The sequence below is a fragment of the Nocardia iowensis genome (genome assembly GCF_019222765.1).
Taxonomy (GTDB): domain Bacteria; phylum Actinomycetota; class Actinomycetes; order Mycobacteriales; family Mycobacteriaceae; genus Nocardia; species Nocardia iowensis.
This window is the reverse complement of record NZ_CP078145.1, coordinates 8,253,526-8,366,886: the sequence shown is the minus strand read 5'-3', so window position 1 is coordinate 8,366,886 and position 113,361 is coordinate 8,253,526. Positions and strand designations below refer to the sequence as shown.

Annotated in this window: 113 protein-coding genes (1 of these 113 only partly in view); 66 read left to right on the top strand and 47 right to left on the bottom strand. The window is 67.1% G+C overall.

Annotation, left to right across the window (positions count from 1 at the left end; all coding sequences use genetic code 11):
- The first annotated feature begins 14 nt into the window (after positions 1–14).
- Positions 15–866 (top strand): SDR family oxidoreductase, encoded by an 852-nt coding sequence (locus KV110_RS38640; RefSeq protein WP_218472041.1) that lies wholly within the window; start codon positions 15–17, stop codon positions 864–866.
- 52 nt (positions 867–918) lie between these two features.
- Here KV110_RS38640 and KV110_RS38635 read toward each other — a convergent pair whose 3' ends face one another.
- Positions 919–1,296, bottom strand: coding sequence for a VOC family protein (locus tag KV110_RS38635; RefSeq protein WP_218472040.1), 378 nt, complete (start codon positions 1,294–1,296; stop codon positions 919–921).
- Positions 1,297–1,424: 128 nt separating this feature from the next.
- On the opposite strand from KV110_RS38635, the gene KV110_RS38630 reads away from it, so the two are divergent.
- Entirely contained in the window at positions 1,425–2,201 is a 777-nt protein-coding gene (locus tag KV110_RS38630) for a TetR/AcrR family transcriptional regulator (protein ID WP_218472039.1), read from the top strand.
- 81 nt (positions 2,202–2,282) lie between these two features.
- On the opposite strand, the gene KV110_RS38625 is transcribed toward KV110_RS38630, so the two are convergent.
- Positions 2,283–2,816, bottom strand: coding sequence for a carboxymuconolactone decarboxylase family protein (locus tag KV110_RS38625; RefSeq protein WP_218479421.1), 534 nt, complete (start codon positions 2,814–2,816; stop codon positions 2,283–2,285).
- A gap of 319 nt (positions 2,817–3,135) precedes the next feature.
- Between KV110_RS38625 and KV110_RS38620 the strand changes: the two genes are divergently transcribed.
- Positions 3,136–4,005, top strand: a complete 870-nt coding sequence (locus KV110_RS38620; protein WP_218472038.1) for a nuclease-related domain-containing protein — start codon at positions 3,136–3,138, stop codon at positions 4,003–4,005.
- 150 nt (positions 4,006–4,155) lie between these two features.
- Positions 4,156–5,982 (top strand): acyl-CoA dehydrogenase, encoded by a 1,827-nt coding sequence (locus KV110_RS38615; protein ID WP_218472037.1) that lies wholly within the window; start codon positions 4,156–4,158, stop codon positions 5,980–5,982.
- Between the two features lie 99 nt (positions 5,983–6,081).
- Here the strand turns inward: KV110_RS38615 and KV110_RS38610 are convergent, their stop codons facing one another.
- On the bottom strand, positions 6,082–6,930 hold the full coding sequence (locus tag KV110_RS38610) for a TetR/AcrR family transcriptional regulator (protein WP_246634227.1): 849 nt from the start codon (positions 6,928–6,930) through the stop codon (positions 6,082–6,084).
- Positions 6,931–7,005: 75 nt separating this feature from the next.
- Between KV110_RS38610 and KV110_RS38605 the strand changes: the two genes are divergently transcribed.
- Both KV110_RS38605 and KV110_RS38600 read left to right on the top strand, forming a co-directional pair.
- A complete protein-coding gene (locus KV110_RS38605) occupies positions 7,006–8,235 on the top strand; it encodes an MFS transporter (protein ID WP_218472036.1) in 1,230 nt (409 codons plus the stop codon).
- Positions 8,236–8,384: 149 nt separating this feature from the next.
- On the top strand, positions 8,385–8,612 hold the full coding sequence (locus KV110_RS38600) for a hypothetical protein (RefSeq protein WP_218472035.1): 228 nt from the start codon (positions 8,385–8,387) through the stop codon (positions 8,610–8,612).
- Positions 8,613–8,630: 18 nt separating this feature from the next.
- Here KV110_RS38600 and ramB read toward each other — a convergent pair whose 3' ends face one another.
- Positions 8,631–10,037: an acetate metabolism transcriptional regulator RamB gene (gene ramB / locus KV110_RS38595; RefSeq protein ID WP_218472034.1), complete on the bottom strand. Its 1,407-nt coding sequence runs from the start codon at positions 10,035–10,037 to the stop codon at positions 8,631–8,633.
- Between the two features lie 93 nt (positions 10,038–10,130).
- On the opposite strand from ramB, the gene KV110_RS38590 reads away from it, so the two are divergent.
- From KV110_RS38590 to KV110_RS38565, 6 genes are all read left to right on the top strand, one after another.
- Entirely contained in the window at positions 10,131–11,642 is a 1,512-nt protein-coding gene (locus KV110_RS38590) for an ATP-dependent DNA ligase (RefSeq protein ID WP_218472033.1), read from the top strand.
- A gap of 177 nt (positions 11,643–11,819) precedes the next feature.
- A complete protein-coding gene (locus KV110_RS38585) occupies positions 11,820–13,001 on the top strand; it encodes a lipase family protein (RefSeq protein WP_246634226.1) in 1,182 nt (393 codons plus the stop codon).
- 91 nt (positions 13,002–13,092) lie between these two features.
- The gene (locus KV110_RS38580; RefSeq protein WP_246634225.1) at positions 13,093–14,400 is read left to right on the top strand and encodes an inorganic phosphate transporter; all 1,308 of its coding nucleotides are present in this window, start codon (positions 13,093–13,095) and stop codon (positions 14,398–14,400) included.
- A 12-nt stretch (positions 14,401–14,412) separates the two neighbouring features.
- Positions 14,413–14,697, top strand: a complete 285-nt coding sequence (locus KV110_RS38575) for a hypothetical protein (protein WP_218472032.1) — start codon at positions 14,413–14,415, stop codon at positions 14,695–14,697.
- 10 nt (positions 14,698–14,707) lie between these two features.
- The gene (locus KV110_RS38570) at positions 14,708–15,037 is read left to right on the top strand and encodes a DUF3349 domain-containing protein (RefSeq protein ID WP_218472031.1); all 330 of its coding nucleotides are present in this window, start codon (positions 14,708–14,710) and stop codon (positions 15,035–15,037) included.
- Between the two features lie 17 nt (positions 15,038–15,054).
- Positions 15,055–15,354 carry a DUF3349 domain-containing protein gene (locus KV110_RS38565; RefSeq protein ID WP_218472030.1) on the top strand — a complete coding sequence of 100 codons (300 nt, stop codon included), beginning with the start codon at positions 15,055–15,057 and terminating at the stop codon, positions 15,352–15,354.
- A gap of 7 nt (positions 15,355–15,361) precedes the next feature.
- Here KV110_RS38565 and KV110_RS38560 read toward each other — a convergent pair whose 3' ends face one another.
- Positions 15,362–15,805: a DUF4254 domain-containing protein gene (locus KV110_RS38560; RefSeq protein WP_218472029.1), complete on the bottom strand. Its 444-nt coding sequence runs from the start codon at positions 15,803–15,805 to the stop codon at positions 15,362–15,364.
- A 219-nt stretch (positions 15,806–16,024) separates the two neighbouring features.
- Positions 16,025–16,327: a hypothetical protein gene (locus KV110_RS38555; protein ID WP_218472028.1), complete on the bottom strand. Its 303-nt coding sequence runs from the start codon at positions 16,325–16,327 to the stop codon at positions 16,025–16,027.
- A 141-nt stretch (positions 16,328–16,468) separates the two neighbouring features.
- Between KV110_RS38555 and KV110_RS38550 the strand changes: the two genes are divergently transcribed.
- Entirely contained in the window at positions 16,469–17,350 is an 882-nt protein-coding gene (locus KV110_RS38550) for a DUF5753 domain-containing protein (protein WP_218472027.1), read from the top strand.
- On the top strand, positions 17,347–17,547 hold the full coding sequence (locus tag KV110_RS41890; RefSeq protein WP_218472026.1) for a DUF397 domain-containing protein: 201 nt from the start codon (positions 17,347–17,349) through the stop codon (positions 17,545–17,547). The genes KV110_RS38550 and KV110_RS41890 overlap by 4 nt, the downstream gene beginning before the upstream one ends.
- Before the next feature lie 593 nt (positions 17,548–18,140).
- On the opposite strand, the gene KV110_RS38540 is transcribed toward KV110_RS41890, so the two are convergent.
- From KV110_RS38540 to KV110_RS38520, 5 genes are all read right to left on the bottom strand, one after another.
- Positions 18,141–18,968: a class II fructose-bisphosphate aldolase gene (locus KV110_RS38540; RefSeq protein ID WP_218472025.1), complete on the bottom strand. Its 828-nt coding sequence runs from the start codon at positions 18,966–18,968 to the stop codon at positions 18,141–18,143.
- A 49-nt stretch (positions 18,969–19,017) separates the two neighbouring features.
- Positions 19,018–19,971: a hexose kinase gene (locus KV110_RS38535; RefSeq protein WP_218472024.1), complete on the bottom strand. Its 954-nt coding sequence runs from the start codon at positions 19,969–19,971 to the stop codon at positions 19,018–19,020.
- Positions 19,968–21,125 (bottom strand): N-acetylglucosamine-6-phosphate deacetylase, encoded by a 1,158-nt coding sequence (gene nagA / locus KV110_RS38530; RefSeq protein WP_246634224.1) that lies wholly within the window; start codon positions 21,123–21,125, stop codon positions 19,968–19,970. The genes KV110_RS38535 and nagA overlap by 4 nt, the downstream gene beginning before the upstream one ends.
- A 52-nt stretch (positions 21,126–21,177) precedes the next feature.
- Positions 21,178–22,143 (bottom strand): ROK family protein, encoded by a 966-nt coding sequence (locus tag KV110_RS38525; RefSeq protein WP_246634223.1) that lies wholly within the window; start codon positions 22,141–22,143, stop codon positions 21,178–21,180.
- 82 nt (positions 22,144–22,225) lie between these two features.
- Positions 22,226–23,170: an SIS domain-containing protein gene (locus tag KV110_RS38520; protein WP_218472022.1), complete on the bottom strand. Its 945-nt coding sequence runs from the start codon at positions 23,168–23,170 to the stop codon at positions 22,226–22,228.
- 128 nt (positions 23,171–23,298) lie between these two features.
- Between KV110_RS38520 and KV110_RS38515 the strand changes: the two genes are divergently transcribed.
- From KV110_RS38515 to KV110_RS38465, 11 genes are all read left to right on the top strand, one after another.
- Complete coding sequence (locus KV110_RS38515) at positions 23,299–24,549, top strand: extracellular solute-binding protein (protein ID WP_246634222.1); 1,251 nt, start codon at positions 23,299–23,301, stop codon at positions 24,547–24,549.
- A gap of 1 nt (position 24,550) precedes the next feature.
- The gene (locus KV110_RS38510) at positions 24,551–25,432 is read left to right on the top strand and encodes a carbohydrate ABC transporter permease (RefSeq protein ID WP_218472021.1); all 882 of its coding nucleotides are present in this window, start codon (positions 24,551–24,553) and stop codon (positions 25,430–25,432) included.
- The gene (locus KV110_RS38505; protein WP_218472020.1) at positions 25,429–26,340 is read left to right on the top strand and encodes a carbohydrate ABC transporter permease; all 912 of its coding nucleotides are present in this window, start codon (positions 25,429–25,431) and stop codon (positions 26,338–26,340) included. The genes KV110_RS38510 and KV110_RS38505 overlap by 4 nt, the downstream gene beginning before the upstream one ends.
- 143 nt (positions 26,341–26,483) lie before the next feature.
- Complete coding sequence (locus tag KV110_RS38500) at positions 26,484–27,881, top strand: lipase family protein (protein WP_218472019.1); 1,398 nt, start codon at positions 26,484–26,486, stop codon at positions 27,879–27,881.
- 69 nt (positions 27,882–27,950) lie between these two features.
- A complete protein-coding gene (locus KV110_RS38495) occupies positions 27,951–28,604 on the top strand; it encodes a TetR/AcrR family transcriptional regulator (protein ID WP_218472018.1) in 654 nt (217 codons plus the stop codon).
- 140 nt (positions 28,605–28,744) lie between these two features.
- Positions 28,745–30,367, top strand: coding sequence for an AMP-binding protein (locus KV110_RS38490; RefSeq protein ID WP_218472017.1), 1,623 nt, complete (start codon positions 28,745–28,747; stop codon positions 30,365–30,367).
- Positions 30,368–30,618: 251 nt separating this feature from the next.
- Entirely contained in the window at positions 30,619–32,655 is a 2,037-nt protein-coding gene (locus KV110_RS38485) for a CocE/NonD family hydrolase (protein ID WP_218472016.1), read from the top strand.
- 112 nt (positions 32,656–32,767) lie between these two features.
- A complete protein-coding gene (locus KV110_RS38480) occupies positions 32,768–33,559 on the top strand; it encodes a DeoR/GlpR family DNA-binding transcription regulator (RefSeq protein WP_218472015.1) in 792 nt (263 codons plus the stop codon).
- 59 nt (positions 33,560–33,618) lie between these two features.
- On the top strand, positions 33,619–33,765 hold the full coding sequence (locus KV110_RS38475) for a hypothetical protein (RefSeq protein ID WP_218472014.1): 147 nt from the start codon (positions 33,619–33,621) through the stop codon (positions 33,763–33,765).
- A 168-nt stretch (positions 33,766–33,933) separates the two neighbouring features.
- Positions 33,934–35,475, top strand: a complete 1,542-nt coding sequence (locus KV110_RS38470; RefSeq protein WP_218472013.1) for a cytochrome P450 — start codon at positions 33,934–33,936, stop codon at positions 35,473–35,475.
- Between the two features lie 8 nt (positions 35,476–35,483).
- Positions 35,484–36,230 (top strand): TetR/AcrR family transcriptional regulator, encoded by a 747-nt coding sequence (locus tag KV110_RS38465; protein ID WP_218472012.1) that lies wholly within the window; start codon positions 35,484–35,486, stop codon positions 36,228–36,230.
- Between the two features lie 30 nt (positions 36,231–36,260).
- Here the strand turns inward: KV110_RS38465 and pnuC are convergent, their stop codons facing one another.
- The 3 genes from pnuC to KV110_RS38450 all read right to left on the bottom strand — a co-directional run bounded on the left by pnuC (position 36,261) and on the right by KV110_RS38450 (position 38,742).
- The gene (pnuC, locus tag KV110_RS38460) at positions 36,261–36,980 is read right to left on the bottom strand and encodes a nicotinamide riboside transporter PnuC (RefSeq protein WP_218472011.1); all 720 of its coding nucleotides are present in this window, start codon (positions 36,978–36,980) and stop codon (positions 36,261–36,263) included.
- Between the two features lie 114 nt (positions 36,981–37,094).
- Positions 37,095–38,129: an XdhC family protein gene (locus KV110_RS38455; protein ID WP_218472010.1), complete on the bottom strand. Its 1,035-nt coding sequence runs from the start codon at positions 38,127–38,129 to the stop codon at positions 37,095–37,097.
- 13 nt (positions 38,130–38,142) lie between these two features.
- On the bottom strand, positions 38,143–38,742 hold the full coding sequence (locus tag KV110_RS38450) for a nucleotidyltransferase family protein (RefSeq protein ID WP_218472009.1): 600 nt from the start codon (positions 38,740–38,742) through the stop codon (positions 38,143–38,145).
- Positions 38,743–38,892: 150 nt separating this feature from the next.
- Here KV110_RS38450 and uraD point away from each other — a divergent pair, with 150 nt between their 5' ends.
- From uraD to KV110_RS38430, 4 genes are read left to right on the top strand one after another with little or no spacing between them, the layout of a single operon-like run.
- On the top strand, positions 38,893–39,396 hold the full coding sequence (gene uraD / locus KV110_RS38445) for a 2-oxo-4-hydroxy-4-carboxy-5-ureidoimidazoline decarboxylase (RefSeq protein ID WP_218472008.1): 504 nt from the start codon (positions 38,893–38,895) through the stop codon (positions 39,394–39,396).
- The gene (gene uraH / locus KV110_RS38440) at positions 39,393–39,710 is read left to right on the top strand and encodes a hydroxyisourate hydrolase (RefSeq protein ID WP_218472007.1); all 318 of its coding nucleotides are present in this window, start codon (positions 39,393–39,395) and stop codon (positions 39,708–39,710) included. The genes uraD and uraH overlap by 4 nt, the downstream gene beginning before the upstream one ends.
- Positions 39,711–39,717: 7 nt before the next feature.
- Positions 39,718–40,623, top strand: a complete 906-nt coding sequence (gene pucL, locus KV110_RS38435) for a factor-independent urate hydroxylase (protein WP_218472006.1) — start codon at positions 39,718–39,720, stop codon at positions 40,621–40,623.
- Positions 40,611–41,972, top strand: a complete 1,362-nt coding sequence (locus KV110_RS38430; RefSeq protein ID WP_218472005.1) for an 8-oxoguanine deaminase — start codon at positions 40,611–40,613, stop codon at positions 41,970–41,972. Before pucL ends, KV110_RS38430 begins: the two co-directional genes overlap by 13 nt.
- Positions 41,973–41,979: 7 nt before the next feature.
- Here the strand turns inward: KV110_RS38430 and KV110_RS38425 are convergent, their stop codons facing one another.
- A complete protein-coding gene (locus KV110_RS38425) occupies positions 41,980–42,366 on the bottom strand; it encodes a hypothetical protein (RefSeq protein ID WP_218472004.1) in 387 nt (128 codons plus the stop codon).
- Between the two features lie 239 nt (positions 42,367–42,605).
- Between KV110_RS38425 and KV110_RS38420 the strand changes: the two genes are divergently transcribed.
- Positions 42,606–45,491 carry a tetratricopeptide repeat protein gene (locus KV110_RS38420; RefSeq protein ID WP_218472003.1) on the top strand — a complete coding sequence of 962 codons (2,886 nt, stop codon included), beginning with the start codon at positions 42,606–42,608 and terminating at the stop codon, positions 45,489–45,491.
- A gap of 7 nt (positions 45,492–45,498) precedes the next feature.
- Here KV110_RS38420 and KV110_RS38415 read toward each other — a convergent pair whose 3' ends face one another.
- Together KV110_RS38415 and KV110_RS38410 are read right to left on the bottom strand one after the other, a co-directional pair.
- Positions 45,499–46,731, bottom strand: coding sequence for a M20 family metallopeptidase (locus KV110_RS38415; protein WP_218472002.1), 1,233 nt, complete (start codon positions 46,729–46,731; stop codon positions 45,499–45,501).
- Positions 46,724–47,407 carry a 2OG-Fe dioxygenase family protein gene (locus KV110_RS38410; RefSeq protein ID WP_218472001.1) on the bottom strand — a complete coding sequence of 228 codons (684 nt, stop codon included), beginning with the start codon at positions 47,405–47,407 and terminating at the stop codon, positions 46,724–46,726. The genes KV110_RS38415 and KV110_RS38410 overlap by 8 nt, the downstream gene beginning before the upstream one ends.
- Positions 47,408–48,035: 628 nt before the next feature.
- Between KV110_RS38410 and KV110_RS38405 the strand changes: the two genes are divergently transcribed.
- The 6 genes from KV110_RS38405 (at position 48,036) to KV110_RS38380 (ending at position 55,273) form a co-directional block, all read left to right on the top strand.
- Positions 48,036–48,893 (top strand): FAD binding domain-containing protein, encoded by an 858-nt coding sequence (locus tag KV110_RS38405; RefSeq protein WP_218472000.1) that lies wholly within the window; start codon positions 48,036–48,038, stop codon positions 48,891–48,893.
- Complete coding sequence (locus KV110_RS38400; RefSeq protein ID WP_218471999.1) at positions 48,890–51,769, top strand: molybdopterin-dependent oxidoreductase; 2,880 nt, start codon at positions 48,890–48,892, stop codon at positions 51,767–51,769. The genes KV110_RS38405 and KV110_RS38400 overlap by 4 nt, the downstream gene beginning before the upstream one ends.
- 38 nt (positions 51,770–51,807) lie before the next feature.
- Positions 51,808–52,998, top strand: coding sequence for a DUF6986 family protein (locus KV110_RS38395; RefSeq protein ID WP_218479412.1), 1,191 nt, complete (start codon positions 51,808–51,810; stop codon positions 52,996–52,998).
- Between the two features lie 94 nt (positions 52,999–53,092).
- The gene (alc, locus tag KV110_RS38390) at positions 53,093–54,064 is read left to right on the top strand and encodes an allantoicase (RefSeq protein ID WP_218471998.1); all 972 of its coding nucleotides are present in this window, start codon (positions 53,093–53,095) and stop codon (positions 54,062–54,064) included.
- A complete protein-coding gene (puuE, locus tag KV110_RS38385) occupies positions 54,061–54,981 on the top strand; it encodes an allantoinase PuuE (RefSeq protein WP_218471997.1) in 921 nt (306 codons plus the stop codon). Before alc ends, puuE begins: the two co-directional genes overlap by 4 nt.
- A gap of 94 nt (positions 54,982–55,075) precedes the next feature.
- Entirely contained in the window at positions 55,076–55,273 is a 198-nt protein-coding gene (locus KV110_RS38380) for a hypothetical protein (RefSeq protein ID WP_218471996.1), read from the top strand.
- A 49-nt stretch (positions 55,274–55,322) separates the two neighbouring features.
- Here KV110_RS38380 and KV110_RS38375 read toward each other — a convergent pair whose 3' ends face one another.
- Positions 55,323–56,456, bottom strand: coding sequence for an alpha/beta hydrolase family protein (locus KV110_RS38375; RefSeq protein WP_218471995.1), 1,134 nt, complete (start codon positions 56,454–56,456; stop codon positions 55,323–55,325).
- Between the two features lie 493 nt (positions 56,457–56,949).
- Between KV110_RS38375 and aceA the strand changes: the two genes are divergently transcribed.
- The 4 genes from aceA to KV110_RS38355 all read left to right on the top strand — a co-directional run bounded on the left by aceA (position 56,950) and on the right by KV110_RS38355 (position 63,681).
- Positions 56,950–58,239, top strand: a complete 1,290-nt coding sequence (gene aceA / locus KV110_RS38370) for an isocitrate lyase (RefSeq protein WP_218471994.1) — start codon at positions 56,950–56,952, stop codon at positions 58,237–58,239.
- 195 nt (positions 58,240–58,434) lie between these two features.
- Positions 58,435–59,304 carry a 3-hydroxybutyryl-CoA dehydrogenase gene (locus KV110_RS38365; RefSeq protein ID WP_218471993.1) on the top strand — a complete coding sequence of 290 codons (870 nt, stop codon included), beginning with the start codon at positions 58,435–58,437 and terminating at the stop codon, positions 59,302–59,304.
- A 122-nt stretch (positions 59,305–59,426) separates the two neighbouring features.
- Complete coding sequence (metE, locus tag KV110_RS38360; RefSeq protein ID WP_218471992.1) at positions 59,427–61,730, top strand: 5-methyltetrahydropteroyltriglutamate--homocysteine S-methyltransferase; 2,304 nt, start codon at positions 59,427–59,429, stop codon at positions 61,728–61,730.
- 430 nt (positions 61,731–62,160) lie between these two features.
- On the top strand, positions 62,161–63,681 hold the full coding sequence (locus tag KV110_RS38355; protein ID WP_218471991.1) for a DEAD/DEAH box helicase: 1,521 nt from the start codon (positions 62,161–62,163) through the stop codon (positions 63,679–63,681).
- A gap of 75 nt (positions 63,682–63,756) precedes the next feature.
- On the opposite strand, the gene KV110_RS38350 is transcribed toward KV110_RS38355, so the two are convergent.
- From KV110_RS38350 to KV110_RS38340, 3 genes are read right to left on the bottom strand one after another with little or no spacing between them, the layout of a single operon-like run.
- A complete protein-coding gene (locus KV110_RS38350) occupies positions 63,757–64,809 on the bottom strand; it encodes a serine hydrolase domain-containing protein (RefSeq protein ID WP_218471990.1) in 1,053 nt (350 codons plus the stop codon).
- Positions 64,809–65,285, bottom strand: coding sequence for a Clp protease N-terminal domain-containing protein (locus tag KV110_RS38345; protein WP_218471989.1), 477 nt, complete (start codon positions 65,283–65,285; stop codon positions 64,809–64,811). The genes KV110_RS38350 and KV110_RS38345 overlap by 1 nt, the downstream gene beginning before the upstream one ends.
- A gap of 3 nt (positions 65,286–65,288) precedes the next feature.
- Positions 65,289–65,519 (bottom strand): hypothetical protein, encoded by a 231-nt coding sequence (locus KV110_RS38340; RefSeq protein ID WP_218471988.1) that lies wholly within the window; start codon positions 65,517–65,519, stop codon positions 65,289–65,291.
- Between the two features lie 91 nt (positions 65,520–65,610).
- On the opposite strand from KV110_RS38340, the gene KV110_RS38335 reads away from it, so the two are divergent.
- The gene (locus tag KV110_RS38335) at positions 65,611–66,018 is read left to right on the top strand and encodes a VOC family protein (RefSeq protein WP_218479410.1); all 408 of its coding nucleotides are present in this window, start codon (positions 65,611–65,613) and stop codon (positions 66,016–66,018) included.
- Positions 66,019–66,030: 12 nt separating this feature from the next.
- On the opposite strand, the gene KV110_RS38330 is transcribed toward KV110_RS38335, so the two are convergent.
- From KV110_RS38330 to KV110_RS38315, 4 genes are all read right to left on the bottom strand, one after another.
- Positions 66,031–66,762: a ZIP family metal transporter gene (locus KV110_RS38330; RefSeq protein WP_218471987.1), complete on the bottom strand. Its 732-nt coding sequence runs from the start codon at positions 66,760–66,762 to the stop codon at positions 66,031–66,033.
- A gap of 79 nt (positions 66,763–66,841) precedes the next feature.
- Positions 66,842–67,018: a hypothetical protein gene (locus tag KV110_RS38325; protein ID WP_218471986.1), complete on the bottom strand. Its 177-nt coding sequence runs from the start codon at positions 67,016–67,018 to the stop codon at positions 66,842–66,844.
- Positions 67,019–67,120: 102 nt separating this feature from the next.
- Positions 67,121–68,338 (bottom strand): AI-2E family transporter, encoded by a 1,218-nt coding sequence (locus KV110_RS38320; protein ID WP_246634221.1) that lies wholly within the window; start codon positions 68,336–68,338, stop codon positions 67,121–67,123.
- 139 nt (positions 68,339–68,477) lie between these two features.
- Entirely contained in the window at positions 68,478–69,530 is a 1,053-nt protein-coding gene (locus tag KV110_RS38315; RefSeq protein ID WP_218471984.1) for an NAD(P)-dependent alcohol dehydrogenase, read from the bottom strand.
- A gap of 111 nt (positions 69,531–69,641) precedes the next feature.
- On the opposite strand from KV110_RS38315, the gene KV110_RS38310 reads away from it, so the two are divergent.
- The gene (locus KV110_RS38310) at positions 69,642–70,730 is read left to right on the top strand and encodes a S1C family serine protease (protein ID WP_218471983.1); all 1,089 of its coding nucleotides are present in this window, start codon (positions 69,642–69,644) and stop codon (positions 70,728–70,730) included.
- On the opposite strand, the gene KV110_RS38305 is transcribed toward KV110_RS38310, so the two are convergent.
- The gene (locus KV110_RS38305; RefSeq protein ID WP_218471982.1) at positions 70,727–71,293 is read right to left on the bottom strand and encodes a vitamin K epoxide reductase family protein; all 567 of its coding nucleotides are present in this window, start codon (positions 71,291–71,293) and stop codon (positions 70,727–70,729) included. The two genes, KV110_RS38310 and KV110_RS38305, sit on opposite strands and share 4 nt — an antisense overlap.
- Entirely contained in the window at positions 71,290–72,066 is a 777-nt protein-coding gene (locus tag KV110_RS38300) for a DsbA family protein (RefSeq protein ID WP_246634220.1), read from the bottom strand. The genes KV110_RS38305 and KV110_RS38300 overlap by 4 nt, the downstream gene beginning before the upstream one ends.
- A 193-nt stretch (positions 72,067–72,259) precedes the next feature.
- On the opposite strand from KV110_RS38300, the gene KV110_RS38295 reads away from it, so the two are divergent.
- On the top strand, positions 72,260–73,120 hold the full coding sequence (locus tag KV110_RS38295) for an LLM class flavin-dependent oxidoreductase (RefSeq protein ID WP_218471980.1): 861 nt from the start codon (positions 72,260–72,262) through the stop codon (positions 73,118–73,120).
- Between the two features lie 59 nt (positions 73,121–73,179).
- Here the strand turns inward: KV110_RS38295 and KV110_RS38290 are convergent, their stop codons facing one another.
- The 4 genes from KV110_RS38290 to KV110_RS38275 form a co-directional block, all read right to left on the bottom strand.
- Positions 73,180–74,028 carry a polyphosphate kinase 2 family protein gene (locus KV110_RS38290; RefSeq protein ID WP_218471979.1) on the bottom strand — a complete coding sequence of 283 codons (849 nt, stop codon included), beginning with the start codon at positions 74,026–74,028 and terminating at the stop codon, positions 73,180–73,182.
- A gap of 62 nt (positions 74,029–74,090) precedes the next feature.
- The gene (locus KV110_RS38285; protein ID WP_246634219.1) at positions 74,091–74,813 is read right to left on the bottom strand and encodes an ESX secretion-associated protein EspG; all 723 of its coding nucleotides are present in this window, start codon (positions 74,811–74,813) and stop codon (positions 74,091–74,093) included.
- A 5-nt stretch (positions 74,814–74,818) separates the two neighbouring features.
- Entirely contained in the window at positions 74,819–75,472 is a 654-nt protein-coding gene (locus tag KV110_RS38280; RefSeq protein ID WP_218471977.1) for a hypothetical protein, read from the bottom strand.
- Between the two features lie 29 nt (positions 75,473–75,501).
- Positions 75,502–75,894, bottom strand: coding sequence for a hypothetical protein (locus KV110_RS38275; RefSeq protein ID WP_218471976.1), 393 nt, complete (start codon positions 75,892–75,894; stop codon positions 75,502–75,504).
- A gap of 226 nt (positions 75,895–76,120) precedes the next feature.
- Here KV110_RS38275 and KV110_RS38270 point away from each other — a divergent pair, with 226 nt between their 5' ends.
- Entirely contained in the window at positions 76,121–76,855 is a 735-nt protein-coding gene (locus tag KV110_RS38270) for a GntR family transcriptional regulator (RefSeq protein WP_218471975.1), read from the top strand.
- An 86-nt stretch (positions 76,856–76,941) separates the two neighbouring features.
- Positions 76,942–77,145 (top strand): hypothetical protein, encoded by a 204-nt coding sequence (locus tag KV110_RS38265; protein ID WP_218471974.1) that lies wholly within the window; start codon positions 76,942–76,944, stop codon positions 77,143–77,145.
- A gap of 91 nt (positions 77,146–77,236) precedes the next feature.
- Here the strand turns inward: KV110_RS38265 and KV110_RS38260 are convergent, their stop codons facing one another.
- A complete protein-coding gene (locus tag KV110_RS38260; protein ID WP_218471973.1) occupies positions 77,237–78,346 on the bottom strand; it encodes a serine hydrolase domain-containing protein in 1,110 nt (369 codons plus the stop codon).
- Between the two features lie 222 nt (positions 78,347–78,568).
- Here KV110_RS38260 and KV110_RS38255 point away from each other — a divergent pair, with 222 nt between their 5' ends.
- The gene (locus KV110_RS38255; RefSeq protein WP_218471972.1) at positions 78,569–79,822 is read left to right on the top strand and encodes a serine hydrolase; all 1,254 of its coding nucleotides are present in this window, start codon (positions 78,569–78,571) and stop codon (positions 79,820–79,822) included.
- Positions 79,823–79,999: 177 nt separating this feature from the next.
- Complete coding sequence (locus tag KV110_RS38250) at positions 80,000–80,602, top strand: hypothetical protein (RefSeq protein ID WP_218479555.1); 603 nt, start codon at positions 80,000–80,002, stop codon at positions 80,600–80,602.
- A 182-nt stretch (positions 80,603–80,784) separates the two neighbouring features.
- On the opposite strand, the gene KV110_RS38245 is transcribed toward KV110_RS38250, so the two are convergent.
- The 4 genes from KV110_RS38245 to KV110_RS38230 all read right to left on the bottom strand — a co-directional run bounded on the left by KV110_RS38245 (position 80,785) and on the right by KV110_RS38230 (position 85,072).
- Positions 80,785–81,417: a class I SAM-dependent methyltransferase gene (locus KV110_RS38245; RefSeq protein ID WP_218471971.1), complete on the bottom strand. Its 633-nt coding sequence runs from the start codon at positions 81,415–81,417 to the stop codon at positions 80,785–80,787.
- Positions 81,418–81,528: 111 nt separating this feature from the next.
- On the bottom strand, positions 81,529–82,779 hold the full coding sequence (locus KV110_RS38240) for a saccharopine dehydrogenase family protein (protein WP_218471970.1): 1,251 nt from the start codon (positions 82,777–82,779) through the stop codon (positions 81,529–81,531).
- An 18-nt stretch (positions 82,780–82,797) separates the two neighbouring features.
- Positions 82,798–84,234, bottom strand: coding sequence for an ABC1 kinase family protein (locus tag KV110_RS38235; protein WP_218471969.1), 1,437 nt, complete (start codon positions 84,232–84,234; stop codon positions 82,798–82,800).
- Between the two features lie 154 nt (positions 84,235–84,388).
- Complete coding sequence (locus KV110_RS38230; protein WP_218471968.1) at positions 84,389–85,072, bottom strand: TetR/AcrR family transcriptional regulator; 684 nt, start codon at positions 85,070–85,072, stop codon at positions 84,389–84,391.
- A gap of 203 nt (positions 85,073–85,275) precedes the next feature.
- Between KV110_RS38230 and KV110_RS38225 the strand changes: the two genes are divergently transcribed.
- The 5 genes from KV110_RS38225 to KV110_RS38205 all read left to right on the top strand — a co-directional run bounded on the left by KV110_RS38225 (position 85,276) and on the right by KV110_RS38205 (position 89,457).
- Positions 85,276–86,613, top strand: coding sequence for a DUF445 domain-containing protein (locus KV110_RS38225; RefSeq protein WP_218471967.1), 1,338 nt, complete (start codon positions 85,276–85,278; stop codon positions 86,611–86,613).
- Positions 86,614–86,717: 104 nt separating this feature from the next.
- Complete coding sequence (locus KV110_RS38220) at positions 86,718–87,221, top strand: helix-turn-helix domain-containing protein (protein WP_246634218.1); 504 nt, start codon at positions 86,718–86,720, stop codon at positions 87,219–87,221.
- Positions 87,218–87,910: a heparin-binding hemagglutinin gene (locus tag KV110_RS38215; RefSeq protein WP_218471966.1), complete on the top strand. Its 693-nt coding sequence runs from the start codon at positions 87,218–87,220 to the stop codon at positions 87,908–87,910. The genes KV110_RS38220 and KV110_RS38215 overlap by 4 nt, the downstream gene beginning before the upstream one ends.
- 146 nt (positions 87,911–88,056) lie before the next feature.
- Entirely contained in the window at positions 88,057–88,326 is a 270-nt protein-coding gene (locus KV110_RS38210; protein WP_246634217.1) for a DUF2516 family protein, read from the top strand.
- Positions 88,327–88,419: 93 nt separating this feature from the next.
- Positions 88,420–89,457: an alpha/beta fold hydrolase gene (locus KV110_RS38205; protein ID WP_218471964.1), complete on the top strand. Its 1,038-nt coding sequence runs from the start codon at positions 88,420–88,422 to the stop codon at positions 89,455–89,457.
- A 35-nt stretch (positions 89,458–89,492) separates the two neighbouring features.
- Here the strand turns inward: KV110_RS38205 and purU are convergent, their stop codons facing one another.
- Both purU and KV110_RS38195 read right to left on the bottom strand, forming a co-directional pair.
- Positions 89,493–90,383, bottom strand: a complete 891-nt coding sequence (gene purU / locus KV110_RS38200; RefSeq protein WP_218471963.1) for a formyltetrahydrofolate deformylase — start codon at positions 90,381–90,383, stop codon at positions 89,493–89,495.
- A gap of 484 nt (positions 90,384–90,867) precedes the next feature.
- The gene (locus tag KV110_RS38195; protein ID WP_218471962.1) at positions 90,868–91,413 is read right to left on the bottom strand and encodes a GNAT family N-acetyltransferase; all 546 of its coding nucleotides are present in this window, start codon (positions 91,411–91,413) and stop codon (positions 90,868–90,870) included.
- Between the two features lie 157 nt (positions 91,414–91,570).
- Between KV110_RS38195 and deoC the strand changes: the two genes are divergently transcribed.
- On the top strand, positions 91,571–92,239 hold the full coding sequence (gene deoC / locus KV110_RS38190) for a deoxyribose-phosphate aldolase (protein ID WP_218471961.1): 669 nt from the start codon (positions 91,571–91,573) through the stop codon (positions 92,237–92,239).
- A 22-nt stretch (positions 92,240–92,261) separates the two neighbouring features.
- Here the strand turns inward: deoC and KV110_RS38185 are convergent, their stop codons facing one another.
- Positions 92,262–92,990 (bottom strand): LmeA family phospholipid-binding protein, encoded by a 729-nt coding sequence (locus tag KV110_RS38185; RefSeq protein ID WP_218471960.1) that lies wholly within the window; start codon positions 92,988–92,990, stop codon positions 92,262–92,264.
- Between the two features lie 99 nt (positions 92,991–93,089).
- On the opposite strand from KV110_RS38185, the gene KV110_RS38180 reads away from it, so the two are divergent.
- Positions 93,090–93,698 (top strand): type IV toxin-antitoxin system AbiEi family antitoxin domain-containing protein, encoded by a 609-nt coding sequence (locus KV110_RS38180; RefSeq protein WP_218471959.1) that lies wholly within the window; start codon positions 93,090–93,092, stop codon positions 93,696–93,698.
- A 156-nt stretch (positions 93,699–93,854) separates the two neighbouring features.
- Here KV110_RS38180 and KV110_RS38175 read toward each other — a convergent pair whose 3' ends face one another.
- From KV110_RS38175 to KV110_RS38165, 3 genes are all read right to left on the bottom strand, one after another.
- A complete protein-coding gene (locus KV110_RS38175) occupies positions 93,855–94,652 on the bottom strand; it encodes a class I SAM-dependent methyltransferase (RefSeq protein WP_218471958.1) in 798 nt (265 codons plus the stop codon).
- Positions 94,622–95,143 (bottom strand): DUF2505 domain-containing protein, encoded by a 522-nt coding sequence (locus KV110_RS38170; protein ID WP_218471957.1) that lies wholly within the window; start codon positions 95,141–95,143, stop codon positions 94,622–94,624. Before KV110_RS38170 ends, KV110_RS38175 begins: the two co-directional genes overlap by 31 nt.
- A 123-nt stretch (positions 95,144–95,266) precedes the next feature.
- Positions 95,267–95,752: a DUF2505 domain-containing protein gene (locus KV110_RS38165; RefSeq protein ID WP_218471956.1), complete on the bottom strand. Its 486-nt coding sequence runs from the start codon at positions 95,750–95,752 to the stop codon at positions 95,267–95,269.
- A 24-nt stretch (positions 95,753–95,776) separates the two neighbouring features.
- On the opposite strand from KV110_RS38165, the gene KV110_RS38160 reads away from it, so the two are divergent.
- Together KV110_RS38160 and KV110_RS38155 are read left to right on the top strand one after the other, a co-directional pair.
- On the top strand, positions 95,777–96,871 hold the full coding sequence (locus tag KV110_RS38160; protein WP_393537642.1) for a UDP-N-acetylmuramate dehydrogenase: 1,095 nt from the start codon (positions 95,777–95,779) through the stop codon (positions 96,869–96,871).
- A gap of 68 nt (positions 96,872–96,939) precedes the next feature.
- On the top strand, positions 96,940–98,172 hold the full coding sequence (locus tag KV110_RS38155) for a L,D-transpeptidase (RefSeq protein ID WP_281427715.1): 1,233 nt from the start codon (positions 96,940–96,942) through the stop codon (positions 98,170–98,172).
- Positions 98,173–98,208: 36 nt separating this feature from the next.
- Here KV110_RS38155 and mscL read toward each other — a convergent pair whose 3' ends face one another.
- The gene (gene mscL / locus KV110_RS38150) at positions 98,209–98,664 is read right to left on the bottom strand and encodes a large conductance mechanosensitive channel protein MscL (protein ID WP_218471955.1); all 456 of its coding nucleotides are present in this window, start codon (positions 98,662–98,664) and stop codon (positions 98,209–98,211) included.
- 136 nt (positions 98,665–98,800) lie between these two features.
- Positions 98,801–99,535 (bottom strand): SDR family NAD(P)-dependent oxidoreductase, encoded by a 735-nt coding sequence (locus KV110_RS38145; RefSeq protein ID WP_218471954.1) that lies wholly within the window; start codon positions 99,533–99,535, stop codon positions 98,801–98,803.
- A 71-nt stretch (positions 99,536–99,606) separates the two neighbouring features.
- On the opposite strand from KV110_RS38145, the gene KV110_RS38140 reads away from it, so the two are divergent.
- From KV110_RS38140 to KV110_RS38110, 7 genes are all read left to right on the top strand, one after another.
- Entirely contained in the window at positions 99,607–100,428 is an 822-nt protein-coding gene (locus KV110_RS38140) for an alpha/beta fold hydrolase (RefSeq protein ID WP_218471953.1), read from the top strand.
- A gap of 93 nt (positions 100,429–100,521) precedes the next feature.
- Positions 100,522–101,952: a D-inositol-3-phosphate glycosyltransferase gene (mshA, locus tag KV110_RS38135; RefSeq protein WP_218471952.1), complete on the top strand. Its 1,431-nt coding sequence runs from the start codon at positions 100,522–100,524 to the stop codon at positions 101,950–101,952.
- Positions 101,953–101,974: 22 nt separating this feature from the next.
- Positions 101,975–102,472, top strand: a complete 498-nt coding sequence (locus KV110_RS38130) for a type III secretion system chaperone family protein (RefSeq protein WP_218471951.1) — start codon at positions 101,975–101,977, stop codon at positions 102,470–102,472.
- A gap of 294 nt (positions 102,473–102,766) precedes the next feature.
- Positions 102,767–103,672: an ROK family protein gene (locus tag KV110_RS38125; RefSeq protein WP_218471950.1), complete on the top strand. Its 906-nt coding sequence runs from the start codon at positions 102,767–102,769 to the stop codon at positions 103,670–103,672.
- Positions 103,673–103,762: 90 nt separating this feature from the next.
- Complete coding sequence (locus tag KV110_RS38120; RefSeq protein ID WP_218471949.1) at positions 103,763–104,500, top strand: phosphoglyceromutase; 738 nt, start codon at positions 103,763–103,765, stop codon at positions 104,498–104,500.
- Between the two features lie 461 nt (positions 104,501–104,961).
- Complete coding sequence (locus KV110_RS38115) at positions 104,962–107,019, top strand: CocE/NonD family hydrolase (RefSeq protein ID WP_218471948.1); 2,058 nt, start codon at positions 104,962–104,964, stop codon at positions 107,017–107,019.
- Positions 107,020–107,222: 203 nt separating this feature from the next.
- Complete coding sequence (locus KV110_RS38110) at positions 107,223–109,253, top strand: CocE/NonD family hydrolase (RefSeq protein WP_218471947.1); 2,031 nt, start codon at positions 107,223–107,225, stop codon at positions 109,251–109,253.
- Between the two features lie 103 nt (positions 109,254–109,356).
- Here the strand turns inward: KV110_RS38110 and KV110_RS38105 are convergent, their stop codons facing one another.
- Positions 109,357–110,016: an NADPH-dependent F420 reductase gene (locus KV110_RS38105; protein ID WP_218471946.1), complete on the bottom strand. Its 660-nt coding sequence runs from the start codon at positions 110,014–110,016 to the stop codon at positions 109,357–109,359.
- 92 nt (positions 110,017–110,108) lie between these two features.
- Between KV110_RS38105 and KV110_RS38100 the strand changes: the two genes are divergently transcribed.
- The 3 genes from KV110_RS38100 to KV110_RS38090 all read left to right on the top strand — a co-directional run bounded on the left by KV110_RS38100 (position 110,109) and on the right by KV110_RS38090 (position 112,657).
- Positions 110,109–110,516, top strand: a complete 408-nt coding sequence (locus tag KV110_RS38100) for a winged helix-turn-helix transcriptional regulator (protein WP_218471945.1) — start codon at positions 110,109–110,111, stop codon at positions 110,514–110,516.
- Positions 110,517–110,735: 219 nt separating this feature from the next.
- Positions 110,736–111,971, top strand: coding sequence for a sensor histidine kinase (locus tag KV110_RS38095; protein WP_218471944.1), 1,236 nt, complete (start codon positions 110,736–110,738; stop codon positions 111,969–111,971).
- Entirely contained in the window at positions 111,968–112,657 is a 690-nt protein-coding gene (locus tag KV110_RS38090) for a response regulator transcription factor (RefSeq protein WP_069160635.1), read from the top strand. Before KV110_RS38095 ends, KV110_RS38090 begins: the two co-directional genes overlap by 4 nt.
- Positions 112,658–112,844: 187 nt before the next feature.
- Here the strand turns inward: KV110_RS38090 and KV110_RS38085 are convergent, their stop codons facing one another.
- Positions 112,845–113,177: a hypothetical protein gene (locus tag KV110_RS38085; RefSeq protein ID WP_246634216.1), complete on the bottom strand. Its 333-nt coding sequence runs from the start codon at positions 113,175–113,177 to the stop codon at positions 112,845–112,847.
- A gap of 78 nt (positions 113,178–113,255) precedes the next feature.
- Positions 113,256–113,361: the end of a DUF3109 family protein gene (locus tag KV110_RS38080; protein ID WP_218479400.1), read on the bottom strand. It continues 707 nt past the right edge of the window; the window shows 106 of its 813 coding nt (coding positions 708–813); the start codon falls outside the window, past its right edge — the gene reads right to left on this strand; it ends in the stop codon at positions 113,256–113,258.

Sequence of the window (113,361 nt, the reverse complement as noted above, 5' to 3'; positions counted from 1 at the left end):
TCTGGGAGGTAGTTATGACCGTTGCCGTCACCGGTGCCAGCGGACAGCTGGGCCGTCTTGTCGTGCAGGCACTGCTGCGTGAAGGTTCCACTCCGGTCGTCGCGATCGTCCGCGATCCGCAGAAGGTCGCCGACCTGGCCGAGCGTGGTGCCGAGGTTCGTCAGGCGAGCTACGACGACGCTGCCGCGCTTGACCGTGCGCTCACCGGGGTCGACCGGGTGCTACTGGTCTCCGGCAATGAATTCGGTGCGCGAGTACCGCAGCACACCAACGTCATTCGCGCCGCCGAGCGTGCTGGCGTGGAACTGCTCGCCTACACCAGCATTCCGCGCGCGACGGAGAACCCGTTGATCCTGGCGCAAGAGCACATCGGCACCGAAGCGGTGCTCGCGAATGCGACTGTCCCGCATGTGGTGCTACGCAATAGCTGGTACTGGGAGAACTACGTGCCCGAGCTCGCGCACGCGGTCGAGTCCGGTGTGCTGTACGGCGCGGCGGGTGCGGGACGGGTGGCGGGTGCGGCGCGCGCCGACTTCGCGGACGCGGCCGCGAAGGTGCTCACCACCGACGGACATGCCGGGCAAGTGTACGAACTGGGTGGCGACGAGCACCTCACCAGTGCTGATCTGGCCCAAGCGATGTCGCAGGCATCGGGTAAGCCGGTGCGCTACGAGAATCTGTCGGAGGCCGATTACGTCGCCGTGCTGGAGCGGGCCGGAACGCCCGCCGATTTCGCGAAGGTCCTCGGCGATTCGAGTGCCGGTATCGCGAGCGGCATCCTCGATGTGCAGACCGGTGATCTGCAGAAGTTGCTCGGCAGGCCGTCGACACCGGCCGTCGAGGTATTTCGCGCGGCGCTCGGATAACCATGCCGCACGGGCGGCGAGGTCCCCTGCCGGAAACCTCGCCGCCGCTCGCTCACACCCACTGCACGAGTTGCACGATGATCCCGTTCGGATCGCGCATCTGGAAGTAGCGCTCGCCCCACTCCTCGGTTTCGATCGGCGTGACGATCGGCACCCCCTCGTTCTGCAGTCGCGTGTATTCCGCGTCGATGTCGTCGACGACGAACACGACCAGAAGTCCCTCGCCCGCGCTGCCCGCCGCGTTCTTCGGCTTGAAGCTCGCCAGCCCGGTACGCAGGTAGGCCACGCTCAGACCCGCATCGGGACGGTCCACTGAGACGAAGCCGTCGGCCGCCATTTTCTCGGTGAAGCCGAGGTGGTCGATGAGGAACTTCGCCGAGGCCTGCGGGTCGGCAACGTTGAGGGAGATGGCGGAAGCGGTGATGTTCATGGGTCCTCCTCGGGTTCGCGGATTAATTCTCTACTTAGTACGCTGTACTTTGTAGGAAAATTCCGGGGCGTCCGCACTATGACCTCCGTCACACCGATACCATCGGGTCGACCAGGTGAGGAGGCAGGGTGGAGCGACGCGGCAAACAAGACCGCAGCAGTGCGGGGGATCCGGTGCGGACGCTGGAGTTGCTGTGGCGCGTGCCCGCGAACCAGCACCCCGTGCGCGGACCGAAGCAGCGCAGCAGCGTCGATGCCGTGGTCGCGGCGGCCATCGAGATCGCCGATGCGGACGGCATCGCCGCGCTCACCATGCGTGCCGTCGCCACCGCGCTCGGCCTGACCCCGATGGCCACCTACACCTACGTGCCGGGCAAGGCCGAACTGCTCGACCTGATGGTGGACAAGGTCTACGGCGAGATGGACCGCGCGGACCTGTCGGAACTGCCTTGGCGAGAACGGGTCACCACCATCGCCGCGGCGAACAGAGCCATGCTTGCCCGCCACCCGTGGGTCGCCTACCTGCCGACGACCCGGCCGCCGCTCGGTCCGGGCGTGGCCGCCAAGTACGACCACGAGCTCCGTGCGTTCGAAGGTCTCGGCCTGGATGACGTGACGATGGACGCGTCACTCACCTTCGTCCTCGGCTTCGTCACTTCGGTGGCACGCATCGCCATCGACACCGCGCGTGCGGCCGCGGACAGCGCTATGTCCGACCATCAGTGGTGGGAGCGCGCCGCGCCGTTGCTGGAGAAGGTCTTCGACCCGCAGCGGTATCCGGTGGGCGCCCGCGTCGGCGCGGCAGCGGGCCAGGCCTATGACTCCGCCTACAGCGCCGACCACGCCTACGAATTCGGCCTGGCCCGGGTTCTGGACGGCCTCGCCGCAATCATCGAAAAGACGTGAGCTCCAGCACTTTTCCGGCGAAACCCCGGTAATCCTGATGTCCCGCATGCCGAATCGTCGGCGCGAAATTCGAGCGACGGGTCAGACCCCGTCGCGCTGGATGCGCAGAGCGGTGATGGTGGACGCCAAACCCTCGTATTGGTTGACCAGCAGGACGATTTCGATCAAGCTGCGCTCGTCGTAATGCTCGGCCAACGACGTCCAGTGCGCGTCGTCCAGGTCGCGGGTTCGCACTAGTTGGTCGACGGCGGCGAGTAGCGCACGGTGCTTGTCCGACCAACCCGGCGCGTCCGGTCCGGTGCGCAGGCGGTCGAGGATCTCCGGTGTCACTCCGGCCCGTTTGCCGAGTCGAATGTGGTGATCCATCTCGTACTCGCAGCCGCGCAGGTGGGCGACGCGCAGGATCACCAGCTCCGACTCGTGCCGCGGCAGCCGACCGCCGGGCATGAGCTTGCCCGAGTAGTGCAGCCAGCCGCGGAACAGTCCTCTGGTGCGGCCGAGGGTGCTGAACAGGTGCGCGTCATCGGTGCCCGCCGCCTTGGACAGTACCTGCCAGACGACCCAGTTGATCGGGCCGAGCTCCCGCAGTCGGCCGGGCGAAATGCGTGGTCGCAGCGCTGAAACCATGCTTGGTCGGCACCTCCGCGTGATAGGCGAGCGGCCCGGCGGCGCCGGGCCGAGCCGTCAGCCTACCGGCGCGTACGCGCCGGATCGATGGCTACGGCCGGCACCGAATGGTCCGCCGGTCCGCCGGCGGTACCGAATTGCCTGCGCACGGTGCGGATTACACCGTTACGATCGATTTCGTGAGGACTGGGGTAGTACGCGGGAACGCCCAGGGCTCGCTATGCACTCGACCGCAGGTCGTCGGCGCAGCGTACGCGGCGCGCACTGGTACGGCCTGAAGGGCGCGGAGAGGCGGACGAGCTCGAAAATGCTGGTGAGGGTCAAGCCCGGGGCGCAGCTCTCCGGTGCCGAACAAGAATTCGTCGATTGTTTGCGGTCCTATCCGTCGGCCGCCCTCGCCATGATCGACCTGCAGGTCGGTGACCGGCAGATCGATGCGGTGGTCTGGACGCCGCGCGGGCTCTCGGTGCTCGAGGTCAAGGGCTTTCGGCGCAGGCAGAGCGGCATTCTCAATATCTCCGCCGACGGCCCATGGAAGATCAGCGATGCCGACGCCGACCTGGACGAGCCGTCCGGCAGCCCGTCCGATCGACTCGAACACGGCATCTTCGCGGTGAAGAACACGCTGGAGCGGGCACTGCTCGACCCCGGGCATGTGTGCGGTGCCGTCGTTCTCGTTCCGTTCCGCGGTGCGGTGGTTCGGCCGTCGCGTACCAACCTGCGACCCGGCCTCGATGTCGTCGTCGGCAATGTCGCCGACGCCACCGAGCTGCGCATCTACCTGGAAGGATTCTCGGCCGGACCGCGCAAATGGACCGCCGACCGGGTGATCGGTGACTGCACCGCGCTCGGCCTCGCCGACCTCGCGCCGACGCGTGCCGAACTGGTCGCCGCCGGCTTCGAGCAGGTGGCGCAGGAGACGCCGAGTGTCATTGCGCGCCCGCCGAAACCACGGCCCGAGCCGACCCCCGGTGTCGCGACGAAACGGCAGGCGTATGCCGGGTGGGCCGTCGTCGCCCTGGCAATCGCCGGGATGATCGCCGTGCTCGGGGTAGTTGTGACGTCGCTGGCCCAGGACTCCTCCCACCCCGAGCCGCAGGAAACCAGCAGCACGCCGAGTCCGTCGCCGCCACCGCCGCGGCCGACCACCTGCTGGCCGTTCCAACCGGACTGCTGAGCGTCACCCTCGATCCCGCCCTGCCCACGCTGGTTACCACCTGGTGAACACTTGTGTGGTGCGGCCGAGCTTACGGTTGCGTAGCGTCGCCGCGGTACGGCAGGCTGCGTTTGTACATCGTCAAAATGGCCGAAACCTGGGAGGACCGTCGTGGGTCACTACAAGGCGAACGTGCGAGACATCGAGTTCAATCTGTTCGAGGTGTTCGGGCTGGACAAGTTGCTCGATACGGGCGCCTACGGCGATCTCGACTCCGACACCGTGCGCGAGATCCTGGTCGAGGTGAAGCGGCTGGCGGAGGGGCCGATCGCGGAATCCTTCGCGGCGGCGGACCGTGATCCGATCGTCTTCGATCCGGCCACCTACTCCGTCTCGGTGCCCGAGCCTCTGCGCAAGACGATCACCGCCGTGCACGAGGCCGACTGGAGCAGGCTCGGCCTGCCCGAGGGCATGGGCGGCACGCCCGCGCCCGCCGCGGTGGTGTGGGCGGTGCAGGAGATGATCAACTGCGCCAACCCGGCTGCCAGCTTCTTCAACATGGGCCCGGTGATGGCGTCGGTCCTCTACAACGTCGGCAACGAACAGCAGAAGCACTGGGCCACCGCCGGTTACGAGCGCGGCTGGCAGGGCACCATGGTGCTGACCGAGCCGGACGCTGGCTCCGATGTCGGCGCTGGCCGCACCAAGGCGATCGAGCAGCCCGACGGCACCTGGCACATCGAGGGCGTCAAGCGCTTCATCTCCGGCGGCGATGTCGGCGACACCGCGGAAAACATGTTCCACCTGGTGCTCGCCCGCCCGGAGGGTGCCGGGCCGGGCACCAAGGGACTGTCACTGTTCTACGTGCCGAAGTTCCTCTTCGATCCCGAGACGCTCGAACTCGGCGCCCGCAACGGCGTTTACGCGACGAATGTCGAGCACAAGATGGGCCTGAAGTCCTCGCCCACCTGTGAGCTCACCTTCGGCGGTGACGTTCCCGCGGTCGGCTGGCTGGTCGGCGACGTGCACAACGGCATCGCGCAGATGTTCCAGGTGATCGAGAACGCGCGCATGATGGTCGGCATCAAGTCCTCCGGCACGCTGTCCACCGGGTACCTCAACGCGCTGGACTACGCCAAGCAGCGGGTCCAGGGTGCGGACCTGACGCAGATGACCGACAAGGCCGCGCCGCGGGTGCCCATCACCCGGCATCCGGATGTGCGCCGCAGCCTGGCGCTGCAGAAGGCTTACGCCGAGGGGCTGCGGGCGGTGTATCTGTACACCGCTGCGCACCAGGATCCTGATGTGGCGCAGCTGGTTTCGGGTGCCGACGCCGAATTGGCGCACCGGGTCGACGATTTGCTGCTGCCGATTGTCAAGGGCGTCGGCTCGGAGCGGGCCTACCAGTACTTGACCGAATCGCTGCAGACGCTGGGTGGGTCGGGCTACCTGCAGGATTACCCGATCGAGCAGTACATCCGCGACGCGAAGATCGACTCGCTCTACGAGGGCACCACCGCCATCCAGGCGCAGGACTTCTTCTTCCGCAAGATCATTCGGGACAAGGGCGTGGCGATCGGGCACGTCACCGGGCAGATCGCCGCGTTCCTCGACACCAAGAGCGGACGGTTCGAGACCGAACGCGAGCTGCTGCGTACGGCTTTGGCCGACGTGCAGGCGATGGCGGCTACGCTGACCGGCTTCCTGATGGCGGGCCAGCAGGACCCCGCCGAGCTGTACAAGGTCGGCCTCGGTTCGGTGCGCTTCCTGCTCTCGGTCGGTGACCTGCTCATCGGCTGGCGTTTGCTGGTACAGGCCGAGATCGCCTCGGCCGCACTGACTTCCGGGGCCTCGGCGAAGGATAGCGCCTTCTATACCGGAAAGGTCGCCGCCGCGAGCTTCTTCGCGAAGAACGTGCTGCCCGAGTTGACCGCGAACAAGACCATCATCGCCGCGATCGACAACGACATCATGAACCTGGACGAAGCGGCCTTCTAGCAGCTGGTCGAGTTCGATCTCACAGAGCCTTCGTGCGTCTCACAGCGGGTGTATGCCCTGTGAGGGGTGTGGGCGGTCTGTGAGATCGAACTCGGGTTGCTACTCGGCCAGGAGTTTGAGGACGACGGGTCGGGAGAGGGTGCCCGACACTTGGCGGGCCAGCTGGTTGGCACTGGTGCCCTCGGCGTGGGCGTCGCGCAGGGCGGCGGCGAGTTCGTCGCGGGCGGCGTCGGCCGCTGCCTGGGCGTCGCGGAGGCGTTGTGCTGCTCGGTCGACCTTGGCGGACGAGTCGGCAACGGCTGATGCGAAATCATCGGTCAACTCATTGACCGGTGTCGATCTAGGTCGCGCGTCCCGTTTCATCCTCGGTGGGAAGCTACGCATTGCCGCCCTGGCGAACTCCTGCATGAACTCCCGGGTCGCGTCCTTGTTCTCGGCCGCGGCGCCGAGCAGTAGCCGAGTGGTCTGCGGCACGGCGAGACTCCAGTTGGACATCCCGCACAGGGCGAGCAGAAGATGCCCGGCGTGCTGCGCGTCTACGCCGAATTGTTCGATGGCCCTGTCGAATTTGCGCTCATAGTGCTGGGCGCGCCAGCCGTCGATATCGTGTGCTTCCCCGCCGCGATGCAGGCCTTCCCACATCATCAGCCGGAGCAGTTGCGGGTTGTTGTTGTGATAGTCGAACAGCTTGCCGACGTACTCGCCCGGCTCGGTGTCGGCCAACGGCTGGACCACGTCCATGAACTCGCGCAGCGTGTCGATGAGGATGACGTCGAATAGCTTGTCCTTGCTGCCGAACAGGCCGTAGATGCGTTCCTTGTTCACCCCAGCCGCCTCGGCGATGCGGTCGACTCGTGCCCCGGCGAGGCCGTATTCGGCGAATTCATCACGCGCGGCTCGCAATAGCGCCTGTTTGGTGGCGTCGCTGCGTTTCATGGTGGCCGTCATATCGAAGACTTTACCATCTCATTAAACCAACTATTTGGTTGACAATGTGGCTGTGGCGGTCCTACTGTCGTCCGCATGGCAACGACGACACTTCCGCTCACGGCCGGTACTGCGGCCCCCGCGCCCACCCGCGGCGCTCAGCGCGCCCACACCGCGCGCACCCTGCCTGTCTTCGTGCTGTCCGCCCTGCTCGCAACCGGCCAGATGTATGTACCGATCCCGCTGTTCACGGCGCTGAAAGCGGACTGGAACGTCGGCGCGGGCGTGATGACCTGGATCATCAGCGCGTTCGCGTTCGGCTACGCGGGCGGGTTCGTGCTCTTCGGTCCGCTGTCGGATCGCTACGGTCACCGCCGGGTGCTGATGACCGGCATGCTGGTCGCAGCGGTGGTCACCCTGTTGACCGGCCTGGCCTTCAGTGCTCCGCTGGCGGTCGGGCTGCGGATCGTGCAGGGCCTGGTGGTCGGGTCCATCCCGCCCGCGATCATGGCTTACGTCGCCACCCGGATCACGCCTGCCCATCGTCCCGTGGTGACGATGTCGGTGGCGACCTCGTTCCTGGCCGCGACGGTGATCGCGCAGATCGTGTCGCAGGCCGTGGTTGCCTCGTTCCCGTGGCACACCGTATTCATCGGCTCTGCTGTGGTTTTCGCCGTACTCGCGGTCGCGTTGCGCGGCGTGATGCTCGACGACGCCCCGACCGGCCGGGACCGTCCGCTGCGGCACAGCTACGCCGCGATCCCCGCGGTGCTGCGCATCCGGCCGCTGCTACCGATGCTGGTGGCCGGTGCGATCAGCATGGCCGTGATGGTCGGTGTGTACACCGGCCTCGAACTCAGCGGCGTGGTCACGGGTTCCGGCGAACTGCTCGCGCTGCGTGCGGGCGCGCTGCCGGTGATGATCGCGCTGCCACTGCTGGCCGTGCCGCTGGCCAGGCTGTCCAAGCACGGTCAGATGGTGCTCGGCGTCCTGGTCGCCGCCGCCGCGATGGTCGCGGCCACGTTCGAGGGAACGCACCTCACCGTCCTGACCATCCTGCTGGCCGTCCTCGTCGGCGGTCTCGGCATCATCGCCCCCGCCGTGCTGCAGACCGCGGGCGAACTCGGCGGCGAGTCCCGCGCCGCCGCCGTCTCGGTCGCCATGTTCAGCTTCTACGTCGGCGCCACCGCAGGCCCGCTGGTCGCCGCAGCCGCTGCCCCCCACGGCTTTTCGGTCCTCGCATGGACACTAGCTATCCTGCTGGTCGCCGCCCTGGCCATGACCCTGATCGGCCTCCGACTCCAGCGAAAGACGCAACCCGCGTAAGCGCGACAACCTTGCGGCCGACATCGGTACCGCCGATGTCGGCCGCAGCGTGTCGAATTCGGATTGCCGATCCGCCCAGCCGAAGTCGCGATCCGTCCGGGACTGTGTCCGGGTGTTGCCGGTGGCCTTCGTCGCGTCCACAGCGCCGGTTGGCGACGCTGTTGCCTACCGGCGACGGTGACGGCCGCGGGGCCGGTGACAGTGACGACCACGGCGACGGTGACAGTTACCACTGCGACGACAATGGCGACGGGGGTGCGACCACCCCGTCGATGGCGACGACCCCGGCGATGGCGACGACCACCACGGCGGCGACGACCACCACCACCACGGCGACGGCGGGGGCGACTGCCTGGGCGGCGGACCGGGCCCAGTGAAAAATGTTGCCGGATTGACTACTTCAGTACGTAAGGGGAGACCGAGCTGCGGTGTTCGCTGATGTCGAGGACCTTGCCGAGGGGCGGGAAGGCGCGTTGTGGGCAGTTGGTGCGTTCGCAGACGCGGCAGCCCGCGCCGATGGGGGTGGCTTGCACTTCGTTGAGGTCGATACCGTCGGCGTAGATCACCCGGCCCGCATGGCGCAGTTCGCAGCCGAGGCCGATGGCGAAGGTTTTACTCGGCTGGCCGTAGCGGGTGGCACGACGTTCGACGGTGCGAGCAACCCAGAGGTATTTGCGGCCGTCGGGCATCTGGGCGATCTGCGTCATGATCTTGCCGGGATAGGCGAAGGTCTCGTAGACGTTCCACAGCGGGCAGGTGCCGCCGCTGGCGGAGAAGTGGAAACCGGTGGCGGACTGGCGTTTCGACATATTACCCGCGCGGTCGACGCGAACGAAGGAGAACGGGACGCCGCGCAGTTTGGGGCGCTGCAGTGTCGACAGCCGGTGGCAGATGGTCTCGTAGCTCTGCGTAAAGAATGCGGAGAGCCGCTCGATGTCGTAGCGGAAGTCCTCGGCGACCTCGTGAAAGTGCGTGTAGGGCAACACGGTTGCCGCAGCGAAGTAGTTCGCCAGTCCGAGCATCGCCAGCTTGCGAGTGTCCTCGGAGGCGAAATTGCCTTCCTCGACCAGCTTTTCGAGTAGGTCGCCGCATTCGAAGTAGGCCAGCTCGGCGGCCAGCTTGAAGGTGCGCTGCCCACCGGACAGGTGCGGCGCGATCTCCAGCCGCTGGGTCTGCGGGTCGTAGCGGTGCAGCACACCCTCGCCGAGATCGATGCGCTCGACGATCCGTACATCGTGCGACCGCAGGATCCGCGCCACCTCGCTGTTCACATCGCCACCGTGGAATCGGATGCGCGCGGTGAGTTCCTCTGCGGCGGTGTCCAATTCGTGGATGTAATTCTGCCGCTGGTAGAAGTAGTCGCGCACCTCCTCGTGCGGCTTGCTGATCGCCGCGCTGCCCGAGCCGTCGGCGAACCGGTCCTCGGTGGCGGCGGCCAGTTGGGCCGAGGTGTTGCGGTAGCGGTTGTGCATATTGACGAGCGCGCGCGCCATGCTCGGGTGCGCGGACACCATGTCCGCGATCTCCTGGGTGTCGGCCTCGATGCCCAACTCCTGGTCCATCACGACCTCCTGGAGTTCGGCGATGAGCCGGGTGTCGTCCTGGGAGGAGAAGAAGGTCGCGTCGACACCGAATACTTCGCTGATCCGCAGCAGCACCGGTACGGTGAGCGGGCGCACGTCGTGTTCGATCTGATTGAGGTAACTCGCCGAGATCTCCAGCTTCTGGGCGAGTGAGACCTGGCTCAGCCCTCGTTCGGTCCGCAGCTGACGAAGCCGCGCCCCGACGTAAGTCTTGGCCATGTGTCCAGTTTATGGCCGTTTTCGCAACCCTGCCAATGGGGAATTAGCAGCAGTGCTGAGCGATATGTCACAGGCACGCGTTACCGTCGTTGGGTGTTGTTCTCGCATGTCGTCCAGGCTTCGGAGACGGTCCGCGCGACCAGGTCACGGAAGACGAAGATCGCAACGTTCGCCGAGCTGTTGACCGCCGCCGCGCCGGACGAACTCGCGCCGGTGGTCGCCTGGGCATCCGGCGAGCTACGACAGGGCCGAATCGGCACGGGCTGGCGCACCCTCACCGCCGTGGACACTACCCCGGCACTCGTTGCGACACTGACGGTTTCGGCGGTCGACGCCGCACTCAGCGACCTGGCCGAGACCTCCGGTGCCGGGTCCGCGGCGCGGCGCAGGGAACTGCTCGCCGCGCTCTGGACCGCCGCTACCGCGGATGAGCAGGCGTTCTTGCTGCGCCTGCTGACCGGCGAACTTCGTCAGGGGGCGCTCACCGCGATCGTCAGTGAGGCCGTCGCCGCGGCCGCCGGCGTACCGGTCGAGCTGGTGCGCCGGGCGTACATGCTGTCCGGTCGACTGCCGGTGACCGCGATCGCCGCGATGACCGGCGGGGTCGAGGCGCTCGGCGAGTTCCGGCTGGAGGTGGGCCGGCCGATCCAGCCGATGCTCGCCTCGCCCGGGGCGACGCTGGACGGGGCGTTGACCGAGTTCGGCGGCGACGTGAGCGTCGAGATCAAGATGGACGGCGCGCGGATCCAAGTGCACCGCGACGGTGCGCGGGTGTGGGTGTTCACCAGGACACTGCGCGACATCACCGCGGGCGTGCCGGAACTGGTGGCGTTGGTGGCCGGGCTCGACTGCACCAGCGTCGTACTGGACGGCGAAACCCTGGCCCTGACGGACTCCGGCCGACCACGCCCCTTTCAGGAGACGATGAGCCGGTTCGCCGAGGTGAGCTCCACCCGGGAGTTGCTGTTGCATCCGTATTTCTTCGACTGCCTGCATTTGGACGGCCAGGACCTGCTCGATGCCCCACTCGCCGAGCGCCGCGCCGCCCTCACGAAAGTGGCCGCCGCGCACAGCATTCCCGCGCTGATTCGGCCCGATGAAGAGGCCGCCGCCGAATACTTCGACGGCGCACTCGCGGCGGGCCACGAAGGCGTCATGATCAAATCGCTGTCCGCGCCCTACGCGGCGGGCAGGCGCGGCCGAGCCTGGCAGAAGATCAAGCCGACCCACACCCTCGACCTGCTGGTACTCGGCGCCGAATGGGGCTACGGCCGCCGCACCGGCTACCTGTCGAACCTGCACCTGGGCGCCCGCGACCCGCACACCGGCGAACCGGTGATGGTCGGCAAAACCTTCAAGGGCCTCACCGACGCCCTCCTGCAATGGCAGACAGCCGAATTCCCGCGCCACGAACGAGCCCGCGACGAACACACCGTCTACCTATGGCCCGAACTGGTCGTCGAAGTAGCCCTCGACGGAGTCCAAACCAGCCCCCGCTACCCAGGCGGCGTAGCCCTCCGCTTCGCCCGAGTAGTCCGCTACCGCCCCGACAAAGACCCCACCGAAGCCGACACCATCGACACCGTCCAATCCCTCCTCCCCTGACCCGCCCGTGTGAAGATTGTTCTGCCACTGCAAATGTGGGCTCCTCAGGGGGTCGGGGGCGGGTCAGACTGCAGGGGTTCGGCAGAGGTTCTGCTTCGGGATCGGGGTTTACGGGTGGGTTCGATAGTGTGGCGGCTTCGTGCAGCCGCTCTGGCGTTGGTGTTGGCGGTGGGGGCCGTGCTGGGGATTACGGCGCATGCGAGTCCGATCGACGATTTGCTGTTTCCCTCACGTGAAGTCGCGGGGATCATGCCGACGCCGCTGGGTGATCCGTTCTATGTGCCGCCGGTCGGGTTCGAAAGTCGCAAGCCAGGAACGGTTCTCGCGGCGCGGCCGGGTGGCACCGGGTTGACCGTGCTGCCGCTGATCTCGACCGAGCTGTTGATCAGGTCCACCGACGCGAAGGACAAGCCGGTTCCGGTGGTCGCCACCCTGCTGATGCCGTCGGCGCCGTGGACCGGTTCCGGCCCACGCCCACTGGTGACCTTGAACCCGGCGATCGACTCACTCGGGCACAAATGCGCGCCGTCCTATGAGCTCAGGATGCTGTCGAGCAAGCTGTGGTCGGCGCAGATCCCGCTGTCCAAGGGGTACGCGGTACTGGTGCCCGACCATCAAGGTCCTCGGCAGGCGTACGCGGCGGGCCGGATGGCGGGGCATGCGGTGCTCGACTCGATTCGCGCTGCGGTGCAGACGCCGGAACTCGGACTGCAACCGGACTCGCCGACGGTGGTCACCGGATATTCGGGCGGGGCCATTGCCTCGGGGTGGGCTGCGCAATTGGCGCCGCTGTACGCGCCGGAGGTCAATCTCGTCGGCGCCGCGTTCGGCGGCGTACCCGCCGACTTCGAAATGCTGCTGCACACGATGAACGGCCGGGACGCGGCGTCCGGCGTATTCCTGGCCGCGACGTTGGGCCTGGCCCGGGAGTACCCGGAGATGCTCGACCTGATGAACGACAACGGCTGGCGGCTGGCGCGGGTGGGCAAGGATTTCTGCATGGCGGCCGAGGAGTTCGTCGGGATCGTGGCGCCCATTCCGGTGCAGGCGCTCACCGATGTGGCGGCGCCCACCGAACTGCCGTTCATTCGGGAGATTCTGGCGCAGAATCGGCTCGGCGCGCTCCCGCCGACCGTTCCGATCTTCATGTACCACGGCTTGAACGAGTTCTGGGTGCCGCTCGCCGGGGCCGAGAACCTCTACGCCGACTGGTGCCGCGGCGGAACCCAGGTGGATTTCCAGGTATATCTCGGTGAACATTTCATCGTCAGTACCAGCGGTATTCCCGGGACGAATGCCTGGATCGATGATCGCTTCGCCGGCAAGCCGGTGACCCCGGGGTGCACCCGATTCGGCTGATAGGGGACAGGACTCAACTTATCGCATCGGCGCCGCCCACTAGAGGGCAACCGCCTGGCAATCATATTGACCCGTGCCGCACACTAGAGGCGTGACCGTCGAATTACTGGTTCTCCTGATCGTCATCGTCACGGCACTCGCATTCGATTTCACCAACGGCTTCCACGACACCGCCAACGCGATGGCGACCTCCATCGCCACCGGCGCGCTTCGGCCGCGCGTCGCGGTCGCGTTGTCGGCGGTGCTGAATCTGATCGGCGCGTTCCTTTCGGTAGCCGTCGCCGCCACGGTGGCCAAGGGCATCGTCCGCCTCGATGCCGTGCAGGGCCACGACCTGTTGATCATCGTATTCGCCGGCCTGGTCGGCGGCATTCTGTGGAACTTGCTCACCTGGCTGTTCGGCCTGCCGTCGAGTTCCTCGCACGCACTGTTCGGTGGCCTGATCGGCGCCACCCTCGCCGCGCTCGGCTGGAGCGGCGTGATCTGGGCGGCCGGCTCGGACGGCGTGCTCACCAAGATCATCCTGCCCGCCGTGCTCGCGCCGATCGTCGCGGCGCTGGTGTCGGCCATCGGCACCTGGCTGGTCTATCGGATCACGAACAAGTCCGATCCCGACAAGGTGGAGGCGGGCTTCCGCTGGGGCCAGATCGGTTCGGCCTCGCTGGTCTCGCTGGCGCACGGCACCAATGACGCGCAGAAGACGATGGGCGTCATCTTCTTGGCATTGGTCGCGCACGGCTCGCTCACCAAGAACGACGAGATGCCGCTGTGGGTGATGGCGGCGTGTGCGGTCGCCATCGCGGCGGGTACCTACCTCGGTGGCTGGCGGATCATCCGGACGCTCGGCAAGGGTCTCGTCGAGATCGAATCGCCGCAGGGTCTGGCCGCCGAATCCGCGTCGGCGGCGATCATTCTCACCTCCGCCCACTTCGGGCTGCCGCTGTCCACGACGCAGACCGCCACCGGTTCGATCCTGGGCACCGGGCTCGGCAAGGGCGCCGAGGTGCGCTGGGGCGTGATGGGGCGGATGGTGGTCGCGTGGCTGTTCACTCTGCCGCTTGCCGGTCTGGCCGGTGCGGTGTGCTGGGCGATCGCGCACGTCATCGGCGGGTTGCCGGGTGTGCTGGTGGTGTTCGTGATCCTGCTCGCGCTGTCGGCGCTGATGTATCTGCGGTCCCGGCGGGATCCGGTCGACACCAGCAACGTCAACGAATGGCCGGGTGACACGCCGGTCGTGGCGACCGATCCGGCGGGCGTTGCGAAGGCCGGTGATTCCGGCCGCGAGGACAGCGGCGGTGGCTCCGCGGAACCGGGCGAGCCGACCCGTCGGGACGCCTCTGGTAAGAGCGGGGCCGCGTCGGCCGAACCAGGCAAGTCGAGCCGGTCGGCACAGGTTTAGGGAGGAGGAGACGTGCACACGCTCATCACGAATCTGAACTCGCTGTGGCGGGTGGCGCTGGCCGGGTTGGTGCTCGGGGCCGGGCTGCCGATGGTGTTCGCGGTCGGGGTCCGGTTCTGGTCGTTGGCGGAGACGGTGTCCGCGGACGGCCGTGTCGTGCAACGCAATTACCCCGCGCTGGCCGTCGCGTTACTGTGCTTCGGACTGATCGTGGCGGCGATCCTGACCGGGATCCTCTATACGGCAAAGGCTTTCATCGCCGCACGATTCGGCATTCATCTGTTCGGACAGTCCTGAAGGGCACAACGTGACCGATCACTCCGCAGAGCTCAGGCCGAAGGTGCTCGGCCGGATCGTCGGCTGGCTGCGCGCCGGCTACCCGCAGGGGATCCCGCATTCCGACTATGTCGCCCTGTTCGCGGTCCTGCACCGGCATCTCACCGATTTCGAGGTGGTCGCGATCGCCGAGGAACTGGCGGCGTCGAACCCGGACAGCAAGATCACCCACGCCGAAATCGAGGACGCCATCGCGCGAGTCGCGAAGGAGCAGCCCGACGACGTCGACGTCGCCCGCGTGGCTTCACACCTCGCGGCGGGCGGCTGGCCACTCGCCGACCCGCCTACCGACGCCGACTGAACGAGAAGCGTTCGCCGATGCCACCTTTCCTGAACGCCATCATCGACTGGCTGCGGGCCGGATATCCGGACGGTGTCCCGGAGGCCGACTACATCCCGCTGCTCGCCCTGCTCCGCCGCCGTCTCTCCGATGACGAGGTCCGCCAAATCGCCGCGGAACTGAGGGGTTCCGGCGATCTCCCGGCCGACAAGACCGACATCCAGGTGATGATCACCAAGGTCACCAACGAAATGCCATCGGAGGCGGACGTTTCCCGCGTCCGAGCCCGGCTCGAGGCGCGCGCTTGGCCCCGAGACGACTCGGCCGACGACCGCTGACTCGGGATCAGGTGTCGTAGGTTCGGGGGCCGCCGAGGTAGGGGAGGCGGCGCAAGCCCGCGGAGACTTCGAAGGCGAGGTCGTGGTAGCCGAGGGCGAGTTCGGCGAGGCGTTCCCAGGCGTCGTGGACCGCCCATTCCGGTGCGCCGGACAGGCTTTCGTGGGCGCTGGTGGAGAACTGGGCGAGGCGGTCGACGATCATGCCGACGGTTTCGGTGTGCATGTGCGCACCACAGTGTGCGGGCGGGAGTTCGCTGGCGATCCAGCGGTCGATGGCGAGCACCAGCCGGGCGCGGTGCCCATCGATGTCCACGGTCGCTCCGGGGCGCAGGCGTGCTCGTCGTACGTGCAGTGTCGCCAGCAGGTGCGTGGATTCGAGGAGTGGATGACCGTTGCGCGGTGCGGTACGGCAGGCCGCGAGGAGCAGCTCTTTGGACGGAAGTGGTTCCATATTGATAACCCCCTGATGTGAATGTTGATGCTGGACATGAGATATGGAGCAAGTTCGGCGGGTATGCCTACTGCCGCGTAGGCGGTGGAGCGGGGTCACTCGGTGATGCGGATCGTCGGGCGGACCGAGTACGCCGGTCACCCGCGGTGGTGGAACAAGGTGGTCAAGGGATACGTCCCCGGACGCTGGCGGCACCAGATCGTTTGGTGAGGTCCGGCCTCAGCGGTGGTGCCGACCCGCCGGGCGAGGTAGTAACCGATACCGCTTGGACGACGGTGTCTCCCACGGCGTTTCGATAACGGCCAATCCGATCGCCTCCAGCGCCGTAAGCCCCACTCGCCGCGCCAACTCATCCATCAGCGAAACCGCCTCCGCCACTTGAATAGCCGCCGTAGCCTGCTCCGTAGTCAACATCCGACCCCGCAGATACGACACCACCCAAGCATCCGCACTGACCCGCCGAGCCTGATGCGCCGTCCGATCACTGACCATCCAGCCGCTACCGATGACATGCACAGACACGCGAACCCCCTCGTTCCCACCGTGCGGGCTTGGTTGAGGAGTCCCGCCTGTGATGTGTGACACAGCCACTATAGGGTCGTAAACTATACAAGTCAATTTAGGGCATTTAGGTGCGGAGAGTGTTGGCTGTACTATTCGCCCATGGCCCTGTCACCTGCGGTTGCGCTCTGGGAACTGGCGCTCCGGCTGCGACAGCGGCGGTTGGAGTTGGGCATCGGAGCCGCCTCGATCACCAAAGCCCTCGAGGTATCGCCGGCCTACTGGTCGCACATCGAGAACGAACGCAACCTGCTGCCGAAGGGCAAGCTCGAGCAGTTGTTGGACATCCTGGAGATCGACGACACCGAGCAGAACGAGCTGATGGAGTTACGCGAGGCGGCGAGAGGACGCGGGTGGTGGACGAAGTACACCACCCTGTTCGGTGACCTGTTGCTCCGCTATTACGGTCTCGAATCCGGCGCGCAGACGATTCGCACCTACGAAAGTGTGCTGATGCCAGGCCTTTTGCAGGGCGAGGAGTACATACGCGCGCTGATGGTTTCCCCGGTGGCGACGGTTCCGGCGGTCGAGGTCGATCAGCGCGTCGAGGTTCGCTTGCGGCGACAAGAACGTTTGGCCGGCGCTGACCGCGTCCAGTTGACGGTAGTGATCGGCGAAGCGGCGCTCACCCAGCAGATCGGTGGTCCAGGGGTGCTCTATCGCCAACTGTGCTATCTGGCGGAAGCCATCCGTACGCACCCCGACAATGTGGACCTCCGAGTGATTCCGTTCGTCTCCACCGGAACGATCTTGGCTGGCTCCACATTTCATTTGCTCGACTTCGAGAGTCCTCGTCTCCCGACCCTCGCCTGGCACGAATCGGCAGTGTTCGGCGAGCTCTATGTCGATGATGTGGACAAGAAGGAGACCCGGGTCCGTGACCTTCGGTTCCTGTACGAACGCGCCCGATCGCTTGCGCTGGGCCGGGACGAATCCTTGGATCTGATCGAAAGTTCAGCAGCTCGACTAAAGTCGTTGTTGTGAGTTCCGCCGATCAGGTCTCCACCGGCACGGGCTGGTTCAAGTCTTCTCACTCCGGTGACACCCAGACTTGCGTCGAAGTGCGATTCGACGGCGATCGAGTCCTAGTGCGCGATAGTAAGTATCAAGGTTCACGAGCCTCCCAGCCCATTCTCACGTTCACCAACGCCGCCTGGTCTGTCTTCATCGCCCACCTCTGAAACCCCGCGAGTAGCACATGGCTGCGGCGAAACACGAGAAGACCACTCCATGGTGTGCCACTCGCGTTTCGCAGGGCTCCCAGGGGACTCTCAGCTCGGCTGGGGGGACCACCCAGGTGGGGTCGGCAGGCTGAGTGCGTCGGAATCACCTCACTACTCCGACAACTCGCCTGGTGGGCCACCTGCCCTGGCCCACCATCCCCCGGCCGGTGGCGCCCCTCCCTCGCCCGCGCCGCCGGCCGCCTAACCCCATGCCGAGCGGGACATAGCTCGTGATCTCCGCGGGCTTCCCGTTGGGCGCCTGGCTGGAGGGCAGTCGCCTCGGGTGGGTGGGGCTGGTGACGCGAGTTTCCTAAGGGACTCTCAGGGCAGGTGGGGTGAAGTGCTCAGGTGGGGCAGGCATGGTGGGGTTGTTGGTTTGGTTGGTTCCTAGCACCGGTGGATCGGCTGCCCCGGTCCACCGCACCCCGCGGTCGGCGGCGTTGACTCCTGGCGTCGCCGACCGCTCCTCTTCTGACACGAACGGAGACCTACCTCCGGCGAACCACCAGGCGAACCCCACCCGGTCTCGGTCAGGTCCCGTTGGGCGAAGGTTAGGGGGCTAGGAGGTGGAGGAAGTGGACTACCTCGGTGTGGATTGCGGTGCGGGCGGGGGTCAGGTATTTGCGGGGGTCGGAGAGGGTGGGGTCGGTGGCGAGGGTGGTGCGGATGGCCTCGGTCATCAGGACGTTGAGGCGGGTGGCGATGTTGACCTTGGTGATGCCGTGTTCGACTGCGGCGCGCAGGCCTTCGTCGGGGACGCCGGAGGAGCCGTGCAGGACGAGGGGGACGGGGACCTTGGCGGCGAGGTGGGCGATGAGATCATTGTCGAGGGTGGCGGTGCGGGTGTGCATGGCGTGCGAGGAGCCGACGGCTACGGCCAGGGCGTCTACGCCGGTCGCGGCGACGAATTCGACCGCCTCGTCGGGATCGGTGCGGACACCGGGGGCGTGCGCACCGTCTTTGCCGCCGACCTCACCGAGTTCGGCTTCGACGTGAACGTCGCGGTCGTGGCACCAGCGCGTGATGTCGGCGGTGGTGGCGACGTTGGCGGCGTAATCGAGGGTGGAGCCGTCGTACATGACCGAGCGGATGCCGAGATCGACTGCGGCGCGCACCAGTTCAGGGCTGGTCGCGTGGTCGAGGTGGACCGCGATGGCGGCCGTGCTGTCCGCCGCGATGCGCAGGCAGGCGAGGGCCAACGGAGCCAGGTTGCCGTGATAGATCGCCGTGTTCTCCGAAAGTTGCAGCACCACAGGCCGGTTCGCCGATTCCGCCGCCGCCGCGATGGCCTCCGCATGCTCCAAGGTGATCACATTGAACGCACCGAGCCCACCCGGCCTCGCGGAAGCGATCAAATCGGCAACAGGCGTCAGCGGCATAGGTATCTCTCCTGAAAACTCAACACGCCCGACTGCTCGACAAGCACATTCACGGGGCGGTTTCTTGGCGGGTCGGTAGGTCGAGTTGGGTGACTCGGACGGTGGGGGCGATGCGGGTACGTAGGCAGCGATCTATTTCACCGGCGACGGGGATTACCACGGCGGCGGCGGAGGTGGCTACGGCGTCGGTGAGGATGGCGGGCCAGTCGGGGACGGGGTCCGAGGTCAGGGCCGCGATTACCGCGGCGGTGGCGGAATCGCCTGCGCCGGTGGGGTTTCCGGCAAGGGGTTGGGGGAGGGCGGCGAACCAGGCGCCGTCGGCGGTGACCGCGACCATGCCGTCGGCGCCGCGGGTGGCGACGACGGCACGGACACCGCGGTCGATCAAGGGCTTGGCGGCGGTGACGACCTCGTCGGCGGTGGCGGGCTTGATGCCGGTGAGGCGTTGTAGCTCATCGCCATTGGGCATGAGGATGACGCCGGGAACCTGAGCGGCCAGGCGCAGAGCCTCGCCGTCGACATCGCAGATGGTCGGCACGTCGGCCGCGATGGCGGTGCGGGCGATCTCCGCGGGCAGCGACGCCGCGATCCCGCCGGGCAGCGACCCGGAGATGACCAGGCCATCGATCTCGGGCATCATCCCCGCCACCCGGACCGCGAGTTGTTCGGCGGCGTGCGGATTGGAGACGCGGGCGCCCGGCTCCCACAGTGCGGTCGCGGTGCCGTCTTCGGATTCGCTGATCACCACGGTCCGCCGGACCCAGGGCAGCGCGTGCACGAAGTCGACCGGCATCTCCAGCTCGGCGGCGGCTGCGAAGGCGTGGTCGGCGAAGCCGGTTGCCCTGGCGTATTTTCCGAGCTGATTCAACACCCGCGTGACATTGATGCCCTTACCGCCGATGCGCTGTTCGACCGAGCTGACCCGATGTGCCTGACCGCGCTCGAAGTGCTCGACGCGATAGGTCATGTCGTAGGCAGGATTCATCGTCACGGTGAGGATCACGACAACCACTGTCCTCGTCTGAGCACCCGGCGCAACTGGAGATTCGTATCGACTATCAATACGTCGGCGAAATCGCCCTTTCGCAGGTCGCCCACCTCGGTCAGTCCGATGGCCGCCGCCGGGGTAGCCGTCGCCGCCAGCACGGCATCGGCCAGTGGCACACCGGACTCGCGCACCGCACGCGCCACACAATCGAGCAACGTACTGATGCCGCCCGCGATCGAACCATTCGCGATCCTGGCGACCCCTTGGCGCACCGTGACCGACTGCGGCCCGAGTTGATATTCGCCGTCCGTCAGCCCGGCCGCCTGCATGGCATCGGTGATCAGCGCGACCCGCCCTGGCGCGGTCGCGAAGACCAGCGCGGCGAAACCGCCGTCCACATGCACCCCGTCACCGATCAGCTCGACCGTCGCGTGCCCCGCCGCGGCAGCGACCAGGCTCGCTCCGACCGGGCCTGGCTCGCGGTGGTGCAGTGGCGCCATACCGTTCGCCAGATGCGTGACCAACGTGCCGAAGCCGTTGGGCCGCAACGCCTTCAGGAACGAGGTGTAGTCGGCGTTGCTGTGTCCCAGCGAAACCACCACACCGTGCTCGGTAAGCCGTTGCGCGACAGCGTCATAGCCGGAGCGCTCCGGCGCCAGGGTCATCACCCGCAGGTGTCCGCCGCCGGCAGCGAGCAGTTGATCGGTCAGTTCCAGATCCGGATCGCGTAGGAAACGCGGATCCTGCGCCCCGCACCGCGCTTCCGACAGAAACGGCCCCTCGGCATGAATACCACCGAGAAACCCCGCCGCCGCCAACTCCCGCAACACGGCAGTCTGCTCGACCATGTCCGCGGCGGCCCCGGTGACCACGCTCGCGACCACGGTCGTCGACCCGCTCGCGTGATGAAATTCCGCCGCCGCCCGCGCTTGCGCCGCGTCGACGGTATCGAACCGATGCCCGAATCCGCCGTGATTGTGAATGTCAACGAGCCCCGGCAGCAGCGTCCCCGAAAACGTGGGTTCGGCCGAATCCGGATGCGCCGCAACCCACTCCGCGAACGGCAGCACGGCCCCGATCCGTTCGCCGACGATCGAGACCACGCCGTCGTCCAGCTGAGCGCTCGCCGACACCACACGCCCGCGAATCACCAGTTCGGTATCGGTCACCACGCGGACATCCCCTTGCTTCGGATACCGCCGAGTGCAACGGACGCGCCGATCATTCGAGTGCTCCCTGCCGGGCGAACAGCGCGGCTCCCGCCAACCCCGCACGGGCGCCGAATTCGCCGAGCACCACCTGCGGCGCGGGAACAAGCCGGAGCCGGTCGGCAATGGCCCGGTGCAGCGGTTCGGTCAGCGCGGCACCGGCCCCCGCCAGTCCACCCCCGAGGATGACCAGTTCCGGGCATGCGGCGTGGACGATGCCGATCAGGCCGTCGGCGAGCGCGTCCACCGCGTCGGCGAGCACGGCCGTGGCGTCAGGGTCGGTATCGACGAGGGCGAATACTTCTGCCGCACCGCTGATTTCGCGGCCGGAACGACGGGTGTAGGCACGCGCTATCGAAGCACCGGAGGCTATCGTCTCGACGCAACCGGTGTTCCCGCACAGGCAGGGCAGCCCGTCCGCGCGAACCGGAATGTGACCGTATTCGCCGACCTGCCCATAGCTGCTACGCAGCAGACGCCCGCCAACGGACAGGGTGCCCGAGATTCCGGTCCCGAGGATGACCACGCACACGTTGTCGTATCCGCGCCCGGCACCGACGCGCCATTCGGCCCAACCCGCCACGGCCACATCGTGTTCGATCAGAACCGGGATGCCCCAGCGATCACTGAACCGGTCGCCGACCTTCACATCCCGCCAGCCGACATTGCTGCTGAACACCGCGATCGACCGCACGGTGTCCACGATGCCCGGCAGTACAACGGCCGCCCGGCCCACTCGGCTTCGCAGCTCTGCGGTCAGTTCGGACAGCAGCTGGTCGCCCAACGCCCCCATGGCCTCGAACGCGGCCTCGCCCTGCGGCGTGGCGACGGTACCGACGGCGAGCACTCGGCCTGCGGCATCGGTGATTTCACCCTTGATGGTGGTGCCACCGACATCGAGACCGAGCACCAGCGCGTCATCGGCCAACGCGTCCGGCTGCGGCAAGACCGCAGCCGTCGGTTCCTGCGCCGTTCCCATACTTCGCACAGTAGTTCCCGGTGCCGGGAACGGCGCGATACCAGGTATCGCGGTGGGGTCGGGTTTCACCGGGCCGGTCCGATCACTGGTCGAGGACGACCGAGCGATTGAGCCCACGCGGGTGGTCGGGGTCGAGACCGAGATCGGCGGCGCGCAGTACGCACAGCTGATGGATTCGGACCAGGTCGGCCATCGCATCGATGTCGCGGTGCTCGAAGTGCGCACCGGTGCCGGCGATGTCGGCGGCGAAGTTCGGCACCAGCGGGCCGAAGGCCCACACCGCCCGACCCGGCGCGGAGATGGCGATCGGGCCGTGCCGGTACTCGGTGGCCAGGTAGGACTCGGTCCAGGACTGGCAGGATTCGCGCAGCTTCAGACCCGCTTCCTCGGCGATGGCGGCGGCGAAGCCCATGCCGACGAAGCTGATCTCCTCGGCGTGCCGGACGTTCGCGAGCGATACCGCCGGATCCTCGGCGAGCACCGCGCGGGCTTGCTCGATCACCGGGGCGAGGTCTTCGCCCAGGTGCCAGCGCAGGATCGCCAGGGTGGTGGTGGCGAAGCGGGTCTGCACCACCGACTCCTCGTCGACCTCATCGATCAGGATCGGGTCGCCGAGCTCGAGCACCGGGGTGCCTGGGCTGGAGCAGATGACGGTGCGCGGAATGTGTGCTGGGATGTCCCGCATGGCGTTGACCACCTCGGTGGTCGTGCCGGAGCGACAGATCACCAGGTAGCGGTCGTAGTCGCGGCCGTAGCGGACCTCGCTGGCGGGCCAGGCGTCGGTCAGACCGTGGCCTGCGCCCTCGCGCAGCGCCGCGATCGCTTTGGACATGAACAGGGAAGTGCCGCAACCGATCACGGCCACACGCTCGCCCTTGTGGGGGAGGATGTCGCGGTGCTCGGCGGCGATCGTTTCGGCGCGCGCCCAGTCGTCAGGCTGGGTGGCGACCTCGTTGGCCAGATGGGTCACGGGCGTGGGTTCGGCGGAGATCGGCACAACAACAGAATCCGCCCGGTGATCGTTCATGTCAAATTTACGAGCGAATCGGTCACATACGATCAAGGTTGGGTCTATGTTGATAGTCGGTCGATCAGTTCGATCCCATCATCGGCTGTCCAGTGGCGCCGGGTGTGCAAATTTGAAAGGTTCTACTCGTGAAAAGACCACTCCACGGCGTGCTCGCGGGGGTCGCGATGGTCACCGGCCTTGCGCTGGCGATCTCGTCCTGTGGGTTCGGCTCGAAAGATTCCGCCGACTCCGACACCACGATCAACTTCCTAGCCCCGGCCTACAGTGACGGGGCCACGGGTACGAAGGCGCTGTGGGACGGCATCATCGCGGACTTCCAGAAGAAGAACCCCGATATCACGGTGAACCTGCAGATGGAGTCGTGGAACTCGATCAACGACGTGGTGCGCACCAAGCTCCAGTCGAAGTCGACCACGCCGGACATCCTCAATATCGACGCCTACGCCAGCTTCGCCAATGACGGAATGCTCTACCCGGCGACCGAAATCGTCTCCCCGCAGGTGCTTTCGGACATCCAGCCCGGCTTCGCCAAGAACGCGTCGCTGAACGGAACGCAGTACGCGCTCCCGCTGTTCGCCTCGACCCGCACCCTGTTCTACAACACCGACCTGTTCGCCAAGGCCGGCATCGCCTCGCCGCCGAAGACCTGGGCCGAGCTGACCGACGCGGCCAAGAAGATCCAGGCGCTCGGTGGCGGTGTCTCCGGCTATGGCCTGCCGCTCGGCAGCGAGGAAGCCCAGGGCGAGACGTCCATCTGGACCTTCGGTGCGGGTGGCTCCTGGTCCGACGGTGACAAGATCACCGTCGATACCCCGCAGAACCTCGAAGGCGTGCGCGCGATGCGTGAACTCGCCGATGCCGGTGTCACCCAGCCGAATCCGGGCGCGACCGACCGCAAGGACGTCATCAACGCGTTCATCCAGGGCAAGATCGGCATGATCGAGGGCCTGCCCCCGACCATCGGCCAGATCACCGCGAAGAACCCGAGTCTGAAGTACTCGACCGCGCCGTCGCCGACCAAGTCCGGCACCCCGGTGACCCTCGGCGTGGCCGATCATCTGATGGCATTCAAGAAGGACGGCAAGAAGACCGAATCGATCAAGAAGTTCCTCGACTTCTTCTACAGCGCCGACGTCTACGCGAACTTCGTGTCGAAAGAGGGCTTCATCCCGATCACCAACAGCGCGGCCGCCAAGCTGGCCTCGGATCCGGTGACCAAGGCGTTCGGTTCCACTCTCGCGGTGGCACAGTTCTACCCGAGTAACAACGCGAAATGGGCTGCGGCGCAAGGCGCGATCCGGCAGCAGATGGGCACCATCGCACAGGGCACCGACCCGGCCCAGGTGTTGCAGCGTATTCAGGAAGCCGCGAAATAGCGTGCGACGGAAAGGAACTCTGGCGGCGATCCCGTGGATCGGACCCTCGCTGGTCCTGATCGCGGCGATCGTCGCCTTTCCCGCCTGCTACATGGTGTGGACCAGCACCAGGGATCTGACCGATTACGGGCAAGACCGGGGCTCGGCCGGACTGGACAACTTCCGCGCCCTGTTCGAGATCAGGGAACTGGGTTCGGTCCTGGTGCACACGGTGATCTGGGTTGTCGCCGTCGTACTGATCACGTTGGTCCTCTCGGCGGGGCTTGCCCAATTCCTGAACAAGGACTTCCCTGGCCGCACCGCCGTCCGGATGGCGGTCCTGGTGCCGTGGGCCGCCTCGGTCGTGATGACGACGACGATCTTCTACTACATGCTGGATCCGGATGTCGGCATCGCCAACCGGTTCCTGGTCGATATCGGTCTGCTCGACCGGGGCTTCGGCTTCACCAAGCAGCCGACGCCCGCGTTCCTTGTCGCGATCGGTGTCGCGGTGTTCGTCTCGATCCCGTTCACCACCTACACCATTCTCGCTGGACTGCAATCCATTCCGGCCGAGATCAGTGAGGCGGGCCGGGTCGACGGTGCGAGCGCGTGGCAGCGCTACCGCTTTCTCACGCTGCCGCAGCTGCGTCCGGCGATCGCGGTGGCGACCATCATCAACATCATCAACTCGTTCAACTCGCTGCCGATCCTGCAGGTGATCACCGGCAGCATCGCGGGCTTCCAGTCCGACACCACAACGACGTTGATGTTCAAGCTGATCCGGCAGAACCAGGAGATCGACACGGCGGCGGCGATGAGCGTGCTGAATTTCGTGCTGATCATCGTCATCATCGCGATCTACGTGAAGGTGATCCGGCCGACCCAGGAGGTCGACGGATGACCACCGAGGCGGACGTGACGTACATCGAAAAGGTCACCGGCGCGGTACAAGTGGCCGAATCGGCCGAACGCCCGGGGGTGCGAACGAAACGGCGGCGCTGGGAACTCACCGCGGTCGGCGTGGTGCTCGCCACGCTGTTCCTGCTGCCGTTCATCGTGATGGTGCTCGGCTCACTGAAGAACCGGGCCGAAATCCTGCGCATCCCACCGACATACATCCCCGAGTCGTGGCATCCGGACAACTACGCCACCATGTGGGACACGCCGGAGACGCCGCTGCCGTTCAACCTGGCCAGCACGATCATCATCTCGGTGTGTGCCACGGTGCTGGTCTTGCTCGTCGCCATTCCGGCGGCGTATTACACAGCGCGGCATAAGTTTCCGGGCCGGGCGGTATTTCTCGGCCTGGTGCTCGTCACCCAGATGTTGCAGCCGACGGTGCTGGTCACCGGTCTGATTCGGGAGTTCTTCGCGATCGGCATCAACGACACCTGGCTGGCGATGATCCTGGTGAACGCGGCGTTCAACCTGTCGTTCGCGGTGTGGATTCTGCACAGCTTCTTCGCCTCCATTCCGGTGGAGATCGAGGAGGCCGCGCAGTTGGACGGGCTGAGTCGCTGGCAGATCCTGGTCCGGGTAAGCCTGCCACTCGTGTGGCCCGGCATCGTCACGGCCACGATCTTCGTCGTGGTCTCCTGCTGGAACGAGTTCGCCGCCAGCCTGGTGGTGCTGACCACCCCGGAGAACCAGCCGCTGTCGGTGGCGCTGACCAAGTTCATCGGTCAGTACGACACCTCCTGGCAATACGTGTTCGCTATCTCCACGGTCGGCATCATCCCGGTCGTGATTCTGTTCGCGCTCATCGAGAAGCGCCTCGTCGCAGGCCTGACCGCAGGCAGCGTCAAGTAAGTCGATCCGGCGGGTGGTGTGCGATGCCACCCGCCGGGATCGCGCTGTGCACCGAACCACTGTCTGAGTCTGGACTTCTTACCGGGCTTCTGAAAAGATCCCTTACCAATAAGGGTCACGGTCGGTAACGGGAAGGCACTTCGATGAGCGTGCGCAATGGTGGGCGCGTTGTCGTCCTCGGCGTCATCGCGCTGATGACCGCGTGGATGACACTCGGTTCGGGGCAGGCGACGCCAGAGGAGCCGGCGGGCGTTCGAGTCGAACCCGCTCCGGCGTTGACCCTGCCACCTGAACTCGACGACTTCTACAAGCCTGCCGCCGGGCTCGTCGCCGCGGCACAACCCGGCGAGATCCTGCGGGCGCGGGCGATCTACCCGGCGTTCATGGGCATCTTGCAGCTGAATGTCGATGGCTGGCAGTTGCTCTACCGCACCACCAACAGTCACGGTGAGCCGATCGCGACGGTCACCACGATCCTGAAGCCGCGCGGCCCGGCGCCCGCGGGCGGATCGAAGCTGTTGTCCTATCAGATCGCCGAGGACAGCGTGGCGCAGTACTGCGCGCCGTCCTACGTGATCCAATCCGGCGCCATCCCGGTCGACTACGTGAACGCGGCCGAAACCCTCATCCCCATCGCGGCCGGTCTCGGCCAGGGCTGGACCGTCTCCATCCCCGACTACGAGGGACCGAATTCGGCCTACGGCGCCTCCCGAATGAACGCGCAGGCCACCCTCGACGGCATTCGTGCGGCGGAGAACTTCGCGCCCGCGCAGTTGAACGGACCGAGCACGCCGACGGCACTGTGGGGCTACTCCGGCGGCGCTATTCCGTCGTCGTTCGTGCCGGAGATCAAGGACAGCTACGCACCCGAGCTGAATATCGTCGGTGTGGCAGCAGGCGGTGTGGCACCCGCAGATTACGAAACTTTGGTACGCCACAACAACAATGGCGTCTATGCCGGACTGGTCTCGGCTGCATTCGTCGGCATCGCGACCGAATATCCGGAGATGCAGCGCGTGCTCCGTGAGCGGGTCGATCTCGTCGGCCAATTCGTCTTCGCGTCCAAGAAGATCCTGTGCCATCCGCAGGGCGCCACGTTGTTTCCCGGCTTCAACTACATGGGCACCTTCCAAGGCGGTGATCCGTTGTCGCTGCCGGCGATCAGGGACGCGATTGCGGACAACTCGCTCGGTCAGCGGACACCGACCGTGCCGATCTACTTCTATCACGCCCAGAACGACGAGTTGATTCCGATCGGCGGCACCGACGCAGTGGTTGACAAATACTGCCGTGAAGGCGCGCCGAGCGTCACCTACGTCCGAGAATTCGCCGCGGAACATATCTCCGGCGTTGTCTCGCATGTGCCCGGCGCCTTCTCTTGGTTGAAGGACCGGCTCAACGGCGTCGCGGCGCGGGAAGGCTGCTCGATCACCAGTCCGGTCAGCACGATCCCCGATCCGCAGTTCGGTCAAGGCCTCTCCGAGATCTTGCCACCCATGGCGCAAGCCCTCGTCGGGCAGGCCATCGGCCAGCGGAAGTAGCCGATCGAACCCGGCACGGACCCATGTCTGTGCCGGGGTGGCGGCCGTCTCGCGGGGTAGCATCTAACGGTGGCACGGCGGGAAGAGGAAGCGAAGGACGGTCGCAGCTATGGCGGACTGTCCAGGGAGCAGCGGGTGGCGCAGCGGCGAACGCGATTGATCGACGCCGCGCTCGAATTGTTCGGAACCCAGGGCTACGCAGCCACTTCCATCGAACGCCTGTGTGCGGTGGCCAATGTTTCCACGCGCAGCTTTTACGAAGATATGGGCAGCCGTGAGGCGTTGCTGATCGCGTTGGTCAATCGGATCACTTCACGCGCGGTCGAGCGGGCATTGGAGGCGCTGGCGGAAACCGTCGGCGAGCCGATGTCGACCAGGGTGGTCCGCGGCTTCGGTGCTTACCTCGCGGTGACCTGTCAGGATCATCGCTCCGCCAGGGTTTGCTATGTCGAAGTGGTCGGCGTGAGTCAGGCGGTGGAGGATTGGCGCAGGGAGCAGCGACGCCTGCTTTCCTCGCTGATCATCAGCGAGGCGGAGCGCGCGGTCGAGCGCGGCGAGACCAAACAGCGGCGCTTCGATCTTTTCGCCATCGCGGTGATCGGCGCGGTGAACTCGCTCGCCCAGGAATTGGTGCAGAGCACCCTGCCCGATTCGGTGATCGGCCTCGATGAGATATGCGAGGAGATTGCGTATTTCGTGAATTCCGGGCTCGCGCTCACCTGATCTGAAACCCGCGGAATCGGCTGGGGCTACGCTCGGCCAGTCATCTGAAAAGATGTCTTGCCGAATTGTGTGGAATCTCTTACAGTCGTGTTCGGCCTCCCTTGTTCGAGGGGGTCGACGATTCTCGGGACGGAGTGTTCATGTCCTCCATCGGAAGTGCGGTTCGCGCGCTGATGGTCAACCTGCATTCGGTGGGTGTGCTGCAGCGCGCCGGTGTACTCGATCTGTTCGCACCGGCTGATCTCGTGCGTGCCTCCCGCGCGGTCCGGCAGTTCGGCGGCATCGCCGGACCGGTCCGGATGTCGGCGCGGCGGGAACCCGATCGGGTGGCGGTGATCGATGAACTCGGGCCGCTCACCTATCGGGAGCTCGAGGCTCGCGGGAATGCACTGGCCCGTGGATTCACGGCGATCGGTCTCGGGCCGGGCGACACGGTCGCCGCGCTCATCCGGGACCGGCGCGAGTTGGTCGACACCATGCTCGCCGCCGCCAAGATCGGCGCGCGGCTGGTGTTGCTCAATACCGGATTCGCTGGTCCGCAGCTGGCCGATGTCGCGGTACGGGAAGGGGTGAATGCCGTGGTGTACGACCAGGAATTCACCGAGCTGCTGCGTGTGCTGCCGCCGGAGGTGCGGCGGGTGCTGGCAGTGTACGACGGCGTCGAAGGCGACGGCATCGCCACCGTCGACGAGCTGATCGCGAGCAACGATGCGTCCGAGTTGGCTCCACCGCCACGACAGGGCGGGTTCGTGCTGCTGACCGGCGGCACCACCGGGACACCGAGAGGTGTGCCGCGCGAGGTCAAGTCACCCCTCGCGGCGGCCGCGCTCCTGGAACGGATTCCGTTGCGCCGCAACCAGACTCTCGTGCTCGCAGCGCCGCTGTTCCACGGTACGGCGCTGAACCAGTTCATCCTGTCGCTGTCGCTGGCCTCTACGGTGGTGCTGCACAGGCGATTCGATGCCGAGCAGACGCTCGCCGATATCGCTACACATCGAGCGCAGGTGCTGGTGCTCGTGCCGACGATGCTGCGTCGGATACTCGACCTCGGCCCAGAAGTCTTGGCCGAGTACGACACCCGCAGTCTGCGCATCATCTTCAGCGCGGGCTCTGCGCTGCCCGCCGCGCTCGGCGACGCGGCCACCGACGCGTTCGGCGATGTGCTGTACAACTTCTACGGCTCGACCGAGGTCGGCGTCGCCGCCATTGCCACACCCGCGGATTGGCGTGCGGCGTCCGGGACGGTCGGGAAGCCGCCCACGGTGTGCACGGTCCGGCTCTACGACGAAAACGGCGAGGTGGTCACCGAACCCGGCAGGCGGGGCACCATTTACGTGCGCAGCCTGCTGTCCTTCGCCGGTTACTCCGGTGGCGGCAACAAGGGCAGCATCGATGGCCTGCTGTCCTCCGGCGATGTGGGGCACTGGGATTCGGCCGGACGGCTGTTCATCGACGGACGCGACGACGACATGATCGTCTCCGGTGGCGAGAACGTTTTTCCCGGTGAGGTCGAGGAGTTGCTGTACGCCCATCCGGCCATCGCCGAGGCGGCAATCGTCGCGGTGCCGGACGACGAATTCGGTCAGCGACTTGCGGCTTTCGTGGTGCGGCGGCCCGATCACCAGCTCGATGCCGACGCGGTCCGTGCCCACGTGAAGGCGAACCTGGCCCGGTTCAAGGTGCCTCGCGACGTCACCTTTGTCGATGAACTCCCGCGCACCAGCACCGGAAAACTGCTACGACGCGACCTCACGGCGAACTAACGAAAGTCTTCTGGCCCAGACAGTAGACATGGGGCCAGTTATCTGAAAATATATCTTACCAATACATCGAGCGTCAGCGATCGGCGGATGGCCGCCAACGCTGTCATCGATCCAGAACATCACGGTGAGCAGGCACGATGCGGGTCCCCCGAGTAATGACGACGATCGCTGGTTGTTCGACGTACCGGCCGATCCAAGGGCGACACAGCACTGTTCGGGCGACGAGGAGTCTGTTCCGAACCGCCGTGTCGGTGGGCGTTCTCGTCATCGCCGTTGTCCTGCCGATGGCTGCGCCGCTCGCCATCGCCGACCCGCCGTCCACTGTTGACCTTCCGAAGGCCAACCCCCGCACCGGATTACCCGAGGGGTGGAATCCGGGTCCGGAGCGCTACGGGGTCGGCGAGCAGAAGAACGTCGAACTCCCGATGGCGGATGGCGTGGTGCTGCGCGCGGACGTGCGCTACCCGACGGATGCCGTGGGCGCGCCCGCGGCGGGTCCGTTCCCGATCGTCCTGACCCAGACGTCCTACGGCAAGGACAGTGCCGGGTTGATGCGGCTGCTGTCCTACGAAGGTCTCGGTCCGCTCTTGCAGAATGCGCTGCCTTCGGTGATCGACGTGGCCAAGCAGGTCAGCGATGCCGCGGGGTACGGCGACTATTTCGTCAAGCGCGGCTACATCAGCGTGATCGTCGACATTCGCGGCACTGGATCGTCCGGTGGTCAGTGGAGCATCCTGCAGCCGCAGGAGCGCGAGGACTCGAAACGGGTGATCCACTGGGCGGCCGAGCTGCCCAACTCGACCGGGGAAATCGGCCTGTGGGGTCTGTCGTATCTCGGCATGAGCGAACTCTTCACCGCCGGTGTGCTGGAACCGGATTCGCCGGTCAAGGCGCTGTTTCCGTTGATGCCGGGCAACCACGCGTTCCAGGACCTGTTGGGGCACGACGGTTTCTACAACATCGCCTTCCTCGCCTCCATGCTGCAATTCCCGATCACCTTGCTGCCGCAACTGGCGCCGATCCTCGGGTTGTACCGGGAACCGGACAAGCTGACGAGCGTCTTCGTCGATCACTTGATCTCCCACTTCCGGCCGGACGGCACCTGGCCCTCGGTGTTCAACGCGCTGCTCGACGGTGACAAGGCGTACAACAGTCCGTACTGGGAGTCCCGCGCGATCGATAATGTGGTGGAACAGATTGCGGCGAACGACATTCCGACCTACCTGGTCGGTGGGCAGTACGACCTGCTGCAGGACGGAACACCGCGGACCTTCGCCGGATTGCAGAATGCCTATGCCGGGCGGTCGCGCCATGGGCCGATGCCCGCGACCGCACCATCCAGCGGGCGATTCCAAATGCTCGTCGGCCCTTGGTTTCACGTGCAGCCCGGCGTGCAGCGCAACACCGATATCGATATGCACGCCATCCAGCTGGCCTGGTTCGACAGGTGGCTGAAGGACGACCGCAACGGTATCGATGAGACGAAGACGCCGTTGCACGCCATCGACCTCAACGGCAACGTGATCGAGAGCGCTACCTATCCGCTCCGGGAAACCCCCACGCAGCACCTGTATCTGGAATCCGACGGGCGCCTCACGCCGGACCGACCTGCGGCCCAAACAGGTTCGGATCGAGTGACCTTCAGCCCGGTCAATGGCGGAACCATCTGCAACTCCTCGTTCTCCCGCAACTTCTCCGGCGTGTACGAACTGCTCGCCACGATGGCCGGTGTCGACGATCCGTGCGGCCAGTTCCCCGCGCACCCCGATATCCCTGGGCTGCTGGACAACCCGCAGTACACGACTGCTCCCTTCACCGAACCGACCGTGCTTGGCGGGCCGATCGGCGCCACGCTGTTCGCCGTATCGAACACCCCTGCCTCGGCATTCAGCGTGACCGTGCAGGACATCGCGCCGGACGGCACGGCCACCGCGTTGACCGATGGCCAGCTCGCCGGAAACTTCCGCGCGCTGGACGAGGAGCGGACGTGGCGCGCCGAGGACGGCAGCGTGCTCGGCGCGTTCCACCCAGGTACCAGAGAATCCTTGCTACCGGTGGTCCCAGGGCAGGTGACCGAATACAACGTCAAGGTTCGCCCGGCCTTCCATGTGTTCCAGCCCGGCCATCGTTTGCAGGTGACGATCGGCTCCGGCGACGCGCCGACCCACATCCTCAATCCGAAGGACTATCCGGCCCTGCTCGGCGGCGTCTATGACATCCAGCGCACCGAAGGGGCCGCCTCGTTCCTCACGGTGCCGCTGGCCGGAGTCTCGCAGACTCGGCGGTAGCCGGCTTGGCATTGCCACAGCGGAATCTCTACGGTCGGCAGCGTGCCTGTGATCAGATTGTCCGCGTGCCTAGAAAAACAGCAGGTCGGCATGTGGCTATCGGCGGTGTGAGATGACCGGACCGACCGACCGTCCCCAGCGGTGGAACCGGCTACTCGAACTGCTCGCCGAATCCGGTCGGCTCTCGGTGGAGGAAGCCGCCGAGCGTCTCGGCGTGTCCTCGGCGACGGTCCGCCGCGACTTCACCGCCCTCGCCGAACAGCAGTTGGCGACCAGGACGCACGGCGGTGTGGTCGCGACCTCGGTCGCCTACGACCTGCCCGCCCGCTACCGGCAGACCAGCGGGGAGGCCAAGCAGCGCATCGCGGAACACGCTGCGTCACTGGTCGATCCGCGCGCGGTCATCGCGATGAACGGCGGCACCACCACCACCGCGGTGGCACGGGCGCTGGCCGGTCGCACCGACCTGGGCATGACGGGCGACGAGCAACTGACCATCGTCACCAACGCGCTCAACATCGCGGGCGAGATGGTGCTGCGTCCGCACATGCGCACCGTCGTCCTCGGTGGCGTAGCCCGCCGCGAGTCCTACGAACTGCACGGCCCGCTCGCCGAGCGCGCGCTGGCCGAACTGCGCCTCGACGAACTGATCCTCGGCGTGAACGCGATCTCCGCCGAGGGCGGCGCCCAATGCAGGCATATCGATGAGGCCGGGGTGACCACCGAGATGGTGCGGCGGTCCGGACAGGTCATGGTGGTGGCCACCGCGGACAAGCTGGAACGGACCGCCCTGGCCAGGATCTGCAGCATCGAGCAGGTCCACGTGCTGGTCACCGATACCGACGCGGACCCGGCGGCAGTGGCGGCGATACGCGCCACGGGGGTCCGCGTCGACGTCGTCTAGGCAGCCGATCGTCGCGCGGCACCGGTTTGAACCCGCCTGCGCCGGGCATGTCCGAGGCCATGACCACTGAACCCGGTACGAACCCGACCGATGCTGACGAGACCGACCGCGACGACGTCGACCAGCCGGATGCGACCGCGGACGCCCCGGCCAAGACCGAGGATCAGGCCGCGCAAATGGACTACGAGGGCGATACCCCCAACTAGTCACAGCAGCTATAGCGAACAGCCCGTCAGGCCTTCGGTGGCCAGGCGGGCTGTTGGTGTTCGCGGGGGACCGGTCAGCCCGTCGACCCGTTGACCGGGTCACGGTGTCTCACTAGTCTGAATGGGACAGCACGTCCCACATGATTGTGTAGGCAAGGTGAGCCCGCTATGGCCGATGTCGATTCCGCCGATTCGAAAGCTGATTCCACGCTGCACCCGCCCCGCTGGGCACCGACGTTCATTCGATGGCACAACACACCGGTCAGCTGGTGGCAGTCGGTGCGATTGTCGTTGGGCATCATTCCGCGGGTACGCGACCACACCGTGCTCGACTACGTGACCGCATTTCCCGGACCGGACGATGTGGTGGTTGCCCGCGTACCGTTCGCCAAATTCGTTGTGGTGCAAAGCCCTGAGCTGGCGCGGCAGGTGCTGGTCACCAATCAGAACAACTACACCAAGAGCCCCGACTACGACATGCTCGCGGTGGCCTTCGGCCGCGGACTGGTGACCGATCTCAATGATGAGATGTGGCAACGCAATCGGCGGCTGGTGCAGCCGATCTTCGCCAAGCGCAATGTGGACAATTTCGCGCCGGTCATGGTGGAAGCGGCGCGCGATGCCGTCGCGCGGATCCGGGAGCTCGCCGCGTCCGGCGACGCGATCGACGTCAACGCTGAAATGAACCGTCTCACTTTGGATATCACGTCGCGCACCATGTTCGGCACCGACATCACCGGTCCGATGTCCGAGGTGGTGCTCTCCCGACTATTGCGGTTCTTCGGACGCGGCTTCATGACCAACCTCAGTCACCCGATCCATCACCTCGGGACCTGGGTGCACAAGCACGGCCGCCATCGCGACGATGCCGCGAATTCCCGGCTGCCGATGCGCATCATGCGCGCGGCGGGCTGGGTGGTCGAACCGCGCAGCATGCGCGACCTGCGCCACGCCGAGCGGGTCGTGGACGGTCTCATCGCCGACCATCGCAGCGGCCGGATCGACCGCAAGGACAACCTCCTGGCGCTGCTGATCGACGCCTCCGATCCGGAAACCGGTTACCAGTACACCGATCAAGAGATCCACGACGAGTTGATGACCTTCATCGGCGCGGGCATGGAGACCACCGCGACGGCGCTGGCGTGGGTGTGGCAACTGCTTTCCGAGCATCCCGAGGCCAGGCAGCGGCTGCACGACGAGGTCAGCTCGGTACTCGAATCGCGTCCGGCGACCGCCGCCGACCTGGACCGGCTGCCGTGGACGCAGGCGGTCGTCGCCGAGACCATGCGGCTGCTGCCACCGGTCGTAGGACTGGCCAGGACGGCCAAGGATCACGACGTGCTCGGCGGCTACCCGATCAAGCCCGGTACCACGGTGATCACCCTCATTCATGGTGCGCACCACAACAAGCGGGTGTGGGACCGCCCGGAGGAATTCGACCCGAGCCGGTATCTGCCGGAAAATCTGGAGCGCGCGCACAAGCGGGCCTCGATGCCGTTCGGGGCCGGCAAAAGGATGTGTGTCGCTTCGGGATTCGCCAGCATGGAGGCCGCCCTTGTGGTCGCCACCTTCGCTCAGCACCTGCAATTCGACGCGGTCTCGGCGCAGCGAGTGCGCCGCCAGAACTCCTTCACCGGCGGTCCGGACGGCCCACTGCTGATGCGGCCCCGGTTCCTGGCGGAACTGGAGCGCGCGGACACCGCCGTATAGTCGGAACGGTGAAGCCGCCCGCCCACCTGCGTAGCCGTCGCAGGCGCGCGGGCGGACAGCGCTGGGACGAACACAACTCGACCCGTCAGGCGCAGATCCTCGAGGCGGCCGTCGCGCTGATCGAGCAGAACGATCCGAACGTCGAGGTCTCCATCCAGCAGATCGCCGAGCGAGCCGGTCTGGCCCGCTCGGTGGTCTACCGGCAGTTCGACAATCGCGAAGACCTGGACTCGCGCGTGCGGGAGTTCATCCTGGAACGGTACGTGGCCGAGGTCGAGAAGGTCCTCGTGCTCGATCCGGCCAAGACGCTCGAGGACATCATCCTCGACGTGATGCGCACCGTGGTGCGCTGGGCCGCCGAGCATCCGAAGTTGTATCAGTACGGTCAGAGCGGCACGGTGCACGGGCACGCGGCCGGGGAAACCAGCCTCACCATCGGCAGGCATCGCGTCGCCGAGACACTCTGGCAACAGGTTTCGTCCTGGAGCGGAGTCCTCGGCATCGACGTGCTCCCGTACCGTCCGGTCGTGTACGGGATCGTGGGGCTGGTCGAAGGCATGGTCACCGAATACATCGGCACCCCAGCCGATTCCGAACGCCCCGATCAGGAGGCCATAGCCCGCCTGCTCGCCTCGTCGGTCTGGCACCTCTACGCGGGCCACGCCGCCGACCGCGGCTACCAGTTCGACCGCTCCGCCACCATGGGCGATTCCCTCGCCAAACTCCTCGCCGACGCCGCGGCGCAACGCGACTGAAGCCCGGCGGGCCCGCCACGACCTTACCGGCTAGCGCGCGGACGCCACCGGCAACGGATCGGGTGTGACCACCGGCCGAATGCTGCGCATCCAGACCACGAAACCCCAGGCCACGAAGCCCGCGTAAATGAAGTACAGCGTCGCCGACGGGTAGTAACCCGCCCGCACCAACAGCGGGATGCCGACGATGTCCACCGCGATCCAGATGAGCCAGAACTCGGCGAGGCCGCGGGCCATGCCGTAGGTGGCCAGTACGGAACCGGTGAAGATCCAGGCCTCGGCCCACGGGCCGTAGGAGCCGATCACCGCGAAGAGCTGCGCGAAGACTGCGGTGCCAACGAGCATGGCGGCGACCAGGACCAGGCGTTCGCGATTGCTCGCCCAGCGCGGGTCCACGCCGCGATGTTCGAGGCCGGTTTCGGCATTGGCGTGGCGATACCAGCTCCACCAGCCGTAGAGGCTCACCGCGATGAACATCAGCTGGCGTCCGGCCTGGCCCGCCATGTTCAGCTGCTGCGGGGTGTTGAAGACGCCGCCGACGAAGACGGTGAACAGCAGTGCGTTCCCGGCGACGCCGATCGGCCAGGCCCAGACCCGCCGTCGCATGCCGCCGAGCGCGGCGGCGAAGCCGAAACCGTTGCCGATCACCTCGCGCCAAAGGATCTCCGAGCCGGCGATGTGCAGCTTGGCGTCGAGCAGCGCGAGGAACGGGTTCACCTGTGGTGCAACCAGCGCACCGACCCATCTCATCCATCGGCGGGATATCGGCTCGCACCGAGGCAAAATCGCCGATCCGCGGTCGGGCCGCGTACCGATGGCGCAATCCGACGCCGATGGCTACTTCCGGGAAGCCGGGTTCGGCCTTTAGATACCCATTCCCACCACGGTTTTCAGCGGCGGCGGTTGGCTGGTGGCGCGCAGCGAATGCCGCCCGGACTGTTCGGTCCTGGCGGCGAGCAGTTCGGCGGCGATCGCGACGGCGATCTCGGCGGCGGTGCGCGCCCCCACCGCCAACCCGGCCGGGGAGTGCAGTCGGGCGAGCGTCGCTTCATTGAAGCCGCCCGCCCGCAGGTCTTCCATCCGCTGGGTGTGCACGGTGCGCGAACCCATCGCGCCCAGGTAGCCGAGCTCGGGTAGTCGCAGTGCGACGGTGAGCAGCGGGATCTCGAACTTCGGGTCGTGCGAGGTGACAACAATGGCTGTGCTGCCGTCGATTTCACCCGCCGCGGAGAGGGTGTTCAGATACCGGTGCGGCCAATCGACGACGACCTCGGCGCCGGGGAACTTCTCCGGTTTCGCGAAGTTCTCCCTGGAGTCGCAGATGGTCACGCGGTAGCCGAGCAGCTTGGCTTGCACGGTCAGCGCGGCGGCAAAAGAGTTGGCGCCGAAGATGATCAGCCGCGGCGGCGGGGCGAACGACGCGACGAACACATCCGAGTCCGGCAGGGCGAGCAGCTCGGTGGCGTGGCGCTTGTCGGTGATCAGGTGCTGGCCGATCAGATCCGTATCGGAATTCCACACGACGGTGAACACGGTGATCCGCCGGTGCGCCGCGATCTCGGCGGCAACGAGCGGAAACTCCGGAAAGTGCCTGCGCGAGAACGGTTCGGTGAACACGTCCATCATGCCGTCGCGGTCCGCGCTGCCTTCCACGCCGGTAGCCACACCGTAGCGGTGCATCGCGCGCCGACCCGTGCGGGCAGCTTGCAGCACGGCCTCGTAGGCGATCTCCTCGAGCCCGCCGTCGGTGACCGCGCCGTAGACCCCGCCGTCCGGATCGACCAGCATCGCCGAGCCGACCGGTAAGGGTGCCGAGCCCATCGTGCGCACTATGGTGGCCAGCCCTCCGGTTCGCCCGGAATGCCATACCCGCAATAGGTCGTCGACGATGTCCCGCATCAGCTCGCTCCGATCACCGTGCGGACGAGGCCGGGTAGTCACGATCGACGCCCGTCGCCAAATCGTCGCACGTGACGCACACCATATCGTTCCTACCGGACAAATAGGTGCGCGCGCCCGAATCTCCTACGGCCTCCTGACATACCGAGGTCCAGTGGCCGTGCGCGACCACAACGGGATGCCCCGGTGTGTTGCGGAACACAGCGCGAGCCAGGCCGCTCGGGGCCTCGAATGCCGCGGCGGTGACCCGCGCGACCACATCCGCGCCGACGTCGGGGGTGTCCACCGGCATGATCGCGGCGTAGCGCGCTGGGGTGCGGGCGGCGGCGATCAACCCGGCCCGGACCGAGGCGCCGAGCCCGGTTGCCCAGTCCGCCGCCCAGACGTGTTGGACGCCAGCGGGGAGGTCGAGCGGCTCCGGGTCGGGGCCGGTGGCGCCGAGCACGACGATCACCGGATCGCAGCCGCCGTCGCGCAGCGCGGCCACCGCACCGCGCAGCCAGGCACCGCCCTCGGCCAGGGCTTTCGGCCGGCCGTAGCGTGTTCCGGCGCCCGCGGCGAGCACGATGCCCGCGCAGACGGGCGCAGCGGCCGGGCGATCGGGTACAGCCATGGATACGACGGTAGTCCGGAACCGTGGCTCGCGCGTGCCGGAAGAGTGCTGCTCGAGGACCTGCCCGGCGACTTTCTTTGCGGCGACACGCCGAGCGTGATCTATCTCTTTCGGGTGGCGGCCGGGCGGGTCGTATTCGATGCTGTTCCGATGACAGACGACGGGGCCACCCTCGCCGGGTTCAACGCACTACCGGAAAGCGCGGCGACGGAGGCATTGCTCGCGTGTTGCTCGTCTCCCGCTTGGGCGCGCGCACTTGTCGCGGGCCGGCCGTACGCGACTGTCGACGCCGTCCTCGATGCCGCCGATGCCGTGCTGGCCGAGCTGCCCGAGTCCGAGATTGATCTCGCGCTGGCCGGGCACCCACGGATCGGCGAGCGACCGGACACGGCGGCCTCGGCGCGCGAGCAAGCCGGGGTCGCCGATGCGCAGGACGCGGTACGGTCGGCGCTCGCGGCGGGTAACCGGGCCTACGAGGAGCGGTTCGGTCACATCTACCTGGTGTGCGCGAGCGGTAGATCGGGCAGCGAGTTGCTCGCGATCCTCGAAGCCCGGCTCGGTAACGGCGGGGAAACCGAAAGGCGGGTCATGCGAACAGAATTGGCCAAGATCAATCGAATCCGGTTGCGCGCGCTGCTGGCGGATACCCCGTGAGCACGCTGAGTACCCATGTGCTCGACGCGGTGCGCGGCGCACCCGCGTCGGGCGTCGCGGTGACGCTGTATCGCGGTGCAGAGCAGCTGGATTCGGCAACGACCGACGCGGACGGCCGGATCGGGTCGCTGGGTGGTGCACTCACACCGGACACCTATCGGCTGGTGTTCGCCACCGGTGCCTACTTTGCCGGCCAGCAGGTCGACACCTTCTATCCCGAAGTCTCCGTGGCGTTCGCCGTCACCGAGCAGCGGCACTATCACGTCCCGCTGCTGCTGTCGCCCTTTGCCTTTTCCACCTATCGAGGGAGCTGAGCCGAGCATGGAACTGACCGGGCCGATCATGCTGTCCGACAACCGATACGGCAAGGCCGAGAACCGGATCGTCCGGATCTGGCGGCAGACCGCGCGCCACGAGATCCGCGACGTGAACGTGTCCACCGTGCTGCGTGGCGACTTCGCCGACGCCTACGTCGCCGGTGATCAGCGCAAGGTACTGCCCACCGACACGCAGAAGCAGACCGCCTACGCCTACGCGAAACAGCCTGGGCTACAAACCATCGAGGACTACGCGCTGGCATTGGCGGGCCATTTCGTCGATGACGTCGAACCAGTGACCAGTGCGCGGGTCGAGGTCGACGAGTACGCCTGGCAACGGGTTTCGGTCGACGGCCGGGAACACGACCACACCTGGGTCCGGCAGGGCCCCGAGGTGCGCACCGCGGCCGTCACGGTGGCGGGTGCGGGCGCCGACCGGCAGGCCTGGGTAGTCGGCGGGGTGAAGGACCTGACCATCCTGAAGTCGACCGGTTCGGAGTTCGCCGACTTCCTGACCGACGAGTTCACCGTGCTGGCACCGACGCACGACCGGATGCTGGCCACCGCGCTCGTCGTGCAATGGCGTTTCGCTGGCACCACGGATATCGCCTGGGACGAGGTGTACGCCGGTGTCCGGGCGCGGTTGGTCGAGACATTCGCGACCCAGCATTCGAAGGCGTTGCAGCAGACGCTGTTCGCGATGGGCAAGGCCGCCCTCGAGGCGTATCCCGTGCTCGCCGAGATCAGGTTGGCCGCGCCGAACAAGCACCATTTCGACTATGACCTGGGCCGCTTCGGCATCGAGAACAACGGCGAGGTGTACCAAGCCGCCGACCGTCCGTACGGCCTCATCCACGCGACCCTGCAGCGCGCCGACGCACCGGAGGCAGGGCCAGCATGGACGCGGTGACGGTCATCGAGGGCTGTGCCGTCGCGACCGTCGACCCGGTCGGTACCGAACACCGAGACGGCTATGTGGTGTTGCGCGGCAACAGGGTCGACGCCGTCGGTGCGGGTGCGGCACCCGCACTCGACGGCCGGGTGCAGCGCATCGACGGCCGTGGTTGTCTGCTGACCCCCGGCTTGGTGAATACCCACCACCACCTCTACCAGTGGATCACCCGGGGCCTCGCCGCCGACAACACGCTGTTCGAGTGGCTCACCACGCTCTATCCCATCTGGGCTGGCATCGACGAAGAAGCAGTGCGGATCGCGGCCACCGGCGGGCTGGTCGCGCTGGCCCGGACCGGCTGCACCACCACGACCGACCACCATTACGTGTTCCCCCGGGAAGGCGGCGACCTGCTCGGCGCCGAGATCGCCGCCGCGGCCGAGGTGGGTTTGCGCTTCCACCCGTGCCGCGGCTCGATGGATCTGGGTGTCGCCGCCGGCGGCCTGCCACCCGATCATGTGGTGCAGAGCCTGGACGCCATCCTGGCCGACAGCGCGACGGCCATTGCCCGCCACCATGATCCGGCGTTCGACTCGATGCTGCGCATCGCGCTGGCCCCGTGCTCGCCGTTCTCGGTGACACCTGAGCTGCTGCGGGAATCGGCCGCACTGGCGCGTGCGTCGGGGGTGCGGCTGCACACCCATGTCGCCGAGACGATCGACGAACAGGACTATTGCGCGCAAACATTCGGCTGCACACCGGCGCAGTACATGGAACAGCTCGGCTGGGTCGGCCCCGATGTCTGGTGGGCGCACGCCATCCATCTCGACGACACCGCGATCGAGACAATGGCGAAAACCGGTACCGCGGTGGCGCATTGCCCCACCTCGAACGCTCGCATCGGCGCGGGCGTCGCCCGCACGGCAGACCTGGTGCGCGCCGGTGTCCCGGTCGGCCTCGGCGTGGACGGCGCGGCGAGCAACGAGGCGGGCTCGATGATCGAAGAACCCCGCAATGCCCTCCTTTACGCCCGCAACAAGGGCGGTCCGCGCGCGATGACCGTGCGAACGGCGTTGGCACTGGCCACGATCGGTGGAGCACGGGTACTCGGTCGCGCTGCCGAGATCGGCTCGATCGAGCCTGGCAAGCTCGCCGACGTGGCGCTATGGCGGCTGGACAGCCCGGCGCACGCGGGCATCGACGATCCGGTGACCGCCCTCGTGCTCGGATCGGCGCCACCCCTCGCGGCGCTGATCGTGAACGGACGGGAGGTCGTTCGGGACGGACGGCTGCGCACCGTCGACGAGGACACGGTCGGCGCGGGAGTAGCCCGGGCGCAAGCAGCACTGGTTGCCAAGGCGCGGTAGCACGGCCTCATGCCGCGCACGACGTCGTGCCGTGGAACAGCGCCGAGGCGGATCTCAGCCGGTCGTCGGTAGCTGCACAAGGCTCCTCCGGGTCCGTCGATCCCGCGGGCGCGCGCATGGCCAGCAGGCTCATGACGTCGTGCAGCGAGAGGCCGAGTTCGGTCGCATGCAGTTGCGCGACTTCCTGATCCAGACCGGCCGGATACAGCTGGTCGAGCACGATCATTTCGGCCAGCACCATGCCGGTCATCGCCTGGTCTCTGGTCAGCCGCCGACTGGTCGGCAGGTAGGACAGCACCCATTTGCCCCGGTCTTCCTCGGGCAGATCGATCCGGAACGCGGCCTCCTGCGCCACGTCGCTTGTGATGAGCCAGTCCGTGGCGGTAATCGCCATCACGCGACCCCCTTTCCTTCGCCGCGACCTGTCACGTTGTTCAGTCGGGTCCTTCCAGGGTGCCAGTCCTGTTCGGCACGGCGCGATCCCAGCGGGCGCGGCGTTTTATCGGGTTGACCGAATTACTTGACCTGGGAAAACGTGGCTGATACCAAGGAATTAATCACAATCAGCGTCTCGATTCTTCGGTGCAGGCAGTGCACCCATGCCGGAAACATCGCGCGCGGGAGGGTGGCGGGATGGACAGATCCGGCCGAACCGACCGCTGGCGTCCCGGCGGCAATCTCACAGCCGAGCAACGGCGGCGGCTCCGGGATCGCCTGGCCGACTTGGGATTGACCGAGTTGCAGCTGCTCGAACCGCTCGCGGGGGAACTGCGGCAGCGCGGTTACCGGCCACGCGCGGCCTGGCGATACGCCAACGGTTTGACCCAGGCAGCGGTCGCCGAGCGCTACAACGAGGTGACCGACAGCGCGCGGGCGGCAATGAAGGCCAGCCGGATTTCCGAATACGAGGCGTGGCCCTTCGCCAGGGACGGCGGTGACCCCGACGACGAGCACCAGCGGCCGAGCGGCGCCCGGCCGACCATTCGGGTGCTGAAAAACCTTGCCGCCATTTATGGAACGTCCTGGGATCAGCTGGTCGATCTGGCGGATCTGTCGTATATGCCGCACCGCGAGCGGCTGGAATATCACGAAGCGGTGGCCAGGCGATCGATCGGCCGCCAGCCGGTGCGGGCAGGCCGGGACCTACCCGCTGAGGTACCGCACTTCACCGGCCGGGAGGGCCCGAAAACCCAGTTGCGCGAACGGGTTACCGCGCACCTGCGCAGCGGGACGGTGGCCGTGCACGTCATCGTCGGACTGACCGGGATCGGCAAGACCGCGCTGGCCAGATACGCGGTCGCGGTCTTCGGCAAGCATTACCCGGACGGCACCATCTGGGTCGATTTGCACGGCTACACCCTCGGGCGCGAACCGCGCGAACCGGCCGACGTGCTCGAGCAACTGCTGCTGCAGATCGGCGTGGCCAGGGAGACCATCGACGCGGACCCGGCCGGGCGGGCCGACCGCTGGCGCACCGCGATGCGGCAGCGCCGGATGCTGATCGTGTTCGACAACGCCCTCGACAGCGCACAGGTGAAACAGCTTCTGCCGCAAGCACCCGGCTGCTTCGTGCTGATCACCAGCCGGAGCAAGCTCACCGGCCTGGCCGAGGCGTCACCGCTGCGCCTGGACGTGATGGAGTGGGCCGAGGCCGAGGAGCTGCTCGTGAAGCTCGGCAATCTGCGGTCCGGCTATGACCGGGGCGCGGTCCGCCAGATCCTGCAGACCGCGGGGCGGCTGCCCTTGGCCATCAGGCTGATCGGCGGGCAGATCGCGCACCACGGGGAGGCCATGCTGGCCGACAGCGCCGCGGATATCGCGCAGTTGACCGAGCGGATCAAGCGCGCGCCCGCGGACCACACGGACGGCTCGGCGGCCGAACATCTACTCGATCGGTTCACCGCCGAAGACGAGTCGTTGCGGGCCGCCTTCGAGATGTCCTATCAGCGATTGCCGGATGCCGTGCAGCAACGCGCCGTCCGGCTGCTCGGCTGGTTCCCTGGGCCGGAGATCACCGCCGAGGCCATGGCGACGATGGCCGCCGTGCCGCTGCGGGAGGGAAAGATATTGGTGCGCAAGCTTTTCGAAGCGGGTTTTCTCGATCCGTCACCGGGCGGACCCGGCGGGCCGCGCTACCGGATGCACGACCTGACCCGATTGTGTGCTCGTCTGCATGCCGAACGGGAGGACCCACCAGTGGAGTACGCGGCGGTGATCGACCGTCTCGTCGGCGACAGCCTGGCGGTGGCGCGCCGGGCCAGTGCCCTTCAAGTTTTCGATCCCGCTGGTAGCGAGCATCTTTCGAATCCGTCGGCCGACGCCGCGCGAGCCAGAGCCTGGCTCACCAGGGAACGCGAGATGTTGGTCGGCTGTCTCCGCGACGCCGAACCCACCGCCGCGGCAGCGGAATTGGCCACCCGGCTGGCCTCCCATCTGTCCGGCACCGGCCACTGGTCGCTGGCCTTGCGGCTCTACGCGCGGGCAATGGATATCGCCACCAAGATCGGCGACCGGCGCGGCCAGGCCTGGGCGCTGGTGGGCAAGGGCCGGGTCGATCGGTTGATCGGTCAGCATGAGCAGGCGTGCACCGGCTTCCGGCTGGCCCGCCGGATCGCCGTCGACCTGACCGATCGGCAGTGCCACGCCGCCGTGCTGTGTGAGCTCGGCCAGACCGCGCGGGTCACCGGGGACCACCGAGCGGCCCGGCGCTATTTCAGCGACGCCCTGGCCATCGCGCGCGATATCGACGATCGGCCGACCGAATGCGATGCGCTGGACGGGCTGGCGCACGTCGAACGCGCCTCGTCCGAATATCGCGCTGCCTGGAATTGTTCGGCGCAGGCACTGGCCATCGCGGAGGACATCAGCGATCCGGTGCGGGTCGCCACCGCGCAGTGGGGGTTCGCCGAGGTGATCAGGCGGCTCGGCGATCCGGAGGGCGCGGAACGCCGCTACGCCGAAGCGCTGGACATCGCCAGGAGCCTGAATCATCAGAAGCTGGAGGGTGATGCGCTGCGCGGGCTCGGCCACATCGAACGGCTGATCGGCGATCACGACACGGCACGGCGCAACTTCGACGAGGCGCTCGAGATCGCCCGCCGCATCCGGGACCGCTACGGCGAAGGCTGGACACTGTGGGGGCTCGGCAATCTCGCGCGCAAGGCAGGCGATTACGACGAGGCGCTGGGCATGTTCCAGCGGGCGTACCGGATCGCGGTCGAGATCAATGATCCGCTCGGGCAGGTGGACGCGCTGCGCGGGCTCGGTCATATCGATCGGCACTTCGGCCGGTTCGATGCCGCGCGCCGGTACTACACCGAGTCGATGGACGTCGCGCACCGCATCTGCGATCCGCTGGGGCAGGCCGACGCACTGCGCAGCCTCGCGGGCGTCGCGTCGGCAGCGGGAGCGGTCGGCGAGGCCGAGGCGTTGCTGACCCAGGCGCTTGCGCTGTACGACGGCATCGGGGTGCAGCTCGCGGCGCAGGTACGCGCGGAACTGCGCACCCGCGGCCGGTGAGCAAGCCTCACCCGCAGCGGCGCGCCGCCAGGAGGGCGAGAGTGTCTGCGCAGGCGCGCATTTCGCTGATCAGCACGTGGTGTTCGGTGCCGGGTGTGCTGCCGCGCGGGCCGAACAGGCAGCATTCGATGCCTGCCCGGCTCAGGTGGGTGGTGTCGTTACCGCAATAGGAGTAGGGCAGCGCCAATCCGGTCTCCTCGACCCGGAAATCCGAGACCCGCGGCAGCAATTCGACGATATCGCGCACCACCGCGCAGTCGGCGGGCATGTCCATCGGCGGCATATCGGTGCCGCCGACCCGGTAGCGAGGATCGACGGGGTGTTCCACGGTGATCTGTGCCTCGGGGTAGGCATCCCGTGCCTGGTTCAGCACCGTGTCGATGGCCTTGCTGACATTGTGCGGCTCATAGGGCGGCGGATAGCGCAGATCGATGAGTGCGGTGGCCTTGTCCGAGCAGTAGCTCACCCCCGACAGGTCGTGCTCCTCGCCGCGGCCCGCGATCAAGCTGGCCACCTGAAGCCTTGGCAGCGGCGGGAATTCGCGGTTGTGCAGGTCGAGGTCGGCGGTGTCGAGCAGGTCGAGCACCCGGCGCAGTACGGCGACGGCGTCGACGCCTTCGTGGTGTCTGCTGGTGTGCGCGGTGACGCCGCGCACGACGATCGCGAACTTGTGGACGCCCGCGGTGCGGGTGATCACCCTGCGTACCGAATATGGTTCGGGGACAACGGCGGCATCCGCGGTCAGTCCGCTGCGCAAGGCGTGCCGGGTGCCGATGCCGCCTTGCAGCTCGCCGACGACGAACTCGAGCAGCAGCGGTCGGAGCAGTCCGATACCACTGCGGCGCAGCATGATCGCCGCGCCGAGAATAGCCGTGAGGCCGCTCTTCATGTTGTGCAGGCCCGCGCCGTAGAGCCGGTCGCCTTCGCGCCGAGCGGTGTACGGCTCGCCGGGATGGTCGCGGCCGAGCGGGTCCATGTCGAGATGCCCGTTCAATAACAGTGCGGGTGTGCCGCGGTCCGGGCCGAGGCGGGCGATCGTCTGCCAGCGGCCGGGCTGCACCTCTTGGTGGTAGGCATGAATATCGTTGCGCGCGAGGGTATTTCGGACATGAATGGCCAGCGGCGTCTCCTGCCCGGTGAAGGAGGGCACTGCGGTGAGCCCGGCGGCCAGTTGCACGAGCTCGTCATCGGGGAGCAGGCGGTGCAGCTGGTCGGCAAAGGTCGTTGTCGAACTATTCACGCTCTCTGAATCCGATCAGCAGGACATCGCGTAACCCGGCGCCCACGGCGGGGTCGGTCACCGTGATGGTCGTCGTGTAGTGCAGTACCCGCTCGTCGTCGAATACATAGGAGTCGAGCGGGTTTTCCAGGACGAAGCTGCGTAGCTCCCGGTCCGGCTGGTAGCGGTCGTAGATGGCGGAGACACCGCCGCCGATATTGGTCCGCTGGATCAGGTGCGCGGAGCCCGCGATGAGGCCGTCGCGGTGCTTGCCCTCGGGGGCGGGGTGACCGGGCGCGATGAGCCGCATGTAGTGGGCGTCGACGAGGCAGTGTGGGGTGCGGGCCGCGGACAGCACGCCGTTGGCTTCGAGCAGCAGGGCAACCGCGGTGGCGATCCGCTTGGTCGGGTCGGTGGCCGGGTGATCCGGCGGGATCAGCTGGAAGCTGCGCTCGATGTCGCCCGCCACGGGGTTGATCTGCTTCGACTGCACGTACGGCGGCGGCTGGCCGATCGCGGTGAGTGCGCCGGGGCCGTCCTCGGCCAAACGGCCCATCGCCAGGTGAAAGCACTGGTAGGCGCGGCGCCGATACTGATCGCCACCCGGTAGCCAATGGTCCAGTTCGGTGTCGTCCCGAAACGTCCGGCACAGGACGGCGAGGTCGTGTTCGGAAAGGGTGAAGTCGTCCGCCGTCATCAGCCAGGAGGACGGTGCGTCCGCCGAGCGGGACTCGAGCAACTCGTGGTCGGCAGTCGCCGCCCGCTGGTTGGCGTTTATCGGTGGCCCTTCCGCGTCAGGACATGGCGGCCGCAGCAGGGCTGTCGGTCGCGCACATCAGTGAGGAATGGCCCGCCTATGGCGTGGCAAATCTCACACAGTGCGGGCCGCGATGGACATTAACCCTGCGGCTGCCCGGTTGTCGAGTGCGCGACGTGCTCGACCTTGCGTGTCTGGAGCGCACTACGGACCGGCGGCCCGGCGTGTCGCGTGCGGGTGGCGTTCGCGGGTGGCCGCTGCGCCGATTTCGGGCTCTGTACTGGGAGGGATCGAAAACAAACCATTTGGTCCTGAATCAGCATCGGACCTGTTCAAGACGTCTGCGGGATACTGGAACAGTGACGCCTCTGACCATGCGGAGGCGGACGGGACGGGCGCCGGGCGTGGCCGACGGCATACGGGCGATCCGAGGGAGCGCAGTAGGCAGGTCGCACGCCCTCGCGCACCGGCCAGGTAACGGCCGCGCAATCTGGCGCGGGGGTTGTGCAACATAGCGGCAACTCCTCGCTCCTACTGTGGCCGCACGAGCAGCGGAGTGAGGTGAGACGTGGACCTGGACACGATCCGGGAAGTACTGGTGGCACGCGAGCGGGCGGACCTGCGCATGCTCGGTGGTTCGTGCGCGGTGTTGGCCGGCGGCACCTTCCTCTTCGCCGAGCCGCAGGATCAGCTGGACCGCCTGGTCGATATCACCGCCCTCGGCTGGCCCGCGTTCACCGTCGTGCCGGAAGGGCTGGAGATCGCGGCCACCTGCACGCTCGCCGAATTCGCCGGGTCGGTGCCGGGGCGCGAGCTCGGTGCGCCGGTGCTGCGTGCGGAGTGGCCGGGGACACGACTGTTCGCGCAGGCGTGTCGGGCATTGCTTGCCTCGCACAAGATCTGGCGGACCGCGACGGTCGGCGGCAATGTCTGTTTGTCTTTGCCCGCCGGGGCCGTACTCGGGGCGTTGATCGCACTCGACGGTGCCGCGCTGGTGTGGGGCTCGGATGGCGTCGATCGACGAATTCCGTTGCGGGAGTTCGTGCTCGGTCCAGGCCGCAACGTCCTGCTCCCTGGCGAAGTGGTGCGCTCCATCACCGTCCCGACGTCGAGTCTGCTGGCGCACACCAGCTTCCGGAAGGCCGCGCTCGCGCCACTGGGCCGATCCGGATCTGTGGTGATGGGGCGACGTGATCCGGACGGCCGGTGTGCGGTCACCATTACCGCGGCCACCGGCAGTCCCGTGGTAGTGGATTTCGCTGCCGCTCCTGATGATTCCGAGATCGACATGATGGTCGCCGGGATCAATCCGATGCTCTGGTTCGACGACCCGCACGGCGCGCCCGACTGGCGCCGCCATGTCACCGGCCTGCTCGCCCGCGAGGTTGCCGCCGAGCTACGTGCCGCGGACCGGGAGCAGCCATGAGATTCGAGGTCGACGGCAGGTCCGTCGAAGCCGACCCGCGGCCGGGTCAATGCCTGCGCACCCTGCTCCGTGAGCAGGGCACCATGGCGGTCAAAAAGGGCTGCGACACCGGCGATTGCGGTGCTTGCTCCGTGCAGATCGACGGAATGACCGTGCACTCCTGCCTGATTCCGGCATACCGCGCCGCCGACCACGCGATCACCACGGCGGCTGGGCTCGGCACCGTCGACGATCCACATCCGGTGCAGCGCCGCTTCGTTGCCAACGCCGCCTTCCAGTGTGGTTTTTGCACAGCGGGAATGGTGGTGACCGCCGCCGGGCTCGGCTGCGGTGGCGCCGACGACGGATCTGCCGCTGACCTGCCGTGCAAAGCTCGGTCCGATGACGAACTGGCCGAGTTGATGAAGGGAAACCTGTGCCGCTGCACGGGTTATCGGGCGATCACGGAGGCGCTGACCGGTGCGGCAGCCGAGGTTGCCGACCAGGTCGCGCGTCCGCCCAGCGGAACATGCTCGGGCAGTGGCGGATCCGGTCGTATCGGCGATGCGGTCGCCGGGCGAGCCGGTAGCGGAGTCGGCGCTCCCGCCGGACCGCGGATCGTGCGCGGCGCGGAGCCGTTCACCTTTGATATCCAACCCCGTTCCGGTGGAGCGGGAACGGCCGGTCGTACAGCCGCGAGTTCGTCTGGGCCGGAGATCTCACCACCCACTGCCCCGCTGCACATTGCCGTGCTGCCGAGTCCATACGCGCACGCGCGCATCGTGTCCATCGATACGAAGGCTGCCGAGGCCCTGCCCGGCGTGCATGCGGTCCTGACTTACAAACATGCACCCGACGTGGCTTTTTCGACGGCACGGCACGAGTTGCGGGCCGACGATCCGGACGACACCTATGTGCTCGATCGGACGGTGCGATTCGTCGGGCAACGGGTCGCCGCGGTGGTTGCCGAGAGTCCGGCGGCCGCCCGAGCGGGCTGCCGGGCGCTGCGGGTCGAGTACGAGGTGTTGCCCGCGGTGTTCGAGCCCGTCGAGGCCTTGCTGCCCGATGCGCCGAAACTGCATGGTGAGAAACCGGTTTCGGCGCGGATCGCGAATGCCGAGCGCAATCTGATCGCCGAGGTACACGGCGAGGTGGGCGATGTGGCGTCCGGCCTGGCTGCGGCGGCGAAAGTGATACGCGGCGTGTGGCATTCACCGCGCGGCCAGCATGTGCACCTGGAAACCCACGGTGGGGTCGGGTGGCTCGACGCGGACGGCAGGCTGGTCATCCGATGCAGCACCCAGGTGCCGTTCCTGGTGCGCGACGAGCTGTGCCAGGTGTTCGGGCTACGACGCGACCAGGTGCGGGTCTTCGCCACCCGGGTCGGCGGTGGGTTCGGCGCCAAACAGGAGATGCTGGCCGAGGACCTGATCGCGCTGGCGGTGCTGCGGACCGGACGGCCCGTGCAGTACGAGTTCACCCGCGCCGACGAATTCGCCGCCGCCACCTGCCGTCATCCGATGCGGGTCGAGGTGACCGCCGGCGCCGATGCGAACGGCGTGCTGACCGCCCTGGCGGTCGATGTGCTCGCCGACGCGGGCGCGTACGGCAATCACAGCGTCGGCGTGATGTTCCACGGCGTGGGGGAATCGGTCGGCGTCTACCGCTGCGCCAACAAGCGGGTCGACGCGCAGGCGGTGTACACCAACAACATTCCGTCCGGGGCTTTCCGTGGCTACGGCCTCGGGCAGGTCATTTTCGGGATCGAGTCCGCGCTGGACGATCTCGCGCGCGAACTGGGCATCGATCCCTTCGAATTCCGGCGGCGCAATGTGGTGGTGCCCGGTGACGAGTTCGTCGGCGCCGAGGTGGACGAGAGCGACCTGACCTTCGGCAGCTACGGCCTCGACCAATGCATCGACCTGGCCGAACGGGCGTTGCTGCGGGGCAACGGAGTCCACGCGCCCGGCCCGCATTGGCGCGTCGGCACCGGCATGGCGGTGGCGATGATCGCGACCATCCCGCCGCGCGGGCATTCGGCGGAGGCCACGGCGGCCCTGTTGCCCGACGGTCGGTTCGAGATCCGCGTCGGCACCGCGGAATTCGGCAATGGCACCACCACCGTGCACGCCCAACTCGCGGCCACCGCACTGGAAACCGACGCCGCTCGCATCGTGCTCCGGCAATCCGACACCGATCTGATCGGCCACGATACGGGCGCGTTCGGCTCCACCGGAATCGTGGTGGCGGGCAAGGCAACCTACGCGGCGGCGCTCGAATTGCGCAGGCTGCTGCTGGCCAGGGCGGCGAAGCTGGCCGGACTGCCCGAGCACGATTGCGTACTGACCGCCGATGGGGTCCGATGCGGCGATGAGGTATTCGGTGCCACCGAACTGCTGGCTGACGGCGAACTGATCGCCAACGGCGAGCATGCGGGCACCCCCCGATCGGTGAGTTTCAACGTGCACGCCTTCCGCGTCGCCGTCCACCCGGAAACCGGCTCGGTGCGCATCCTCCAGTCGATTCAAGCCGCCGACGCCGGGACCGTGCTCAATCCGGTGCAGTGCCGCGGGCAGGTGGAGGGCGGCGTCGCGCAGGCCGTCGGCACGGCGCTCTACGAGGACATGCGCAGCGAGCACGGCGTTGTCACCACGCAGTCGCTGCGGCACTATCACATTCCGCAGTTCGCCGACGTGCCGCGCACCGAGGTGTACTTCGCCGACACCGCCGACGAGTTCGGCCCGCTCGGCGCCAAGTCGATGAGCGAATCCCCGTACAACCCGGTCGCCCCCGCGCTGGCGAACGCGATACGGGATGCTGTCGGGGTGCGGCCGGACCGGCTGCCGATGACGGCCGACCGGATCTGGCGGGCCATGCAGGAAGGAGACCCTAGGTGACACGGTTGCCGGAGAATGTCCTGGCGCGGATCGACGCCATGCTCGACAGCGTCGATGCCGAGTTGCGGACGCGCTATCCGGGGCCGGATGGGCGGGCACAGCCGATCCACACGGCCTATGTCCCGGCCGACCGCATCGCCGAAGACACGCCCCCGGCCTGGGGCGCGGCGGCCATCGAGCTGCTCGACCGGCACTACGACATGCTGGCCGAGCTGGATTCCACCGGCTCGCTGCCCGAAGTGCGCAAGCGGCTCGAGCAGGACCCGATTCAGGATCTGCGCATCGACTTCGAGGACGGCTACGGCTTCCGCACCGACTCGGAAGAGGACGAGGCGGCACGTGCGGCGGGTGCCGTGCTGGCAACGTGGGCGTACACGCCGTACCGACCGAACAGCTATGGCATCAGGACGAAGGGTCTGGCGATCGGCGAGCGCGCCCGCACCGTGCGCACCCTCGAGCTGGTGCTGGCCGCCATGGTCGACGTGCCAGCGGGCTTCGTCTTCACCGTACCCAAGATCCGTGCGGCGGAGCAGGTTCCGCCGCTGGTCGCGCTGTGTGAAGGCCTGGAGAGCAGCTACGGCCTCGCCGCGGGCACCCTGCGCTTCGAACTGCAGATCGAGAGCCCGCAGGCGATCATCGCCGCCGACGGCACCGCGCCGATCGCGCGGATGATCGGGCTCGCCGCCGGACGATGCAGCGCATTGCATTTCGGCACCTACGACTACACGGCCGCGTGTGGCGTCGCCGCGCCGGACCAGGCACTCGACCATCCGGCCGCGGACTACGCGAAGGCGGTCATGCAGGTGGCCGCGGCGCAGACCGGTGTCTGGGTGTGCGACGGCTCGACGCAGATCGTGCCCGACACCGAACCGGAAGCGGCGCTGCGCAACCACCATCGTCTGGTCAGCCGGTCGCTGCGGCACGGCTACTACCAGGGCTGGGATATGCACCCCGGTCATCTGATCACCCGCTGGCTGGCGACCTACGACTACTTCAGGCAGGCGATCGACGTGGCCGTGCCGCGCTTGCAGGCCTACCTGGACCGTCGTTCCGGCGGCGTGATGGATGAGCCCGCCACCGCGGAAGCCTTGGCCGCCACCGTCTTACGCGGCGTGGAGTGTGGTGCGCGCACCGCAGAAGACCTCGTCGCCCGAGCACCCGAATTGACCCCGGCGGTGTTGCGTGCGCTGGTCACGCGGGCGCCGATCCCGCAGGAGGTGCGCCCATGAGCGAGCGTAGCGAGCGAACAATAGGCACAGCCGAGCGTCAGCGAGTGAACCGAAGACACAGCACGACGGAGCCGAGCGCTAGCGAGGCGGAGTCGTGAGCAGCCATGACGAAGAGTTCACGCTGTTGCCCGACCTGGCGGTCCGGCCGCTCGGCGGATCGGTGATCTGGGCCAACGACGAATTCTTCGCGGAGAAGGAGAATTTGGTCAATCCGGGTCCGGCCGAGTATCAGCCCTCGACCTTCGGGCACAAGGGTCAGGTCTACGACGGCTGGGAAACCCGCAGGCACCGAGGCAGACCCGGCGACGATTCCGCCATCGTGCGGCTCGGCGTTCCCGGTGTGATCCGCGGCATTGTGGTGGACACCGCGTGGTTCAAGGGCAACTACCCGCCCGCCGTCTCGGTGAGCGCGTTGGAGATCGAGGACTATCCGCCCGCGGATCGGATTGCCGCCCGCGACGATTGGGTGACCCTGGTTGACCGCGCCCCGGTTGCCGGGGACAGCCGCAACGCGTTCGTCATCGAGAGCGAAAAGCGCTGGACCCACGTGAAACTCACCATGCATCCGGACGGCGGTGTGGCGCGGCTTCGGGTACACGGCGAGGGCAGGCCCGATCCGAAGCTGCTCGGTCTCGGCCCGCTCGACCTGGCCGCACTGGAAAACGGTGCGCTGGTGCTGGATTGCTCCAACCGCTTCTACAGTTCGCCGAACCAGCTGCTGTATCCCGGCCTGGCCCGGCGGATGGGTGACGGCTGGGAGACCGCGCGCCGCCGCGACGACGGCAACGACTGGGTGCGCATCCGGCTGGCCGGTCCCGGCCTGATCCGGCTCGCCGAAATCGATACCTCGTACTTCCTCGGCAACAGCCCGGGCGCCGCGCGCCTCATCGGCCGTACCAACGACGGCACCGAGCTCGAATTGCTGCCGCGCACCGAGCTTTTGCCCGACACCAGGCATCGGTTCGCGATCACGCCGATGGCCGCCTCGGTGGAGGAGGTCCGCTTGGACATCTACCCGGACGGTGGCCTGGCCCGGCTGCGCCTCTACGGAGAGCTGGGCGGATGAGCGACTACTCGCCGAACCGCGAATTCATCGGCTACGGCCCGACACCGCCCGATCCGCAGTGGCCGGACGGCGCACGGATCGCGGTCCAGTTCGTGCTCAACTACGAGGAGGGCGGTGAGAGCAACGTCCTCGACGGCGATCCGCATTCGGAGACCTTCCTCTCGGAAATGACTCCCGCGGAGTCCTTCCCGAACCGCCACATGAGCATGGAGTCGCTCTACGAATACGGCTCCCGTGCCGGACTGTGGCGGGTGTTGCGCGTTTTCGAGCGCCGCTGCCTGCCGCTCACCATCTTCGCGGTCGCTCAGGCCATGCAGCGAAATCCGGAGGCGGTAGCCGCCTTTCGGGAACTCGGTCACGAGATCGCCAGCCACGGCCTGCGCTGGAAGTCCTATCAGCTGACCGATCGTGACACCGAGCGTGCGCACATGGCCGAGGCGGTGCGCATTCTCACCGAACTGACCGGCGCCGCACCGCTGGGCTGGTACACCGGCCGCGACTCTCCGAACACCCGCGAGTTGGTGGTAGAGCACGGTGGCTTCGTCTACGACTCCGACTCCTACGCCGACGACCTGCCCTACTGGGTCACCGTGCGCGGCCAGGACCATCTGGTGGTGCCCTACACGCTGGACACCAACGACATGCGCTTCGCCTCACCCGCCGGATTCGCCACCGGCGAACAGTTCTTCGCCCATCTGCGCGACGCCTTCGACGTGCTGTATCGCGAAGGTGCGGAAGGTAATCCGAAGATGCTGTCGATCGGCCTGCACTGCCGCATCGTCGGCCGTCCGGCTCGCACCGCGGCGCTGGAACGCTTCCTCGACCACGTCCAGTCCCACGACAAGGTGTGGATCACCCGCCGCATCGATATCGCCGAACACTGGCGCCGGGTGCACCCGCCTTCGCGGATGAACTGAAATCGTTCGGGGACAACAGATTCGGGTAAGGTGACGCGGGGTGCGGCCGGGCTGTGTTTCCGGCTGTCACATCCCGACAAGCAAGGAGTCTCAGATGCGCGCACTGCGCGGAATCTTCGTCGGCGCTGTCATCGGCGCCGCAACCCTGGTCGGTGGCGGTGCCGCTACCGCGGCCCCGCTCTCGCTCGAACCGCACGCTCCGGCACCGACCGAGTCGATCGCCGAGAACTGCGCGGGTGTAATCCACCCGCTCGCGCAATTGACCTGCACGCTCAGCAGCCTGTCCGGCTAGACGCGATGTGCGGCCGGTTGTTGGGACCGGCCGCGCGTCCTCCGGGGGATCAGCCGAACAAACCGCGCACGAACGGCACCGAATCCGGCAGCGAGGCGTTCACCGCGCCGCTGTGATCCTCGGGATAGGTGTGCAGCACCACCGGCTGCCCGTTCGCCGTCAGCACGGCGGCGAACCGCAGCGTCTCCGGCGTGATGACGTCGGTGTCGCGCAGCCCTTGGCCGAGGAAAACCGGCTTGTCGTAACCCGATTCGGGCAGCCCGAGGTAGCGGCTGAGCAGACCGTGCAGGTCCGGAATCTGTGCCAGCGGCCGGGTGAACAAGTTGCCCACCACCACGCCACCCGCGGCGAGCTCGTCGCCGAGCGGCACGAGGCAGGCATCGCGCGCCCGGGTCAGCCAGGAGCGGCCCGCATCGGTGAGGAATGACTCGATGTTCAGCTCGGGGAACGTGGTGCGCAGTCCGTTGAGGATGTAGAGCACATACGCGGTGCTGTGCGGGCTGAGCTTCACCGGCGGCATATTCGGTCCGAGCAAGGTGAGGATGTCCTCGATGTAAGCCGGTACCCCGGTGCCGACCGCGCCACGGTAGTCGAGTTCCGGACCGCCGAATTCAGTGGCGTAGCGCGCGGTATAGACGGCGGCGCCGCCGCCCTGGGACTGGCCGACCACCACCCATTTCTTGGCCAGCGACGAATACTGCTCGGTCGCCGCTTTGACCGCGTCGACGACGTTGTGTGCCTCGACGATCCCATTGAGATACGGATGCTCGCCCGGCGTGCCAAGCCCGGCGTAATCGGCCGCCACGATCGCGTAGCCCTGTTGCAGCCAGGTGCCGAGGTAGGCCCAGTCCCGTTCGACCGCCCCCGGCCCTGCGACGCTGTAGGCGCAGTCGTCGCCGATACCGACGGTGCCGTGCGCCCAGGCGATGACCGGCCAGCCGCCCGCCGGTGGCGCCCCCGGCGGGAAGTAGACCGCGGCGCTCGCCGTGGTCGGCACGTCATTGGCGGTAGTCGAGCTGTACAGAATGCGGGTCGAGTTCACCGAGCCGGGCAGCGTCGCGGCCGGTGCCAGCGGGGCAACGGCCTCGACGGTGCCGGTTGGCGCGGCCGTTGCGACGGGCAGCTGCAGCAAGCCCGCGGCGCAGGCGAGGGTGAACGCCGCGGCGATGACGGATTTCCGCATGGGGCTCCTGTCCAGGTGGTGGTGCCTGCGTCGGCGCCCGCCGAGGAAGCGGGCGCATGTCCAAGATCGGATCGCCCCAGTGTGCCCGAACCCGCGTCGCGTCGCCCGCCGATGGGTGGCCCAGCCCACACAGTCGGCACCCGCCCGGACTTGTGAACGTCCTCACAACACGGAATGGATCACCGGGTCGATGACCGATGCCCTCTCGATCTCTAACAGTACAAGCGTTACGGTAAAACCGCACGTCAGGGCTACCAGCCGGTAGGTTCCACCTTTGCAATTACCTCGCAAATTTTGCAGAGTTAGCAAACGATAGTGAAAACCTAGCTGAGATTCACATTAGCAACAGGTAGACGGCCATTTCGCATTGTGCAATCGTGTGGAAGTACACCCCATGGGCCTAGCAAGCCTGCAAATTGCCGCTCCAGCAGTTCGAGTCGTTTATCCGCTCGGCCGTGGGGCAATCGACCTAAACGAGGAAGTGGAGTCAGAGATGTCGAACGCCGGCACCCCGAAGACCGCTGCGGAAATCCAGCAGGATTGGGACACCAACCCGCGCTGGAAGGGCGTCACCCGTAACTACACCGCCGAGCAGGTGTCGAAGCTCCAGGGCACCGTCGTCGAAGAGGCGACCCTGGCCCGCCGCGGTTCGGAGATCCTCTGGGACCTCGTGAACAACGAGGACTACATCAACTCCCTGGGCGCCCTCACCGGCAACCAGGCGGTCCAGCAGGTCCGCGCCGGCCTGAAGGCCATCTACCTGTCCGGTTGGCAGGTCGCCGGTGACGCGAACCTGTCCGGCCACACCTACCCGGACCAGTCGCTGTACCCGGCCAACTCGGTTCCGTCCGTGGTCCGCCGCATCAACAACGCGCTGCTGCGTGCCGACGAGATCGCCAAGGTCGAGGGCGACACCTCGGTCAGCAACTGGCTGGCCCCGATCGTCGCCGACGCCGAAGCCGGTTTCGGTGGCGCGCTGAACGCCTACGAACTGCAGAAGGCCATGATCGCCGCCGGCGCCGCCGGTGTGCACTGGGAAGACCAGCTGGCCTCGGAGAAGAAGTGCGGCCACCTCGGTGGCAAGGTGCTGATCCCCACCCAGCAGCACATCCGCACCCTGACCTCCGCCCGGCTGGCCGCCGACGTCGCCGACGTGCCGTCGGTGATCATCGCCCGCACCGATGCCGAGGCCGCCACCCTGATCACCTCGGACGTGGACGAGCGCGACCGTGAGTTCCTGGACGGCACCCGCACCGCCGAGGGCTTCTTCGGTGTGAAGAACGGCATCGAGCCCTGCATCGCGCGGGCCAAGGCCTACGCCCCCTACGCCGACCTCATCTGGATGGAAACCGGCGTGCCGGACCTCGAGGTCGCCCGCAAGTTCGCCGAGTCCGTCCGCAGCGAGTTCCCGGACCAGCTGCTGGCCTACAACTGCTCGCCGTCCTTCAACTGGAAGGCCCACCTGGACGACGCGACCATCGCGAAGTTCCAGCGTGAGCTCGGCGCGATGGGCTTCAAGTTCCAGTTCATCACCCTGGCCGGCTTCCACTCGCTCAACTACGGCATGTTCGACCTGGCCTACGGCTACGCCCGCGAGGGCATGACCGCCTTCGTCGACCTGCAGGAGCGCGAGTTCAAGGCCGCCAGCGAGCGTGGCTTCACCGCCATCAAGCACCAGCGTGAGGTCGGTGCGGGTTACTTCGACACCATCGCCACCACGGTCGACCCGAACACCTCGACCGCGGCGCTGAAGGGTTCCACCGAAGAGGGCCAGTTCCACTGAGCCGACCGTGATTCGCCAAGGGAATGAGGTTCCCGACGTGAATACCGATACCCCCTTGTAGGGGTGTACTGCCCTCCCCGTCGAACAGCCCCGGCGGGGAGGGCATCCCTATACCTTGGACCATCGAAGGGTCGCTCACATCAGAGCACATCCCTTCCAGCCACCGACTAGCCAGACCAACAGCAGGAGCGGGACGTGAGCAGCGAGAAGATTCAACGCGTCGGTGTCATCGGCGCCGGACAGATGGGTGCCGGAATCGCGGAGGTGTGTGCGAGGGCGCACGTCGACGTGCTCGTCTTCGAACAGACCAGAGAATTGGCCGCCGCTGGCCGCGCCCGCATCCTGCGTTCGCTCGACCGCGGCGTCAGCAGCGGCAAGATCACCGAGCGGGAGCGCGAGCAGGCCGCATGGCGACTGCGGTTCACCTCCGACCTCAACGACTTCGCCGACCGCCAGCTGGTGGTCGAGGCGGTGCTCGAGGACGAGAAGGTGAAGACCGCCATCTTCGCCGAGCTGGACAAGGTCGTCACCGACCCGTCGGCCGTGCTGGCCTCCAACACCTCCTCCATTCCGATCATGAAGATCGCCGTCGCGACCACGCAGCCCGAGCGGGTCGTCGGCATGCACTTCTTCAACCCGGTGCCGGTGCTGCCGCTGGTCGAACTGGTGACCACGCTGAAGACCAGCGAGGCCGTGTCCAAGCGCGCCGAGGCGTTCGCCGGTGACGTGCTCGACAAGCAGGTGGTCCGCTCCGCCGACCGCTCCGGTTTCGTGGTGAACGCGCTGCTCGTGCCGTACCTGCTCTCGGCCATCCGGATGGTCGAATCCGGCTTCGCCACCAAGGACGACGTCGACAAGGCGATGGTGCTCGGCTGCGCGCACCCGATGGGTCCGCTCGCGCTGACCGACCTGGTCGGCCTGGACACCGTCAAGTCGATCGCCGACTCGATGTACCAGGAATTCAAGGAGCCGCTGTACTCGGCTCCGCCGCTGCTCATGCGTATGGTCGAAGCTGGGTTGCTCGGCAAGAAGACCGGCGCTGGTTTCTACCAGTACAACCGCTGAATCCTGTCCGATTTGGCCGCGACCGCGTCGCGGACCGCACCACAGCAACCCAGGCGCAATAGCGTGCGGCGTCCATTCTTCGTAGTGGGCGCCGCACAGCCATCGAAGGGAGCAGCGCGCTCATGGTGAACGTGACCGACGGCTACGGGTCGAGCATCCTCGGCTACCCGCGGATCGGGCCGCATCGAGAACTCAAGCGGGCACTCGAGGCCTATTGGCGCGGAGCGATTCCCCGCGACGAATTGCTCGCGGTGGGCCGTGATATTCAGGAACGGCAGTTCAACGAACTCGCCGCCACCGGGTTGACCCAGGTGCCCGGCAATACCTTCTCCTTCTATGACCACGTGCTGGACAACGCGCTGTTGTTCGGCGCCGTGCCCGAGCGGTTCGAGCCGTACCGGGACAAGATGGATCCGCTGGACTTCTATTTCCTGATGGCGCGCGGCCGGCCGGACCTGCCGCCGCTGGAACTGGTGCGGTTCTTCGGCAGCAATTACCACTACCGCCAGCCGGAACTGGACGCCGACACCGCGTTCTCGCTGCATCCAGAGGCGTTGCTCGACGAATTCGACCGCGCCAAGGCACAGGACATCGAGCTGCGTCCGGTGGTGCTCGGCCCCGCGTCGCTGCTGCTGCTCTCCAAGGCGGGGCAGATTCCCGGCCAGGACGAGTTCGACACGCTGATGCTGCTGGACAAGCTGCTCCCGGTGTACGAGGAACTGTTCGAAATCCTCGCCAAGCGCGGCGCGACCTGCGTGCAGCTGGACGAACCCGCGTTCACCAGCGAGCGCACGCCCGCCGAGCTGGCCGCGTTCGAGGCTGCCTACCAACGACTTTCGAAGGCGCCGCTGCGTCCGCGGATGCTCGTCACCGGCCAGTACGGCGATTTCGGTGAGGCGCTGCGGATTCTGGCGGCCAGCAATGTGGAGGCCATCGGCCTCGATCTGGCCAGCTACCGCATCCGGCCGGAGGAGCTCGCGGAGATCCAAGGCATTCGCCGGAAACGCCTGTACGCCGGGGTGATCAGCGGAACCAATGTGTGGCGGGCCGACCGCCACGTGACGCTCGAATACCTGAATCAGCTCGCGCAGGTGTGCCCGGACCTGGTCGTGTCGACCGGGACCACGCTGCTGCACGTGCCGTACGACCTGCTCATCGAGTACGACATCCTCGGCAATGTGGCCGACCGGCTCGCCTTCGCGAAACAGAAGGTGGGCGAGGTGGTTTCGCTCGCCAAGGCGCTCACCGAGGGACCGTCGGACAGCTGGCGCAAGCGGCCGACCGAGGTGCACTTCAAGCAGAAACACGCGGTGCGGCAACGAGTTTACGCGGTCACGCCGGAAATGCGTTCGCGTGAACCGTATGAGGAGCGTCGCGAGGCGCAGCAGGCCAAGCTGAATCTGCCGCTGGTGCCGACGACCACGCTCGGCTCGTTCCCGCAGACCAACAAGATTCGGCAGGCGCGCTACGAGCTCGGTCAGGGACGACTGTCCTTCGACGACTACCGCAAGCGGATCGAAGCCGAGATCGAGGCGACGATCCGGTTGCAGGAGGACATCGGCCTCGACGTGCTGGTGCACGGTGAGCACGAACGCAACGACATGATCCAGTACTTCGCCGAGCTGCTCGACGGCTTCGCGACCACCCACTTCGGCTGGGTGCAGGTGTACGGGTCGCGGTGTGTGCGCCCGCCGATCCTCTACGGCGACGTGTCGCGGCCCGAGCCGATGTCGGTGGAGTGGATCAGCTACGCCCAGTCGTTGACCGACAAGCCGGTCAAGGGCATGGTCACCGGACCGGTCACGATGATCGCCCGCTCGTTCGTCCGGCAGGATCAGCCGCTGCACGAGACCGCCGACCAGGTGGCCTTGGCCATCCGCGACGAGCTGGCGGATCTGGAAAAGGCGGGCATCGCGATCATCCAGGTCGACGAACCCGCCATCAGGGAGATGCTGCCGCTGCGTCCCGATGGCCGGGCGGAATACCTGCGCTGGGCGGTCGGCGCGTTCCGGCTTGCCACCTCCGGGGTCAAGGCGGAAACCCAGATCCACACGCACATCGGGTATTCCGGCCGTGCCGAGGTGGTCGAGGCGATCGACGAGCTCGACGCCGACGTCACCGCGATCGTCGCCACCCGCTCGATCGAATGGGTGCTCAAGGCGCTCAAGGCGGACAGCGGCACCGACCACGGCCTGAGTCACGGTGTCGGTCCCGGTGTGTACGAAAGCCGCTCGGCGCGTATCCCGGACATCGACGAACTGGACGAACTGCTCACCGCCGCGGCGGAAGCCGTTACGCCGGAACGACTATGGGCGAATCCGGACGGCGGGCTGAAGACCCGGCACTACTGGCAGCTGGAGCCGTCGTTGCGCAACATGGTCGCGGCGGCTCGCCGGGTCCGCAGGCGCGCGCTCGCGGCCGAATAAGCGTACCTCCGCATTCGCTGCGGCCATGCGCGGTCTATGGACGGACTCCGTCCGGCAGCGCCTGCCCGGTGAACTACATTGGCCGCCCCCTGTTTTCGCAGGGGGCGGCCTTCGTTCGTGGCATCGTGGTCGTCGGCGTAGTCGAATCGGGTCGGGTGCGCCGCCAGCAGTGCGTTATGCGGGCGTCGGCGAACGGCGTGGTGACGTAACCCACTCGAGTTGGTCGCGGCCCGCCTGCGAGGAATACTCGAGGTTGCGCTAGAGTTACCAGAGGCAAGCGTTGATCTTCACGCTCCCTTACGATCCGTCGTGGATGTCTTACCTTTCGCGTCGGCGCCTCAGCTGGGTGTCATAACACCGAACGCACGGACGACAAATCCTGCGCAGCGCTGGGGTAAACCCCCGATGCCTGGAAGGCACCTCACCCCATATGACGACTCATTCTTCGAGCCCTGCCGCCACCACGTCTTTCGCCGCTCTCGGAGTCGGCGCGAAGCTGGTCGGCGCCCTCACCTCGAGTGGCATCAGCGCTCCGTTCCCCATCCAGGCGGCCACGCTGCCCGATACCCTCGCCGGTCGCGACGTGCTCGCCCGCGGCAAGACGGGTAGCGGCAAGACGCTCGCCTTCTCCATCCCCATGGTCGACCGCCTCGCCGGTGCCGACCGCAGGCCGGGCCGCAATCCGCGTGGTCTGATCCTCGCGCCGACCCGAGAGCTGGCCACCCAGATCGCCGCCGCCCTGGAGCCGATGGCCGCCGCCTGCGGGCTGAAGGTGACGACCATCATCGGTGGCGTTTCCCAGCACCGTCAGGCCAAGGCCTTCTCGACCGGCGTCGACATCGTCGTCGCCTGCCCCGGCCGGCTAGAGGATCTGATGCGCCAGCGCGTGGTTTCGCTGCAGGACGTGCAGATCACCGTGCTCGACGAGGCCGACCACATGGCCGACCTCGGCTTCCTGCCCGCGGTGACCCGCATTCTCGCGGCGACGCCGAACGGCGGCCAGCGGCTGCTGTTCTCGGCAACGCTGGACAACGGGGTCAACAAGCTGGTCAAGCAGTTCATGCGCAACCCGGCCTCGCACTCGGTCGACACGGCGGACTCGCCGGTGCCCGCGATGACCCACCACGTCTTCGAGGTCGGCGGCGTCGAAGCCAAGCGGGTCCTGGTCGAGACGCTGGCCGCCGGGTCCGGGCGCCGCATCCTGTTCATGCGCACCAAGCATCAGGCCCGCAAGCTCGCGAAGCAGCTGACCACCGCCGGGATTCCCGCGACCGACCTGCACGGCAACCTGTCGCAGGTCGCCCGCGACCGCAACCTGGCCGCCTTCACCAACGGTTCGGCCCGGGTCCTCGTCGCGACCGATATCGCCGCGCGTGGCGTGCACGTCGACGATGTCGAGCTGGTCGTGCACGTCGATCCGCCCGCCGAGCACAAGGCTTACCTGCACCGTTCCGGCCGTACCGCGCGGGCGGGCAGCTCCGGCGACGTCGTCACCGTTGTCCTGCCCGAACAGCGCAGGGATGTCGCGACGCTGCTGCGCAGGGCGAACATCAACGTCTCGTCGCAGCGGGTGACCGCGGATTCGGCGCCGGTGACGGCACTGGTCGGCACCATCGCACCGAAGGTCGCGCCGAGCGCGATGCCGGTGGCCTCGACCGCCGATGGTCAGGGCAACCGGAACCGGCGCGGCGGGAGCTACGGCGCGCCTGCCGGTCAGTCGCGGAGTCGTGGCGGGCGTGGCAGTGGTGGGCGTGGCACCGGCGAGGCCGCGCCGTACGTGGCCGGTGGGCAGTCCCGGAGCCGGAACGGTCGTGGCACGAACGGTGCCGCCGCCCATGGCTTCGATGCCGCGGGCCGGACCTCGACGCGTGGCTCCCGTGGCGGAGCCACGCGCACCCGCACGGTCGCGACCCGCGAGCAGGCACCCGCCGTTCGGGCGGGGCGGAACTGATCGTTGACTGTCGGCGCGTAGCCGCATAGTCGAAAGACAAAGGCCACCTTCAGGGTTGAAGGTGGCCTTTGTCGTTCAATGGGACGTCGGTACGGATGAGCTGAACTGGGTTTGCAGCACGGTGGTGAAGACGTCCAGCGGGTCGTTCCAGTCCCCGTTGGTCTGGGTCACCACGATCCGGCTGCCGTCGCGGCTGCCCATCGCCCAGGTCCACGAGCCCATGGTGGCCCCGCCCAGACCGTAAACCGTTGCGCCGGACGGTAGTTCCTGGGAGAAAACACCGAGCCCATAGCGTGTGTGCGGTACCCAATCCGAACCATCGGTCGATATGGTCGTCCACATCTGCTGGTGCTGAGCCGGTGGGTGCAGCTGTCCGCTCAATAGCGCGCGCAGGAACAGCTGCAGGTCGCCCGTGGTCGAGATCATGTCACCTGCTGCGCCACTCCAGGTTTGGTCCATCTCGGTGATGTCGTGGACCTCGGCCTCGGGTGCGGGGTTGAACAGGGTCGAATAGTGCCGCGGGTGTGGTCCGCGTATCCGCGTTTCGGTGCCCGCCGAGTAGGTGCCGGTCAGCCCGAGCGGCTCGCTGATTCGGCGTGAGATCTCTTGTGCGATCGGCTCATTCGTCACCCGCTCGACGATCATCCCGGCGACGACGTAGTTGGTGTTGGAGTACCTGAAGCCCGCGCCGGGCGGGAAGTACGGCGGGTGGGTCACGGCGATGCGCACCAGCTGCTCGGGCAGCCAGCCTTCGCCGGAGCGCACCTGTTCGTCGTCGGTGTGGGTGAACAGTCCGCTGGTGTGGTCGAGCAGCTGGCGGATGGTGATCGAGGTGCCGTCGTTGCCGTTGCCCGCGATCAAGCCGGGCAGCCAGCTGTCCACCGGGTCATCGAGGCTCAGCTTGCCCTCCGCGACGAGCTGCAGCACCACCGTTGCGGTGAATGCCTTTGTGGCGCTGCCGATCCGGAACTGTTCCTGTTCGTCGCGTTGGCGGCCGGTCGTGGTATCGGCCACGCCCGCGGCGCCGAACCAGCGGCCGCGCTCGTCGCGGATCTCGCAGATGATGCCGGGTAGGCCTTCGCACACGGCCTCGTCCAAAAGGGTTTGTACTTCCGGATGGTCGCTCATCATGCCTCTTCGAGAGTCTGCTGCACCCGTGCCTGCAGGTCGGTTCGATCGATGCCCGCCAGGGCCAGTGCTCGCGGCACGGTCCCGACCTCGGCACGCAATATGCCGAGCAGCACATGGGCGGGCCGCAGATCCCGTTTGCGGGCAACGGAACTGAAGCTGCGCTCCAGTGCGAGCTTGGTCGAGGCGCCGACGTTCGGGCGACCCTTGTAGTAGCCGCGCGAGCCCGATGGCGCTATCGCGGCAGGGGACACCCCGGCCGCGCTCAGGCTGTGCTCGAACTCCCGACGCAGTGCGTCACGGATCGACTGGTGGTCGAGCCCGACCGAGGCCAGCACGCGTTGCGGTGCGGTGCCCTCCTGCCCGGCAATCGCGAGCAGCAGATGTTGCGCCTCGACGGTCGCCGATCCGTCGCGTTGCGCCTCACTGCTGCCCTCGGTGATGACGGCATGCAGGTATTCGTCGAATGGGGTCATCGGTCAACGCCTCCTCAGGCTGACGCCCGCGGCGATGAGCCGCTTGGCGTGCTTCTTGTGCACTGCTTGCCGGGTGACACCGAGCGCCTCGGCGACCTGCGGCCAACTCCAGCCCGCCCGCATCGCCTCCTCGACGGCGTTGTCTTCCAGCTGATCGGCCAAGCGCCGCAACGCGACCACGGCCGCGAGCCGACCGGCGGGATCGCCTGTTTCGGGAATTTCCGGGGTGGACATGAAAGCAACCTTAGTTGACTAAATCGGAGATAGTCAACCTCGGTTGCTTGCTATCACGTCGTACTGTCGAAATGTGAAAGCAGAGAACAACATGTGGCCCGAGTCGTTGCCGGTGGCGCAGGTGCGGATCGCGCGGCCGACGGATCAGCTGGACGAGGTGGTGCGCTTTTATGTCGAAGGGCTCGGCCTGCGCGAGCTCTACCGGTTCGAAAACCACGGGGGCTACGACGGAGTAATGGTCGGACTGCCGGGGACCGGCTACCACCTGGAGTTCACGACACATGTGGACGGCAGCCCGGGTACGGCGCCGAGTGCGGAAAACCTGCTGGTCCTGTACTTCACCGATGCGGCGCGGATGTCCGAGGTCGCGCGGCGGCTGGCGGAGTTCGGTGTCGAGCCGGTCGAGGCGGAGAACCCGTACTGGACCGCCAACGGCGGGTTGACCTTTCCCGACCCGGATGGCTGGGGGGTGGTGTTGATGCCGCGGACGGTGTTCTGACCGCGACCGCGGTCAGTGGTTCAGCGCGGCGACGCCAAGCATGAGCGCCGCGCCCGTCACCGTGCAGGCGAGGGTGAGGCGGGAGGGGTGCACGGCGTGTGCTTCCGGCAGGATGTCGGCGGTGGCCAGGTACAGCAGGAAACCGGCGAAGTAGCCGAGGTAGAGGCCGACCATGCCGTCGGGGACGTGGATCAGGGTGCCGATCACCGCGCCGACCACGGGGGCGATCGCGTCGAGGCCGAGTAGCGTCAGCGCGCGCTTGCGGGCGTTGCCGTAGAGGGTCGAGATGGTGAAAGTGTTGAAACCGTCGGCGAAGTCGTGCGCGATGACCGCGATGGCGACCGCGGCGCCGACGCCTGCGCCGGCCTGGAAACCGAGACCGATGCCGAGGCCGTCCAAGAGGCTGTGAAAGATCAGCCCGGCGGCGGCGAGGATGCCGACGGATTCGAAACCATGGGTGTGCGTGCCGAATTCCTGCTCGTGGCCGGTGTGAATGGCGACCGCGCGTTCGATCACGTGGATGGTGAGAAACCCGACCACCGCGGCGAGCAGTGCGGCGGGCACCCCGAGCACCTGCTGGCTGGACTGTTCCAGCGCCTCTGGCAGCAGGTCGAAGAAGACCACGCCGAGCATCACGCCCGCGGCGAGTCCGAGTACCAGATGTTTGCGGTCGCCGATGCGCACCGCGACGAACCCGCCGATCAGCGTGGAGCACATCGAGACCAGCGCCAGCAGAATCGCCATCGTTCCAGCATGGATGATCGGCACGGGCGGGAACGGTAGCACCGGTCGGCGAGTTCGCCGGGTGGTCGCCCGGCGTCGGTCAGGCGGGGTCGACAGCCTCGGCCAGCGTGCGAAGGCCCGCGGCTAGCGTGTCGGCGGGCGGTGCGTTGGCCGGGTCGACCAGCCACTGCAGCAGCAGCCCGCCGATCATGGTCTGCAGCACGGCGCCGACGGCGAAGTCCGGCGACGTGCCGCCGAAGCTCACGGTCTTCACCATCGATGATCGGCTCACCATTCAGGTCGAGTACGACACCGCGCAACAGGGCGCCGCTGGGCGTGGTGACGCGGGCGCTGAACGAGCAGGTCCGGGCATGTGCGGTTAATCCGTCGGCGGCTGGCCGGAGCCAGTGAAGCGAAAGGTCAACTGCCGGGACCATTTTCGGGGCTTCTTCTTCGGCGGCGGTTCCGGTTTCGTCGTGTCGACGTCGGTCTCGACGTCGTAGCGACGGATGTAGGCGCCGCTGAACGCTTGGACCGTCGCGGTGACCGGAATGGCAAGCAGCGCACCGGTCGCACCGAGTAGCGCGGCCCCCGCCAGCACCGCACCGAAGGCGACGGCGGGGTGCATGTCGAGGGTGGTCGCGGTGATTCTCGGTTGCAGCACATAGTTTTCGAACTGCTGATACAGCACGATGAAGCCGAGAATCCACAGCGCGTCCGAGGGGTCGTGCACCAGCGCGACAATGACCGGCAGTGCCCCGGCGAGGTAGGTGCCGACCGTCGGAATGAACTGCGAGACGACACCGACCCAGAGCGCGAGCGCGAAGGCGGACGGCACATCGAGCACTCGCAGCGCGACGTAATGCGCCAGCGTGGAGGCGAGCGCGAGCAGGCCGCGCGAGTAGATGTAGCCGCCGGTCTTCTCCACGGCAATGTCCCAGGCGCGCAACACATGCCGTTGCCGACGCGGCGGCAACAGGGAACACACGGCGTTACGGAAGCGCGGTCCGTCGGCCGCGAAATAATAGGTGAACAGCAGCACGCCGAGCGACTGGAAGACCACGCCGATCGTCTTCGTGCCGATATCCCAGGCATTTCCGGCCATGCCCTCGAGATATTTACTCCAATTGCTGGTGTATTTCTCGATGTCGGTACCGGACAGGTGCGTCTTGAAGGTGCGGTTGGCCCAGTCGATGCCCTGGTCGGCGTACTGCGGCGCGTTGTTGACCAGGGTGGTGACCTGATCGATCAGCAATGAGCCGAGCGTCCAGAAGAATCCGACGACGATCACGGCCAAGACGAGGAAGACCACTCCGGTCGCGGGCCCGCGCCGCATCCCACGGCGCGCGAGCCAGTTCACCGCGGGCTCGATGGCGAACGCCAGGAACAGCGAAACCAACAGGATGGTCAGCAAGCCCTGCAGCCGGGTCAGTGCCCAATAGCTCGCGAACAGCCCCGCCACCGTCGCCGCCGCGAGCAGGAACGCCCGCAGCAACCACGGCGGCGGTCCGGTGGTCACCTCGGCGGTGACCACCGCCTCGCCGGCGGGCGCCGAGATTCCGGCGGGAGGCGTCGTTTCGTCGTCATCCGCAGCCACCACGTCAACGTACCCAGGTGCACCCAGGTCCGCCCGCAACCTGCCCGGCCGGGCGAGCGGACCCCTGGCGGCCGTCGACATCGACAGCGGGCCTCACCTGGCGTGCTCGGCCAGTGGCGCGGTGCGCGAGCCGCGAATCTCACATGGTCGACACGTCGATGACGAAGCGGTAGCGGACGTCGCTGGCGACCACGCGCTCGTAGGCGCCATCGATCTCGTCGGCCGAGATCACCTCGATTTCCGCGCCGATGCCGTGTTCGGCGCAGAAGTTCAGCATCTCCTGGGTCTGCGCGATGCCGCCGATCATCGATCCGGCGAGCGAGCGCCGGTAACCGGCGATGGTGAACGGCTTGACGCTCATCGGGTTTTCCGGGAGGCCGAGGATCACCAGGGTGCCGTCGAGGTTCAGCAGCTTCAGGTAGTCGTCGATCGGCAGGTCCGCCGAGACGGTGTTGAGGATGAGGTCGAACCGGCCGCGCAGTTCGCGGAAGGTCTGCTTGTCGCTGGTGGCGTAGTAGTGGCTGGCGCCGAACAGCTTGCCGTCCTCCTGCTTGCTCAGCGAGTGGCTGAGCACGGTGACCTCGGCGCCGAGCGCGGACGCGATCTTCACCCCGACATGCCCGAGCCCGCCCATGCCGATGATGGCGACCTTCTTGCCCGGTCCGGCGTTCCAGTGCCGCAGCGGGGAGAACAGCGTGACGCCCGCGCACAGCAGCGGCGCCGCCACGTCGAGCCCGATGCCCTCGGGAATGCCGACGACGAAGTTCTCGGTCACCACGATCTGGGTGGAGTAGCCGCCCATGGTGTATCCGCCGGGCTGGACGGCCGGGTCGACCGGCGTGTTGTAGGTCATGGTGGCGCCGCGGGTGCAGTACTGCTCCTCGTCGGCCAGGCACGGCCCGCACTTGCCACAGGAATCGACCATGCAGCCGACGCCGACGCGGTCGCCCACCTGGTACTTGCTCACCGCGGAACCGACCGCGGCGACCAGGCCCGCGATCTCGTGACCCGGCACGCAGGGGTACTTGGCGCCACCCCATTCGTCGCGGGCGGTGTGGATGTCGGAATGGCAGATACCCGCGTATTTGATGTCGATCAGCACGTCGTGTTGGCCCAACTCCCTGCGCTCGATCGTCACCTTCTCGAACGTGCCATCGGGTGCGGGTACGGCATAGGCAGCGGCAGTTGTCATGCATACATGCCTACCGCCGCATGGCACCAAGTGCCAAACATGCCCCATAACGGACGTGCCACAAGATCTCCGGCCACAATGGAATTCGCAGGCAGGCCGAGGCGGGAAGCGATGAATGACCAACGGTATGGGGGCCGCGCGCTGGCGACGATCGTCGCCGCGCTGCTTGCTGTGGCCGGATTCCTCGGCTATCGGGGTGAATTGCCCGGCTGGCCGCCCAGTGCGAGCGAGGTCGCCGCGCCGATCGTCGTTCCGGCGCCGCCGCCCCTCGATCCGCTGGCCGTCGCCGCCGTCGTCGACCCGGCGCTGGTGGAGATCAGCGCCTCGACCAAGCCGTTCGGGCTCGGCGCCGCCGGGTCGGGCATCGTGCTCACCGCGGACGGTCAGGTGCTGACCAGCCATCACGTGATCAAGGGCGCGGACACCGTGACGGTCACCGATGTCGGCAACGGGCGGACCTATGACGCCGAGGTGCTCGGCTACGACTCCAGCGCCGATATCGCGCTGCTCGCGTTGTCGGGTGCGGCCGATCTGGTGGCTGCCCGCATCGGCAGCTCGGCCGACCTGCGGGTGCGCGACGAGGTGCTGGCGATCGGCAACGCGGGCGGGGTCGGCGGCACGCCGACGGCGATCCACGGCACGCTCACCGATTTGGACAGCACCATCGTCGCGCTCAACTCCGCCGACCTGTCCCGCAAGCCGCTCACCGGGATGCTGGAGGTCGCTGCCCCGGTCACCTCCGGGCAGTCCGGCGGCGCACTCGCCGACCGCGACGGCGCGGTGATCGGGGTGATCGCCGCCGCGTCGGGCGATCCGGATCAATCAGCGGGCCGACCCCCGAACGGCTACGCGGTGCCGATCGATACGGCGATGCGGGTGGTCGGCCAGATCCGCTCCGGGACACCGACCGAGACCGTGCACGTCGGGCCGACCGCGACGCTCGGCGTGCTGATCTCCGACGCGAAACCCCTGGGGGCACGGATCGATCTGGCGATCTACGGGCTGCCCGCCTACTCGGCCGGGCTCACCAACGGCGAGGTGATCACCTCGGTGGACGGTCGCGCGATCACCTCGGCCCGCGCGCTGCACGCGGCGATCAACGTGCGCAAGCCCGCCGACACCGTTCAGCTGGAGATCATCGACGCCACGGGCGCCCACCGCACGGTCAGCGTGGTACTCGCACTGGGTACGCCGAACTAGACCAGCGACAGCCAGTAGTCCTGGAACCGCAGGAAGATCAGCAGCAGTACCACCGCGTAGAACAGCGCGACGATCGTCCATCGCCACTCCGCCAGCACCCGGAGCGGGCCGCGTGACCCGCCCCAGAGCTGATCGGTGACCACCGCGAGCAGCGGGGTGATGATCGCCCACACCACCATGCAGTACGGGCACAGCGCGTTGATCCGGTACAGGCTCTGGAAGATCAGCCAGCAGACGAAGCCGACACCGAGCGCGAGGCCGAGCCACAGCCCGCCCCAGATCCAGCGTGGGAACCCCACCCCGACCACCGCGAGCACACCGAGGGTGACCAGCACGGAGAAGCCGGCGATGCCCATGAGCGGGTTGGGGAACCCGAACACCGCGGCCTGCTCGGTCACCATCACCGATCCACAGGACAGGATCGGGTTGATGCTGCACGACGGGGTATAGCCCGGATCGGTGAACAGCTTGAACCGTTCGACGGTCAGCGCCACCGAGGCCAGCCAGCCGGCCAGCCCGCCGAGGAGCAGTATCCAGGCGGCCCGGGGTGGGGCGGTGATCACTGCGCCGCGGCGGCGGCGATCACGGGTGCGAGGCCGCCGGGGCCGAAGATCTCCTGGCTCGACTCGATCTGCTTGCCGTTGACGTAGACCGACGGAGTCGACTTGATGCCGCTCTTCAGCACGTCATCGGTGCGTGCCTGAATGTACTTGTCGTACTTCAGATCCGTGATGCAGCTCGCCACCGCGTCCGGGTAGCCAACGTCCTTCGCGATCTGGACCAGCTTGTCGTCCGGCAGACCCGCGCCGCCCTCGGCGGGCTGCTGGGCGAACATCGCGGACACCCAGGCCATGTACTTCGACGGATCAGCTTCGGCGACGCAGTACGAGGCATTCGCCGAGCGCGTCGAGTAGCGGGTGGTGGACGCCTTGTCCAGGAACGCGATCACGTTGTATTCGACCGCGGCGGTGCCGTTCTTCACGGCCTCGTCGAGCACCTTGGCGTTGGCGCCCTCGAAGCCCTTGCAGGCGGGGCACTGCAGGTCGGCGACGACCCGGACGGTGACCTTGGCATCGGGCTTGCCGATGCGCACCGAGCCGTTGTCGGTGATCGTGCCGGTGATGCCCGCCGCGTTCTGATTCGCGGCCGCCGGGATGGATGGGGTGGGGCCCGGATCGTCCTTGCGGGCCTTCTTCACCGCGACACCGATGCCGATCGCCGCGATGAGCGCGATCAGTACGGCGGCTACGGCCACTTGGATGAAGATCTTGCGATTGCGTTCGGCGCGATCCGCCGCCAGCAACGGGTTCTTCTTCCCACCCGGGTTCTTGCTCACCGTGCGCTCACCACGCCTTTCGCTCGACTGCCGGTACCTGCCGCCACGATGGTAGATCTGGAAAATCATCCCCGCGTGATCGGGCCACGGCCCACATCATCGTGGGTGAACCTGAGAGATTCCGAAATATCGGGCGTACTGGGTGTCGCGGGTGTCGCCCCAGTTGTCGGACCCACCGAGTAGAAATGATGGGATGACTGTTCTCGGTGCTGTTTTTCGTCCCCAGAATCCACCCGAGCGGCTGCGTGCCGTGGCCCGCGTCGCCGAGGAGGCCGGGCTGGAGCAGCTGTGGCTCTGGGAAGACTGCTTCCTGGAGAGTGGAATCGCAAGTGCCGCAGCGGCTTTGGCTTGGACAGAGCGGCTGAGTGTCGGCATCGGGCTGTTGCCGGTGCCGCTGCGCAATGTGGCGCTGACCGCGATGGAAGCCGCGACCTTGGACCGACTGTTCCCTGACCGGCTGGTGCTCGGTGTCGGTCACGGAGTGCAGGACTGGATGGGGCAGGTCGGCGCGCGGGTCGAATCGCCGGTCACCTTGCTGAGTGAGTATCTGGACGCGTTGCGTGCGCTGCTCGCGGGTGAGCGGGTCACCGCAGCCGGTCGGTATGTGCGGTTGGCTGAGGTGGCGCTGGATTGGCCGCCGCTCGCGCCGCCGAGGGTCTACGCCGGTGCGCGCGGTCCGCGCTCGATTCGTGTCTGTGGCGCGCACGCCGATGGGACGCTGCTGGATTCGATCACCGACGCGGACGGCGTTCGCGCCGCGCGCAAGCTCATCGATGAAGGACGCGCGACGGCGGGACGCACCGATCGGCACGTGGTCGTGGCGAATCTGCTCGCCGTCACCGGCCCGGACGCCGAGGCGCGGCTCGCCGCGGAGCGGACACCGCAGCATGCGCCGGGCGCCGGAGTCGCCGGTGATGCCAACGCCGTCGCCGACGCCGTCATCCGTCTCGCGGAGGCGGGGGCGGATACCGTCGTCGTTCAGCCGACCTCCGATGAGCCGGATCCCGAGGGCTTCGTGCGCTTCATCGCCGAGGAAGTTCGACCTCTGGTGTAATCGCGCTGACCCACCCGCCGGTCGTGTTGTCGCCCAAGGCGACACGCGGCTCGGCGGACTCAGGATTCGGCCAGGCGCCGCTTCTGCTCCTCGACGTCGAATTTCGCCGGCGGCCAATCCAATTTCAGCTGGATCAGCGCCTCGATGAGCAGTTCGGTGACGGCAAGGCGGGCGTACCACTTGTGGTCGGCGGGTATCACGTGCCATCGGGCATAGTCGGTGGACGTGCGATCGAGCATGGCCTGGTACGCCTCTTGGTAGGCGGGCCAGTAGGCGCGTTCGTCGATATCGGACGGGTTGAACTTCCAGTATTTGTCCGGTCGGTCCAGGCGTTCGCGCAGCCGCTTCTTCTGTTCGCCGAGCGAGACGAACATCGCCACCTTCACCAGCGTGGTGCCCGCGTCCACGAGTTCCCGCTCGAACGCGTTGATTTCGTCGTAGCGCGGCTCCCATTCCGCCTCGGGCACCAGGTTGTGCACGCGCACCACCAGCACGTCCTCGTAGTGCGAGCGGTCGAACACACCGAGTTGCCCACCTCGGGGCAGCGCCTTGCGGATGCGCCACAGGTAGTGGTGCCGCTTCTCCTGCGCGGTCGGCACGCCGAACGCGGCATGGTCGACGCCCTGCGGGTCGACCGACCCGATGACGTGCCGGACGATGCCGCCCTTGCCCGAGGTGTCCATGCCCTGCAAGACCAGCAGCACATTGCGCGAATCACCTGATCGCCCATTGGCATAGAGCCGTTCCTGCAGGCTCGACAACACCTCGGCGCGCTCGGCCAACAGCTCCTGGCCCGCCTTCTTGTCACCGGGGAACCCGGGCGTGCCCGCGGTGTCCAGCTCGGCGATCCGCAATCCATCGGCTTTCAGGGCCTCGGTGGCCGCGATGGACCATTGGATCTTCGCCATGCACTACACCTAACCACGAGCCAACTGCCACGGCGCCGGAACGCGGAGGGGCTCATGTCGTGTCACGCGCGAATGTGCGCCAGGCTGACGAATTGGGCGGCGAAGTCTTCGTCGGAGACCGGGGTCAGGATGAGGTCCTGCGAGGTGGTCAGCAGGTAGCGGCCGTCGCCGGTGAAATCGAGCCAGGTGCGGTGGCGGGTTGGCGGCGACATCGGGTTGTCGGGTTCCACAGTGACGGTGAGGAAGCCGCGGCCGTCGACGGGTTTGCGCAGCGTCTGCCGGAAGCGGGCGGCACCGCGATGACCGTTGGTGACGAACGGTTCGGTGCGATCCGGGCTCAGCACCGCGTCCTGCGGTTCGCGCATCGCGGCGAGCCTGCCCGCCGGTGCCGAGCCGATGATCTGCACCAGCCGCTCGCCGACCGCGCGGGCATGGCACATCAGGACCGTCACCTTGTCGGGGGTGGCGACCAGGATGCCCGCGTGGTTGTGCACCACCGCGGCGAAGGCGAGGATGCGCTCGGCATCGCCGCTGGACCCGTTGCGCGGCGGCGTGCTGCGTTCACCGGAGACGGTGATGGTGGTGGCATCGGTGCGGCCGCACAGCATGAGGGCGGCGGCCAGGTCGGGATCGGCTTGCCGGGCGAAGCGCTGAGGTAATCGCAGTGCGGCGTACTCGGATTCGGTGCGCACGGTGGCCGCGGGCACCATGTTGACCGGGTATGGCTTGCGGTCGAGGTTGGTTTCGTTTTCCCAGACATGCGAGAACTCGTCCGGGGTGAGCACCCATTTCACCGTGCGCCGCCCCCGTCGCCGGAGCCGGGTCTGACCGGTGCGCCCGGTCCATCTGGTGGCGGGACGAACCGGGGTACCCGGTCGCCGGACGCGGGCATGGTCGGGGCATAGACGTAGGTCATCGTGTCCCTGACATCGGCTTCGATGTCAGCCGCCGCGCTGTCGTGCTCCATTTTCCGTTTTCCGCCGTAGACCGCCTCGGCGGCCGGATCGTCCAGCGGCCGGTACCGCTGGGGCGGTGGGATCGCTCCCCGGATAGTTTGCGCGGCATCGCCATTCAACTCCATCAGGCGCGCGACCGCGCGGCAAACCTCATGCGCCTCGGCACCGACGAGGGCGAATTCCCGGGTGGCCCGTAGTGCGGCGTCCGCGGCGCGGCCCGACCAGCGGGCGAATTCCCGGTTGGCGGCGTCGGAAAAGGCTTGGAACGCTTCGGCGAGCGCGTCCGCGTTCGCCTGCCACGCCGCCGCCGTCTGGCCGAGCGCGGCCGGGTCGAGCGCTTCGTGGACGAGGTCCCAGATCTCCTGATGGGTATAGGAACCGAAGCGTTCCCGATCCGGTGCGTAGGCCGGATCGGTTGCGCCGGTGCGTAATCCGGCGAGTTCCTGCCGGATGCTTTCGGCGGTCGCGCGGGCCGCGGAATCTGCCATGGCGGTCTCTCAGCTGTCTCGATGGTTGCTCATCGGGCCGCTGAATGTTCGGCGACCAGGTCGAGTGCGGCTTTGCGTGCCGCTTCGGCGTCGGCGAATCTCTTGCCCGCCGCCAGATAGGCGGCCTTGAAAAGCAGTGCTGTTTCCTGGAAGGCCGCCAGGGTGTCCAGATATTGCCTGCCCTTTTCGTTGAAGCCGCGGGAAAGCCCTTGTCCGGTCGGCAGATTCGGGAATCCCGTCACGTCCGTCACGAGCTGGCCGGTAGCCATTGCCCGGTGTAGGTCCTCGACCAGTTTGTCGCAAGCGGCAGCGAGGTTTTCGGCGACATCGGCGGCCAGTTCGAAGGGCTGGCCATCGCCGTCGCCGGTGGCCGCCGCGTACAGTTGTCGTGCCATCGTCTGTCCGGTGTCCGGTACCGCCATCTGGGTAACCCCCTCTGTTCGGTCCACTCCGCTGGCGCTGTATTGGATGGAGCGCAGTACTCGATGGAGCGCCGTACTGGATGGGCACTCTACCGGTCGGTAACGCCCGCCGGGACCTGCTTGGCCGCGCACTTTCCCTGTGATATCGGGCACGATTGGTACACTTGCCGCCTGGCCCGCAGGGGTGGCCCAGTGGTCGGAGGCGGTGTGCGCAGAGAGGCGACCGGTGTCCGAAATCGATGAAGTACTGCCGAAATATCTGCAGATATCGGGGTACATCCGCGATCGGATCGAGCGCGGTGAGCTCGCGCCGGGCGCCGAAGTTCCGTCGGAGCGTGAGCTCGCCGCCCAGTGGAAGGTGGCAAGGCCGACCGCGGCGAAGGCGCTGAATACGTTGCGGCAGCAGGGGATCGTGGAGTCGCGTCGTGGCTCCGGCACCTACGTTGCCGACCGGCCCGGTGGTCTCGTCCTGCGTGAGCAGCCGCCGCAATATGGTTCGGCCTACGCCGAATCGGCCGCGATGACCCTGCTGGAGGCCGCGGTCGTCGCCGGTCCCGGTCATGTCGTCGAGGTGCTCGGGCTGCCGAAGGGGAGTGCGGTGATCATGCGGAAACGCTTGACCGGCAACGGATCCGGCGCCACCGAGATCGCCACGTCCTGGTTCGCGGGCGACCTCGCCGAGGCCGCGCCACTGTTGCTCCGTGCCGATCGGCTCTCCGGTGGGACCCTGCGCTACCTCGAATCGGTGACCGATCGCCGGGTGTCCTACCTGCGCGACCGGGTCAGTGCCCGCCTCGCCACCGCCGAGGAGCGCCGCCACCTCGGACTGGCCCGGCCCGCCGCCGTGCTGGTCTATCAACTCACGCTGCACACCGCCGACGCTGCCGTGCTCCAGCTCGACGAGATCATCCACCCGCCCGAAAAATGGATGTTCCAACAGGAGTATTCCAGCAGGTCATAGGCCATTTTTCGGCATTGACACCTCTTCGCTACGAATGGCATAGTCCACACATCGACAGTGGCATAGGCCAAAGGGTGGGAGGTTCGATGTTCGATCAATTGACCATCGGTAGCTGGGTGATCGTCGGCGAGCACTGCTCGGTCCGGCGCGCTCCCCTTCATCGAGACGGCTATCTGACCTTCGTTTTCGAAAGCGGCGGAGCCGAATTCGAATTCGCGCTGACGCCGGGAATGCTCCGCCGTATGGTCGACCTCGGTGCCGCACCGCCGCTGCCGGAGGAGCCGGACTGAAAACGGCGGACGTGCGCTCTCGCACACCGTTTCGTTGTCCGAGGGTACCGGACGGGCGACGGGTGTGCGAGAGGCACGTTGGGCACACCTGTCAGGGCGAGCACAGTGCGGCGTCGACGATTCTGTCCATATCTGCCTGCATGGTGTCGGTCGGCGGCGCGGGAATCTGGTTCAGGCTCACGGTGATCGCACGGTCCGCTGTTGCCGCGCCGAAGACCATGAAACCGGCCATCGCACCGCCGTGACCCCAGGTTTCGAGGCCGCAGGAGGTGGTCCGGTGGACCAAGCCGAGACCGAGGCCGCCCGCCGAAGCCGGATCGCCGAACGGGACAGTGCGTTGCATCTCGGCCAATTGTGCTGGCGGCAGCAGCTTTCCGGACAGCAGAGCCATGAAGAAGCGATTCAGGTCGGCACCGGTGGACACCATGGCTCCGTCGGCCAGGCCCCAATTGGGGTCGATATCGGTGATGTCGACGAGATTTCCGTCGAAGTTGTGGTAAGCCCGCGGATGGGGTCCCCGAATGACATTCTCCAACGGGAAGACCGGCCAGTAGGTGTCGTGCAGTCCGAGGGGCAACAGGATCCGGCGGGTGACCTCCACCCCCACCGGTAGACCTGTCAGCTGCTCGACCAGCTTGCCTGCCAGCAGATAGTTCGTATTGGAATAGCCGATGTCCGACCCGGGGGCGAAGTCGGACGGCTGATCGAGCCCGAGCCGGATCAACTCGTCCGCCGGGCGAGGGCGACGTAACGCCTCGACGGACTCGATATCCAAGTACGCCAGGTAGTCGGGGATTCCGCTGGTGTGCTGCAACAGGTTTCGGACCGTGATCAGGCTGCCGTCGCCGCCCGGCCCACGAATCACGCCGGGTAGATACCGCTGCACCGGAGCGTCCAGGTCCACCCGCTGCTCCGCCGCCAGCTGCAACACCACCGTCGCGACGAAAGACTTGGTGTTGCTGGCGATCCGAACTCGGGCGTTGTCCGGGAAGGAACCGCCGGTGCCCAAATTCCCGGCGCCGCTATTGAGCTGGGCGTCCGATCCGTTCCCGGATACCACCATTTGGGCGCCAGGGACACCGACATCGGCCACGAGCTGATCGAGCTGCCCTTGCCATTGCGCGGCGGACGAATTCGGTTCGGCGGACGATACCGCCGTGCCGGACAACGCCGAAACTGCCACCAAGAGGGTCGTCGTCATCAAGAAATACCGCACCAGTTCTCCGTTTGTGTTGCCGGATCGCCTTGCGGTCCGAAATCAGGTCGGGAGTACACGAAAGCGACACCACGGCGAATGTTGGTGACACGAGTACGGGTCTGTATCGGACACCAGGAGTGTACCTGCGCGGCCGTCGCTTCGATCACCGCGCCGACTGGGCTTTCTCTCACCCTTATCTCAGATAAAGGTCGATATGCTGGGCAAATGAGCGCACTTCCTGGCACGTTGGTGGCCGTCGCCGAGGACCTGGACTCGGTGACCACAGTCGGGGACGAGGACGATCCGGCGGCGGCCGGGTTGGCCCGCGGGGAGGTCGAGGCGCTGTGGGAGTCGGTGCGGGCGTGGTACCGGATGGGGACGACACCGGCGATTCAGGTGTGTTTGCGGCGCAACGGGAAGATCGTGTTGAACCGCAGTATCGGACACGGCTGGGGGAATGCGCCGGGGGACGGGGTGGACGCGATCAAGGTGCCCGCGACGCCCGAGACTCCGTTCTGTGGATTCTCGACGGCGAAGGGTGTTTCGGCGGCGCTGATGTTCATGCTCATAGAGCAGGGCGCATTTCGGCTCGACGACCCGGTGTGTAAGTACATTCCGGAGTTCGCCGCCAACGGCAAGGATCGGATCACGATCGGACATGTCCTTTCGCATTCGGCGGGTGTGCCGTTTGTTACGCCGCCCTACAAGGGTTTCGAGTTGGTGGTCGACGAGGAACTGGCCGCGCGCGGGCTGGCCGACCTGGTGCCCAGCTGGCCACCGGGGCGGTTCCGGATCTACCACGCGATGACCAGTGGGCTGATTCAACGGCTGCTGGTGCAACGGGCCACCGGGAAGCGGATGCGAGAGCACCTGGCCGAACAGGTGCTCGAGCCATTGGGCTTCCGGTGGAACAACTTCGGGGTTCGACCGGAGGATGTCGACAAGGTCGTGGCCGGAGTGAAGACCGGGCCGGGACCGTCACGCATATCGAAGTATCTGGCGCGCAAGGCGCTCGGCGGCGGGCTGGGCGGAGCGGTATCGGAATCCGCGACGCGAGCATTCCTCACCGCCGAACTCCCGTCGGGGAATCTGGTGACGACGGCCTTCGAGTTGTCGCGGTTCTACGAAATCCTCACGCGCGGTGGCGAATTGGACGGCGTGCGGATCATGCGGCCGAGCACACTGCGCGAGGCGATACAACCAGCCGACCGCATCCCCGGGCTCGCCGGACGAGTGAGTCGAGCGGGCTTCGAACTGGGCGGGCGCAGATCGAAGTTCGGCCGCAACACCCGATCTCACTTCGGTCGCAGCGGACTCACCACCCAGTACGGCTGGGCCGACTCGTCCCGCGGCCTCTCCGGCGCCATCCTCACCAGCGGCAAAGCCACCACCGACACCGATCGACCATGGCACCTGGTCGCCCAGATCTCCAACACCATCGATCGCCTCGGCCCCAGCGACTACCCCATCTGGCTGTAGCCCAGCCCGGTTGGGAAGATGACTGCGCGTGGCTTTTAGTCGGGTCGGCGGGGTGGGGCAAGACCCTAGAAGTAGGGCCGGTTATGAAAGTCACTGGTGTGTATCGAAATTGGGCAGTCGACCGATAGGGGGAGCGGAGTGCGGGCTAGCGCGCTCGCTTCGAGATGGAGGTCGAACATGTCGCAGTGGAGCAGAAGTCGAGGCAAGGTGAAGCAGGTGGTCATGCTGACCGCTGCTGCCGGGGCGTTGGCACTCGCGCCCGCCGCGCTGATCGTTCCGGCGTTCGCAACTCCTGATCAGAGCCCCGCCGCGCCCGCCACTGTCGCGCCTGCGACGCCGGTTACCCAGGCACCCGTGACCACGGCTCCGCCGGTTACCACGGCTCCGCCGGTGACGACCGCTCCGCCGGTGACGACCGCTCCGCCGGTGACGACCGCTCCGCCGGAAACCACCGCTCCACCGGTGACGACCCCGAGCTTGCCGAAGCCCAGCGAGCCCGACGACGGCTACGGTCCCGATGGTTACGGTCCCGACGGTTACGACCGAGCCGGTTATGACCGATTCGGTTATGACCGCTCGGGTTACGACCGAGGCGGTTTCGACCGATCGGGTTACGACCGCTGGGGTTACGACCGGTGGGGCTATGACCGCTGGGGTTATGACGAGCACGGCTACACCGCCCATGGCTGCGCCCGCTCGGGCGCCGACCGGCCGGACGCCGATCGCGCGGCGTGCGACCTGCGCCGGGCACGTCCGTCCACCGGCAGCGCGGGCAGCTGATCCAGCTGCCAACCCGCCCGCCCCTTGTCCGTGCTGGGATCGCGGACGAGGGGCGGGCCGCTGAGCACAGCAGCTGAGTAGCCGGTTCAACCGAGGGCGTCGGCGTCGTTGTTCATGGCAGCCCGCGAGCTCACCCACAGACCTTCCATGCGGCTCACAGGGCCTGTACCCCGGTCTGTGGACTACTCGGGACGGGTGGCGCTGACGTACTGGAGCAGGCGGTGCACGGATTGGTCGATGTCGACGAGGCCCGCTTCGGCGAAGAGGTCGGGGAAGGTGTTGGTGCCGAAGACGCGTAGGCCGCTCCAGCCACCGACGACCCGGCTGACCTCCCCGAAGGTGTTGTCGGCGCGGTAGCTGGTGGTGATGGCGATGCGCCCGCCCGGTGCCAGCACGCGGATCATTTCGCGGGTCGCGGCGATCGGGTCGGGGATGAGGTAGAGGGCGCCGAAGCAGCACACCGCATCGAAGGTGGCGTCGGCGAACGGGAGCGCACGGGCATCGCCACGCAGGTAGCCGACGCGTGGCCCCGCGTTGTCGGTGACGGCACGGGCGAGCATCGGCTCGGAGTAGTCGAGGCCGATGGCGAAGCCGTCACCGGTCAACGCCTTGCTCAGATAGCGGGTGAAGTTGCCTGGCCCGCAAGCGATATCGAGTACCTTCTGCGGCCCGCCGAGGCGCAGCGTGCTGACCGCATCCCGGCGATCCGCCGCCGTCGTGCGACCGCTGGCCAGATAGAACAGACTCGGCCGCCAAGCTCGCTCGTACACCGCGGCCAACGCCGGGTGGTTCATCGTGCGTCGTGCGAGATTCATTGGCTCACTTCCGAGTCCGCGCTCGTCGGTTGGTTCATCATCGATCGTCCGAATTCGACGACGGGCGGGACTCGGTGCTCGCGCACCGAACCCCGCCCGTCGCAACGTGTTTCAGGACCGCGCGACCTCGATGGTCATCCCCGCCGCCCGCAGCCGCTCGGTGAGCGCATCGCCCATCGCGGCGGCCGGGGTGAGGATGCCCGCCAGCTCCGGCTGCTTGTCGGTGTCGAAGGCCAGGCACAGCCCGCTTTCGCCGAGCAGTACCGCGGTCGCCTTGTAGCCGGGGTCGCCCTCGCCCGCGAAGGTCGCCACGTACTTCGCGCCCGACGAGGTGCGGGCGAACGTCTTCATGGTGAACCAGCCACTGTCGCGGGCCTTTTCGCTCGGCCCGGTGCCGGGCTTGGGCAGTACCCGGTCGAGCAGCTTGCGGCCGACCGACACCCGGGACAGCACCGCACCGGCCGCCATGGTCGCGACGATGCCACCCGCCACACCCGCGGCCACCAGCGGCGCGGCGGGCGACTTGCCCGCGCTCATCACCTCGCGGTAGCGGAAGTTCTTGCCGTACACCCAGCCGAGCAGGCCGTTGGTCCGCCGCACGATCTTGGTGTTGTGCGCCGCCATGACGAACGTGCTGACCCAGCCGTCGAGGCTCGGGTCGATGGCGCTGGCACGCGAGAGCGCTTGGTCGGACTGACGACCGACGTCCGGGTCCATCGACTTGTCCGGGCTCAGCGAATACGGGTGCGCCAGTACCGATCCCTTGCTCGGGTCGGCGGCGATCGCCTCCATCATCGCCCGGCCCGAATCGATGGTGCCGCCGCTCACGCCACCCTTCAGCCAGGCCACCAGCGTGGTCTCCTCGAGCTCGCCGGTGTTGTCCTCCAGCGAGCGCTTGTACAGCTGGTACACGCTCAGATCCGACGGGATCGAGTCGTACCCACAGGAATTCACGATCTTCGCGCCGGTCGCGACGGCTTGCTCGTGGTACTGGTCGATCGCTTCGCGGATGAACAGCGGCTCACCGGTGAGATCGGCGTAGTGCGTGCCGGCCTTCGCGCAAGCGGCGACCAGTGGCAGGCCGTAGCGCAGGTACGGGCCGACCGTGGTGACCACGACCTTGGTCCGCGCGGCCAGCGCGGCGAGCGCGACTTCATCGGTGCAATCGGCCACCACCAGCCCCCAGTCCGCGGCCGCCGGACCGAGCTCGGTGCGGGCCTTGGTGAGCTTGTCGAGCGACCGCCCGGCAAGGGCGATCTTGGCGGACTCCGGTGCCGCGGTGATCAGATACTCCGCGGTGAGCTTGCCGACGAAACCCGTTGCGCCGAAAAGGACGAGGTCGAATTCTCGTGTGTCTGCCATGGTCTTCCGTTTCTGCGGTTACGCTTCGGGGCTGGTTTTCGGGGCCTTCTTTGCCCTGGTCCGCGGCTTCTTCGGCGCGACAGGCGGATGCTCGGCCAGCCACGCGTGGTGTGCCTTGCCGAGTTCGGTGACGGGCGGCTCGTCGTAGAGCCATTCGCGGGAAATCTGATGCCAGTTGGCGGTGCAGCCGAGCTGACCGAGCATGCCGAAGGTGAGGAAGTCGGCGCGGCGCGAGAACAAGTGTTCCGGCGGCAGATTCTGCTGCTTCATCCCGGCGAACTCGCTGGCCCTCGGGTCTACCGCGAGCAGGAACGCGCCGCTGGCCAGCTCCGGGGTAATCGTCAGATCCTCGTCGACGAGACACCATTCGGACGCGGCGAGCACGTATTCCAGGCATTCCTCGGCGCCGATTTCCTCCGGCGAATCGATCACGCCCCGCTCGATCATCAACTCCCGCAGATCTTCGGCCCGGTCCTCGGCGGCCGCGCGCAGGCAGGTCAGCTCGAATTGCACGTGCTCGGGATCCATCCGGTTGAACAGTCCGAAGTCGAGGAAGGCGACCTTGCCGTCGTCGGCCAGTAGCACGTTGCCCGGATGCGGGTCGCCGCAGAACTCGTTGAAGGTGAACAGCGAGCCGACGTAGAACCGGTAGATGATCTCGCCGATCCGGTCCCGCTGCGCGTCCGGCAGCTGCCGGATCTCGTCGAATCCCTTGCCCGCCACGTACTCGTTGACGAGCACGCGGGTGGTGCTGAGCTCGGGCATCGAGCGCGGCACCACGATGAACGGATGCCCGGCGTAGAGCTCGGCGATCTGTAGCTGAGTGTTGGCCTCGGCCTGGTAGTCGAGTTCGCTTTCCATGTTGAGCCGCAGCTCGTCGAGCACGGCGGGCGTCACCCACGGCATCGCCGATTGCAGCACCCGGCGGAACATGGCCAGGTTCTTCAGATCCGCCCGGACCGCGGCATCGATGCCCGGGTACTGCACCTTCACCGCTACCTGTCGGCCGTCGTGCAGCTTGCCCCGATACACCTGGCCGATGGACGCGGCCGCGATCGGCTCGGGCTCGAACTCGGCGAAGATCGCGTCGAGCGGCTGGCCGAAGTCCTCCTCGATCACCTGCCGCATCGACTCGAACGACACCGACGGTGCGGCATTGCGCAATACGGCGAGCCGCTTCTGGAACCGTTCGCGATGCGCCTCCGGCACCAGGTCCATGTCCAGCACCGACATCATCTGTCCGAGCTTCATGGCGACACCCTTCATGGTGCCGAGCACCATGACCACCTGCTCGGTGGTGCGAATCATGGACTCCTCGGCCATCTTCGCGCGCACGGCCTCCGACCTGCCCCGCATCGATAGCCGCGCACGTTGCGTGCGAATCACCGAGCTGGCTGCGACGGCACCTAGCTTGGTGCCACGAGCAAGCCGAGAGGTCGGTACTTGCTTCGCCATCGAGGTACCTCCATTGGTGCCGGCGCGCGGGGCGGTGACGCAGCCCACTGGGCGCACCGCTCGGGTTCAGAGTAGCCAACCTCGCGGCAATGTCGAGCCCGTCGTAACACTTTTGCTAGCACCCCAGCTAGCACCCGGGAAGTCGGGCGTTTGATCAGTTCGCCGAGTCGGTGCCGGGCGAGGGCAGCACGTGCGGCTGCGCGTTGAACACCTCGCGCGAACCGTTGGCACGCGCCATTCCGTCGATGGCGCTCCAGGCCATCATGGTCAGGTAGTCGATGACTTCTTCGCGCGTCATCGTCTTGTTGGTCGTCCACCAGTGCGTGGCCAACTGGATGCCGCCGACGAGCACATACGACCAGAGCATCGCGCCGTCGGTCTGGATGCCCTTCTCCGTCGCGCGATCGATGATGACCGCGGCGACCACCTCGGCGAACAGCTTCTCGAATTCGGCCAGTGAGGATTGGTCGGCCGAGCCGTTGCCCATGATGAAGCGATAGACCTCCGGGTCCTCGTCGACCGTGCCGACATACTCGGCGAGGGCCGAGCGGACCAGCTGATACTCGTCCGCGTCGAGGCTGATCGCGCCGTACACGCGCGGCATCAGGGTGGTCTCGATGAACCGCTGCATGGTCGCGTGGACCAGGTCGTTCTTGTCGGAGAAGTACCGGTACAGCACGGTCTTGGAGACGCCGATCTCGGCGGCGATCTCGTCCATGCCCGCGTTGGAGCCGCGGGCTCGGACAGCGGCAAGAGTGCCGTCGACGAGTTCCTCGCGGCGGTCGATCTTGTGCTGGCGCCATCGGCGTTTGCGGCCATCCGTTCGGCCGGTGCGCACCGCCGCCGGTCGGTCGGCGAGCTCGCCGACGTCGACAAGGTCATCGGTGGACAGCGTGGGCTCCCTTGTTAGTCGGATTCTGCCTTGGGCCTCCAGCTTATGTCCCGTTCGCTGGTGATATGCGCGTTTGGGCCGTGATGCGACAGGTTGCACATCAACGGGCTTCCAGGGGTACGCCGCCCGGGCACAGCAGAATGGAGGGCATGGAGAAAGCTCCCGGCAACATCGCGGTCCTGGAAACGCCCCCGGCGCCCGCCGCGGCCGCGCCGCTCGGCTTCGCCGCCGTGCTCGACGAGGCAGGCAAGCGGCGCGACCTATGGCGGATGAAGGCGCTGGCCACCGGGCTACTCGCGGTGGCGACGGCGATCTATCTGTTCTGTCGCTGGCTGGAATCGCGCGGCAGTGGCGGTGGCTGGGTGGACTACGTGCGCGCCGCGTCGGAGGCGGGCATGGTCGGCGCGCTGGCCGACTGGTTCGCCGTCACCGCGCTCTTCCGGCATCCGCTCGGCCTGCCCATCCCGCACACCGCGATCATCCGCAAGAAGAAGGATCAGCTCGGCGAGAGTCTCGGCAGCTTTGTGGGCACGAACTTTCTTTCGCCCGAGGTGGTTTCGGCGAAGGTGACCTCGGCGCAGATCTCCTGGCGGGTCGGTCGGTGGATGGCCGATCCCGGCCACGCCGCCAGGGTGGCCCAGGAGAGTTCGACGCTGCTGCGCGCGGTGGTCGGGGTGCTGCGCGACGAGGACGTCGAGCAGATCATCGACCAGACGATCGTGAAGCGGATCGCCGAACCGCTCTGGGGTCCGCCGATCGGCCGGGTGCTGGCCGAGCTGCTTGCCGACAACCGCCAGCTCGCGCTGCTGGACCTGCTCGCCGAGCGGGCGCATCAGTGGGCGCTGGGTTCGCAGGAGACGATCGACCGGATCGTTTTGCGTGATGCACCGCAATGGGCTCCGAAATTCGTCAACATTTTGCTTTCGGAAAGGATATACCGGGAACTGGTCGAGTTCACCTGGAAGGTCCGGTCCAACCCCGAGCACGAGGTGCGGCTCGCGGCGAATCGCTTCCTCGAGGAATTCGCCGACGATCTGCAGCACGACGACGCGATGATCAAAAAGGCCGAACGGATCAAGGCGCAGATCATGGGCCGCGAGGAAATCACCGGCATGGCCGAGGCGACCTGGCGGGCGGCCAAGCGGTTGATCTTGGAATCGGCCGATGATCCCAACAGCACATTGCGGCGTAAGGTCTGCGAGAACGTGCAGCAACTCGGTGAGCGGTTGCGCGACGACGCCGACATGCGCGCCAAGGTGGACGGCTGGATCGACCGGGGGGCAAGGTATCTCGTGGAGAACTACGCCGGGGAGATCTCCACGCTGGTCACCGATACGGTTGCCAGGTGGGATGCCGATGAGGCGAGCAAGAAGATCGAATTGCAGGTCGGGCGCGATCTGCAATTCATTCGAATCAACGGAACGGTGGTCGGTTCGCTTGCGGGACTGGTGATCTACACAATTTCGCACCTCATGTTCGGCGGCTGAGGTGTCGCGCGCCGAATGTTTGCCGAGAGGGTGCTAGCAGACTGCTTGCAATAGCTAGCACCCTGCCCTAGAATTGAACTCGTACAACCGCCAGAAGGTGAGTGATGGCAGACCAGCCCGAGGTTTCCGCCGAGTACACCGATAGTTCGGCCGAGCAATCGACCGGCGTCGGAGAAAAAGCGGCCCGTGTGGTGAACGCGGCGCACGACATCGGAGGCTTCATCAGGGCACAGCGAGAGGCCGCGCAAGTCTCGCTGCGTCAGCTCGCCACCCTTGCGGGAGTGAGTAATCCGTACCTCAGCCAGATCGAGCGCGGATTGCGCAATCCGTCCGCCGAGGTACTCGCGCAGATCGCCAAGGCACTGCGGGTGTCTTCGGAGGTGTTGTACGTCCGGGCGGGTTATCTCGAACAGCGGCCGCACAGCCCGGTCCGGGATGCCCTGCTTGCCGATACGTCGATCAGCGAACGGCAGAAGCAGGTGCTGCTCGAAATCTATGAATCGTTTCGCCGGGAAAACGGAGGGAACGAGCCCGGGGGGGAAGGGGACAGCGTCGTTCCGCGCACACCAACCGAAACTCCGCCACGCCAGGAGAACGAAATACCATGACCGAGAAGAACCCCACCGTAAAGAAGCCGCTGCTCGCCACCGTCGGTGCGGGCGATGCCATCTACGCCGTCGTCACCGATGTCGTCACCCAGGTGCGTGAGCGCGCCGCCACCTCGGACGTCTCGACTCGGGTCGATGAGGCGCGCGAGCGCTTCGCCAACGTGCCCGCCGACGTGCAGGCCCAGTTCGAGACGCTGCGTGAGCGGCTGGCCGGACTGCCATCCGAACTGCCGGAGGACCTCGCGGAGCTGCGCGAGAAGTTCACCCCAGAGGAACTGCGCGCGCTGGCCGACAAGTACTTCCACCAGGTGCTCGACATCTACGAAGACCTCGCCGTGCGCGGTGAGGAGACCGTCGAGCGGCTGCGCGCCAACCACCTGGTCGAGGAGCAGATCGAGCGCGTCGAGTCGCTGTACAAGGACGCCGCGACCCGCGCCGAGGACGTGCTGGACCGGGTCAACGGCCTGCTCGGTCGTCCGGCCAAGGTCGAGGATGAGGAAAAGGTGGCCGTACCGGTCGTCGACGCCGAGGTTGTCACGGTGACCACCGAGACCGCCCCCGCCGCGGACAACGGCGCCCCCGTGCCGCCCGCCGCGCCTGCCGCGCCTGCCGCGCCCGCCGCGCCTGCCGCCAAGAAGGCGCCCGCCAAGAAGGCTCCGGCCAAGAAGGCCGCTCCGAAGAAGGCATGAGCTGACCGATCGGCCGAATGGCGCTCTGCTTCTTAAGGGCGGCAAGGCTTTTGGTGCCCGATCCGACAACGCCCCCGCGCACTCTGATGTGCGGGGGCGTTGCTCGTATGATGGGTGAGGTGAATATGGCGCACGGATTACAAGGCATGATCCTGTTCGTGCTGTGGCTGGCGGCACTCGGCGCGACGATCTTCGCGCTGATTCATGCCGTGCGTCAGCGGCCGGACGCGTTTACCGCGGTAGACAAACTGACCAAGCCGATCTGGCTGGGGATTCTCGGCGCGGCGATGCTGTTGCTGCTGCTGTCCCTTGGCGGTCTGGGCCTCCTCTCGTTCATTGCGATCATCGCGACCGGTATCTACCTGGCCGACGTGCGGCCCAAGGTCGACGAGGTACAGCGCGGTCCGCGCTGGTAAACGGGGAATCCTCGATAACTTTTCCGGTGCGGGCACTGGCAGGCGGCGCGAATCGGAGTTACTGTATCGGGCAGTAACACAAAGGAGTGCCCGATGCGTGCCATGCTGCCGACTGCCCTGGTGAACTTTTCGAGTCAGGTTCGGGGTCTGCTCGACGCTCATCGCGCGAACCTGCGGTCGCGCACCTATGCGACCGCGGCGTTCAACCCGCCGACCGTCCTGCCCGAGGTGATCCCGGTGACCACCCGCGACGGTGCCCGGCTGCGCGTGCATGCCTACGGCCCCGCCGACCGGCCGACGGTCGTCCTCGTGCACGGCTGGACCTGCTGCATCGAATACTGGAACGCTCAGATCAACGCGTTCGCCGGGGAGTATCGCGTGGTCGCCTACGACCAGCGCGGCCACGGCGAGAGCGAATACGGTTCCAGTCCGCTCACCATGGATCTGCTCGCCGACGATCTGGCCGCCGTGCTCGACGCCGCGCTCCCGTCCGGCCAGCAGGCCGTTCTGGTCGGCCACAGCCTCGGCGGCATGACCCTGCAGGCCTGGGCCGGGCGCTATCCCGACCGGGTCCGGAAGCAGGCGCGTGCGGTGCTACTGACCAACACCGCCGCGGACCGGCTGATCCTCGAGACCACCGTGGTGCCGTTGCTGAACCGGCCGGGTCGGCTGTTGAAGCTGAAGGTGCCGCTGCCGTTCCTGTTCGGGCGTTTCGGTCTTGGCGCTCCGCTCCTCTTCCCGCCCATCGCACCGGTGCGCTGGCTGTTCGCCCGGCAGATCATGAGCACGGCGGCCAAGGGCGACTTGCTCGATTTCAGCATGGCCATCGTGCGGTCGTGCCCGGCCATGGTGCGGGCCAGGTTCGGTCGACTGCTCGCCGATATGAATGTGGGCCAGGCGGCCCGAAATCTGGTGGTGCCCACCACGGTGCTCGCCGGTTCGTTCGACGACATGACGCCCGTGGTCCATTCCGAGCGGATCGCCGAAATGCTCAGGGAGACAGGTAGTCTGGCGCGCTTCGCGATGCTGCCGACCGGGCATCTCGGCAATACCGAGGCGTATGAGCAGTTCAACGAGGAACTGGGACACGTGCTCGAATCGGTGCGGCGGCGCGCCGAGATCGCGGGCTGATTCCTCGCCTGCGCCGCGGCTACCGGAAGCAGCGGTCAGGAGAAGACGACCGTGCGACGGCCGTGCACGAGCACCCGGCCCTCCAGATGCCAGCGCAGGCCGCGGGCGAGCACGACGCGTTCGATGTCGCGGCCCTGGCGGACCATGTCGCGCACGTCGTCGGCGTGGTCGATCCGGCTCACGTCCTGCTCGATGATCGGGCCCGCGTCCAGTTCCGCCGTCACGTAGTGGCAGGTGGCGCCGATCAGTTTCACGCCGCGGGCAAACGCCTGGTGATAGGGGCGGGCGCCGACGAACGACGGCAAAAAGCTGTGGTGGATGTTGAGTGCCTTGCCGGTCCAGTGTGCGCACAGCTCGGGCGGAAGTACCTGCATGAACCGGGCGAGCACGACCGCGTGTGGGTCGTAGGAGTCCACCAGCGCGCGGAGCTCCTCGAAGGCGGGGCCTCGCTCGGCAGGATTCTTCGGGAACGGCACGTGATGGAATTTCACGCCGTGCGCCTCGGTCATCGGGGCCAGGTCGGGGTGGTTGCCGATCACCGCTTCGATGGTCGCGGGGAGTTCGCCGCTGGCGGCACGACCGAGTAGGTCGTGCAGGCAGTGGCCGTCCTTACTGACCAGCAGGACCGCCCGGCGGCGTGCGCCTGAGTCGAGGAGTTGCCACTCTGTTTCCGGGCCGAGGTCGGCTGCTACCCCGGCGAAGCGGTCGCGTAGTTCTGTGAGTCCGAACGGGACCGTTGCCGCCTTGATGGCCTGGCGGGTGAAGAACCAGCCGGTGTCGGCGTCGGAGTAGTACCCGGCTTCCACGATTGATCCGCCGAAGTCGGCGATGAACGAGGTGATTCCGGCGATGATGCCGGGGCGGTCGGGGCAGCCGAGGGTCAGGATGTAGCGGCGGTCGTCCGGGGTGGGTGGAGCGGGACTCATGTGCCCATCCTCGCAGGTCGCTGTGTTGGATTTGCAGCCGCTGCGGGGCTGCGCGTTCGTGGCTCTGTTTGTGGGCGGGGGCTGCGGGGGGCTGGTGTTTGACCCTGTGTTTTTGGCCGCGTGGCCGCGGCGTGTTCGCGGCCCCTGAATGTCAGCATCGCGTAGCGATTCGATGAGGGGCGGTGGTCGGGCGACGGGTGGGCCTCGCGTCCGAGCGGCCGAGACTCGCGCCTGCGGCGCATGCGCTTCGGCCACTCGGACGCGAGACGGGCCGCGAACGGACGGTGCTCGGTCTCGCTTCGCTCGGAAGGTGAGGTGGGCCATCGGGGTTGCGTGGGTGATGTGCCTTGCGGTGGCGTGTCTGCCGGGGACGGCGGTGCTCGGTTTTGTTTGCTCGAGAGGCTGGGGTGTGCCGTCGGGGTTGGGTGGGCGATGTGGCTCGCGGTCGCGTCTCTACCGGGACTTGGGCTCGGTTGCGAGACGCTCAGAGGTCGTAAAAGGGTTCGGGGTAGTGGAATTCGCCGGTGATGCGTGGTTCGTAGGCGCTTAGGGGGCGGACTTGGAAGTGGGATACCCAGGACGGGTCGTCGGGGGTGATGCCGAGGCGGGTGGCGGGGACGAAGCCGAATTGGGGGTAGTAGTCGAGGTGGCCGAGGAGGCCGACCAGGGGTTCGTCGAGGGCGTCGGCGGCGCCGAGGGCGGCGTGCATGAGTGCCGAGCCGACGCCGGTGCGCTGGTGTTCGGCGACTACGCCGATCGGGCCGAGGGCGAGGACGGGGTATGGGCCGACACCGGCTCTGGTGAGGCAGACATGGCCGATCACCGTTTCGTACTCCACCGCGACCATCGACAGGGTGGGGATCCAGCCCGCGTCGCTGCGCAGCCGGGCGACCAGGTCGACCTCGGGTGGCTCGCCGTCGCCGGGCGGTTCGCCGGTGCGGTCGCCGTCCGCCTGCGGCGAACCGAACGCGCTGCGATGTACGGCCGCGATCGCGGCGATGTCGTCGGCGCGTTCGCGACGGATCAGCACGGTGTCGTCTCCTCCTGAACCAAGTAGGGGCCCATCCGCACACGTTAGTGAGTTGACGGCCGGGTCACTACCGGCGATCTGTCACCAGGTACGAGTGTGCGGGAAGTATCGGAGGCACGCAACGGAATTCGCCACCGGTATGCCAGACTCTCAGCTCATGGCAAGTTCCGCGTCGCTGACCAGGGCCGAAGTGGCCGACATGATCGATCACACGCTGCTGGCGCCGGGGGCGACCCCCGACGACGTCGCCGCGCTGATCTACGAAGCCCGCGAGTTGGGGGTGCTGGCGATCTGCGTTTCACCGTCGATGCTGCCGGTGCGCGCCGCGGGACTCGTGGTGGCGACGGTGGCGGGATTCCCGTCCGGTAAACACCATTCGCTGGTCAAGGGCGCCGAAGCGCGGCTAGCGGTCGACCAGGGCGCGGCCGAGGTGGACATGGTCATCGATGTCGGCGCGGCGCTGGCGGGCGAGTACAACGCGGTGCTCGCCGACATCGTGACGGTGCGCGAAGCGATGGGCGACCGGGCGCTGCTCAAGGTGATCATCGAGGCGGCCGCGCTGCCGGACACCGCCATCGTCGAGGTCTGTCGCGCCGCGGAACGGGCGGGCGCCGATTTCGTGAAGACCTCCACCGGATTTCACCCGGCGGGCGGCGCCAGCGTGCACGCGGTCGAGCTGATGGCCGAAACCGTCGGTGGGCGGCTCGGCGTCAAGGCGAGCGGCGGTATCCGCACGGCCGAAGCGGCGGCGGAACTGATCGCGGCGGGCGCGACGCGGCTCGGATTGTCCAAGTCGCGCGAGGTGCTCGACGGGTTCCCGGCCTGAGCGGCAACACATCTGGGCCGACTCAGGAACAGGTGGCGCTGTTTCCCTCGGCGGCGGGCAACTCGGAGCGGCCGCCCACGAGCTTGACCGCGATGCCCTCGTCGGTGACCTTCACCTCGGTCGGCTGCATGCCGTACGGGTAGCTCTGCAGGCTCTTGGTGAACACCTCGACGATGCCCTGCACCAGGTCGGTGGGCAGGCCCATGCCGAGCAGTTGCGCCGACATCGTCTCCACCTCGACGACGCCGCCCTTGATCACCGGCTTCACCTGCAACTGGGCCAACCCGCCGAGCACGTCGAGGGTCAGCATGTCCGAGCTCGCCGAGGACTTCACGCCGCTGACCAGACCGCCGAGCGTTTCCCGGATGCCGTCGTTGCTCCAGGTGACATCGGCGGCGGAACTGCCGATCACCCCGCCGCCGCGGCCGTTGTCGGTGACCTCGACGTCGTGGAACTTCGCGTGCACCACCATGCCGGCGGCCGGGCCGAACTTGGTGTCGTCGCTGTTCACCGTCACCGTCGGCACCTTGCCGTCGATCCAGGTGATCAGCATCGGCTTGGCGCCGAAGCTCACATCGATCTTGGAGCCCATCTCCTTCTCGAATTGCGTACTGACACAGCGGGACACGGTGTGCCGGGCGTACGCTTCACCGCCGACCAGGATCGTGGCCAGCAGAATTGCTATCACGATCAGGGCGATCAGCAGGGCCCGCCGGTTGATCGTCATAGTGGACGGAGGCTTCGTACTCATGCGGCCGATTCTTCCCGACGTTTCTGTGCCGTCTCTGTGGGGTCGATGAGGGCTTCGATTGTGACGTGTGACACAGGAATCGAGCGTAGCCTGATGCGTATGGCTGGCGATGCGGCGGGCCGCGCGCTCGGATCCGCCGAACACGGATGGCGTGTGCTGCGACGATTGGCCGGCCGCCATGCCGGCTTCTTCACCACCCGCCAGGTGCTGCGCACCGGATGTGCTGAGCGGGTCCGCCGGGGACTCGACGAGGGATCGGTGACCAGGGCCGGGGTCGGATTGTTGCGGTTGGCCGACTGGCCCGTCGGCCCGCTCGACGAATACGCCATGTGGGCCGCCTGGTTCGACGGCGCGGCCGCGGTTTCCCATCAGAGCGCGGCAGACCTGCACGGCATCGGCCGCTTGCGGCCGCGGTTCCTGCACCTGTCGGTCGGCGCCGGTCGTCCCCCCGTGACACCGCGCCTGGTGGTGCTGCGCCGCTCCTTGATCGGCACCGAGATCGAGTCGGCCGGCCCCTTCCTGGTGACCACTCCGCTGCGCACGGTGCTAGATCTGGCCGAGGGCGACATCGGCCAGTCCGCGCTGGACGAAGTGGTAGCCGACGCCGTCGCGATCAACCGCTGCACCAGCGAGGAAATCCGCGCCGCCAGCGGCTGTCTCCCACCCCGCGCGGCAAACCGCGTCTACCGCGCCCTATCGGGCGCATAGCGGGACCCTCGCAGTTGGCCCGCGCGAGGATGCGATAGCGGCGTTCGTAGCTGGTCTGCACGCGAATGCGTCAGCGGCGCTCGGAAAGACGCACATGCCATTTCGCTGTGAGCATGAGGAGTCGCTGCGGGGGAGTCAATCCGTCAGTGCGGCAACTTATTTGGGAGCGACGGTGGACCAGGGGACGGAGAGGACGCAGTCGCGCATGCGGCGGCGGTAGGGGCGGAGTGGGAAACCTTGGTGGCGAAGGGATTCGGCGGTGGCGCGCCAGCGGATGCGGGGGCCGAAGGGAGCCAGGGGCGCGGCGTGGGCCCAGGCTCGGTCGGCGGCGGTGAGCAGGGTGTGGATCGGCTCGCCGGGAATGTTGCGGTGGATCAAGGCTTTCGGCAGTCGTTCGGCGATGTCGGAGGGCTGGTCGACGGTGAACGGGTCCCAAGCGAGAGTCAGCGATTGGGGGCCGGAGCGGTCGAGCAGGACCCAAGCGCAGCGGCGGCCCAGTTCATCGCAGGTGCCGTCGACCAGCAGGCCGTCCGGCGCCAGACCGGACAGGATGGTCGACCACGCCTCGGGCACAGCCGATTCCGGATACTGGCGCAAGACATTGAACGCTCGCACCAGAACCGGTCGTAGCCCGGCCAATTCGAACCCGCCGCGGGCGAACGTGACGCCGTCTTGACCGGGCACCACCCGCGCCGGATCGATCTCCAGTCCGATCACCCGCACATCAGGCCGCACAGTCCGCAGCCGCGCCGCCAATTCCAGCGTGGTCCACGGGCTCGCCCCATAACCGAGGTCGACCACCAGCGGATCGGCCGCCGCCCGCAGCCGCGCGCCGACCCGTTCGTCGTGCGTCAACCAGCGGTCACTGCGCCGTAGTCGATTGACGCCGGTGGTGCCGCGGGTGATGGAGCCGACCGGCCTGGTCAGCTGATGGGGTGGTGATCGTCGAGCCACTGCACCGTGAATTCCGCTTCGGCGCGGAACAGGTCGATCAGATTCACCAGCATCAGCTGTTCCAGCCGGGGACCGACCATCGGGATGAACACCTTCGCCTCCGAGGAGAACCGCATGGTGCACCCGGTATCGGTCGGGAACAGCCGGATGGTGCCGCCGAGACTGCCCGGTCCCGCTGGAATCGACGCCGAATATTTGCCGGTGATCTCCTCGGAGCCGAACGGCCCGTAGCTCTCCTTGCGAGTGATGATCATGTCTTTGCGCATGACAGCCTGCGCGATCTCGGGCAGCATGTCGCGCGGCAGGATGTGGTGCAGCTCGATATCGATGCCGCCATCACCCGCTTCCAGGTGCGCCACTTCGTTCCCCGGCGAGTATTTCCGCATCTCCGCCATCCGCGCGTCCCAATAGTCGCGGCTCGACAGCGCCGCGTACACCTCTTTGGTGGTGTGCAGCGGGTAGCGCGCGGAGTAATCAAGTCGACGGGCCATGGATCGAGAGATTACTGGGTTGAATTGCCCCGCCGACGCTCGGCGGTGGGGTGTACCGATACGACGAGCGGGAAGTGTGCTGCCGCAACACTTCCCGCCCGGAAGAGGGTGAGGCCCCGCGTGTCAGTGCGCGGCGAGCCAGGTGTTGGTGAACTCTTCCTCGTTCTTCAGCACCTCGGTCAGGTGCTCGGCGATGGCGGACTCGATCTTGCCGCCGAACAGCGGGATCTTCACCTCGATGGTGCCGTTGGCGGCGGCGGTCGAACCAGCGCCGGCATCGGTCAGTGCGATGGTGCCGCGGACCTCGGCGGGCGCACCTTCGACGGTCGCCTGGAAGGTGGCCGAGTCGCCGTGCCAGGTTTCCACCCGGGGGATGATCAGGTCGCCGGGGCGCACCGCGGTGATCGCGGCGGGCAGCAGCTCGGCGGCGATGGCCTGCACCAGCTGGACCCGGATCTGGTCACCGGTAACGGTCACCGAGTCGAGCCGGGCATTCGGGCCGCCGACCTCGGCAACGCGATCTTTCCAGTACTGGTCGTTCGCGAACGCCGCGCGCACGGCAGCAGCGGGATACGAGTAGCGGGCCGTGTACGCCAGCGGTGTAGCCATGGTCGGACACGCTACCGTCTGCCTGTGCGAACTTCACGTGTGGTGCCGACGGATGTGCTGGCCGCCACGGGCGCCAGGATCCGCGAATCGGTGCCGCTGGCCGAGCTGACCACGCTGCGGGTCGGTGGCCCGGCCACCGTCGCCGAATGCCGGACAACCGAATCGCTGGTGGCGACGGTGCGCGCGCTGGACGCGGCCGGAATCCCGGTGCTGTTGCTCGCGGGCGGCTCCAACCTGCTGATCAGCGATGACGGTTTCGACGGTGTGGTGGTGCGGGTGGCCACCGTGGGCGTCGAGCTCGGCGCGGACGGTGTGCTCGCCGAAGCGGGCGCGAACTGGGACGCGGTCGTCGCGGCGACGGTCGCGGCCGGACTCGGCGGCCTCGAATGCCTGTCCGGAATCCCGGGCTCCGCCGGGGCGACACCGGTGCAGAACGTCGGTGCGTACGGTGCCGAGGTGGCGCAGCTGTTGCGCCGGGTGCAACTGCTCGACCGGCTGCGCGGCGAGATCCGCTGGGTCGAGCCGGTCGAGCTCGGCTTCGGATACCGCACCAGCGTGCTCAAGCACCGTGACGACGCACTGGTGCTCGCCGTCGAATTCGCGCTCGATCCGACTGGCGCGAGCGCACCGTTGCGCTTCGGTGAGCTCGCGACCGTGCTCGGCGCCGCCGACGGGGAATCCCGCCCCGCGGCCGACGTCCGCGACGCCGTGCTGCGCCTGCGTGCGGGCAAGGGCATGGTCCTCGATCCCGCCGATCACGACACGTGGAGCGCCGGTTCCTTCTTCACCAATCCGGTCGTCCCCGAGGATCGGGTGCCCGACGTGCGTGCCGCGATTTCGGCCCATGTGGGTGACGTCACGGTGCCTACTTACCCGGCGCCGAACGGGGTGAAGTTCTCCGCGGGCTGGCTGATCGAACGGGCCGGGTTCGCCAAGGGCTTCCCCGGCCCCGACGCCCCGGCTCGGCTGTCCACGAAACACACACTGGCACTGACCAATCGAGGCGGCGCGACCGCCGCCGATCTGGTGGAGCTGGCCAGGACGGTGCGCGATGGGGTGGCCGAGCGATTCGGGATCCGGCTCGAACCGGAACCCGTCACGGTCGGTGTGGCCCTCTAACCGGGTGAAACGGACACCACACCCTTCGCTAGTCAATCGAACGAGTTTGCCCGCGTAAATTCGATGAAGTGAGCAACCGTCCAGTGATCCGCAGACCGGTCGCCGCCGTGTCGGCCGTGCTGCTCGTCGTGGTCGCCTTGGTGGCCGGATGCAGCACCGACCGCGGCGGCGACACCAACTCAGCCCGCGATGCCGGTCCCGTCGCCAAGGTCACTTTCGCACCGGAGAACGATGCGACGAAGGTCAATCCGACCGTGCCCGTCTCGGTCACCGTCAGCGATGGCACCATCGACCAGGTCGCGTTGACCAACGCCAACGGCAAGCAGGTCGCGGGCGAATTCACGCCGGACAAGCGCAGTTACAAGATCATCGAACCGCTCGGCTACGACGCGACGTACACCTGGACGGGCACCGCGGTCGGCACCGACCGCAAGCCGATCCCGATCGACGGCAAGTTCACGACGCTCGCGCCGAAGAACACCGTCCCGGCGACCATCAACATCGCCGACAATCAGGAAGTCGGCATCGCCGCGCCGATCATCTTGCAGTTCAAGGCCGCTGTGCAGAACAAGGCCGCGGTGGAGAAGGCGATGACGATCACCACCGACCCACCCACCGAGGGCGCGTGGGCCTGGTTCCCCGACGACAACGGCTCCCGATTGCATTGGCGCCCCAAGGATTACTGGGTGCCCGGCACCACCGTGCACGTCTCGGCCAAGCTCTACGGGCTCGATCTCGGCGGCGGCAATTACGGATATTCCGACCTGACAACGGATTTCCGCATCGGCCGCAGCCAGATCGTGAAGGCCAACGCGCCGAGCCACCGCATGCAGGTGGTCCGCGACGGCCGGACGGTCTTCGATTTCGCGGTCAGTTACGGCGAGGGCGACGAACCACGCAATGTCACGCGTTCCGGCGTGCACGTGGTCACCGAGAAATACGAAGACTTCATGATGTCGAACCCGCCGTTCTACACCAACGTTCGGGAGCGCTGGGCCGTACGCATTTCCAACAATGGCGAATTCATCCACGCCAACCCGGAATCGCTGTCCGCCCAAGGGTCTTCGAACGTCACCAACGGCTGCATCAATCTGTCGCCCGCCGACGCCCAGGCCTACTTCGGGACCGCGCTCTACGGCGACCCGGTGGAAGTCACCGGCACCTCGATCGCGCTGTCCGCCGCCGATGGCGACCTGTACGACTGGACCATCGATTGGCAGACCTGGAAGACCATGTCCGCCCTGGACGGATCCACCTCGGTCATCTCCGCGACTCCGGTCGCCCCCGGCCCGCCGCGCTAGGTCGCGACAACCAGCCCGCGATGGCGTCGCCGCGGTCTATCGCCGCAGCGACGAATCCAGGTCGGGGTCGTTTTCGACGGCCCGGTCGGCGGTCTGTTGGGCGCGCACGGCGGCGTGCCGCTCGGCGAGCAGGTCGCGGATCTCGATGAGCAGCTCGGTCTCGCTCGGTTCGGCCGCCTTGGTGGTGCCGAAGCGGTTCTTGATCGTCTTCATCGGCAGCATCAGCACGAAATACAGCACGGCGGCGACCATGAAGAAGTTGACGAACGCGGTGATGATCGGGCCGATCTGAATGAAGGTGGCCGGCTTGTTCGCGATCAACTGGACGCCGAGGCCGAGCTCGTTCGTGCTGCCGAACACCGCGAGCAAGGGATTGATGACACCTTTGGTCACCGAGGTGACGACGGCGGTGAACGCGGTGCCCATCACCACAGCGACGGAAAGGTCGATGACGTTCCCGCGCATCAGGAACTCTTTGAACCCCTTGAACATGAGCCGGACAACTCCGATCTGAAGTAGACGACGACCTCGAAGCACCAGATGCTAATGGCCGGAGATGACCAGCGACGAGGCCGCAACCGCCCAGCCCGCTAGGGATCAGCGATGAGTAATACCCTCTGGCTATAGCTCAGCCACGCCGGGCGAAGCGACCCGCGTCGGCCTGATCGCGCGGCTTGACGATGATCTGGTCCAGATTCACGTGCGACGGCCGCGACGCGACGAACCCGATGATCTCCGCGATGTCCTGCGCGACCAACGGGTCGATGCCCTCGTACACCTTGGCGGCACGGTCCTCGTCGCCGTCGAAGCGGACCAGCGAGAACTCGGTTTCCACTGCGCCGGGAGCAATTTCGGTGAGACGCACCGGCTGGCCCAGCAACTCACCGCGCAGCGTGCGGTGCAGCACGGCCTGGGCGTGCTTGGCCGAGGTGTAGCCCGCGCCGTTGTCATAAGCGACGAAGGCGGCCACCGAGGTGATGGTGACGATGAGGCCGTCACCGGAGGCGATCAGTTTGGGCAACAGCGCCTTCGTGAGGCGCAGCGTGCCGAGGACGTTGGTCTCCCACATCCAGCGCCAGTCGTCGAGGTCCGCTTCGGCAACCGAGGCCAGGCCCTTGGCGCCGCCCGCGTTGTTGACCAGCACGTCGGCCCGCTCGATCGCGTCGGTGAAGGCGCGCACCGAGTCGTCCGAGGTCACGTCGAGTTCCAGTGCGGTGCCGCCGATTTCGTCGGCGACGCGCTGCAGGCGGTCGAGCCTGCGGGCGCCGACGTAGACGTGATAGCCCTGTTTGGCCAGTTCGCGGGCGGTGGCCTCGCCGATGCCCGAGCTGGCTCCGGTGACGACAGCGGTCCGATTGTTCATGAACCGATCCTAAGTGCAGCCCGTTTGCCGCCCTGGGCGCTGTTGCGGGGATCACCGCTAGCCTGATCGGCATGGCTATTCGGGACGTGGTGAGCGCGGATGGAACGAACATCGTCTACCGGGTGAGTGGCCGGGCGGACGCCCGTCCGCTGGTGCTGTTGCACGGTTGGTCGGCGGATCTGCGCTGCTGGGGGCGGGCGGCCGACGAACTCGCGGCGCGCTTCCTGGTAATCGCCGTCGACCTGCGCGGCCACGGTTATTCCGATGCGCCCGCTACCGGCTACGACGATCCCAAGAACTGGGCCGCCGACGTCGCGGCCGTGCTGGCGGGAGAGGGCATCGAGTCGGGGGCGCTGCTGCTCGGCTGGTCCTACGGCGGCATCGTCCTCAGCGACTATCTGACCGTCTACGGCACCGGCGCGGTCGCGGGCGTCATCTATTCGGGTTCGATGGCCAATCTCGGTCGCGGCGTCCCCGGCGCGGAAACCGGCCCGGCCATGCAGGCCGCGATTCCCGGCGTTTTCGAGGAGAGCGCAGGCCGGGCGGTGCGCGCATTCGGCGCCTTCGGCAACGCCAACACCGGCCCCGGCGCGGACAAGGGCCCCGATGCTCAGCGGCTGTTCGGCATCAGCCTGGCCACCCCACCGGCGGTGCGCAAGGCACTGTTCTATCGAACCGTCGACAACACGGAAACCCTTCGCACACTGGATGTTCCGGTGCTGGTGCAGCACGGGACCGCCGACCCCGTCGTTCCGATCGACAACGGCCGCTACATCTTCGAGGCCGTTCCCGACGCCCGCGCGTCGTTCTGGGAGGGCGCCCAGCACGGATTGTTCATCGAGGACCATGCCCGGTTCGTCGCCGAGGTCAGCGAGTTCGCCGACAGCCTGTGAACGCGCCTGCGCTGTGAGTCGATTCACCAAACCCGTGTGATAGCTCTCACTTGGAAGGGTGAGGGCGGCGACGCCGGGAATGCACCGTGCACTATGGATAGTGTGAGTCAACGCCCGGACCTACGGCCGAACCGTGTCGCCGTGCTATCGGTGCACACCTCACCACTGGCTCAACCGGGCACCGGCGACGCGGGCGGCATGAACGTCTACGTACTGCAGACCGCCCTGCAGTTGGCCCAGCGCGGCACCGAGGTGGAGATCTTCACCCGAGCCACCGCCTCCAATCTCCCGCCCGTGCAAGAGGCCGGTCCCGGCGTGCTGGTGCGCAATGTGGTAGCGGGCCCGTTCGAGGGCCTCGACAAACACGACCTGCCCACCCAGCTGTGCCCGTTCACCGCCGAGGTGCTGCGTCAGGAGGCCAGGCACCTGCCCGGCTACTACGACCTGGTGCATTCGCACTACTGGCTGTCCGGCCAGGTCGGCTGGCTGGCCAGGGACCGCTGGCGGGTGCCGTTGGTGCACACCGCGCACACCCTGGCCGCGGTGAAGAACGCGGCGCTCGCGGAGGGCGACTGTCCGGAGCCGCTGACCCGCGAGATCGGCGAGAAGCAGGTGATCGCGGAGGCGGATCGACTGGTGGCCAACACCGCCGAAGAGGCGCGGCAACTGGTCGAGCTGTACGGCGCGGCGCCCGAGCGCATCGATGTGGTGCCGCCCGGCGCGGACCTGACCCGCTATCGGCCCGGTGACAAGGCGGCGGCGCGGGCGGCGCTCGGCCTCTCCGCGGACGAGCAGGTCGTCGCGTTCGTCGGGCGCATCCAGCCGTTGAAGGCGCCGGACGTCCTTGTCCGCGCCGCGGCCGAAGTACTGCGCGCCGATCCCACACACAAGCTGCGCGTCCTGATCGTCGGTGGCCCGTCCGGCACCGGCCTGGAACGCCCGGACGCGCTCATCGAACTGGCCGCCGCGCTCGGCATCGCCGACCGGGTCACCTTCCTGCCGCCGCAGCCGCCGGATCGCCTGGTGCTCGTCTACCGCGCCGCCGATCTGGTCGCGGTGCCGAGCTACAACGAATCCTTCGGACTGGTCGCGATCGAGGCCCAGGCCAGCGGCACCCCGGTCCTCGCCGCCGACGTCGGCGGGCTCGGTACCGCCGTCCGGCACGGTGAAACCGGCCTGCTCGTGCCCGGTCACCGGACCCCGGACTGGGCTGGTGCCCTCGGTTACCTGCTCGACGACGCCGACCGCCTGCGCCGGATGAGCGGCCGCGCGGTCGAGCACGCGGCGAACTTCTCCTGGGAGCACACCGCCGACGGATTGCTCGCCAGCTACTCCGCCGCGTTGTCCGATTTCCGCGAGGAGCGGGCCGGGCTCGGCGCCGGACGATTGACCGCGGGCGGCACTGCTCGCGGCGCGTTGCGTGACGACGTGCGTGATCGGGTACCCGGTGAACGCACTAACCTGGAGTCCAGCCAGGCCAGATCGCGGGCGCTGTGGCGGCGCCGGATGGGAGCACGTCGGTGAGTGAGCGTCAGCGAGGCGAGTCGTGAGTGAGGCAACCGCGCAGCTCATCGATGAGACGCTGCGCGACCGGGAAATCGAATACACCCGTTCCGGCGAGGAGACCTTCGTGGTCATCCTGCCCGGCGAGCGCAAGCTGAAGACGACCGTGATGCTCACTCTCGGCAAGCACGGGGTCCGCATCGAATCGTTCGTCTGCCGCAAGCCGGATGAAAACTTCGAGGGCGTTTACAAGTTCCTGTTGCGCCGCAACCGCAGGCTCTACGGCGTCGCCTACACCCTGGATCGGGTCGGCGACATCTATCTGGTCGGCCGGATCGCCACGCACGCCGTCACCGCCGACGAACTCGACCGGGTCTTCGGTCAAATCCTCGAGGCCGTCGACGCCGATTTCAACGTGCTGCTCGAACTCGGTTTCGCCGAATCCATTCGCCGGGAATGGAAGTGGCGCGTCTCGCGCGGCGAATCGCTGAAGAATCTACGTGCCTTCGAACACCTGGTAGACGCCGCCGACAAGCCGTAAGTCCCGAAAACGCCTGCCGGTCAGCCGAGTACCGGGAAATTACCGCGAAAGTGGCCTGCGGGCCTCGTCGGTGTCGCCGCTCGCGCCGTGGCCCCGCGGCTGGACCGAGACGATCAGTCCTCGGTTGCGGGCGTACCGTGCGTCAGCATCGGGCTGAGCATCGGGTGCCGGTCGACGCCGACTTCGCCGACGCGGTCGTCATCGGTCGGGCGGCAATGTGACACGGATACCGCGCGGCGGAAAGGAGCACGGGTGACAATCGCTTGTGGTTCGGATCGTGAAGGCGGTACCGCGATGACAGTCCTGGCTCTGGATATCGGCGCGACGAAGTTCGCGGCGGGTGTGGTGCAGCACGGCCGGAAGGTGCGTGACGTGCGCCAGGTCGATGTGCCGCCCGAGTCGGTCTGGGCTGCCTGCCGCGATCTGCTGCTCGAGGTGGCGGGCGATGCCAACATCACCGCCGTCGGCATCGGCTCGGCCGGACCGGTCGACGTCCGCACCGGCACCACCGGCCCGCTGAACATCCCCGAATGGAAAGCGGGGTTCGCGATCGTCGCCGCCGTGCAGGAGCTGTTCCCCACCGCGGCGATCCGATTCGCCATCGACGGCGCCTGCCTCGCGCTGGCCGAGCACCACGTGGGTGCGCTGCGCGGGGTGCCGGACGCACTGGCGATGACGGTGTCGTCGGGGATCGGCGGCGGGATCATCGCGGACGGGCGGGTCATCCTCGGCCGGACCGGTAATGCCGGTCATATCGGTCATATCGTGGTGCCCGGCTGGGACGTGCCATGCGGCTGCGGCGGCGTCGGCTGCGTCGAGGCGGTCGCCAGCGGCATGTCCTCGGTGCGCTGGGCGGTCGAGCAGGGCTGGCGCGGCGAGACCGGCGCCCAATTGGCCAAGGCCGCGCACAGCGGCGATGAGATCGCCCTCGCCGCACTGCACCGGGCGGGCACCGCGCTCGGCCAGGCCATCGCCTCGGCCGCGGCGCTGCTCGATGTCGACCGGGTGGTCGTCGGCGGCGGCTTCGCGCGATCCGGTGAGCCGCTGTGGAATCCGATGCGTGCGGCGCTCGACAAGCACGCCCGCCTCAACTACCTGCGCGAACTGCGCGTCATCCCGTCGCGCATCACGCACGGCGCGACCCTCGTCGGCGCGGGTGTCCTCGCCGCCGGACACGCTACTGCCGACGACATCGTCTGAGACCCGGCGCCGATTCCGGCGCCGGGCGATGGCCGCCGGGCCACCGGGGAACCTGGTGACGGTCTTTTCCGCGCGTGGGAGGATGGCCGCATGACCTACACCCTCGTGCTGCTGCGCCACGGCGAGAGCGAATGGAATGCCCTGAACCTGTTCACCGGCTGGGTGGACGTGCACCTGACGGACAAGGGCATCGCCGAGGGCAAACGGGCGGGGGAGTTGCTGGCCGAACACGGCATCCTGCCCGACGTGGTCTACACCTCGCTGCTGCGCCGCGCGATCAGCACCGCCAACATCGCGCTGGACGCCGCCGACCGGCACTGGATCCCGGTGATCAGGGACTGGCGGCTCAACGAGCGCCACTACGGCGCGTTGCAGGGCAAGAACAAGGCGCAGGTCCGCGACAAGTACGGCGACGAGCAGTTCATGCTGTGGCGCCGCAGCTATGACACCCCGCCGCCGCCGATCGACCCCGCCGACGAGTACAGCCAAGAAGGCGACCCCCGCTACGCGGGCATCGACGTCCCGAAGACCGAATGCCTGCTCGATGTGGTGCAGCGGATGGTCCCGTACTGGGAGTCGACCATCTCCAAGGAGCTGCTCACCGGCAAGACCGTTCTCGTAGCAGCGCACGGCAATTCGCTGCGCGCCCTGGTCAAGCACCTCGATCAGATCTCCGATGCGGACATCGCGGGCCTGAACATCCCCACCGGCATCCCGCTGCGCTACGAACTGGACGAAAACCTCCGCCCGGTTCGCCCGCGTGAATACCTGGACCCGGAAGCGGCCGCCGCGGGCGCCGCCGCCGTCGCCAATCAGGGCGGCAAGTAACCCCGCACCCCGACCCACAACGCGCTGCGCCCGAATCGGTCGCAGCGCGTTGCCATTTCGTCACCCTCGAACGGGTCATGGGGGTCGACGGGTGCACCCCCTCGTGTGATTCGTCGCCACCATGCGCCCACACGCCCCCGCTGTCGGATTGTCTCGCTGCTTGGTTGCTGGGGTATTGGGCTGTGGCGTGATTTGTGCTGGTCAGCCGTGTTCTTCAACACACCACCAAGCTGAGTGCCAGTGGCGGATGGCAAGTTGAGCCGGACAGGCGGTAAGTAGTCATTCTCCCGTGGTCTGCCCAGAGGAACGTGCGTTACCTGCACTTTGGGCCTGGCATACTAGCCCGAGTTGCTCTATGTGAACCGCTATTCAAATCAGGTACGTGTTACCCCTTGTCATTACCGACAAGTAGGTATGTACACTTTGGGCGTTCGACCAGTCGAGAGGTGGATCACGTCCTGATGAAGTACGCGTTACGCGCCACAGTGGGGGCAGTTGCCGCCGCGATGCTCATGCCGTTCCTCACCAGCGGCGCTGCCGCCGCGCCGACGCCGACCGGGCCCGACGGCGGGGCCGCGGGAGCGGCCTGGGCGGCCACCGAGGATGGTCCGCAGCAGTACCCGAACATCTACATCGAATGGGACGTCCCCATCACGATGAGCGACGGAACGGTTCTGAAGGGCAATGTCTATCGCCCCGCGGACGCGTCCGGCCGGCCCATCGATACGCCGACGCCGACGGTCGTCAACCTCACCCCGTACACCAAGCTGGTGTCCAACCTGGCCGACCACGCGCAGTCCATCCCCGGCCTGTCCGACGCGCTGCTCGGCTTGTTGCGCGAGATCGATATGACCGGCACCCCGCTGTCCGGCGTCACCGACCTGACCAAGGCGTTCGGCGGCGGTGAGCTGCGCAACTTCACCGTTGACCGGCAGCTCATCAAGAGCGGCTACTCGCAGGTGGTCGTCGATGTGCGCGGCACCGGCTTCTCCCAGGGCACCTGGGACATGCTGCGCCAGCGCGAACAGCAGGACACCGTCGAGGTGATCGACTGGACCGCCCGCCAGGCCTGGTCCAACGGCCGCATCGGCATGAACGGCATCTCCTACTCCGGTATCAACCAGGTGCAGGCCGCCGAGAAGCGCCCGCCCGCGCTGCAGGCGATCTTCCCGGTGGTGCCCGGTAGCGACCTGATGAACGATGTGCTCGCGCCGGGCGGCGGCTTCGGCTTCAACTTCATCCCGCTGTGGCTGACCGCCATCAACGGGCTCAAGCTGGTGCCCGATTTGGCGTCGGTGCTCAACGGGCAGTTCGACACCAAGTGGCTGGCCGACCGCGCGCGAGATCCGTTGACGTTCATGGACGTGCTGCTCAACGTCTACACCACCGCCCGCGTCGAAGACCTGGACCCGCGCGCCAAGGAACTGCTGACCGGCAGCTCCCGTCCGCGCGACGGCTGGCTGAGCGATCCGTCCAAGATCCAGGTGCCGACCTTCGTCACCGGCGGCTGGCACGACCTGTTCACCTACTCGGAATCGAAGATCTACAACGAGATTCCGCTGCCCGCGGGCAAGAAGCAGCTGCTGATGGGCAACACCTACCATCTGAACTCAGGCAACGAGTACGCCAAGCCCGGTTTGCCGCCGCGGCTGGACGTGTTGCAGCGCGCCTGGTTCGACAAGTGGCTCAAGGACATCGACAACGGCATCGACCAGTACGGCCCGATCACGTTGCGCCAGCAGGGCGGCGGCTGGATCACCACCGACTCGTTCGCCGCGCCGACCGGCGGTACCGGTGCGCAGGACGCGACGCATCGGCGGATGTATCTGTCCGCCAACCGCAGTGGCACCGCGAACAGTGTGTACGACGGATCGCTCACCGCGGCCGCCAACGGCGACACCGCCCGGCTCACCATCGCGCCCGGCCTGACCAGCCTGTGTTCCAATGACGCGGCACAGGGCAGCGCGGGCGTGCTGTCGATCATCGACGGCTGCGCGAAGGACTCCCGGATCGAGGAAATGAACGGGCTGACCTTCACCAGCGATCCGGTCGCGGAGCCGACCACCGTCTCCGGACGGATCGCGGTGCGGCTCAACACTGTTCAAGACGCCGCGGACGGCTACTGGGTGGTCACCGTCAACGATGTCGCGCCGGACGGGCAGTCCACCGTGCTGTCCTCCGGCCAGCTGATGGCGTCGCTGCGCGAGATCGATGAGGCCAACAGCAGCAAGTCCGCCAATGGCGACTACACCGACCCGCGGCCGTTCACCTCGCTGGAGCACCGGCAGCCGACGGTGCCCGGTGAGGCGACGACCCTGGATATCACCATGCCCGCCACCGAGGCGATCCTGCAGCCGGGACACCGCCTGCGCGTGGATGTCTACGCGGGCAACTTCCCGAAGGGCCTGCCGATCCTGCCGATGCTGCTCGATACCGGACTGAAGCCGCAGCACGTGCAGCTGGATCCGAACCGGCCGAGCTTCGTGAATGTCCCGGTGCGCGGTAACCCCGGTTGGTGACACCGGTGTGAAGACCCGAAAGGGCGTCTTCAGTTCGAATCATTCGAGCGAAGGCGCCCTTTTTATTTCGGCGTGCTGCCCGTTCCGCAGGTAAATCTTTGTGACCCTGCACGATTTTTCGCGGTTCTCCAGCGAACCGCGTACAGCTTTTGCTTCCCTCCCTACGGTTAGAGAGCATCTGTTTCCCGAAGAGAGTGGATTCAATGAGGTATGCGCTCCGAACCGCGGCATTGGTCTTCGCGGCGATGGCCTTGGCCCCCTTCCTTTCACCCTCGGCCGCCGCGACGCCGGTCGGTCCGGACGGCGGCGCGACCGGTGCGGCCTGGGCCGCGACCGAGGACGGCCCGCAGCAGTATCCGAACGTCTTCATCGAATGGGACGTGCCGATCACCATGAGCGACGGCACCGTGCTCAAAGGGAACGTCTATCACCCGGCCGACGCGACGGGCCAACCGATTACGACGCCGACGCCGACCATCGTCAACATGACGCCCTACACCAAACTGGGCTCGATGATCGCCGACAGCATGATCTCGATCCCGTGGTTGTCCGACGCGGTGATGCAGGTGGCGCGCGATATCGACCTGTCCGGCACGCCGTTCTCCGGCATCACCGATCTGACCAGGGCGCTGGGCGGTGGGCTGCTGCGCAACTTCACCGTCGACCGTCAGCTGATCAAAAGCGGATACACCCAGGTGGTCGTCGACGTCCGGGGAACCGGCTTCTCTCAAGGTATGTGGGACCTGCTGCGCTATCGGGAACAGCAGGACACCGTCGAGGTGATCGACTGGGCGTCCCGGCAGCCGTGGTCCACCGGCGACATCGGCATGAACGGCGTCTCCTACTCCGGCCTGAACCAGCTCCAGGTGGCCGCGAAGAACCCGCCCGCGTTGAAGGCGATCTTCCCGGTGGTGCCGAGCCGGAACCCGTTCCGCGACTTGGTCGCCCCCGGCGGCGGCTTCGGCATCACCTTCATGCCCGCCTGGCTGGCCGCGGTCAACGGCGGCAAGCTGGTACCGGATCTGGCGTCGGTGTTCCGCGGCCAGTTCGACATGAAGTGGCTGATGGATCGGCTCGCCGATCCGTTCACCTTCGTCGATGCGTTGGTGAACGTGCTGATCACGCCGGATATCAACCAGCTCAGCCCCAAGGTGCAGGAGGTGCTGTACTCCGACAGCTCGTTCCGGCGGGCCTGGGAGAACGACCCGACCCGAATCACCGTGCCCACCTTCGTGACCGGCGGCTGGCACGATGTATTCGTCAATTCTCAGGCCGATGTGTACCGGCGGATCCCGTTGCCGCCCGGGCAGAAGCAGCTGTTGATGGGCGACGGCTACCACATCAGCAATGGCAACGAATCCGGCCGTCCCGGCCTGCCGCCGCGGATGGACGTGTTGCAGCGAACCTGGTTCGACAAGTGGCTCAAGGGAATCGACAACGGAATCGATGAATACGGCCCGGTGACGGTGCGCCAGCAGGGCGGCGGCTGGATCACCGCGCCGTCTTTCCCGCAGCCGGGTACCGAGCATCGGCGGATGTATCTGTCCGCCGCGCGGAGCGGCACCGCGACCAGCGTGCACGACGGATCGTTGTTCGCCGAGCCGAGTCCGAGCGTGGACCGGCTCACCGTCGCGCCCGGTCTCACCGGTCTGTGTTCGCGGGACGCGGCGCAGGAGACCATCGGTGTTGTCTCGATCATCAATGCCTGTGGCAAGGACTCGCGGATCCAGGAGCTCAACGGGCTCACCTTCACCAGCGCTCCGGTCGCCGAGCCGACCAGCATTTCCGGCCCGATCGCGGTTCGGCTCAATACGATTCAGGACGCGACCGACGGTTACTGGGTTGCCACGGTGAATGATGTCGCCCCCGACGGACAGTCGACCGTGCTTTCCTCGGGGCAACTGGTCGCCTCGTTGCGCGCCATCGACGAGGAACGCAGCACCCGCCTGCCGAACGGCGACTACACCGACCCGGTGCCCGACCTGTCGCTGGACAGCAGGCAACCCACGGTGCCGGGAGAGCCGACGGCGCTGGACATTTCGGTTCCCGGCATCGAGGCGGTGCTACAACCCGGCCACCGGTTGCGGGTCGACGTCTACGCGGGCAACTTCCCGAAGGGCCTGCCACCCACCCCGCTGCTGGTGGAGAGCGGCCTGCGCCCGCAACACCTGCTGCTCGACCAGAACCAGCCAAGTTTCGTGAATATCCCGGTGCGCGGAAACCCGGGCTGGTAAACCGTAACCCGGTCTGAGCGTGCACTTATCGCGCATCAATGCTCGATCTCGCGGGGTATGAGCGAGTAGTGCGCGCTCAGGCCGGGTCAGCTGGGCCAACCGATCAATCGACCACGGCGAACGCCGCTTCCAACGGCGGGAAGATCGCCCGCGCGTCCTGCCCGGCGAACCACAGCCCGACGGTGAACACCGACACCGCCTCCAGGTACTTCGCCCGATGCAGCCCGCCCGCCGAAAGCGGTTGCAGCATCAGGTCTTCGACCAGCGTGGTAACCAGCGCCAGCGCGTCCGGGTCGTCACCGCACAGCGGCACCGCGAGCCTGCGCTCCTCGAACACGCGGGTACCGCCGGCCCAGACCTCCGCCGCACACACATTGAACGCCTTCACCACGTGCGCACCCGGTGCGCTTGCCGCAACTCGTTCGGCGACAGCGTCCTGCGCGAGCACGAAGGCCATCACCCCCTCGGGTGCGGCGGTGTCCGGCTCGAAGGCGTTGGTGCAGTCGATGACAGTCCGTCCGGCGAGCAGTCCGTCGACCGTGCGCAGCACTTCGTCCAACGCCTGCACCGGCAGCGCGAGCAACACCACGTTGCCGAAACTCGCGGCATCGCGGATGGTTCCGGCCTTCGCCCCGATGTCCGCCGCCAGTTCCGCCGCCGCGGCCGCCGATCTGGCGCCGATGAGGACTTCGTGCCCGGCCGCGGCCCACCCGCCACCCAGCGCCCGCGCCATCGCACCCGCGCCGATGATTCCGATTCGCATATCCACTCCTAGCTCGGTACTTCTTCGGTAACGACGCTAGGAAGTTCGATAGGCACCCGCGGGTGCGCAATACGGCTGGCAAGCTGGAATCCATGACCGCAGTGCACGCCGAGCCGATCACCGCCGAACGGGTGGAGTTCGCGCCCTACGGCGATTTCGAATCCGACTGCCCGGCCCGGATGGGTGTCGACGTCTTCGGCAACTCGTGGCTACCCGTGGTCGTCTACATGCTGCGCGAAGGCCCGATGCGTCCCAGCGACCTGCGCGCCGCCATCGGCGGCATCAGCCAGAAGATGCTCACGCAGACCCTGCGCCGGATGGAACGGATGACGCTGATCGAACGGCGCCGCTACGCCGAAGCCCCGCCACGGGTCGAATACGAATTGACCGAAGCGGGCCGAGATCTCCTCACCCCCATCTACGCCCTCGGCGACTGGGTCGACAAGCACGGCCGCGCGGTCGGTGCGGGCCTGGCCGGGCGGGCCGACGAAGACGACTGACTGGTCGGCACACGGCTACTCACGGGCCCTGGCTAACTCGACCCACACCCTCGGTCGGCCGCCAACGGGACAATTGCGACACTTACGTCCGGACTGGCGACCCAGCTAGGCGTAACAGGACGTAAACGGTGGGCTAACGGGGCCAGAAGTGGCCATGACCTGCACGAAACATCGCGTACCCGGAGTTGGTTACGTCCTTCACGACCGTACGATTCAAGTGTGAGTGTTCCGCAAGCCGTGCTACTGGCAGTCCTTGCGGCTGTCGTAGGGCTGGCAGTCGGCGGGCTACTTATCCCCTATATGAACGCCAGGCAAGCCGCCCGCAGGCAGGCCGACTCCGGCCTGACGATGTCGCAGGTCCTCGATCTGATCGTGCTCGCATCGGAGAGCGGCATCGCGGTGGTCGACGAGTACCGCGACGTGGTGCTGGTGAACCCGCGCGCCGAGGAACTCGGCCTGGTCCGCAACCGCCTGCTCGACGAGCGCGCCTGGGCCGCGGTGGAGAAGGTGCTGGCCACCGGCGAGTCCGCCGAGTTCGACCTCACCGCCAAGAATCCGGTGCCCGGCCGCGGCCGCATTGCCGTGCGCGGTGTGGCCCGCCAGCTATCCCGCGAGGACACCAACTTCACCGTGCTCTTCGCCGACGACGATTCCGAGCAGGCCCGGATGGAGGCCACCCGGCGCGACTTCGTCGCCAACGTCAGCCACGAGCTCAAGACGCCGGTCGGCGCGATGAGCCTGCTGGCCGAGGCGATGCTCGAATCCGCGGAGGACCCGGAGGCGGTGCGCCACTTCGGGCAGCGGGTTCTCGGCGAATCCCGTCGGCTCGGCAAAATGGTGACCGAACTCATCGCGCTGTCCCGATTGCAGGGCGCGGAGAAGCTGCCCGAGCTCGAGGTGGTCGATGTGGACACTGTCGTGATGCAGGCCGTCGACCGCTCGCGCACCGCCGCCGAGGCCGCGGGCATCACCGTCAGCACCGATCGGCCCAGCGGGCTCGAAGTGCTCGGTGACGAAACCTTGCTGGTCACAGCCCTGTCCAACCTGGTGGAGAACGCGATAGCGTACTCACCGGCCGGTTCACATGTATCGGTCAGCCGGTCATTACGTGGCGACCATGTGGCGATGGCCGTGACCGATCGTGGCATCGGCATCGCGAAAGAAGACCAAGAGCGGGTGTTCGAACGTTTCTTCCGGTCCGATAAGGCCCGCTCGCGCGCCACCGGCGGTACCGGGCTGGGCCTGGCTATCGTCAAGCACGTGGCCGCCAACCACAACGGTGAGATCACCCTGTGGAGCAAGCTGGGCACCGGTTCGACGTTCACCCTGCGAATACCTGCCCACCTCGAGGCCGACGGAGAAGAGGATTCCGCCGGTCCGACGGTGAGCATGAGAGAAACAAGCCCGCGCCCCTCGGGGCCGGGCCGACCCAATGGTGTGGAGGCACGCAGATGACGAGTGTGTTGATCGTCGAGGATGAGGAGTCGCTGGCCGATCCGCTCGCGTTCCTGCTGCGCAAGGAGGGTTTCGAGGTCACCGTTGTCGGTGACGGACCGTCCGCGCTCGCCGAGTTCGATCGGTCCGGTGCGGACATCGTGCTGCTCGATCTCATGCTGCCAGGCATGAGCGGCACGGATGTGTGCAAGCAGTTGCGCACCCGCAGCGGCGTACCGGTGATCATGGTGACGGCAAGGGACAGCGAGATCGACAAGGTGGTCGGGCTGGAGCTCGGCGCCGACGACTATGTGACCAAGCCGTACTCGGCGCGCGAACTGATCGCACGCATTCGGGCCGTGCTGCGCCGCGGCGCGGGCGACGAGCTGGACGGCACCAACGAGAGCGGCGTGCTGGAAGCGGGCCCGGTCCGGATGGACGTGGACCGCCACACCGTGCTGGTGAACGGCAAGCCGGTAACGCTGCCGCTCAAGGAATTCGACCTGCTCGAATACCTGCTGCGCAACTCCGGCCGGGTGCTCACCCGCGGCCAGCTGATCGATCGGGTCTGGGGCGCCGACTACGTCGGTGACACCAAAACCCTTGACGTGCACGTAAAGCGCCTGCGCTCCAAGATCGAGGCCGACCCGGCCAAGCCGGAGCACCTGGTCACCGTCCGTGGACTGGGCTACAAACTGGAGGCTTGACGCCATGTGCTCACGAAACTCGACTACTGATTTCGTGAGCACATGGGTAACTCGTCGGGCACCAGCGAACTAGCGGGCAGTCCCGCCGCCTGCCGCCAACGTCACTGTCGCGGCACTCGAGTCTGGCCTGAAGACGCGGAGAGGCGGGGGAGCCGAGGGCTATGCCCTCGGCCGTCGTCCGCTGATGTCAGGGCAGGTAGGTCCAGGTGGGGCCGACGCCGGGAACGTCGATCTTGCGCAAGGTGATCCAGCCGAGGGCGTCTTCCTGCATGCAGTCGTAGACATCGGCCGCGCTGGTGCCGCGGCAGGCGATGGTGTTGTTGACCCCGTACGGGCTCATGATCACGTTCTTGCCCGCCGCGGCGGCGTTGATCGCCTCGGGGGTGTTGGCGGGCACGAAGTCCGCGGTGAAGTCGGCGTACTTGGCGGGGTCACCGTTGGGTTCGGCGTTGGCGATTGCGGGGAAACAGAGTGCGGCGCCGATCGAAACGGCTGCCAGGGTCAACACTTTCTTGGACATGACCGCACATCAAACCGCAAACAAGTGAAGTTCGCATGCCTCCGAGGTGAACGGAGTGCAAGCCCTCATTCCGAGGGCTCAGGCGGTCGCGGAGTTGTGCGTCCGGTTCGCGTGCACCGTCGCCGGATGAATTGCGATGAGGCCGAGGCCTTCTCGGCGTCGGCAATGTCTGGCCAATTCCTCG

Excerpts from the sequence above, each read along its gene's own strand:
- KV110_RS38165 (WP_218471956.1), bottom strand. The coding sequence starts at position 95,752 with ATGGCTACACCGCTGGCGTACACGGCCCGCTACTCGTATCCCGCTGCT.
- KV110_RS38310 (WP_218471983.1), top strand. The coding sequence starts at position 69,642 with ATGAATGACCAACGGTATGGGGGCCGCGCGCTGGCGACGATCGTCGCC.
- KV110_RS38480 (WP_218472015.1), top strand. The coding sequence starts at position 32,768 with ATGACCGGACCGACCGACCGTCCCCAGCGGTGGAACCGGCTACTCGAA.
- KV110_RS38325 (WP_218471986.1), bottom strand. The coding sequence starts at position 67,018 with ATGGTGAAGACCGTGAGCTTCGGCGGCACGTCGCCGGACTTCGCCGTC.
- KV110_RS38170 (WP_218471957.1), bottom strand. The coding sequence starts at position 95,143 with ATGGCCCGTCGACTTGATTACTCCGCGCGCTACCCGCTGCACACCACC.
- KV110_RS38265 (WP_218471974.1), top strand. The coding sequence starts at position 76,942 with ATGTTCGATCAATTGACCATCGGTAGCTGGGTGATCGTCGGCGAGCAC.
- KV110_RS38475 (WP_218472014.1), top strand. The coding sequence starts at position 33,619 with ATGACCACTGAACCCGGTACGAACCCGACCGATGCTGACGAGACCGAC.
- KV110_RS38335 (WP_218479410.1), top strand. The coding sequence starts at position 65,611 with ATGTGGCCCGAGTCGTTGCCGGTGGCGCAGGTGCGGATCGCGCGGCCG.
- KV110_RS38455 (WP_218472010.1), bottom strand. The coding sequence starts at position 38,129 with ATGCGGGACATCGTCGACGACCTATTGCGGGTATGGCATTCCGGGCGA.
- KV110_RS38340 (WP_218471988.1), bottom strand. The coding sequence starts at position 65,519 with ATGTCCACCCCGGAAATTCCCGAAACAGGCGATCCCGCCGGTCGGCTC.
- KV110_RS38260 (WP_218471973.1), bottom strand. The coding sequence starts at position 78,346 with ATGACGACGACCCTCTTGGTGGCAGTTTCGGCGTTGTCCGGCACGGCG.
- KV110_RS38245 (WP_218471971.1), bottom strand. The coding sequence starts at position 81,417 with ATGAATCTCGCACGACGCACGATGAACCACCCGGCGTTGGCCGCGGTG.
- KV110_RS38355 (WP_218471991.1), top strand. The coding sequence starts at position 62,161 with ATGACGACTCATTCTTCGAGCCCTGCCGCCACCACGTCTTTCGCCGCT.
- KV110_RS38120 (WP_218471949.1), top strand. The coding sequence starts at position 103,763 with ATGACCTACACCCTCGTGCTGCTGCGCCACGGCGAGAGCGAATGGAAT.
- KV110_RS38605 (WP_218472036.1), top strand. The coding sequence starts at position 7,006 with ATGGCAACGACGACACTTCCGCTCACGGCCGGTACTGCGGCCCCCGCG.
- KV110_RS38470 (WP_218472013.1), top strand. The coding sequence starts at position 33,934 with ATGGCCGATGTCGATTCCGCCGATTCGAAAGCTGATTCCACGCTGCAC.
- KV110_RS38330 (WP_218471987.1), bottom strand. The coding sequence starts at position 66,762 with ATGGCGATTCTGCTGGCGCTGGTCTCGATGTGCTCCACGCTGATCGGC.
- KV110_RS38290 (WP_218471979.1), bottom strand. The coding sequence starts at position 74,028 with ATGGCGAAGATCCAATGGTCCATCGCGGCCACCGAGGCCCTGAAAGCC.
- KV110_RS38220 (WP_246634218.1), top strand. The coding sequence starts at position 86,718 with ATGGCAGACCAGCCCGAGGTTTCCGCCGAGTACACCGATAGTTCGGCC.
- KV110_RS38125 (WP_218471950.1), top strand. The coding sequence starts at position 102,767 with ATGACAGTCCTGGCTCTGGATATCGGCGCGACGAAGTTCGCGGCGGGT.
- KV110_RS38090 (WP_069160635.1), top strand. The coding sequence starts at position 111,968 with ATGACGAGTGTGTTGATCGTCGAGGATGAGGAGTCGCTGGCCGATCCG.
- KV110_RS38140 (WP_218471953.1), top strand. The coding sequence starts at position 99,607 with ATGGCTATTCGGGACGTGGTGAGCGCGGATGGAACGAACATCGTCTAC.
- KV110_RS38250 (WP_218479555.1), top strand. The coding sequence starts at position 80,000 with ATGTCGCAGTGGAGCAGAAGTCGAGGCAAGGTGAAGCAGGTGGTCATG.
- metE (WP_218471992.1), top strand. The coding sequence starts at position 59,427 with ATGGTGAACGTGACCGACGGCTACGGGTCGAGCATCCTCGGCTACCCG.
- KV110_RS38085 (WP_246634216.1), bottom strand. The coding sequence starts at position 113,177 with ATGTCCAAGAAAGTGTTGACCCTGGCAGCCGTTTCGATCGGCGCCGCA.
- KV110_RS38565 (WP_218472030.1), top strand. The coding sequence starts at position 15,055 with ATGCCACCTTTCCTGAACGCCATCATCGACTGGCTGCGGGCCGGATAT.
- aceA (WP_218471994.1), top strand. The coding sequence starts at position 56,950 with ATGTCGAACGCCGGCACCCCGAAGACCGCTGCGGAAATCCAGCAGGAT.
- KV110_RS38295 (WP_218471980.1), top strand. The coding sequence starts at position 72,260 with ATGACTGTTCTCGGTGCTGTTTTTCGTCCCCAGAATCCACCCGAGCGG.
- uraD (WP_218472008.1), top strand. The coding sequence starts at position 38,893 with ATGACAGACGACGGGGCCACCCTCGCCGGGTTCAACGCACTACCGGAA.
- KV110_RS38400 (WP_218471999.1), top strand. The coding sequence starts at position 48,890 with ATGAGATTCGAGGTCGACGGCAGGTCCGTCGAAGCCGACCCGCGGCCG.
- KV110_RS38500 (WP_218472019.1), top strand. The coding sequence starts at position 26,484 with ATGAGCGTGCGCAATGGTGGGCGCGTTGTCGTCCTCGGCGTCATCGCG.
- KV110_RS38395 (WP_218479412.1), top strand. The coding sequence starts at position 51,808 with ATGCTCGACAGCGTCGATGCCGAGTTGCGGACGCGCTATCCGGGGCCG.
- KV110_RS38380 (WP_218471996.1), top strand. The coding sequence starts at position 55,076 with ATGCGCGCACTGCGCGGAATCTTCGTCGGCGCTGTCATCGGCGCCGCA.
- KV110_RS38540 (WP_218472025.1), bottom strand. The coding sequence starts at position 18,968 with ATGCCGCTGACGCCTGTTGCCGATTTGATCGCTTCCGCGAGGCCGGGT.
- KV110_RS38425 (WP_218472004.1), bottom strand. The coding sequence starts at position 42,366 with ATGGCGATTACCGCCACGGACTGGCTCATCACAAGCGACGTGGCGCAG.
- KV110_RS38235 (WP_218471969.1), bottom strand. The coding sequence starts at position 84,234 with ATGGCGAAGCAAGTACCGACCTCTCGGCTTGCTCGTGGCACCAAGCTA.
- deoC (WP_218471961.1), top strand. The coding sequence starts at position 91,571 with ATGGCAAGTTCCGCGTCGCTGACCAGGGCCGAAGTGGCCGACATGATC.
- KV110_RS38255 (WP_218471972.1), top strand. The coding sequence starts at position 78,569 with ATGAGCGCACTTCCTGGCACGTTGGTGGCCGTCGCCGAGGACCTGGAC.
- KV110_RS38505 (WP_218472020.1), top strand. The coding sequence starts at position 25,429 with ATGACCACCGAGGCGGACGTGACGTACATCGAAAAGGTCACCGGCGCG.
- KV110_RS38275 (WP_218471976.1), bottom strand. The coding sequence starts at position 75,894 with ATGGCGGTACCGGACACCGGACAGACGATGGCACGACAACTGTACGCG.
- ramB (WP_218472034.1), bottom strand. The coding sequence starts at position 10,037 with ATGGCCAAGACTTACGTCGGGGCGCGGCTTCGTCAGCTGCGGACCGAA.
- KV110_RS38205 (WP_218471964.1), top strand. The coding sequence starts at position 88,420 with ATGCGTGCCATGCTGCCGACTGCCCTGGTGAACTTTTCGAGTCAGGTT.
- KV110_RS38560 (WP_218472029.1), bottom strand. The coding sequence starts at position 15,805 with ATGGAACCACTTCCGTCCAAAGAGCTGCTCCTCGCGGCCTGCCGTACC.
- KV110_RS38620 (WP_218472038.1), top strand. The coding sequence starts at position 3,136 with ATGCTGGTGAGGGTCAAGCCCGGGGCGCAGCTCTCCGGTGCCGAACAA.
- KV110_RS38345 (WP_218471989.1), bottom strand. The coding sequence starts at position 65,285 with ATGACCCCATTCGACGAATACCTGCATGCCGTCATCACCGAGGGCAGC.
- purU (WP_218471963.1), bottom strand. The coding sequence starts at position 90,383 with ATGAGTCCCGCTCCACCCACCCCGGACGACCGCCGCTACATCCTGACC.
- puuE (WP_218471997.1), top strand. The coding sequence starts at position 54,061 with ATGAGCGACTACTCGCCGAACCGCGAATTCATCGGCTACGGCCCGACA.
- KV110_RS38225 (WP_218471967.1), top strand. The coding sequence starts at position 85,276 with ATGGAGAAAGCTCCCGGCAACATCGCGGTCCTGGAAACGCCCCCGGCG.
- KV110_RS38490 (WP_218472017.1), top strand. The coding sequence starts at position 28,745 with ATGTCCTCCATCGGAAGTGCGGTTCGCGCGCTGATGGTCAACCTGCAT.
- KV110_RS38410 (WP_218472001.1), bottom strand. The coding sequence starts at position 47,407 with ATGACGGCGGACGACTTCACCCTTTCCGAACACGACCTCGCCGTCCTG.
- KV110_RS38180 (WP_218471959.1), top strand. The coding sequence starts at position 93,090 with ATGGCTGGCGATGCGGCGGGCCGCGCGCTCGGATCCGCCGAACACGGA.
- KV110_RS38100 (WP_218471945.1), top strand. The coding sequence starts at position 110,109 with ATGACCGCAGTGCACGCCGAGCCGATCACCGCCGAACGGGTGGAGTTC.
- KV110_RS38640 (WP_218472041.1), top strand. The coding sequence starts at position 15 with ATGACCGTTGCCGTCACCGGTGCCAGCGGACAGCTGGGCCGTCTTGTC.
- KV110_RS38430 (WP_218472005.1), top strand. The coding sequence starts at position 40,611 with ATGGACGCGGTGACGGTCATCGAGGGCTGTGCCGTCGCGACCGTCGAC.
- KV110_RS38520 (WP_218472022.1), bottom strand. The coding sequence starts at position 23,170 with ATGAACGATCACCGGGCGGATTCTGTTGTTGTGCCGATCTCCGCCGAA.
- KV110_RS38610 (WP_246634227.1), bottom strand. The coding sequence starts at position 6,930 with ATGACGGCCACCATGAAACGCAGCGACGCCACCAAACAGGCGCTATTG.
- pucL (WP_218472006.1), top strand. The coding sequence starts at position 39,718 with ATGGAACTGACCGGGCCGATCATGCTGTCCGACAACCGATACGGCAAG.
- KV110_RS38145 (WP_218471954.1), bottom strand. The coding sequence starts at position 99,535 with ATGAACAATCGGACCGCTGTCGTCACCGGAGCCAGCTCGGGCATCGGC.
- KV110_RS38105 (WP_218471946.1), bottom strand. The coding sequence starts at position 110,016 with ATGCGAATCGGAATCATCGGCGCGGGTGCGATGGCGCGGGCGCTGGGT.
- KV110_RS38420 (WP_218472003.1), top strand. The coding sequence starts at position 42,606 with ATGGACAGATCCGGCCGAACCGACCGCTGGCGTCCCGGCGGCAATCTC.
- KV110_RS38350 (WP_218471990.1), bottom strand. The coding sequence starts at position 64,809 with ATGAGCGACCATCCGGAAGTACAAACCCTTTTGGACGAGGCCGTGTGC.
- KV110_RS38240 (WP_218471970.1), bottom strand. The coding sequence starts at position 82,779 with ATGGCAGACACACGAGAATTCGACCTCGTCCTTTTCGGCGCAACGGGT.
- KV110_RS38550 (WP_218472027.1), top strand. The coding sequence starts at position 16,469 with ATGGCCCTGTCACCTGCGGTTGCGCTCTGGGAACTGGCGCTCCGGCTG.
- KV110_RS38210 (WP_246634217.1), top strand. The coding sequence starts at position 88,057 with ATGATCCTGTTCGTGCTGTGGCTGGCGGCACTCGGCGCGACGATCTTC.
- KV110_RS38525 (WP_246634223.1), bottom strand. The coding sequence starts at position 22,143 with ATGGGAACGGCGCAGGAACCGACGGCTGCGGTCTTGCCGCAGCCGGAC.
- KV110_RS38375 (WP_218471995.1), bottom strand. The coding sequence starts at position 56,456 with ATGCGGAAATCCGTCATCGCCGCGGCGTTCACCCTCGCCTGCGCCGCG.
- KV110_RS38110 (WP_218471947.1), top strand. The coding sequence starts at position 107,223 with ATGAGGTATGCGCTCCGAACCGCGGCATTGGTCTTCGCGGCGATGGCC.
- KV110_RS38215 (WP_218471966.1), top strand. The coding sequence starts at position 87,218 with ATGACCGAGAAGAACCCCACCGTAAAGAAGCCGCTGCTCGCCACCGTC.
- mscL (WP_218471955.1), bottom strand. The coding sequence starts at position 98,664 with ATGTTCAAGGGGTTCAAAGAGTTCCTGATGCGCGGGAACGTCATCGAC.
- KV110_RS38315 (WP_218471984.1), bottom strand. The coding sequence starts at position 69,530 with ATGACAACTGCCGCTGCCTATGCCGTACCCGCACCCGATGGCACGTTC.
- KV110_RS38280 (WP_218471977.1), bottom strand. The coding sequence starts at position 75,472 with ATGGCAGATTCCGCGGCCCGCGCGACCGCCGAAAGCATCCGGCAGGAA.
- mshA (WP_218471952.1), top strand. The coding sequence starts at position 100,522 with ATGGATAGTGTGAGTCAACGCCCGGACCTACGGCCGAACCGTGTCGCC.
- KV110_RS38185 (WP_218471960.1), bottom strand. The coding sequence starts at position 92,990 with ATGAGTACGAAGCCTCCGTCCACTATGACGATCAACCGGCGGGCCCTG.
- KV110_RS38115 (WP_218471948.1), top strand. The coding sequence starts at position 104,962 with ATGAAGTACGCGTTACGCGCCACAGTGGGGGCAGTTGCCGCCGCGATG.
- KV110_RS38635 (WP_218472040.1), bottom strand. The coding sequence starts at position 1,296 with ATGAACATCACCGCTTCCGCCATCTCCCTCAACGTTGCCGACCCGCAG.
- pnuC (WP_218472011.1), bottom strand. The coding sequence starts at position 36,980 with ATGAGATGGGTCGGTGCGCTGGTTGCACCACAGGTGAACCCGTTCCTC.
- KV110_RS38450 (WP_218472009.1), bottom strand. The coding sequence starts at position 38,742 with ATGGCTGTACCCGATCGCCCGGCCGCTGCGCCCGTCTGCGCGGGCATC.